115 protein-coding genes (2 of these 115 cut by a window edge) are annotated in these 108,924 nt (G+C 68.2%); 55 read left to right on the top strand and 60 right to left on the bottom strand.

The annotated features are described in order from the left end of the window. The 3 genes in view from MLE64_RS09050 to MLE64_RS09040 are tightly spaced (at most 3 nt apart) and all read right to left on the bottom strand, a layout consistent with a single transcriptional unit that may run on beyond the window. A protein-coding gene (locus tag MLE64_RS09050) for a cation:proton antiporter (RefSeq protein WP_243317432.1) crosses the window boundary here: on the bottom strand, positions 1-541 show its start. Its footprint begins 1,484 nt before the window's first position; 541 of the gene's 2,025 nt are visible here — the first part of the coding sequence; the start codon lies at positions 539-541; its stop codon lies off the left edge, out of view. Positions 542-544: 3 nt separating this feature from the next. Next, the gene (locus MLE64_RS09045; protein ID WP_243317431.1) at positions 545-1,588 is read right to left on the bottom strand and encodes a potassium channel family protein; all 1,044 of its coding nucleotides are present in this window, start codon (positions 1,586-1,588) and stop codon (positions 545-547) included. A gap of 1 nt (position 1,589) precedes the next feature. Then, complete coding sequence (locus MLE64_RS09040; RefSeq protein WP_243295589.1) at positions 1,590-2,033, bottom strand: PaaI family thioesterase; 444 nt, start codon at positions 2,031-2,033, stop codon at positions 1,590-1,592. Positions 2,034-2,131: 98 nt separating this feature from the next. Between MLE64_RS09040 and MLE64_RS09035 the strand changes: the two genes are divergently transcribed. Both MLE64_RS09035 and MLE64_RS09030 read left to right on the top strand, forming a co-directional pair. Next, complete coding sequence (locus MLE64_RS09035) at positions 2,132-3,130, top strand: PstS family phosphate ABC transporter substrate-binding protein (RefSeq protein ID WP_243317430.1); 999 nt, start codon at positions 2,132-2,134, stop codon at positions 3,128-3,130. A 7-nt stretch (positions 3,131-3,137) separates the two neighbouring features. Next, the gene (locus MLE64_RS09030) at positions 3,138-3,677 is read left to right on the top strand and encodes a TraB/TrbI/VirB10 family type IV secretion system protein (protein ID WP_243317429.1); all 540 of its coding nucleotides are present in this window, start codon (positions 3,138-3,140) and stop codon (positions 3,675-3,677) included. Positions 3,678-3,680: 3 nt separating this feature from the next. On the opposite strand, the gene MLE64_RS09025 is transcribed toward MLE64_RS09030, so the two are convergent. Together MLE64_RS09025 and ppk1 are read right to left on the bottom strand one after the other, a co-directional pair. After that, positions 3,681-4,715, bottom strand: a complete 1,035-nt coding sequence (locus MLE64_RS09025; protein WP_243317428.1) for an Mrp/NBP35 family ATP-binding protein — start codon at positions 4,713-4,715, stop codon at positions 3,681-3,683. A gap of 194 nt (positions 4,716-4,909) precedes the next feature. Then, positions 4,910-7,042, bottom strand: a complete 2,133-nt coding sequence (gene ppk1, locus MLE64_RS09020; protein ID WP_243317427.1) for a polyphosphate kinase 1 — start codon at positions 7,040-7,042, stop codon at positions 4,910-4,912. A gap of 181 nt (positions 7,043-7,223) precedes the next feature. On the opposite strand from ppk1, the gene MLE64_RS09015 reads away from it, so the two are divergent. The 6 genes from MLE64_RS09015 (at position 7,224) to rpsR (ending at position 10,643) form a co-directional block, all read left to right on the top strand. Next, positions 7,224-7,865, top strand: a complete 642-nt coding sequence (locus tag MLE64_RS09015) for a 50S ribosomal protein L25 (RefSeq protein WP_243317426.1) — start codon at positions 7,224-7,226, stop codon at positions 7,863-7,865. Positions 7,866-7,950: 85 nt separating this feature from the next. Continuing rightward, positions 7,951-8,544 carry a TetR/AcrR family transcriptional regulator gene (locus MLE64_RS09010; RefSeq protein WP_243317425.1) on the top strand — a complete coding sequence of 198 codons (594 nt, stop codon included), beginning with the start codon at positions 7,951-7,953 and terminating at the stop codon, positions 8,542-8,544. Positions 8,545-8,568: 24 nt separating this feature from the next. After that, a complete protein-coding gene (locus MLE64_RS09005; RefSeq protein ID WP_243317424.1) occupies positions 8,569-9,201 on the top strand; it encodes a DUF6448 family protein in 633 nt (210 codons plus the stop codon). Between the two features lie 85 nt (positions 9,202-9,286). Then, positions 9,287-9,865, top strand: a complete 579-nt coding sequence (pth, locus tag MLE64_RS09000; protein WP_243317423.1) for an aminoacyl-tRNA hydrolase — start codon at positions 9,287-9,289, stop codon at positions 9,863-9,865. Between the two features lie 125 nt (positions 9,866-9,990). Next, entirely contained in the window at positions 9,991-10,380 is a 390-nt protein-coding gene (gene rpsF / locus MLE64_RS08995) for a 30S ribosomal protein S6 (protein ID WP_243288344.1), read from the top strand. Further along, on the top strand, positions 10,377-10,643 hold the full coding sequence (gene rpsR, locus MLE64_RS08990; RefSeq protein ID WP_243288345.1) for a 30S ribosomal protein S18: 267 nt from the start codon (positions 10,377-10,379) through the stop codon (positions 10,641-10,643). Before rpsF ends, rpsR begins: the two co-directional genes overlap by 4 nt. A 357-nt stretch (positions 10,644-11,000) precedes the next feature. On the opposite strand, the gene MLE64_RS08985 is transcribed toward rpsR, so the two are convergent. The 5 genes from MLE64_RS08985 to dcuS form a co-directional block, all read right to left on the bottom strand. After that, positions 11,001-12,218, bottom strand: a complete 1,218-nt coding sequence (locus MLE64_RS08985) for a sulfatase-like hydrolase/transferase (RefSeq protein ID WP_243317422.1) — start codon at positions 12,216-12,218, stop codon at positions 11,001-11,003. Positions 12,219-13,043: 825 nt separating this feature from the next. Next, entirely contained in the window at positions 13,044-14,159 is a 1,116-nt protein-coding gene (locus MLE64_RS08980) for a hypothetical protein (RefSeq protein ID WP_243317421.1), read from the bottom strand. A 250-nt stretch (positions 14,160-14,409) separates the two neighbouring features. Next, entirely contained in the window at positions 14,410-15,720 is a 1,311-nt protein-coding gene (gene dctA, locus MLE64_RS08975; protein WP_243317420.1) for a C4-dicarboxylate transporter DctA, read from the bottom strand. Between the two features lie 443 nt (positions 15,721-16,163). Then, positions 16,164-16,880, bottom strand: coding sequence for a response regulator (locus MLE64_RS08970; RefSeq protein WP_243317419.1), 717 nt, complete (start codon positions 16,878-16,880; stop codon positions 16,164-16,166). Further along, positions 16,877-18,478, bottom strand: coding sequence for a DcuS/MalK family sensor histidine kinase (dcuS, locus tag MLE64_RS08965; protein ID WP_243317418.1), 1,602 nt, complete (start codon positions 18,476-18,478; stop codon positions 16,877-16,879). Before dcuS ends, MLE64_RS08970 begins: the two co-directional genes overlap by 4 nt. Before the next feature lie 80 nt (positions 18,479-18,558). Here dcuS and MLE64_RS08960 point away from each other — a divergent pair, with 80 nt between their 5' ends. Continuing rightward, a complete protein-coding gene (locus tag MLE64_RS08960) occupies positions 18,559-19,059 on the top strand; it encodes a DUF6677 family protein (protein WP_243317417.1) in 501 nt (166 codons plus the stop codon). Positions 19,060-19,090: 31 nt separating this feature from the next. On the opposite strand, the gene prfB is transcribed toward MLE64_RS08960, so the two are convergent. After that, complete coding sequence (gene prfB, locus MLE64_RS08955; RefSeq protein ID WP_243317416.1) at positions 19,091-20,197, bottom strand: peptide chain release factor 2; 1,107 nt, start codon at positions 20,195-20,197, stop codon at positions 19,091-19,093. Between the two features lie 85 nt (positions 20,198-20,282). Here prfB and MLE64_RS08950 point away from each other — a divergent pair, with 85 nt between their 5' ends. From MLE64_RS08950 to MLE64_RS08900, 11 genes are all read left to right on the top strand, one after another. Further along, positions 20,283-21,284: an alpha/beta hydrolase gene (locus MLE64_RS08950; protein ID WP_243317415.1), complete on the top strand. Its 1,002-nt coding sequence runs from the start codon at positions 20,283-20,285 to the stop codon at positions 21,282-21,284. After that, positions 21,281-22,213, top strand: coding sequence for an outer membrane protein assembly factor BamD (locus MLE64_RS08945; protein WP_243317414.1), 933 nt, complete (start codon positions 21,281-21,283; stop codon positions 22,211-22,213). Before MLE64_RS08950 ends, MLE64_RS08945 begins: the two co-directional genes overlap by 4 nt. A gap of 140 nt (positions 22,214-22,353) precedes the next feature. Then, entirely contained in the window at positions 22,354-23,343 is a 990-nt protein-coding gene (locus MLE64_RS08940; protein WP_243317413.1) for an aldo/keto reductase, read from the top strand. After that, positions 23,340-23,897, top strand: coding sequence for a thiamine phosphate synthase (locus MLE64_RS08935; protein WP_243317412.1), 558 nt, complete (start codon positions 23,340-23,342; stop codon positions 23,895-23,897). Before MLE64_RS08940 ends, MLE64_RS08935 begins: the two co-directional genes overlap by 4 nt. 44 nt (positions 23,898-23,941) lie before the next feature. Further along, the gene (locus tag MLE64_RS08930; protein WP_243288358.1) at positions 23,942-24,205 is read left to right on the top strand and encodes a hypothetical protein; all 264 of its coding nucleotides are present in this window, start codon (positions 23,942-23,944) and stop codon (positions 24,203-24,205) included. A gap of 2 nt (positions 24,206-24,207) precedes the next feature. Then, entirely contained in the window at positions 24,208-25,308 is a 1,101-nt protein-coding gene (rlmN, locus tag MLE64_RS08925; protein ID WP_243317411.1) for a dual-specificity RNA methyltransferase RlmN, read from the top strand. Positions 25,309-25,355: 47 nt separating this feature from the next. After that, positions 25,356-25,958, top strand: a complete 603-nt coding sequence (locus tag MLE64_RS08920) for an exopolysaccharide biosynthesis protein (protein WP_243317410.1) — start codon at positions 25,356-25,358, stop codon at positions 25,956-25,958. Next, positions 25,958-26,743, top strand: coding sequence for a tRNA (guanosine(37)-N1)-methyltransferase TrmD (trmD, locus tag MLE64_RS08915; protein ID WP_243317409.1), 786 nt, complete (start codon positions 25,958-25,960; stop codon positions 26,741-26,743). The genes MLE64_RS08920 and trmD overlap by 1 nt, the downstream gene beginning before the upstream one ends. 145 nt (positions 26,744-26,888) lie before the next feature. Further along, a complete protein-coding gene (locus tag MLE64_RS08910) occupies positions 26,889-27,446 on the top strand; it encodes an outer membrane beta-barrel protein (protein ID WP_243317408.1) in 558 nt (185 codons plus the stop codon). Positions 27,447-27,593: 147 nt separating this feature from the next. Continuing rightward, on the top strand, positions 27,594-27,953 hold the full coding sequence (gene rplS, locus MLE64_RS08905; RefSeq protein WP_243295563.1) for a 50S ribosomal protein L19: 360 nt from the start codon (positions 27,594-27,596) through the stop codon (positions 27,951-27,953). A 205-nt stretch (positions 27,954-28,158) separates the two neighbouring features. Then, a complete protein-coding gene (locus MLE64_RS08900; protein WP_243317407.1) occupies positions 28,159-28,695 on the top strand; it encodes an outer membrane beta-barrel protein in 537 nt (178 codons plus the stop codon). Positions 28,696-28,804: 109 nt separating this feature from the next. Here the strand turns inward: MLE64_RS08900 and MLE64_RS08895 are convergent, their stop codons facing one another. After that, positions 28,805-30,274, bottom strand: a complete 1,470-nt coding sequence (locus tag MLE64_RS08895) for a menaquinone biosynthesis decarboxylase (protein ID WP_243317406.1) — start codon at positions 30,272-30,274, stop codon at positions 28,805-28,807. Positions 30,275-30,459: 185 nt separating this feature from the next. Here MLE64_RS08895 and rplU point away from each other — a divergent pair, with 185 nt between their 5' ends. The 9 genes from rplU (at position 30,460) to MLE64_RS08850 (ending at position 38,533) form a co-directional block, all read left to right on the top strand. After that, positions 30,460-30,771 (top strand): 50S ribosomal protein L21, encoded by a 312-nt coding sequence (gene rplU / locus MLE64_RS08890; RefSeq protein WP_243317405.1) that lies wholly within the window; start codon positions 30,460-30,462, stop codon positions 30,769-30,771. A gap of 119 nt (positions 30,772-30,890) precedes the next feature. Next, the gene (rpmA, locus tag MLE64_RS08885; RefSeq protein ID WP_026852683.1) at positions 30,891-31,151 is read left to right on the top strand and encodes a 50S ribosomal protein L27; all 261 of its coding nucleotides are present in this window, start codon (positions 30,891-30,893) and stop codon (positions 31,149-31,151) included. Between the two features lie 145 nt (positions 31,152-31,296). Then, positions 31,297-32,319 carry a GTPase ObgE gene (gene obgE / locus MLE64_RS08880; RefSeq protein WP_243317404.1) on the top strand — a complete coding sequence of 341 codons (1,023 nt, stop codon included), beginning with the start codon at positions 31,297-31,299 and terminating at the stop codon, positions 32,317-32,319. 5 nt (positions 32,320-32,324) lie between these two features. Beyond that, positions 32,325-32,933, top strand: a complete 609-nt coding sequence (gene nadD, locus MLE64_RS08875) for a nicotinate (nicotinamide) nucleotide adenylyltransferase (RefSeq protein WP_243317403.1) — start codon at positions 32,325-32,327, stop codon at positions 32,931-32,933. Between the two features lie 18 nt (positions 32,934-32,951). Beyond that, complete coding sequence (rsfS, locus tag MLE64_RS08870; protein ID WP_243317402.1) at positions 32,952-33,326, top strand: ribosome silencing factor; 375 nt, start codon at positions 32,952-32,954, stop codon at positions 33,324-33,326. 12 nt (positions 33,327-33,338) lie between these two features. Then, positions 33,339-34,592 (top strand): Glu/Leu/Phe/Val family dehydrogenase, encoded by a 1,254-nt coding sequence (locus tag MLE64_RS08865; RefSeq protein ID WP_243317401.1) that lies wholly within the window; start codon positions 33,339-33,341, stop codon positions 34,590-34,592. Continuing rightward, the gene (locus MLE64_RS08860; protein WP_243317400.1) at positions 34,589-35,509 is read left to right on the top strand and encodes a VirK/YbjX family protein; all 921 of its coding nucleotides are present in this window, start codon (positions 34,589-34,591) and stop codon (positions 35,507-35,509) included. The genes MLE64_RS08865 and MLE64_RS08860 overlap by 4 nt, the downstream gene beginning before the upstream one ends. A gap of 62 nt (positions 35,510-35,571) precedes the next feature. After that, positions 35,572-36,990, top strand: coding sequence for an OmpP1/FadL family transporter (locus MLE64_RS08855; RefSeq protein ID WP_243317399.1), 1,419 nt, complete (start codon positions 35,572-35,574; stop codon positions 36,988-36,990). A 19-nt stretch (positions 36,991-37,009) separates the two neighbouring features. After that, complete coding sequence (locus MLE64_RS08850) at positions 37,010-38,533, top strand: serine/threonine-protein kinase (RefSeq protein ID WP_243317398.1); 1,524 nt, start codon at positions 37,010-37,012, stop codon at positions 38,531-38,533. A 50-nt stretch (positions 38,534-38,583) separates the two neighbouring features. Here the strand turns inward: MLE64_RS08850 and MLE64_RS08845 are convergent, their stop codons facing one another. The 10 genes from MLE64_RS08845 to MLE64_RS08800 form a co-directional block, all read right to left on the bottom strand. Beyond that, positions 38,584-39,738, bottom strand: coding sequence for a DUF4382 domain-containing protein (locus tag MLE64_RS08845; RefSeq protein WP_243317397.1), 1,155 nt, complete (start codon positions 39,736-39,738; stop codon positions 38,584-38,586). Positions 39,739-39,880: 142 nt separating this feature from the next. Further along, entirely contained in the window at positions 39,881-40,708 is an 828-nt protein-coding gene (locus tag MLE64_RS08840; RefSeq protein ID WP_243317396.1) for an NADH-quinone oxidoreductase subunit B family protein, read from the bottom strand. Further along, the gene (locus MLE64_RS08835; protein ID WP_243317395.1) at positions 40,705-42,219 is read right to left on the bottom strand and encodes a hydrogenase large subunit; all 1,515 of its coding nucleotides are present in this window, start codon (positions 42,217-42,219) and stop codon (positions 40,705-40,707) included. The genes MLE64_RS08840 and MLE64_RS08835 overlap by 4 nt, the downstream gene beginning before the upstream one ends. Continuing rightward, positions 42,216-43,673, bottom strand: a complete 1,458-nt coding sequence (locus tag MLE64_RS08830; protein WP_243317394.1) for a proton-conducting transporter transmembrane domain-containing protein — start codon at positions 43,671-43,673, stop codon at positions 42,216-42,218. The genes MLE64_RS08835 and MLE64_RS08830 overlap by 4 nt, the downstream gene beginning before the upstream one ends. Before the next feature lie 3 nt (positions 43,674-43,676). After that, positions 43,677-44,312 carry a hypothetical protein gene (locus MLE64_RS08825; RefSeq protein WP_243317393.1) on the bottom strand — a complete coding sequence of 212 codons (636 nt, stop codon included), beginning with the start codon at positions 44,310-44,312 and terminating at the stop codon, positions 43,677-43,679. 2 nt (positions 44,313-44,314) lie between these two features. Beyond that, positions 44,315-45,217, bottom strand: coding sequence for a respiratory chain complex I subunit 1 family protein (locus tag MLE64_RS08820; RefSeq protein WP_423748254.1), 903 nt, complete (start codon positions 45,215-45,217; stop codon positions 44,315-44,317). 73 nt (positions 45,218-45,290) lie between these two features. Then, positions 45,291-47,246, bottom strand: coding sequence for a proton-conducting transporter transmembrane domain-containing protein (locus MLE64_RS08815; RefSeq protein ID WP_243317391.1), 1,956 nt, complete (start codon positions 47,244-47,246; stop codon positions 45,291-45,293). Beyond that, on the bottom strand, positions 47,243-49,204 hold the full coding sequence (locus MLE64_RS08810) for a proton-conducting transporter transmembrane domain-containing protein (RefSeq protein ID WP_243317390.1): 1,962 nt from the start codon (positions 49,202-49,204) through the stop codon (positions 47,243-47,245). Before MLE64_RS08810 ends, MLE64_RS08815 begins: the two co-directional genes overlap by 4 nt. A gap of 221 nt (positions 49,205-49,425) precedes the next feature. Continuing rightward, on the bottom strand, positions 49,426-50,592 hold the full coding sequence (locus tag MLE64_RS08805; RefSeq protein ID WP_243317389.1) for a DUF4382 domain-containing protein: 1,167 nt from the start codon (positions 50,590-50,592) through the stop codon (positions 49,426-49,428). A gap of 134 nt (positions 50,593-50,726) precedes the next feature. Beyond that, on the bottom strand, positions 50,727-53,216 hold the full coding sequence (locus tag MLE64_RS08800) for a hypothetical protein (protein WP_243317388.1): 2,490 nt from the start codon (positions 53,214-53,216) through the stop codon (positions 50,727-50,729). 97 nt (positions 53,217-53,313) lie between these two features. Between MLE64_RS08800 and MLE64_RS08795 the strand changes: the two genes are divergently transcribed. Continuing rightward, positions 53,314-54,501, top strand: a complete 1,188-nt coding sequence (locus tag MLE64_RS08795; RefSeq protein ID WP_243317387.1) for a type II secretion system F family protein — start codon at positions 53,314-53,316, stop codon at positions 54,499-54,501. Positions 54,502-54,613: 112 nt separating this feature from the next. On the opposite strand, the gene MLE64_RS15770 is transcribed toward MLE64_RS08795, so the two are convergent. Genes MLE64_RS15770 through MLE64_RS08780 form a run of 3 tightly spaced genes read right to left on the bottom strand, consistent with a single transcriptional unit; the run spans position 54,614 to position 56,966 of the window. Beyond that, the gene (locus MLE64_RS15770; protein ID WP_279343017.1) at positions 54,614-55,756 is read right to left on the bottom strand and encodes a murein hydrolase activator EnvC family protein; all 1,143 of its coding nucleotides are present in this window, start codon (positions 55,754-55,756) and stop codon (positions 54,614-54,616) included. Positions 55,757-55,760: 4 nt separating this feature from the next. Further along, a complete protein-coding gene (locus MLE64_RS08785) occupies positions 55,761-56,501 on the bottom strand; it encodes a hypothetical protein (RefSeq protein WP_243317386.1) in 741 nt (246 codons plus the stop codon). A gap of 45 nt (positions 56,502-56,546) precedes the next feature. After that, complete coding sequence (locus MLE64_RS08780) at positions 56,547-56,966, bottom strand: arginine repressor (RefSeq protein WP_243317385.1); 420 nt, start codon at positions 56,964-56,966, stop codon at positions 56,547-56,549. 148 nt (positions 56,967-57,114) lie between these two features. Here MLE64_RS08780 and MLE64_RS08775 point away from each other — a divergent pair, with 148 nt between their 5' ends. The 9 genes from MLE64_RS08775 to MLE64_RS08735 all read left to right on the top strand — a co-directional run bounded on the left by MLE64_RS08775 (position 57,115) and on the right by MLE64_RS08735 (position 67,614). Next, complete coding sequence (locus MLE64_RS08775; RefSeq protein WP_243317384.1) at positions 57,115-58,254, top strand: aspartate aminotransferase family protein; 1,140 nt, start codon at positions 57,115-57,117, stop codon at positions 58,252-58,254. A 140-nt stretch (positions 58,255-58,394) separates the two neighbouring features. After that, positions 58,395-59,384 carry an N-acetylornithine carbamoyltransferase gene (locus tag MLE64_RS08770; RefSeq protein ID WP_243317383.1) on the top strand — a complete coding sequence of 330 codons (990 nt, stop codon included), beginning with the start codon at positions 58,395-58,397 and terminating at the stop codon, positions 59,382-59,384. Positions 59,385-59,410: 26 nt separating this feature from the next. Continuing rightward, the gene (gene argB, locus MLE64_RS08765) at positions 59,411-60,361 is read left to right on the top strand and encodes an acetylglutamate kinase (protein WP_243317382.1); all 951 of its coding nucleotides are present in this window, start codon (positions 59,411-59,413) and stop codon (positions 60,359-60,361) included. Beyond that, a complete protein-coding gene (locus MLE64_RS08760) occupies positions 60,358-61,419 on the top strand; it encodes a M20/M25/M40 family metallo-hydrolase (protein WP_243317381.1) in 1,062 nt (353 codons plus the stop codon). Before argB ends, MLE64_RS08760 begins: the two co-directional genes overlap by 4 nt. After that, entirely contained in the window at positions 61,416-62,774 is a 1,359-nt protein-coding gene (gene argH / locus MLE64_RS08755; RefSeq protein ID WP_243317380.1) for an argininosuccinate lyase, read from the top strand. The genes MLE64_RS08760 and argH overlap by 4 nt, the downstream gene beginning before the upstream one ends. 124 nt (positions 62,775-62,898) lie before the next feature. Next, positions 62,899-64,086, top strand: a complete 1,188-nt coding sequence (argG, locus tag MLE64_RS08750) for an argininosuccinate synthase (RefSeq protein WP_243317379.1) — start codon at positions 62,899-62,901, stop codon at positions 64,084-64,086. Positions 64,087-64,111: 25 nt separating this feature from the next. Further along, complete coding sequence (locus MLE64_RS08745) at positions 64,112-65,164, top strand: hypothetical protein (RefSeq protein WP_243317378.1); 1,053 nt, start codon at positions 64,112-64,114, stop codon at positions 65,162-65,164. Beyond that, positions 65,161-66,159 (top strand): N-acetyl-gamma-glutamyl-phosphate reductase, encoded by a 999-nt coding sequence (gene argC / locus MLE64_RS08740; protein WP_243317377.1) that lies wholly within the window; start codon positions 65,161-65,163, stop codon positions 66,157-66,159. The genes MLE64_RS08745 and argC overlap by 4 nt, the downstream gene beginning before the upstream one ends. 78 nt (positions 66,160-66,237) lie before the next feature. Then, positions 66,238-67,614 (top strand): M20/M25/M40 family metallo-hydrolase, encoded by a 1,377-nt coding sequence (locus MLE64_RS08735; protein WP_243317376.1) that lies wholly within the window; start codon positions 66,238-66,240, stop codon positions 67,612-67,614. Between the two features lie 124 nt (positions 67,615-67,738). Here the strand turns inward: MLE64_RS08735 and MLE64_RS08730 are convergent, their stop codons facing one another. The 3 genes from MLE64_RS08730 to MLE64_RS08720 form a co-directional block, all read right to left on the bottom strand. Further along, complete coding sequence (locus MLE64_RS08730) at positions 67,739-68,734, bottom strand: hypothetical protein (protein WP_243317375.1); 996 nt, start codon at positions 68,732-68,734, stop codon at positions 67,739-67,741. An 82-nt stretch (positions 68,735-68,816) separates the two neighbouring features. Next, entirely contained in the window at positions 68,817-69,605 is a 789-nt protein-coding gene (locus tag MLE64_RS08725; protein WP_243317374.1) for an SDR family oxidoreductase, read from the bottom strand. A 14-nt stretch (positions 69,606-69,619) separates the two neighbouring features. Next, positions 69,620-70,207, bottom strand: a complete 588-nt coding sequence (locus tag MLE64_RS08720) for a hypothetical protein (RefSeq protein ID WP_243317373.1) — start codon at positions 70,205-70,207, stop codon at positions 69,620-69,622. 72 nt (positions 70,208-70,279) lie between these two features. Here MLE64_RS08720 and MLE64_RS08715 point away from each other — a divergent pair, with 72 nt between their 5' ends. The 7 genes from MLE64_RS08715 (at position 70,280) to MLE64_RS08685 (ending at position 77,578) form a co-directional block, all read left to right on the top strand. Beyond that, positions 70,280-71,023: an ABC transporter ATP-binding protein gene (locus MLE64_RS08715; protein ID WP_243317372.1), complete on the top strand. Its 744-nt coding sequence runs from the start codon at positions 70,280-70,282 to the stop codon at positions 71,021-71,023. Between the two features lie 52 nt (positions 71,024-71,075). Next, positions 71,076-72,689 (top strand): hypothetical protein, encoded by a 1,614-nt coding sequence (locus MLE64_RS08710; protein ID WP_243317371.1) that lies wholly within the window; start codon positions 71,076-71,078, stop codon positions 72,687-72,689. Then, positions 72,686-73,492 (top strand): hypothetical protein, encoded by an 807-nt coding sequence (locus MLE64_RS08705; protein WP_243317370.1) that lies wholly within the window; start codon positions 72,686-72,688, stop codon positions 73,490-73,492. Before MLE64_RS08710 ends, MLE64_RS08705 begins: the two co-directional genes overlap by 4 nt. A gap of 384 nt (positions 73,493-73,876) precedes the next feature. Continuing rightward, positions 73,877-75,187 (top strand): serine/threonine-protein kinase, encoded by a 1,311-nt coding sequence (locus MLE64_RS08700; RefSeq protein WP_243317369.1) that lies wholly within the window; start codon positions 73,877-73,879, stop codon positions 75,185-75,187. Between the two features lie 320 nt (positions 75,188-75,507). Further along, the gene (locus MLE64_RS08695; RefSeq protein ID WP_243317368.1) at positions 75,508-76,059 is read left to right on the top strand and encodes a hypothetical protein; all 552 of its coding nucleotides are present in this window, start codon (positions 75,508-75,510) and stop codon (positions 76,057-76,059) included. Beyond that, positions 76,052-76,450, top strand: coding sequence for a hypothetical protein (locus MLE64_RS08690; protein WP_243317367.1), 399 nt, complete (start codon positions 76,052-76,054; stop codon positions 76,448-76,450). Before MLE64_RS08695 ends, MLE64_RS08690 begins: the two co-directional genes overlap by 8 nt. Before the next feature lie 201 nt (positions 76,451-76,651). Further along, positions 76,652-77,578 carry a hypothetical protein gene (locus MLE64_RS08685; protein ID WP_243317366.1) on the top strand — a complete coding sequence of 309 codons (927 nt, stop codon included), beginning with the start codon at positions 76,652-76,654 and terminating at the stop codon, positions 77,576-77,578. Between the two features lie 220 nt (positions 77,579-77,798). Here MLE64_RS08685 and lpdA read toward each other — a convergent pair whose 3' ends face one another. Both lpdA and MLE64_RS08675 read right to left on the bottom strand, forming a co-directional pair. Then, positions 77,799-79,202 carry a dihydrolipoyl dehydrogenase gene (lpdA, locus tag MLE64_RS08680; protein WP_243317365.1) on the bottom strand — a complete coding sequence of 468 codons (1,404 nt, stop codon included), beginning with the start codon at positions 79,200-79,202 and terminating at the stop codon, positions 77,799-77,801. Between the two features lie 69 nt (positions 79,203-79,271). Further along, positions 79,272-80,435, bottom strand: coding sequence for a fatty acid desaturase (locus MLE64_RS08675; protein WP_243317364.1), 1,164 nt, complete (start codon positions 80,433-80,435; stop codon positions 79,272-79,274). Positions 80,436-80,523: 88 nt separating this feature from the next. On the opposite strand from MLE64_RS08675, the gene MLE64_RS08670 reads away from it, so the two are divergent. The 7 genes from MLE64_RS08670 (at position 80,524) to MLE64_RS08640 (ending at position 88,965) form a co-directional block, all read left to right on the top strand. Further along, positions 80,524-81,828: a dicarboxylate/amino acid:cation symporter gene (locus MLE64_RS08670; RefSeq protein WP_243317363.1), complete on the top strand. Its 1,305-nt coding sequence runs from the start codon at positions 80,524-80,526 to the stop codon at positions 81,826-81,828. Positions 81,829-81,935: 107 nt separating this feature from the next. Beyond that, positions 81,936-83,540 (top strand): phosphoglycerate dehydrogenase, encoded by a 1,605-nt coding sequence (serA, locus tag MLE64_RS08665; RefSeq protein ID WP_243317362.1) that lies wholly within the window; start codon positions 81,936-81,938, stop codon positions 83,538-83,540. Positions 83,541-83,576: 36 nt separating this feature from the next. Next, on the top strand, positions 83,577-84,224 hold the full coding sequence (locus MLE64_RS08660; protein ID WP_243317361.1) for an HAD family hydrolase: 648 nt from the start codon (positions 83,577-83,579) through the stop codon (positions 84,222-84,224). A gap of 99 nt (positions 84,225-84,323) precedes the next feature. Further along, entirely contained in the window at positions 84,324-84,824 is a 501-nt protein-coding gene (moaC, locus tag MLE64_RS08655; protein WP_243317360.1) for a cyclic pyranopterin monophosphate synthase MoaC, read from the top strand. 160 nt (positions 84,825-84,984) lie between these two features. Then, positions 84,985-86,052: a LysM peptidoglycan-binding domain-containing M23 family metallopeptidase gene (locus tag MLE64_RS08650; RefSeq protein WP_243317359.1), complete on the top strand. Its 1,068-nt coding sequence runs from the start codon at positions 84,985-84,987 to the stop codon at positions 86,050-86,052. A gap of 145 nt (positions 86,053-86,197) precedes the next feature. Next, on the top strand, positions 86,198-88,129 hold the full coding sequence (locus MLE64_RS08645; RefSeq protein WP_243317358.1) for a hypothetical protein: 1,932 nt from the start codon (positions 86,198-86,200) through the stop codon (positions 88,127-88,129). 20 nt (positions 88,130-88,149) lie between these two features. Beyond that, a complete protein-coding gene (locus MLE64_RS08640) occupies positions 88,150-88,965 on the top strand; it encodes a purine-nucleoside phosphorylase (protein WP_243317357.1) in 816 nt (271 codons plus the stop codon). A gap of 103 nt (positions 88,966-89,068) precedes the next feature. Here the strand turns inward: MLE64_RS08640 and acs are convergent, their stop codons facing one another. Both acs and MLE64_RS08630 read right to left on the bottom strand, forming a co-directional pair. Continuing rightward, positions 89,069-91,015 carry an acetate--CoA ligase gene (gene acs, locus MLE64_RS08635; protein WP_243317356.1) on the bottom strand — a complete coding sequence of 649 codons (1,947 nt, stop codon included), beginning with the start codon at positions 91,013-91,015 and terminating at the stop codon, positions 89,069-89,071. A 285-nt stretch (positions 91,016-91,300) separates the two neighbouring features. Then, on the bottom strand, positions 91,301-92,962 hold the full coding sequence (locus MLE64_RS08630) for an MFS transporter (protein WP_243317355.1): 1,662 nt from the start codon (positions 92,960-92,962) through the stop codon (positions 91,301-91,303). A gap of 527 nt (positions 92,963-93,489) precedes the next feature. Between MLE64_RS08630 and MLE64_RS08625 the strand changes: the two genes are divergently transcribed. Next, positions 93,490-94,230 carry a metallophosphoesterase family protein gene (locus MLE64_RS08625; RefSeq protein ID WP_243317354.1) on the top strand — a complete coding sequence of 247 codons (741 nt, stop codon included), beginning with the start codon at positions 93,490-93,492 and terminating at the stop codon, positions 94,228-94,230. A gap of 1 nt (position 94,231) precedes the next feature. Continuing rightward, positions 94,232-95,689: a serine/threonine protein kinase gene (locus MLE64_RS08620; protein WP_243317353.1), complete on the top strand. Its 1,458-nt coding sequence runs from the start codon at positions 94,232-94,234 to the stop codon at positions 95,687-95,689. A 57-nt stretch (positions 95,690-95,746) separates the two neighbouring features. On the opposite strand, the gene rplQ is transcribed toward MLE64_RS08620, so the two are convergent. From rplQ to rplD, 28 genes are all read right to left on the bottom strand, one after another. Next, positions 95,747-96,139 (bottom strand): 50S ribosomal protein L17, encoded by a 393-nt coding sequence (gene rplQ / locus MLE64_RS08615; protein ID WP_243288421.1) that lies wholly within the window; start codon positions 96,137-96,139, stop codon positions 95,747-95,749. A gap of 9 nt (positions 96,140-96,148) precedes the next feature. Continuing rightward, on the bottom strand, positions 96,149-97,120 hold the full coding sequence (locus MLE64_RS08610; RefSeq protein ID WP_243288422.1) for a DNA-directed RNA polymerase subunit alpha: 972 nt from the start codon (positions 97,118-97,120) through the stop codon (positions 96,149-96,151). 9 nt (positions 97,121-97,129) lie between these two features. Then, positions 97,130-97,762: a 30S ribosomal protein S4 gene (gene rpsD / locus MLE64_RS08605; RefSeq protein WP_243317352.1), complete on the bottom strand. Its 633-nt coding sequence runs from the start codon at positions 97,760-97,762 to the stop codon at positions 97,130-97,132. Positions 97,763-97,777: 15 nt separating this feature from the next. Beyond that, entirely contained in the window at positions 97,778-98,185 is a 408-nt protein-coding gene (gene rpsK / locus MLE64_RS08600) for a 30S ribosomal protein S11 (RefSeq protein WP_026852731.1), read from the bottom strand. A 12-nt stretch (positions 98,186-98,197) separates the two neighbouring features. After that, positions 98,198-98,566 carry a 30S ribosomal protein S13 gene (gene rpsM / locus MLE64_RS08595; RefSeq protein ID WP_243317351.1) on the bottom strand — a complete coding sequence of 123 codons (369 nt, stop codon included), beginning with the start codon at positions 98,564-98,566 and terminating at the stop codon, positions 98,198-98,200. A gap of 9 nt (positions 98,567-98,575) precedes the next feature. Further along, positions 98,576-98,692 (bottom strand): 50S ribosomal protein L36, encoded by a 117-nt coding sequence (gene rpmJ, locus MLE64_RS08590; RefSeq protein ID WP_243288424.1) that lies wholly within the window; start codon positions 98,690-98,692, stop codon positions 98,576-98,578. Positions 98,693-98,710: 18 nt separating this feature from the next. Continuing rightward, positions 98,711-98,929, bottom strand: coding sequence for a translation initiation factor IF-1 (gene infA / locus MLE64_RS08585; RefSeq protein WP_026852734.1), 219 nt, complete (start codon positions 98,927-98,929; stop codon positions 98,711-98,713). Further along, positions 98,926-99,585, bottom strand: a complete 660-nt coding sequence (locus MLE64_RS08580) for an adenylate kinase (RefSeq protein WP_243317350.1) — start codon at positions 99,583-99,585, stop codon at positions 98,926-98,928. The genes infA and MLE64_RS08580 overlap by 4 nt, the downstream gene beginning before the upstream one ends. Continuing rightward, a complete protein-coding gene (gene secY / locus MLE64_RS08575; RefSeq protein WP_243317349.1) occupies positions 99,582-100,937 on the bottom strand; it encodes a preprotein translocase subunit SecY in 1,356 nt (451 codons plus the stop codon). Before secY ends, MLE64_RS08580 begins: the two co-directional genes overlap by 4 nt. Positions 100,938-100,943: 6 nt before the next feature. Then, positions 100,944-101,405 carry a 50S ribosomal protein L15 gene (gene rplO, locus MLE64_RS08570; RefSeq protein WP_243317348.1) on the bottom strand — a complete coding sequence of 154 codons (462 nt, stop codon included), beginning with the start codon at positions 101,403-101,405 and terminating at the stop codon, positions 100,944-100,946. A 3-nt stretch (positions 101,406-101,408) separates the two neighbouring features. Beyond that, complete coding sequence (gene rpmD / locus MLE64_RS08565) at positions 101,409-101,606, bottom strand: 50S ribosomal protein L30 (RefSeq protein WP_043483639.1); 198 nt, start codon at positions 101,604-101,606, stop codon at positions 101,409-101,411. A 1-nt stretch (position 101,607) separates the two neighbouring features. Next, the gene (gene rpsE / locus MLE64_RS08560) at positions 101,608-102,135 is read right to left on the bottom strand and encodes a 30S ribosomal protein S5 (protein ID WP_243288429.1); all 528 of its coding nucleotides are present in this window, start codon (positions 102,133-102,135) and stop codon (positions 101,608-101,610) included. 9 nt (positions 102,136-102,144) lie between these two features. Continuing rightward, positions 102,145-102,507 (bottom strand): 50S ribosomal protein L18, encoded by a 363-nt coding sequence (gene rplR, locus MLE64_RS08555; RefSeq protein WP_243317347.1) that lies wholly within the window; start codon positions 102,505-102,507, stop codon positions 102,145-102,147. A 9-nt stretch (positions 102,508-102,516) separates the two neighbouring features. Further along, entirely contained in the window at positions 102,517-103,053 is a 537-nt protein-coding gene (gene rplF / locus MLE64_RS08550) for a 50S ribosomal protein L6 (RefSeq protein WP_243317346.1), read from the bottom strand. A 48-nt stretch (positions 103,054-103,101) separates the two neighbouring features. Next, on the bottom strand, positions 103,102-103,497 hold the full coding sequence (gene rpsH / locus MLE64_RS08545; protein ID WP_243288432.1) for a 30S ribosomal protein S8: 396 nt from the start codon (positions 103,495-103,497) through the stop codon (positions 103,102-103,104). Between the two features lie 12 nt (positions 103,498-103,509). Then, the gene (locus tag MLE64_RS08540) at positions 103,510-103,695 is read right to left on the bottom strand and encodes a type Z 30S ribosomal protein S14 (RefSeq protein WP_026852743.1); all 186 of its coding nucleotides are present in this window, start codon (positions 103,693-103,695) and stop codon (positions 103,510-103,512) included. An 18-nt stretch (positions 103,696-103,713) separates the two neighbouring features. Continuing rightward, a complete protein-coding gene (gene rplE / locus MLE64_RS08535) occupies positions 103,714-104,277 on the bottom strand; it encodes a 50S ribosomal protein L5 (RefSeq protein WP_243295503.1) in 564 nt (187 codons plus the stop codon). 191 nt (positions 104,278-104,468) lie between these two features. Then, complete coding sequence (rplX, locus tag MLE64_RS08530) at positions 104,469-104,744, bottom strand: 50S ribosomal protein L24 (protein WP_243317345.1); 276 nt, start codon at positions 104,742-104,744, stop codon at positions 104,469-104,471. Further along, positions 104,744-105,112, bottom strand: coding sequence for a 50S ribosomal protein L14 (gene rplN / locus MLE64_RS08525; protein WP_026852746.1), 369 nt, complete (start codon positions 105,110-105,112; stop codon positions 104,744-104,746). Before rplN ends, rplX begins: the two co-directional genes overlap by 1 nt. A 9-nt stretch (positions 105,113-105,121) precedes the next feature. Then, complete coding sequence (gene rpsQ, locus MLE64_RS08520) at positions 105,122-105,379, bottom strand: 30S ribosomal protein S17 (RefSeq protein ID WP_026852747.1); 258 nt, start codon at positions 105,377-105,379, stop codon at positions 105,122-105,124. Positions 105,380-105,387: 8 nt separating this feature from the next. Continuing rightward, positions 105,388-105,588, bottom strand: coding sequence for a 50S ribosomal protein L29 (gene rpmC, locus MLE64_RS08515; RefSeq protein WP_026852748.1), 201 nt, complete (start codon positions 105,586-105,588; stop codon positions 105,388-105,390). 5 nt (positions 105,589-105,593) lie between these two features. After that, positions 105,594-106,013 carry a 50S ribosomal protein L16 gene (gene rplP, locus MLE64_RS08510; RefSeq protein WP_243317344.1) on the bottom strand — a complete coding sequence of 140 codons (420 nt, stop codon included), beginning with the start codon at positions 106,011-106,013 and terminating at the stop codon, positions 105,594-105,596. A gap of 9 nt (positions 106,014-106,022) precedes the next feature. Next, positions 106,023-106,670 (bottom strand): 30S ribosomal protein S3, encoded by a 648-nt coding sequence (rpsC, locus tag MLE64_RS08505; RefSeq protein WP_243317343.1) that lies wholly within the window; start codon positions 106,668-106,670, stop codon positions 106,023-106,025. Between the two features lie 2 nt (positions 106,671-106,672). Beyond that, positions 106,673-107,026, bottom strand: coding sequence for a 50S ribosomal protein L22 (gene rplV / locus MLE64_RS08500; RefSeq protein WP_043483641.1), 354 nt, complete (start codon positions 107,024-107,026; stop codon positions 106,673-106,675). Between the two features lie 2 nt (positions 107,027-107,028). Beyond that, the gene (rpsS, locus tag MLE64_RS08495; RefSeq protein WP_026852752.1) at positions 107,029-107,313 is read right to left on the bottom strand and encodes a 30S ribosomal protein S19; all 285 of its coding nucleotides are present in this window, start codon (positions 107,311-107,313) and stop codon (positions 107,029-107,031) included. A gap of 11 nt (positions 107,314-107,324) precedes the next feature. Then, positions 107,325-108,146: a 50S ribosomal protein L2 gene (gene rplB / locus MLE64_RS08490; protein ID WP_243295500.1), complete on the bottom strand. Its 822-nt coding sequence runs from the start codon at positions 108,144-108,146 to the stop codon at positions 107,325-107,327. A gap of 73 nt (positions 108,147-108,219) precedes the next feature. Beyond that, positions 108,220-108,495: a 50S ribosomal protein L23 gene (locus tag MLE64_RS08485; protein ID WP_026852754.1), complete on the bottom strand. Its 276-nt coding sequence runs from the start codon at positions 108,493-108,495 to the stop codon at positions 108,220-108,222. Continuing rightward, a protein-coding gene (gene rplD, locus MLE64_RS08480) for a 50S ribosomal protein L4 (RefSeq protein WP_243288438.1) crosses the window boundary here: on the bottom strand, positions 108,492-108,924 show its 3' portion. 203 nt of this gene lie beyond the right edge of the window; 433 of the gene's 636 nt are visible here — the last part of the coding sequence; its start codon lies beyond the right edge, outside the window — the gene reads right to left on this strand; the stop codon is at positions 108,492-108,494. Before rplD ends, MLE64_RS08485 begins: the two co-directional genes overlap by 4 nt.

Below are 108,924 nucleotides of genomic sequence, written 5' to 3'. Positions count from 1 at the left end.
CCCTGCCGCTGGGTCCGCCCAGGGAGGCCGCCGCCGTGAGCGCCGCCAGGAGCAGCACGGCGTGGAGATCTTCCACCAGCAGGACGCCCAGGATCGTCTCCTTCAGCGGGCCCCGGATGCCGCGCTCGTCGAAGAGCTTGGCCAGGATCATGGTGGAGGCGATGGCGAGGCTGGCGCCGAAGAAGGCGCTCTCCAGGGGCGGCCACCCCAGCAGCCGCGCCGCGAGGAAGCCCACCACCAGCTGGGTCCCCACCTGCAGCGTGCCCGTGAGCAGGGCCTGGGGCCCGGCCTGCAGCAGCTTCGACAGGCTGAACTCCAGGCCGATGGTGAACATCAGCAGGATGACGCCCAGCTCGCCCATGAGCCGCACGTTGTCCAGGTCCGCCACCAGCGGCACGGGCACATGGGGCCCGACGATCATGCCAGCCAGGAGGTAGCCCAGGACCGCCGGCTGCTTCAGCTTCTGGAAGAGCACCGAGGTCAGCGCGGCGACGCCCAGCACCATGGCCAGGTCCAGCAGGAGGCGCGCGTGCCCCTCCACGCCTCAGCCCCGGGCCAATCGTGTGAGCGTCTCCAGGGCGTCCGGCGGCCCCATCACCAGCAGCTCGTCGCCCTTCTGGAAGCGCTCCTCGCCGGAGGGATTGAACCGCAGGCCGGAGCCGGGATGCACGAGGCCCACCAGCAGCGATCCGGTGGCGTGGCGCAACCGGGCCTCCCGCAGGGTCTGGCCCACCAGGGGCGAGCCGGTGGCGATGGCGATGCGCTCCAGCCCCAGCTCCAGCTGCTCCTGCTGAAGCACGATGTCGAAGAAGTTCATCATCTCGGGCTTGAGCAGAAGGCCGGCCATGCGCCGACCCCCAATCTCGTAGGGGCTCACGATGTGGTCCGCGCCGGCCGCCTTCAGCTGGCGCTCGGTGCCCAACTTGGCGCTGCGGGCCACGACGGGAATGTCGGGGCGCATCTGCTTGACGGTGAGGGTCACCAGCACGTTGTCGGCGTCGGTGGTGAGGGCCGTGATGAGGCCGCGGGCCCGGCGGACGCCTGCGCGCTCCAGCACCATCTCCTCCATGGCGTTGCCGTAGAGGATCATCTCGCCGGCGAAGCGGGGGCTGCGGCCCTTGGTCTCGTCCTGCTCGATGATGACGAAGGGGATGCCCGCCTTCTTCAGCTCCCAGGCGGCCTGGAAGCCCATCTTCCCGAAGCCGCAGACGATGATGTGGTCCTTGAGGTCATCCAGACGCTTCTGCATGCGGCGCTCCATGATGTAGCCCTTGAGGTCCCCCTCCAGGAGCAGGGCGGTCAGGTTCGATACGGCGTAGGAAGCCACGCCCAGGCCGATGACCAGATAGAAGATCGTGAAGAGCTTGGTCCGGGCGTTCACGTCGCCCAGCTCCCGGAAGCCCACGGTGAACAGGGTGGTGACGGCCATGTAGAGGCTGTCGAGGGCGTTGAGATGCGCGAGCTGGTGGTAGCCGAGCCCCCCGCACACGATGACCGCCACCAGCAGGGCCAGGGTGTACTGCAGGCGCCTCAGGGGGACGGCTTGGCGCCCGTTCCGCTTCTCGGGGAATGGCGTCCCGGCCCTCACGTCACCCTCCGAGACCGGCCTTGATGGCGAAGTTGGCGGTGCTGTGCGCCACCAGGTCCGGGCCGCAGGTGAGCCGGCACGCGAGGATGCCGCTGCGCCCGGAGATCCGCACCACCTGGGCTTCTGCACGGACCTCGCCCCGGGCGGGCTCCAGGTAGCGGATGTGCAGGTCGGAGGTGGCGAAGGGCATGGCGCCGTCAAAGGCGGTGCTGAGGGCGAGGGCGCTCACCATGTCGGCGATGGTGGCCAGCACTCCGCCGTTCACCGTGCCGCGGCTGCCGTTGATGACGGCCTTGGTGGGCGCCAGCACCATGACTGCCTGGCCAGGGGTGACGGACTCGATGGTGAGCCCCCATCCGCTGATGAGCGGCCAGGGGTGGAAGCGGTCGCGCAGGCGCTCCAGGAGATCCGGCGCGAGGGTCTCGGGTATGTGCGGCTTGACCATGGTCCAGGATAGCTCCATTCACCGAGGTCACGGCAAAGGAGCCGGGGCTTCACGACCGCGTCACGCCGCCGTGGGGCAATGGTTCCGGAGGAATCCCCATGACCATTCGCGCGATCGCGCCCATCGCCCTGCTCGCCTTCGGCCTGGCCTGCCAGCCGCCCGGAGCGGTCCCCGCGCCCGCACTTCCCTCGGCTCCCGCGGCCCGGGAAGTGGCCCTGCCCGCCTACGCCGCGGAACGGCCGGTGTCGGGCGAGCTGAAGAGCGTGGGCTCGGATTCCATGGAACCGCTGATGGTGCTCTGGGGCGAGGACTTCAAGAAGGTCCACCCCCGCGTCGCCACGCAGTTCATCTGCAAGGGCTCCGCCACGGCCCCCAAGGCCCTCATTGAGGGCAGCGCCATCATGGGCCAGATGAGCCGCGAGATGACCGACGCGGAGCTGGCGGCCTTCCAGGCCAAGTACGGCTACGCGCCCACGCGCATCCCCGTCGCCGTGGACGCCCTGGTGGTCTACGTCAACGCCAACAACCCCATCAAGCAGCTCCGCATGGAGGAGATCGACGCCATCTTCTCCACCACCCGCAAGAGCGGCGCGAAGCGCGACATCCTGCGCTGGGGGGACCTGGGCCTCGGCAGTGACTGGAAGCAGCGCGACATCCAGGCCTACGGCCGGGACGAGAACTCCGGCACCCGCGCCTTCTTCCGGGAGCACGTCATGAAGAAGGGCGACTTCAAGCCCGGCGTGAAGGCCTTCATGGACCAGTTCGCCGTGGTGGAGGCGCCGGCGGTGGACGGCGGCGGCATCAGCTACGGTCCCCTGCAGTACGCCAACCGCATGGTGAAGGGCGTGCCCGTGGCCTCCTTCGGCAGCGACACCTTCGTGGAACCGGCCCTGGAGACCATCCAGAAGGCCACCTACCCCCTGACCCGCTTCCTCTACATCTACGTGAACAAGGCCCCGGGCCGCGCGCTGGATCCCACTGTGAAGGAGTTCCTCCACTTCGTCCTGTCCCGGGAGGGCCAGGCGGCGGTGGCCAGCTTCGGGGCCGTGTCCATCCCCGGCGACCTCGCGGCCATGGGCGTGGGCAAGCTCAACTGAGGCCGCCATGTCCCTTCTGAGGCCATTGATGATGCCCTTGCTGATGCCGGTGATGCTCGGTGCCCTGCTCGGGCCCGGGCCGGAACCCCTTCCCGCGCCGCCTCCCCACCGCACCGTCCTGCAACTGCCGGCCGCGCCCGCGACGCGAGGAGCTGTCGATCTGCGCCTCCAGGAGGACGGCTCGACCTACCCGGTGCCCGCGGGGCTCGAAGTGCCCCTGCGGATCGAAGGCGACCTCACGGCGCCTCCGACGGATCCCGGCCGCACCCTGATCCACTTCAGCCTGGAAGCGCCGGTCTATGACGCGCGCCGCCGCGCGCTGCTGCTGCCGGCCGGCACCCGCCTGGTGGGCCTGGTCCACCTGCTGCGCGGCGAGTACCGGTTCGTGGCCTTCCAGTCCCTGACCCTCCCGGACGGCCGCAGCCTGGGGGCTCCGGAGGAAGGGTTCCGCCTCGGCCCCGGAACTCGGCTCGACATCCTTGACGGCGGCCAGGCCACGCTCACCGTGGCCCGGCCCCTCCGCGTGGAGGCCTTTGGGAAACCTTAGAGCCTAGAGTTTCAGCACGCTCTTGAGGGTTTCGGCCATGTCCTGGAAGACCTTCGTCTGGACACTGTGGGGATGCTCCGCCACGAAGGGCTTGCCGCTGTCCCCGCCTTCGCGGATGGCCAGGTCGATGGGCACTTCGCCCAGGAAGGGCAGCTCCATGCGGATGGCCGCGGCCTTCACGCCGCCGTGGCCGAAGATCTGGGTCTCCTTCCCGCAGCCGGGGCAGATGAAGCTGCTCATGTTCTCGATGATGCCGAGCACGGGCACCTTCACCGTGCCGAACATGCCGATGGCCTTCTTCGCATCGAGGAAGGCCACGTCCTGGGGTGTGCTGACGATGACGGCACCATCCACCTGGGCGTTCTGGATGAGGGTGAGCTGCACGTCGCCGGTGCCGGGCGGCAGGTCGATGAGCAGCACGTCCAGGTCGCCCCAGGCCACGTCCTTCAGGAACTGCTGGAGGGCCTTGTTGAGCATGGCGCCGCGCCAGATGACCGGCCGATCCTCCTCGATGAGCAGGCCCATGGACATGACCTTGATGCCGAACTTCTCGAGGGGCAGGATCTGGCCGTCCGGCGTGCCCAGGGGCGAGTCCTTCAGGCCCAGCATCATGGGGATGGAGGGGCCGTAGATGTCCGAGTCCAGCAGGCCCACCTTGAGGCCCTCCTGGGCCAGGGCGATGGCGAGGTTGGCGGTGACTGTGCTCTTGCCCACGCCGCCCTTGCCGGAGCCCACCACCACGCAGCGCTTGATGCCGGGGATGAGGTTCTTGAACTCCACCTGGGCCGTCTTCTCCCAGCCGATCTCGATGTCCGCCGCCGTGACGCCCGGCTGGTTGAGGATGATCTCCTCCAGCGCCTGCTTGATGACCGCCACACGGTCCCGGTAGGCATCCATGAGCTGGAGCAGCACCGTCACCTTGCCCTCGGTGACATCGATGCCCTTCACCGCCTTCAGGTTCGTGAGGGTGGCGTTGGTGCCGGGGACGACATAGGCGTTCAAGGCTTCGAACAGGGCGGCGCGGCTGATCTTCGTCATGCGTGTCTCCAGCTCATTAGTCTGCCATGGGCGAAATCAAGGTTCGAACATTCAAAAGGATCTCCACGAAGGGCGCGAATGAAACCACAAGAACACGAAGGAGATTTGGAAATGCCCCGCCTTCCCTTCGTGCCCTTTTTGCCCTTCCTTCGTGCCCTTCGTGGAGATCTTTTATCGCCCTGCGACAGCGCGGATCAAATGTCAGGGTCCAGCGGCCCCAGTTTCTGGGTCAAAGCCCCCACCCCACTGGCCAGGAGGGTGTGCTCGTAGATGCGGAGCTGGCTGCGGAGGGGCGGGTCCTGGGGATCCAGGCCCCGGCGCAACACGTCGCCCTCGGGGCCGAGGACCCGGCCCTTCAGGGTGTCATGCAGCTGGAGTTCCACCATCTCCATCACCTGGGCGGCCAGCACCGGATCCACCAGGGGGAAGGCCAGCTCCACGCGGCGATCCAGGTTGCGGGGCATGAGGTCGGCGCTGGCGAGCAGCGTCTCGGGCCGCCCGTCGTTGGCGAAGTGGTAGATCCGGGCGTGCTCCAGGAAGCGGTCGAGGATGGACAGGGCGCGGATGTTCTCCGACAGGCCCGGCACGCCGGGCCGCAGGCAGCAGGTGCCCCGCACGATGAGGTCCACCTTCACACCCTCGCGGCTGGCCTCGTAGAGCAGCTGGATGAGCTGCGGGTCCACCAAGGCGTTCATCTTGAGCACCATCCGCGCCGGGCGCTGCTTCCGCGCGTGGCCGATCTCCCGCTGGATGCGCTCCTTGAGCGCCTTCTTCAGGTGCTGGGGCGCCAGGAGGATCTGGTTGAACTTCGGGGGGCGGGTGTAGCCCGTGAGCATGTTGAAGAGGTTGGAGAGGTCCTCGCCGAATTCCGGGCGGGCCGTGAAGAGACCCAGGTCCGAGTAGAGGCGGCTGGTCCGCTCGTTGTAGTTGCCCGTGCCCAGGTGGCAGTAGCGCTGGATGCCGGCGGCTTCCTGGCGCACCACGAGGCAGGCCTTGCAGTGGATCTTGTGGTTGGGCAGGCCGTAGACCACGTGGACGCCGGTCTTCTCCAGGCGCCGGGCCCAGGCGATGTTGGCGGCCTCGTCGAAGCGGGCCCGCAGCTCCACGATGGCGGCCACCTGCTTGCCCCGCTCCGCGGCGCGCTCCAGTGCCGCGGCCACGGGGCTGTTGGCCGTCACCCGGTAGAGCGTCATCTTGATGGCGAGGACCTTGGGATCCTCGGCGGCCTCCCGCACGAAGCGCACCACGCTGTCGTCGAAGCTCTGGTAGGGGTGGTGGAGGAGGATGTCGTTCTTGGCGATGGCGTCGAAGACGCTGCCCGCCTGGTCCAGCTGGGGTACCGGCAGGGGCGGCAGGGGCGAGTCCTTCAAGTGCGGCAGGTCCAGTTGCACGTAGAGCTGCATGAGGTCGGAGAAGGCCGTAAGGCCCGAGCTGGGGTAGAGGTCCTCGGGGCTCAGCTCCATCTCCTCGATGAGCAGGTCCAGCACCTTGGCGGACAGGCCGTGCTCGTACTGAAGGCGCACGACAGCGCCGCGGCGGCGGTCCCGCAGGCTCTCCTCCACGGTCTTGAGCAGGTCCTCGGAGGGGTCCTCCTCCACCGGCTGGTCCGAGTCGCGGGTGACGCGAATGGCGTGGCAGCACTTCACCGCATAGCCCAGGAAGAGGCGGGACAGGTGGTGGCGGACCACGTCCTCGAGCATGACGAAGGCATGGGCGTCCGGCCCCGAGGGCACGCGGAGGAAGCGGGAGGCGAGGCCCGTGGGCACGTGGATGAAGGACAGCTCCGAGGCCGGCAGGTCCCCATCCAGCAGGTCCTCGTCCGGCACCAGCTCCACCACCAGCACCAGGGCCCGGTTGCCCAGGCGGGGGAATGGATGGCCCGTGTCCACGGCCAGGGGCGTGATCAGGGGCAGGATGCTGCGCTCGAAGTAGTCGAGGACGAAGGCCTCCTGGACCCCATCCAGCGCCTTCGGGTCGAGGATGCGGATGCCCGCGGCCTCCAGCTGGGGCTCGAGGATGGCGTGGAACAGCTCGTGCTGCCGGGCGGAGTAGGCGTGGATCCGCCCCGCCACCCGCTCCAGCAGCTGGCGGGGCGTGAGGCCGTCCGGGCCGGGCTGGGTGATCCCAGCGTCGATCTGGCGCCAGATGCCTGCCACCCGCACCATGAAGAACTCGTCCCAGTTGTTCGATACGATGCCGAGGAACTTCACCCGCTCCAGCAGCGGCACCGAGGGATCCTCCGCCTCCTCCATGACCCGGGCGTTGAAGTCCAGCCAGCTCAGCTCGCGGTTGAGCAGCTCCTCGGGACGGGGGATGGGGTGGAACATGGAAGCAGGATAATCCCGGCCTGTGACCGCCGTGTGCCGGGCCGCGGGGAATATCCCCTTTGGTTCCGGGGCTTTTTCAGGCAGAATCGGTGGTTCGGCCCTCCATGGGGAGGCGCCGAATGGTCCGCCCGGACCCACCCCAACGAGAGGGCGGCATCCAGCCGCCAGGTAGGAGGAAGACATGTCCCAGGAAGTCCTGGTCGTCCCCAAGCGCGAGACCTTCGGCAAGGCCGCCATCCGCGATCTCAAAAAGAACGGCATGATCCCCGCCGTGGTCTATGGCCTGAACGAGGCGCCCATCGCCATCGCCATCAGCCCCAAGGCCGTGGCCCGCGTGCTGGCCAGCGACGCCGGCATGAACTCCGTGATGTTCCTCCAGCGCGAGGGCACGGACATCAAGCGCCACGTCATCATCAAGGACCTGCAGCGCGACCCCGTCACCGGCCGTCTCCGCCATGTCGACTTCATGCGCGTGGACATGACCCACAAGGTGCGTGTGAAGGTGCCCGTACGCCTCATCGGCACCTCCATCGGCGTGAAGAGCATGGGCGGCATCCTCGACTTCGCCCACCGCGAGATCGAGCTCGAGTGCCTGCCCAGCATCATCCCCGCCCACATCGACGTGGACGTGACCAACCTCAACGTGGGTGACAGCATCCGCTTCGAGCAGATCGCCCTCATGCCCAACGTGGCCTTCGTGGGCGACGCCCACCAGACGGTCTGCTCCGTCCGCGGCAAGGCCGCCGAGGAAGAGGAAGCTGCCGCTCCCGCCGCCGCCGAGCCCGAAGTGGCCAAGAAGGGCAAGAAGGAAGAGAAGAAGTAGTTCTCAACTATCAGGAAAGCGGGCGTCTTTCGGCGCCCGTTTTTTTTGGGATTGACAGAAGTAAGTACTTACTTACATTCAAGACATGGCTGGATCTGCCCTGGAACTCACTGCCAAGCGCATCGAAATTACGGATGCGGCGCTCCGAATCATCGAGACCCGGGGCATCGCCGCCCTGACGACCAGCGCCCTAGCCGCGGAGCTGGGGGTGAGCAGCGGCGCGCCCTTCCGCCACTTCGCGAACCGCGACGAGATCCTCGAGGCCGTGGTCCTGCGGGTGGAGGAGCTGATCCTCGGCACCTTCCCCCCGGAGACAGATCCGCCCCTGGAGCGCCTCCTGGCCCTGCTTCGGGCCCGGGCGAGGGTGGTGGGCGGCCACCGGGGTATCGGCCGGCTGATGTTCTCCGAGCAGTTCGCCCTGGCCCTGCCGGCCGCCGCCGCCGAGCGGCTCCGCTCCGTGGTCATGCGGACCCGAGCCTTCCTTCAGGCCGCCCTTGAGGAGGGGCAGCGGGAAGGTGCCATTCGCGGCGATCTCACGGCGGGGGCCCTGCTGTCCGTGGTCTTCGGAATGCTCATGCAACTCGTGCATGCCCAGGCCGCCGGCCAGGGCCGGCCCCAGGACGCCGATGAAACCTGCGCCACCCTTCTGGCGTTACTGCAACCCCCGCCAGCCCCCTGAGCCGGCGGCTTCCCGGAGTTCCCCATGCGAAAGCTTCCCATCCTGCTCACGGCCCTCCTGGCCGGCCTCAGCGCCCTGCCCCTGAGCGCCCACTGCGATGCCCTGGACGGCCCCGTGATCGTCACCGCCCGGAAGGCGCTGGCGAAGGGCGACGTCAACCCGGTGCTCGCCTGGGTGAAGGCCGGGGACGAGGCGCAGATCCGCGCGGCCTTCGCCCGCACCCTCAAGGTCGGCGCGCTGGGCCCCGAGGCGAAGGAGCTGGCCGAGGCCTACTTCTTCGAGACCCTGGTGCGCGTGCACCGCGCCGGCGAGGGTGCGCCCTACACGGGCCTCAAGCCCGCGGGCCTGGATTTCGGCCCAGCCATCCCCGCCGCGGACAAGGCCTTGGCCTCCGGCGACCTGAAGCCCGTGTTCGACCTCATGCACGGCGTCCTCAAGCCCGGCCTCGAGGCCCGCTTCAAGGAGGCCCGCGCCACCCGGGGCCAGGCCACGTCCGATCCCGCCTCCGGCCGGAAGGCCGTGGCCGCCTACGTGGACTTCCTCCACTACGTGGACGGGGTCTACCAGGCCGCCGCTGGTGGCGGCGCCCACGCCGAAGGTGCCGAAGCGGAAGCCCATGCCGCCCCCGCCAAGCCCGAGCCCCACCACCAGCATTGAAGGCTCTCCACTCCGCGAGCGGGCGCCAGACGGCGCCCGCTGCCTTTCCCGAGAGCTGACAGCCGACAGCTGATAGCTTCAACCCATGTGGACCCTCGTTCCCCTCGGCAACCCCGGCCCCGAGTACCAAGACACCCGGCACAACCTCGGCCGCCTCATGCTCCAGCGCTGGATGGCGGACCGGGAGCTGACACCATCTCCGGCCAAGCGATTCCCCTCGGGCACGCTCTACCCGCTGACGGACCGCCTCCAGGCCCTGGTGCCCGCCACCTACATGAACCTCTCCGGGGAGGCCTGCCTCCAGGCCGAGGCGGTGGGGATCTACCCCCGCAAGCTGGTGCTGCTCTACGACGACAAGGACCTGCCCCTGGGCACGGGCCGCTTCCGGCTCGACGGCTCCAGCGGCGGCCACAACGGCCTCCGCTCCGTGTTCGAGAGCCTGGGCACCACGGACATCGCCCGCCTCCGCCTGGGCATCGGCCCCTTCCAGCGCCCCCTGGTGGACTACGTGCTGCAGCGCTGGACCGACCCCGAATGGGAGGTCATCGACCGGCTGGACGCCCCCTTCGCCCGGTTCCTGGAGCTGCTCGGGCAGACGGAGGATCTGGGCGGCTTGGCGAACCTGGTGAATCCGGCGGCGTTCTGGGTCCCGGCCGAGGGCTGAGCCGCACGACTTTCCATTGAATTTCCTGCCTTTCCACGCGAAACTATCCGTTCGCGCCTCCGCTGGAGGCGTCTTCCTTGCTCCCCGGAACCCAGAGGGGGGCTTCACATCCACAAGGAGGACAGATGCGTCACTACGAGACCATCTTCATCGCCTCCCCCACACTGACGGACGAGCAGAGCGATGAGCTCGTCAAGCAGTTCGAGGGGATCATTGCCGAGCAGGGTGGCGAGCTGCTCAAGACCGACAAGTGGGGCCGCAAGAAGCTGGCCTACGAAGTCCAGAAGTTCAGCGAGGGCTACTACACGCTGTTCGAGATGAACGCGGGTCCCGACCTCATCGCCGAGCTGGAGCGCCGCTTCCGCAACCACGATTCGGTCATCAAGTACCTGAGCGTCCGCATGGACGAGGCCGAGAAGGCCGCGGGCCGCGCCAAGCAGCGCATCGAGCGCGAGGCCAAGCGCAAGGCCCAGGCCGGCATCAAGGAACGTTCCGCTGAAGAGGTGATGGGATGAAGCGCCGCGCCGATGCCAAGAAGGGCAAGCCCAAGAAGAAGAAGGCCTTTGGGGGACGACGCGCCAAGTTCTGCAAGTTCTGCGTCGAGAAGAGCACCCTCATCGACTACAAGGACGTGAAGACCCTCCAGGCCTTCACCCCCGAGCGCGGCAAGGTGCTGCCCCGCCGCACCAGCGGCGTGTGCGCCGTCCACCAGCGCGCCCTCGTGGAAGCCATCAAGCGCGCTCGCAACATCGCGCTGCTGCCGTTCGCCACGGATTAGCCTCATCGTCCGTTCTCCTTCGGAAGGCCGCCCTCCGGGCGGCTTTCCTTTTTCTATGGCGATGTTCCGCGCGCGCTACGCGCGCACTCGGGTCGGCGGGGCCCCCCTCCGAAGGCTCCCTCGGAGCCTTCTCCGCGACCCGCATCGTTCCTCGCATCGCGCTGCGGCCGTTTGCCACGGACCAGGCGCTGTGAGGCCGAGGCTGCTCGAACGTTACAGCGCCCAGTCCCGTACTTCCGCAGGAAGTTTGAGGCTTACCCTGATCATAGTTATCGACAATGCGGGGGTGGGTGCCCCCGCATTGTCGTATCCGGCTTCCATGCCCGCGGCGACTCGGATGTCAGCCGCCTGGCCCATTCAAGGGAGGTCCGGCACCCCCGGCTGGGGCAGGAACACACGTTTATCCTTGTCGATGATCAGATAGGAAATGGGCTTGCCGAACAATCCCATGGGCGAGCCGTAGAAGGCCCGGTGCCTGGAGGCGTCTTCGGGGCTGGGCGCCGACCAGAGCGTCGGCATCCCGGGCATCCGCTGGCCCAGGAGATTCCGGATGGATTCACTTATCAGGGCGTGCGACGCATGGTCCTGCCAGCCTGGATCGATGCCCTGGAGCCTGCCTGCCAGATCAGGGCTGGAAAGCACGATCGCGGGGACGGTCCACTCGGAAATGCCGCATTCCCCGGGCAGATTCCCATGGGGGGCCTTGGCCTGGAAATTTTGCCCATGGTCGCTGGTATAGAACACCAGGGTGCCCTCCGGAAGCCGCCCAGCCAGGCCCTGTAGGAACGCCAGCGAGGCCCGGGAGATCGAGATGGAATAGGGGTTCGGGGCCCCGGCCAGCTCAGGCGGAAGGCTATGCGCATAGGGGAAGTGGGTCCCGACCTTGTTGATGAGGGTGAACGTCCGCTCCGCCTTCCCCAGCCGGCCGATCAGCGCGGGGATGGCATTGAGATCCCGTTCCGTTCGCACACCCAACGCCCCGGACGGCAGGACTTCGTCGATGAAGGACTTCTCGAAGTCATCGAAGTAGTCCTGGATGGCCAGGTCGTTCAACACACCCTGGCAATCGATGTAGGTGGTCCGGAACCCAGCCTCCTTCGCCACCTGGAAAAGGCTGGGGAAGTGGCGAAGGGATGTTCCCGGATCTTTCGGATCAGCGCCCCGCCTGAGCATCAGGTTCGACGCGGCGCTGGAATTGGCGAAGCTGTACCCCAGACCGAGATTGCGGAGGTTCGGGAGGTGGGCCCGATCGACCAGGTCCCGGAACGCGCCCCCTTCCACCGATTCGTCGATGACGAGAACGAGGTGCCGCACCGTGGGGTCCATGGGAACGTGCTGGAACGCCGCCGCCGCGGCCTTCCCGTCTTGCACCCATCGGCGGGCCGCGGCATCCACGGCCAGAGTTCCGGCGTGTAGGCCCGCCTGGAACTGCATGGGAAACCCATTCAGTGCCGTGTCTCCACCGATGGCCAGGATCGCCACGTACATGACGACCGCGGTCAGGCTGGCGGTGATCATGGGGATGCTGTTCCTGATCCGCAGGGCGACGCGGACCCAGATAAGCAGGACAAGCACCCCCAGGACCTGCAGCACCACGATGACGATGGGTGCCGTGAATTGGGATAGCGCATCTCCCGTGTTCCCGACGGATTCCAGGAGAGTCTTCCCGTCGACCAGGGTCAGGGGCCGCCCCCTGATCCTGAAGAAGGAGGTACCGACCAGAAAATTGAGCGAGAAGAAAAGCCCCCCCAGGATCGCCCACCGGCGACGGGCGAGCCCGCAACCCACCAGCGCCAAGACTGCAGTCAGGATTTCCACCAGGTAGATCAACCGTTTCAGCGGGTGCCCCAAGGCGGCCATCCGGTGGGGGATCTGGGGATTCATCCACAGCGATAGCGCCACCAGCAGCGCGCACGCAACCAGCGCCTGCGCTCGTCGGGTCAACTCGAGAGGTCTGGGCAGGATCGATTCCGTGACCACTGGAGGCTCCAGATGAGGTCACTGTGAACACCTGACGCCCCAAGGACAAGTACTGCGCATGGGGGAGGGCAATAAACCTACATTGATCTGCCTTTTGGACCTTAGTCAGAGAATTCGGAGCGGGCGCTCTGGGAATGTCAGACGAGCCGAGCTGGAACTCAGCGCAGACAGGGTGGTTCCATCTCAAGGGCCCCGGAAGAGGCCAGGCGCGGCAGACATTCAACAGTGGGAGCCATCCGGCCCCCTTCGTTTCCCGGACGAAAACCTCCCTCGGGCAGGCTCAACGGGAGCCCACCCGCCCCTCGCATCGCGCTGCTGCCATTCGCCACGGATGAGGTTCGGTTTTGAACCTGCGAAAAAGCGGGGGCCACAGCCCCCGCTTTTTCGCATGCCACAAATTTGAGTTGTGGTCGTCCTCACTCAATCCGTCACCGCGAACACCACGCGGTCGTTGCGCAGGCGCTCGGGGTCCAGGATGCGGATGGTGGCGTTCTTCCGGTCGTCGGCGAGGATCACGGTGTAGTCCTTGTCCTTCTGGAGGGAGCCGGGCACCACGTTCACCTTGCTGATCTTGGCGAGGCCCACGTCCGAGGCCTGGATCTGGACCTGGGGATTCGGATCATCCAGCGGGAGATCCTTCACGAAGCGGGAGGCCACGGCCTTGGGGCCCATGCGGTCCTTGGCGAAGACGGGCACCACGATGACGCCTTCGTTCTCCAGCTGTTTGCGCTGGCCGACCAGGTAGTGCATCGAGTTGAGCTTGACCTTCTGGGCCTGGCTCAGGGTCGTCAGCTCGCTCACCTGGGCCGTCAAGGTGGTCTTCTCGGAATGGAGGGCGTCCACTTCCTCCTGCACCTTGGAGCGCTCGGTCTTCAGGTCCTGCACCTGGGTGGAGAGGTCATCGCGATCCTTCTGCAGGGCCGCCCGCTGGTTGTGCAGGTACTCGGTGGGGCCGATCTCGGCCTTGCCCTGCGTGACGGCAGTAAAGTAGGCGCCGCCGGCGTACTGCTGGTAGACCTGCCAGCCGGGCTGGAGCTCTTCCAGGATGTTCGCCCGGGCCGCGAGGGTCTTGGCCTTCTCCTCCGAGAGGCCCTTGCCCTTGAGGAAGCGCACAGCCATGGCGAAGTGGTTGTCCTTCTCGGTGGCGATCTGGGGCTTGGGCAGCTGGGACTGGAGCCTGGCGACCTTGGTGTTGAGCTCGCCGATCTGCTTGTCGCGGTCGAGGATCTCCTGCAGGAGGGCCGCCGTGCCGTTGTTCTTCTCGGCCTTGATGCGCGCCTCCAGGAGGGCCCGCTGGTCCTCCGTCAGCTGGATGCCCGCGGCGTTGGGCTGCAAACCGGCCTTGGCCATGGCTTCGGCCTGGGCCTTGGTGACGCCCTGGGCCTGGCCTTCAGCCTGCTGGGTCTCGGCGACCTTGCTGGCGAAATCCTTGGATTCCGTGGACTCGGACTGCGACTTCTGATTGCACCCGACCGCAAGGGCGAGCGGGAGGACCGCGAGGGCGGCCCCGAGGGCGAAGGGTTTCAGGAATGTCATGCACACCTCCTCAGGGAGCGGGGAAACGCTGGACCTGAAGGGTGGTGCCGCCTCCGAATTCACGCAAGTCAATGTATATACACCATTTGTTCTACCATCAGCCCATCCCTGCGGAGGTGCGCCTCACTTAAAGGCTGTGATCTCTTCACTCAGAAAGGGGTCCATCGAAGCCACGGCCGCGAAGATTTTTGCGGCGGCCCGACAAAAAGCGGGGGCCGGAGCCCCCGCTTTCTGATGCAGCCCGACGGCCCTATTCCATCTCGTTGGCCAGGACGGGCACCTCGACCACGGGCGCGGCCGCTTCGGCCTTGCCGCCCAGGGTGGCGTGGAAGGTGTCCCAGTCCAGCTCCTTCTCCCAGCTGGCCATCACGACGGCGGCGATGCAGTTGCCGATGTGGTTGGTGATGGCGCGGGCCTCGGACATGAACTTGTCGATGCCGAGGATCAGCGCCATGCCGGCCACGGGAATGGTGGGCACCACAGCCAGGGTGGCGGCCAGGGTGATGAAGCCCGAGCCCGTGACGCCGGCGGCGCCCTTGCTGGTGATCATGGCCACCACGAGGATGCCCAGCTGCTGGCCGAGGGTGAGCTCGATGCCCAGGGCCTGCGCGATGAAGAGCGAGGCCAGAGTCATGTAGATGTTCGTGCCGTCCAGGTTGAACGAGTAGCCCGTGGGGATCACCAGGCCCACGATGGACTTGGAGAGGCCCAGCTTCTCCATCTTCTCCATAAGGGGGATGAGGGCGGATTCGGAGGAGCTGGTGGCCATGACCAGCAGCAGCTCGCTCTTGATGTAGCCCACCACCTTGAAGATGTTGAAGCCCGCCAGCCGCGCGATGATGCCCAGCACCACGAAGATGAAGACGGCGCAGGTGGCGTAGAAGAGGAAGATCAGCTGGGCCATGGGGATCAGCGACTTGAGGCCGAACTTCCCGATGGTGTAGGCGATGGCGGCGCCGGCGCCCAGGGGGGCGAGATAGAGGATCTGCTTCATGACGCCGAAGAACATCTTGCTGAGGTTGTCCAGCATGGAGACGACGGGATCCTTGACCTTGTCGGGCAGGGCGGCGAGGGAGAAGCCCATGAGCACCGAGATCAGCAGCACCTGGAGGATGTCGCCCTCCGTGAAGGCGCTGAACAGCGTCTTGGGGATCATCTTCAGCAGGTGGTCCGTCACGGTGAGGTGCTGCGCCTGGGTGACGTAGTTGGCCACGAGCTTGGGATCGAGCTTCGAGGGGTCGGCGTGGAAGCCGCGGCCGGGCCCGAACACGTTGGCCATGACGAGGCCGATCACCAGCGCCAGGGTGCTGACGATCTCGAAGTAGAGGATGGCCTTCCCGCCCACGCGGCCGGCCTTCTTGATGCTGCCGGAGCCGGCGATGCCCAGCACCACGCTGCACATGATCACCGGCGGGATGAGCATCTTGATCAGGTTGATGAACCCGTCGGCCAGGGGCTGCATCTTCACGGCGACGGCGGGGTAGAAGTGCCCCAGCATCGCCCCGAGGACGATCATGACGGCGACCCAGTTGTACAGTTTTGATGCGGCACGCTTGAACATGCGGATGGTCCTTTCAGAAGATCCAGACATGGGGGACAGGCGGCCCCGAGGGGGCCGGAAGGAAACGTGGTGGGAAAGATGCCGGAGGTCTGAGCGGAAACCCGGGAGGGGTCCCGGGTGCCGAACAGATGCACTGCTCACACGACCTGCGGGTAGGTTTCCTGATTCTCGGTCAGCCTTCCCGGAACGCACCGTTCTGGAAGTTGATTCCCCGATTTGGAACTTTTGAAAGCGGATCCCCCCCGGATGACCAACAACTCAACCCGAAGCGTCAAAGCGAGGTCCGGCTCCGCCGGGTCGAGCGCGGGGGTCCGGGGGGAGGCTCCACCTCCGCGAGCCCAAAGGGCGAGTGGGAGCCACGCCCCGCGTGGCGTCAGGTGGAGGCGCGCAGCGCGACCTTAGATCCTGGCCACGCCTGCGTGGCCAGGAGGACCCCCGGAGAATCACAGGTATTTCTGGACCTCGCGCAAGTACCCTTTCTGGAACTGGAAGCGGTGGACTGGCCGCCCCCCGGTGCCGTAACCGGGCTCCATCCGGAGCACCTTCAGCGCGCCGAGGAACTCGAAGTACTTCCGGACGGAGACCCTGGAGATGCCCACTTGGTGGCCGATCTCCTCGGCGGTGAACCATGGGGACGGCCCTTGCCAAGCCGCGACCGCCTTCACCACCTTCTCCAGGGTGTTCCGGTCCAGGCCCTTGGGGAGCCCCTCCGCCTTCCGGCCTTCCGCGGCCCGCCCGGCCAGGCGCTTGTCGAGCTCGGTCTGGTCGAGGACCTGCCCGCCCCGGATCAGGCGGCGGGTCTCGCCGTAGCGATCCAGGGCCTGCTTGAGCCGCTCGAACTCGAAGGGCTTGATGAGGTAGTCCACCGCGCCCAGCTTCAGGGCCCGATCAATGGTCGCCGCATCCCTCGCGGCCGTCACGAAGATGACGTCCACATCCAGGGCCTGGCGGCGAATTTCCCCCATGAGCTCGATGCCGCTCTGCCCGGGCATGAAGATGTCCATGAGTAGCAGGTCCACGGTGTGGCGCCGCAGCAGGTCCAGGGCCTCGGCGGCGCTGCCGGCGGAGGCCACGGCCTCGAAACCCGGCACTCGGCTCAAGAACATGCGGTTGAGCTCGGCCACCATGGGGTCGTCTTCGACCAGCAGCACCCGGATCATGGTTCCTCCCGGAGGAACAGGGTAAACGTGGCCGTGAAGAGGGCGCCGCCTTCTTCGCGGTTCTGCGCGACCAGGCGCCCGCCCCGGGTCTCGATGGCCCGGGCGGCCTGCCAGAGGCCGAAACCGCGGTTCTCCCCCTTGGTGGAGAACCCCAGGTTGAAGGCCTCGGCCAGGATGTCCTCGGGCATCCCCGGACCGCTGTCCGCGACGGACAGGTGCAGCAGGGTGCCCTCGGGCCGGAGCGAGACCTGGATCTCGCGGCGCGCGCCGTCGCCGATGGCCTCGACCGCGTTCTCCAGCAGGTTGCCGAGCACGGTGACGAGATCGTGGGAGGCCGCGTCATCGGGACAGGGGGGCAGCGAGGCGTCCTGGTCCAGCTCCATATGGATGTTCTGCTCCCGCGCTGAGGCGAACCGGGCCAGCAGGAAGCCCGCGATGACGGGATCCTTGATCCGCTGGACCACGAAGCCCACCTCGTCGTCCAGCCGGCCCGCCACGCCGGCGATGTAGGTCTTGAGGCGCTCGTACTCCTCCAGCCGGACCAGCCCCAGGATCACGTGGAGCTTGTTCATGAACTCGTGGGCCTGGGCCCGCAGGGCATTGGCGTACAGGCGGACGCCCGTCAGCTGCTCCGCCAGCCGGTTCATCTCCGTGATGTCGCGGAAGGTGGCCAGGGCCCCGGTGATGCGGCCGCCCACCATGACAGGAACGCGGTTCGTCAGGATCGGCAGACCCAGGATGTCGCCCTCCTGGTCGTACTCCGCCTGGCCGGTCTCCATCACGGTGCCCAGCCTGGAGCTGGGGAGGACCTCCTCCACCGGATGGCCCACCAGCTCGCCGTGGCTTCCCGCCAGCGCGAACAGGCGCAGGGCCTCCTCGTTGACGATGGTGACCACCATCTCCCGGTTCACGCCGATGATGCCCTCCCGCACCGAATGCAGCATGGCGTTGCGCTGCTGGAGCATGGTGGCGATCTCCTGCGGCTCCATACCCAGCAGGATCTTCTTGATGCGGCCGCCCAGGTACATGGCCCCCAGGATCCCCGCGGCGAACCCGATGACGCCCCCGATGACGATGCGCTTGCGCACGCTCACGATCGTGCGGTCCACCCCCGACTGGAGGATGCCCACCGCCACCGCCCCCACCTGCCGGTCGCCTTTCCACACGGGCGTGAAGGCGCGCAGCGAAAGGCCGAGGGTGCCCTTGGCGATGGAAAGGTAGGACCGCCCCTGGTACGCCTCCGCATCGTCGCCGCCGGCGAACCGGGCGCCGAGGAGGGACGCATTGGGGTGCGAGAGCCGCATCCCGTTCATGTCCATGACCACGACGTAGTCCACGCCGGATTCGATCCGCATCCGCTCCGCAAGGTCCTGGACGTCCGCCTGGGGGCGGCTTCCCGCCAGGGCGTCCCGCACCACCTCCGCCTCGGCGGTGATCCGCGACAGCAGGACCACCTTCTGCCCCAGGGCGTCCCGGGTCTGGCGGGCCATGCGCCAGTCCACCATGGCCCCCGTGACGGTCAGGGCCAAGGCCAGGATCAGCGAGACCAGGATGGTGATCCGGGTCCGGAGCTGGAGGAACGGGCGCATCCGCGGCATGGTAGGGACCATCGTAGGGCGGAAGGACGAGGAAAGGCGAGGCCGGCGGAGGCCCGTCCGTTCTGGGGTAACCTAGGGGCATGACCGACGACAAGTCTGTTCCACGGCTCCCCATGCCCCTCCGCCGCCAGAAGGCCGTCCAGGCCGCGTGGAAGCTGCTGCTGTTCCAGTGGCTGGTGCCGGGAGCGGGCTACTGGATGATCGGCGAGAAGGGCCGGGCCAAGGCGTTCTTCGGCGTCTGGATCCTCTTCTGCCTCCTGGGCGCCCTGCAGATGCAGCACGGCGCGGTGGCGGGCGTGAAGGGCGGCGTCTTCGTGCCCCAGGCCGGGGCCTGGCTGCCCACCCTGGGCGCCTTCGCCACCGCGGGCATCGGACCGGTGTACGGCTTCTTCGCCTGGGCCTTCGGCGGCGCCGGCACCGAGCCCGTGCGCACGCTCACGCAGGAGTACGGGGCCACCTACGTGATGGTCGCCGGCCTGCTCAACTGGCTCTGCTGCTTCGACCTCTGGGATCGCATCACCGGCCGCTGGGTCTTCCGCCTGCCGAAGGACGAGCAGGAGAAGATCGCCAAGGGCGAGTAGTCGCCGGCTATCAGCTGTCAGCTAACGGCTGTCAGCCTTCGGTCTTGAGCGACTTGGCCAGGAGCTGGGCGCGGATGAAGGCGTCGATGTCGCCGTCCAGCACCTTCTGGGTCTGGCTGGTCTCCTCGCCGGTGCGGTGGTCCTTCACCATCTGGTAGGGCTGGAGGACGTAGCTGCGGATCTGGCTCCCCCAGGCCACGTCGGCCTTGTCGCCGCTGGCGGCGGCCACCTTCTCCTGGAACTTGCGCTGCTCCAGCTCGTAGAGCCGGGCCTGGAGCACCTTCATGGCCGTCGCGCGGTTCTTGATCTGGCTGCGCTCGTTCTGGCAGCTCACCACGATGCCCGTGGGCAGGTGGGTGAAGCGCACGGCCGATTCGGTGCGGTTCACGTGCTGGCCGCCGGCGCCGCTGGCGCGGAAGACATCGATCTTGAGGTCCTTCTCGGGGATCTCGACGTTGATGGTGTCGTCCAGCTCAGGGCTCACGTAGACGGCCGCGAAGCTGGTGTGCCGCCGCTTGGCGGCATCGAAGGGGCTGATGCGCACGAGCCGGTGGACGCCCGCCTCGGCCCGCAGGTAGCCGTAGGAGAAGGGGGCGTCGACGATGAAGGTGGCGCCCTTGATGCCGGCCTCCTCCCCGTCCTGGTAGTCGATCATCTCCGTGGCCCAGCCCTTGGCCTCGCAGAAGCGCAGGTACATGCGCAGCAGCATGGCCGCCCAGTCCTGGCTCTCGGTGCCGCCGGCGCCGGGCGCGATGGCGACGATGGCGTGGTTGTTGTCCAGGTCGCCGCTGAGCATCATCCGCAGCTCGGCATCCTCCACCGCCTTGCGGAGCCCCGTCTCCACGGCCCCGGCCTCGACCAGCATCTCGGCGTCCTCGCGGGCCAGCTCCAAGCCCGTCTCCAGGTCCTCCAGCCCACCGGACAGACGCTTGGCCAGGGCGATGTCGTCGCTGATGGAGCCCCGCTTCTGGAGCAGGGGCTTGGCGGCCTCGGGATCGTCCCAGAACCCCGGGGCGGTGGTCCGCTCCTCGATCTGTTCCAGTTCCAGGGCCTTGCGCTCGGGATCCAGGTGGGCGACCAGCTGCCGGACCCGGGGCTCCAGTTCGTTCTTGGCCCGCACCAGGGTCTCGAAATCCATCGTCCGCGTCTCCAGCCCGGCCTTCCGGGGAACCTTCAAGTTTATGCCAATCGGGGATCGGCCGTCCCCACGGTATTCTGATCGGATGCATGATCCCACCCCCGTGCTGCCCGCCGATCTGGAGCCCACCGCCCGTGGGGTCCTGTCGGGCCATGGGGGCGTGACGCTCGCCTACGCGCGCTGGGAGCACCCGGAGCCCAAGGGCCGGGTGGTCATCTCCCACGGCTACGGCGAGCACGGCGAGCGCTACCGCCACACGGCCCGCTGGCTGCACGGGCTGGGCTGGTCCGTGTCCGCCATGGACCACAGCGGCTTCGGACGGTCCGGAGGCATCCGGGGCGATGCGCATGGCATCCGCGCCTTCGTGGACGACTTCGCCCTCTTCCTCCGCCAGGAGCGCCGCCACGACGCCGAGCGCACGGGCGCCGCGCCCCGGGTGGTGGACGGCGTGCCCATGCCGCCCCTGCCCGTCTGCCCCCAGGTGGTGTTGGGCCACAGCTTCGGGGGACTGGTCGCCCTGCTCACCCTGCTCTGGCACGCGGACACCCTGGACGGACTGATCCTGTCGAGCCCCAGCGTGGCCGTGCGATCCAATTCGAAGGCCCTGGTCGTGCTCTCCCGTCTCCTCAATTGGCTCATGCCCCACCGTCCCATCCAGCTCCATGGCGACAAGAGCCGGGTCTGCTCGGATCCCGTCCTCGTGCAGCGCTACCAGACCGATCCCCTCTGCCACCGCTGGGCCACCGCCGCCTTCGGCGCCGCCCTGGACGAGGGCCGGGCCGAGCTCCTGCCCCTGGGCCAGGAACTGGATCGCCCCATGCTCCTGCTGGAATCCGGCGAGGACACGGTGGTGGATCCAGACGCCTCCGAGGTGCTGTGGTCCGCCGTGAAGCCGGGCCTGCTGGAGCGGCACCGCCTGCCCGGTTTCTACCATGAGGTCTTCCACGACCGCCGGCGCGCGGAGGCCCAGGCCCTGGCCGAGCCCTGGCTGGACCGCCTGTGCCAGGCATGGAATCCCTCCCAGCGCCCCCGGAACCCTTCGCTCCGTCCCGTCATGTCTGAAATGCTGTCCCCGGAGTCCGCATGAAGCGCATCCTCACCGCCCTGTCCGTCAGCCTCCTCCTCGCGGGGCTGGGATTGGGCTGCCGCAAGCCGAAGACCGCCAGCCAGACGACCCTCAGCTCCACCGTCCTGATGGCCGAGGCGGAGAAGCAGATGAAGCAGGGCAAGTTCAACGAGGCCCGGACGACCCTCCGCCAGCTGGAGCAGTACCTTCCAGGCTCTCCGGAGTTCCCCAAGGCCAAGCTCATGCTGGGCGACAGCTTCTTCTTCCAGTCGAACCCCAGCTTTCCCGAAGCGGAAGTGGAGTACACAAGCTTCCTGAACTACTTCCCCCGCCACGAGCTGCGGGACTACGCCCTCTACCACCGGGCCCTGTGCCACTTCTCGTCCATCGAAAGCGCCGAGCGTGATCAGACCGAGACCCGCAAGGCGCTCGATGGGTTCCAGCAGCTGCTGACGGAATCCCCGGGCAGCCCCTACGCCCCTGAAGCCAGGTCCAAGGTGGTCCAGTGCTGGCGGCGCATCGCCGAGCACGAGCTGATCGTGGGCATATTCTATGTGAACGTCTACTACTACCCGGGGGCCGAGCGGCGCCTGAAGGCCCTGCTGGAGACCTATCCGGACTACGTGGACCGCGAGCGGGCCTACTTCTACCTCGGCGAGGCCCTGCGCCAGCGGCTGCTGCTTCCCGAAGAGGTGAACCAGTTCGAGAAGGACTACGCCAAGAAGCTCCAGAAGGAGGAGCTGAAGGAGCTCACCCGGGAGCAGGGCATGCAGTACCAGAAGGACTTCACCACCTTCACCACCGAGCGCATCAAGGGTTTCCGCGACGAAGCCAGGAGCTACTACCAGAAGCTGGTGGAGAGCTACCCGGGCTCCGAGTGGGCCCGGCGTGCGGCGGACCGCCTGGTGAGCATGGGCACCGACGGCGTGAAGGAAGACCTGGATAGTTGATGTTGTCCGGGGGTTCCCCGCTACGCGGACACCCCCGGGCCCCCGCGCTTGGCCCGGCTGAGCCGGACCTCGCTTCGACTCATACGGAAGCCCTCAGGTGAGCGAACGCCTCCTGGGCTCTCCACCCATCCGGAGGCGCCATGGACCTGAGCAGCCTCGGCCTCGGCACCTACCTCGGGGAGGCCACCTCCGCCGTTGATGAGGGCTATGTCGCCGCGGCCCGCGCCTTCTTCGCGGCCGGGGGGACCGTCTTCGATACGGCGGCCAATTACCGCGCCGGGCGCTCGGAACGGGCCCTGGGTTCGGCCTTCGCCGGGCTTCCCCGGGAGGCGGTCTTCGTCTCCACCAAGGCCGGCTACCTGCCCATGGGGGACGGGCTCACGGACGAAAGCCCCCGGGACTGGTTCCGGCGCACGCTGGAGGCCCCGGGCATCCTGTCCGCCGAAGAGGTGGTGGACGGCTGCCACGCCATGACCCCCCGCTATCTGGCCCACCAGCTGGAGGTGAGCCGGGCCGCCCTGGGCGTAGAGACCGTGGATCTCTTCCACCTGCACAACCCCGAGCAGCAGCTCCCGCACCTGGGGCCGGAGGCCTTCTACTCCGCCGTCCGAAAGGCCTTCGAAGCCTGCGAAGGGTTCGTGGCTTCCGGAGCGGTCCGCGCCTATGGCGTGGCCACCTGGAACGGGTTCCGGGTGCCGCCGGGTCGGCCCGACCACCTCAGCCTGGAGCGCCTGCTGGCCGCCGCGGAAGCCGCCGGAGGACGGGATCACCACTTCCGCTGGATCCAGCTGCCTCTCAACCTCGCCCTGCCCGAAGCCTTCCTCGCCCCCACCCAGCCGTTCCGGGGCGAACGCCTCACGCCGCTCCAGGCCGCCCGTGCCGCCGGCCTCTCCGTGCAGACCTCCGCGTCGATCATGCAGGCCCGCATCCTTTCACAGCTCCCCGCGGACCTGGTGGAAGCGCTGGGAGGAGCCACTCCCGCGCAGGCGGCGCTCCAGTTCACCCGCTCCTGCCCCGGCGTCACGGTGGCCCTCTGCGGCATGGGCCGCGCGGACCACGCCACCGAGAACGCTGCGGTGCTGGCCCTGCCGAAGGTGGACCCGGCCCTGCTGGAGGGCCTCTTCGGATGATCCTCCTCGCCATCACACCGGGCCTCGGCTTCGACCGCGACCGCTGGGCGGCCGTGCTGCGCTCGGGCGTGGACGGCTTCCTGATCCGCGAGAAGCAGCTGGAGGCGCGCGCGCTCCTGGAGGCCGCCACCTGGTGCCAGGACACCGCCCCCGAAGTGGCGCTCTGGGTGGCCGGCCGCCTGGACGTGGCCTTCGCCGCGGGCTGCGGCCTGCACGCTCCGGAGGCCCATCCCGAGGTGGAACCGGGCCTGGTGCCGCTGTCCCGCCCCCTGCACGACGAAGACCAGTGGACGGCGCGCCGCGGCGCGGACCAGCTGCTCATCTCGCCGATCTTCGTCAGCCCCGGCAAGGGCGCGCCCTGGGGGCCGGAACGGCTGCGCCGCTTCCTCGACGGCCTGCCCGCGGAGGGCCCGCGCCTCCTGGCCCTGGGCGGAGTCGATCCCACGAACGCGGCTTTGCTCAGGCATCCGCGCCTGGCGGGAGCGGCCGCCATCCGGCCCTTCTGGGACGGGGATCCGCGCCGTGCTGTCGCGGCCTTCCGCGAGCGCTCCTAGCCGGCGGATCTGGAACCGGCTGGTATTCTGGAAGCGGAGGCTCCATGGATCTGCCCGAGAACCTGCATCACCTGGTCAGCGAACTGGGCGATTCGCTGGTGAAGGCCTTGGCCGAAGACGATCACTGCCGCGACCTCACCTTCCAGATCCAGGCCCAGGGCTACGGGCTCATGCTCATCCTGGAGGCCGCGCCCATCCGGCTCCGCGGGGAGGGCCCCAGCGAAGGGCTGCCCCAGGAGGGCCCCGAGCAACCCTTCTCCGAGGACGACAAGCGCCTGATGAAGTCCTTCAAGATCCGGATGGACTGACGATGCCCCAGCTGTGGGACCTGCCGGCCCCTGAAGCCGGCCGCGCCGCGCGTCCCAATGCCGCGGGCCTGGACACCGCCGGCCTGAAGGCGCTGGTCTCCGCCCTGGGCGAGCCGGCCTGGCGGGGCGGCCAGATCTTCGAGGGCCTCTACCGGCAGCGCTGGACCCGCTGGGAGCAGTTCTCCAGCCTGTCCAAGGCGCTGCGGACGCGCCTGGAGGCCGAGGTGGACCTGTCCTGGCCGACCATCGTCCAGAGCCAGGCCTCGGAGGACGGGTCCACCAAGCACGCCTTCGAGCTCGCGGACGGGAAGCAGGTCGAAGGCGTATATATGCCCTACGACGACCGGGTGACGCTCTGCCTGTCGAGCCAGGTGGGCTGCGCCATGGGCTGCACCTTCTGCGCCACGGGGCAGATGGGCATCATCCGCAACCTCACGGCCGCGGAGATTGTGGGCCAGGTGGTGGCCATGCTGAATCACCACGGCCACCCGGAAGGCCGCCCCGTGAACCTGGTGTTCATGGGCATGGGCGAGCCCCTGCACAACCTCGACCACCTCATGGCCGCCTTCGCCATTCTTTCGGATCCCAAGGGCCTGGCCATCCCGCCCCGGCGCGTCACCGTGTCCACCTCGGGCCTGGTGAGCGGCATCGAGCGACTGGGCGGGTTCCCGAAGCGGCCGCGCCTGGCCCTGAGCCTCAACGCCACCACGGACGCCCACCGCTCGGCCATCATGCCCGTGAACCGCGTCTGGAACCTGGAGGCGCTGGCGGCGGCCCTGGCGGCCTTCCCCCTGCAATCCGGCGAGCGCATCACCCTCGAATACGTGCTGCTGAAGGGCGTCACCGACAGCCCAGAGGATGGTCGCCGTCTCGCCGCCTTCGCCCGCCGCTTCCCCGCCAAGGTGAACCTGATCCCCTTCAACCCCCACGAGGGCAGCGGCTTCCAGCCCCCGGAAGAATCCCGCATCGCCGCCCTCTGCCGCCTGCTTTCGGAGGCGGGCCTGCCCGTGAGCGTCCGCCGCAGCCGGGGCCAGGACGTGGCCGGCGCCTGCGGCCAGCTGGTGCGGGAAGGCCAGACCCGGAAACCGAAGGCCGAGAACTGAGGACTGAAGACCGGAGCCTGAAGGCCGTTTTCCGTCATCCTGGAGGGGTGCTGCCCACCCCGAAGCCCTTCTTCGAGACCCTCCACGCCCTGCTGGACGCGGAAGGCGAGGTCACGCTCGGGGAGTTGCTGGACGCCGCGGGCGAGCAAACCTACGGCCTGCTGACCCTGCTGCTGTCCCTGCCGAGCCTGGTGCCGGGCCTGAACCTCGGGCTGGCTCCGGTGGGCGGCATCGGACTCATCGCCCTGGGGATCCAGCTGGCCTGGGGCACGCCCCATCCCTGGATGCCCCGGCGGGTGCAGACCCAGCCCATCCACAAGGGCCGCATCAAGAACGCCCTGGCGAAGCTCGAGACCCAGCTCGACCGTCTCCGCTGGCCCAGCGCCCAGCGGCGGCCCATCAACCACCGCTGGGTGGGCGCCTGCATCGCCTGGACGGGTTTCCTGCTGGCCATCCCCGTGCCCCTTCCCTTCGGCAACCAGCTCCCCGCCGCGATCCTCTGCCTTCTGGGCGCCTCCCTCCTGGAGGAACGTCCCCTCTGGGCCTGGATCGGGGCCGCCGCCGCCCTCGCCAACACCCTGTACTTCGCCTTCAGCTTCGACCTCATCGCCCGCACCTTCATGAAGGCCTTCCACGCGATGATGAAGTGATGCGCATCGACGCCCTCACCCTCTTTCCGGAGTTCTTCGAGGCCGCCCGCCTCGGCGTCACGGGGCGCGCCTTCCGGGAGCTGGAGCACGCCCTCGTCACCCACAGCTACCGCCCCTTCGCGGGCAACCCCTTCGGCCATGTGGACGATGCCCCCTTCGGCGGCGGGCCGGGCATGGTGCTGCGCCCCGAGGTGCTGCGGGACACCCTGGCCTCCGTACCCCGGGCGGCGTCGAACCGCGTCATCCACTTCAGCCCCGCCGCGCCACCCCTCACCCACGCGAAGGTGCTGGAGCTGGCTCGCCTGGATCAACTGATCCTCGTCTGCACACGCTACGAGGGCCTGGATCAGCGGGCGGTGGAGCGGTACGTGGACGAGGAACTCAGCGTGGGCGAGGCCGTGCTCAGCGGCGGCGAGCTGCCGGCCCTCTTCCTCATCGACGCCGTGTGCCGCTGGCTGCCGGGCGTGCTGGGCAATGAGGCCAGCGCCGAGGAGGACAGCTTCGCCACGGGCCTGCTGGACCACCCCCACTACACGCGCCCGGCCTCCTTCGACGGCCTGGAGGTGCCGGCGGTGCTCCAGGGGGGCGACCACGGCGCCATCCGGCTCTGGCGCCTGCGGGAGGCCATGGCCCGCACGAAGCGCCTGAGGCCGGACCTCTGGACCACCTACCTGCGGGACCGCCTGCCCGCCCTGGATCGACCCGCCCAGTGGTGCGCCTGGCAAGTGGAGCATCCCGAGGACTGGGACCGGGCCAAGCCCAAGGGCTGGAAGGGCTGGAAGTAGAACCAGGTTGATTTTCTTGGATCCGGACTAGACCTCCAGATACAAGATGCGTAGGTACCATTTAGCCCCATCGGGCGGCCGCGGCCTCGGAGGCCCCGGATCTGCCCAATGAACCCCGGCCCCCCATGGGCCTCAAGGAGATCTCATGACGATCCGCGCACTCATCCTGGCCGCCGCCGCGCTGGTGGCCCCCGCCCTCAGCGCCCAGGAAGGCCCCCGCTTCGGGCTCCAGGCGGGCCTCAACATCCCCCAGAGCGACCTCAAGGACGCGGTGGACAGCAAGGTGGGATTCAACATCGGCGCCCAGGCCACCTTCGACCTCCGGGGCGGCCACATGATCCGCCCCCGCCTGGACTACACCTGGTTCCCCGAGTACTCCGTCAGTGGCGGCGGGGCGTCGGCCAGTCTCAAGATGTCCAACATCTCCCTCGGCGCCGACTACATGTACTTCGTGGACGGCAAGCCCCAGGGCTTCTACTTCACCGCCGGCGCTGCCGCCATGCAGTGGAAGATGGAGGCCAATGTCTCCATCTCCGGGTTCGGCTCGGGCTCGAGCAGCGAAACCACCACCAAGCTGGGCCTGGCCGCCGGCGTGGGCTACCAGTTCAACAAGACCGTCGGAGCTGAAGTCCGCTACCTGAAGAGCAGCGCCTGGGAAGGCGACCTCGACATGATCCAGGTGGGCGCCACCTTCCGCTTCTAGGCTGAGGTTCAGGGATAAGGGGGCCTCCTCCGGGAATGCCCCCTTTCCTTTCCGGCCTTTTCCGATACACTGATGGACTCCCCGACTCCGGGGACATCGAGCCATGTCCGCCGATTCCGGCCCGGGACCGCTGGCCCAGGAGCCCACATGAGCCACATCATCGACCAGCTCGAAGCGAGCCTGCTTCGTTCCGATCTGCCCCGCATCCAGCCCGGCGACACCGTCAAGGTGCACGTGAAGGTGAAGGAAGGCGAGAAGGAGCGCATCCAGCTCTTCCAGGGCATCGTCATCGGCATCAAGGGCGGCGGCATGCGCACCTCCTTCACCGTCCGCAAGATCGCGAGCGGCGTGGGCGTGGAGCGCATCTTCCCTCTGAACAGCCCCACCATCGACAAGCTGGAAGTCGTGCGCCACGGCAAGGTCCGCCGCGCCAAGCTCTACTTCCTGCGCGAGAAGCTCGGCAAGGCCGGCCGCCTCAAGGAGCGCCGCACCGAGAACGGCGAGTAGGTTCGCCTGCTTCCCTGAAAAGGCGCCCGCGAGGGCGCCTTTTCATTGGAAATAACCGGAGTTCGATTTGCCTCAACTCGAACTAGATCTTTATTTCTAGTTTCATCTTTTCGCTTCCGAATGAGGGCGACCTCTCCTTTTTTTGTGGGAACATGGGCCCCGGCGCCGGTCGGCCCGCCCTGGGCCTGCGCCTTCCGGAGGAACCATGAAGATCCTGTCCCCGCTGACCCTGGCCATCCTGGCCGCCGCCACTCTGTCCCTCCAGGCTGAAGCACCCCGATACGGCGTGCAGGGTCTCGTGAACATCCCCCTGGGCGACCTGAAGGACTACGTGGACAGCAAGCCGGGCCCGGGAATCGGCGTGCATGGCACCTTCGACCTGGGCGATGGCCACATGCTGCGCCCCCGCCTCGACTACTCGGTCTATCCGGAGTCCAGCTTCGGCAGCCTCAAGCAGGACGCCAACAACCTCAGCCTGGGCGGCGACTACCTCTACTTCATCGCCGGCAAGCCCGAGGGCCTCTACCTGACGGCGGGCCTAGCCGCCATGCGCTGGTCCTTCGAAGTGAAGGATCCCGTCCTGGGCGACGTCTCCACCCACACGACCAAGCTGGGCCTGGCCATCGGCGCCGGCTACCAGTGGAACGCCACCGTGGGTACCGAGGCCCGCTTCATCCACTCGCGCATCACCAGTCAGTTCCAAGCCGACGCCCTGCAGGCGGGGGTCACGATCCGATTTTGATGTTCTCCGGGGGTTCCGCGCTACGCGCATACCCCCGGACCCCCGCGCGAAGCCCGGCATAGCCGGGCTTCACTTTGCTCTACCGGGATCTAAGGTCGCGCTGTGCTCGTCATAGGCCGTATTCCTTCCACCGCTGGCCGATGCGGTCGAGGATCTCGTCGGGGAACACCAGGTCGCGCGGCCACTCGCGGGGGAAGCCGTCCCAGGGGCGGTTCTTGCGGGTGGCGTCGATGCCCACCTTGCTGCCGAAGGCGAAGCGGTCGGCGCTGTGGTCCAGCACGTCGAGCGGCCCTTCCGTGAAGAGCATGTCGCGCTTCGGATCCACGTTGCTGGTGAGGCGGAAGAGCACTTCGGTCAGGTCGTGGGGGTCGATGTCCTCGTCCACAACCACGATGCCCTTGGTGAACATGATCTGGCCCGTGCCCCAGATGGCGTTCATGACCTTCTGGGCGTGGCCCGGGTATTCCTTCTTCATGGAGAGGATCACCAGGTTGTGGAAGGCGCCGGCAGCCGGCAGGTGCATGTCGCGGATCTCGGGCAGCACCATTCTCAACAAAGGCAAGAAGATCCGCTCGGTGGCCAGTCCCAGGTAGGTGTCCTCCTGGGGCGGCCGGCCGACGATGGTGGCGGGGAACACGGGGTTCTTCCGCATGGTGATGGCTTCCACGTGCAGCACGGGGTAGTCGTCGGCCAGGGAGTAGTAGCCCGTGTGGTCGCCGAAGGGGCCCTCGCGGCGCAGCTCGCCGGGGTTCACGTAGCCTTCAATGACGAGCTCGCTGTCGGCCGGCACCTCCAGGTCGTTCGTCACGCAGGGCACCATCTCGATGCCTTCGCCGCGCAGGAAGCCCGCGAACATGACCTCGCTGAGGAAGGGCGGCAGGGGCGCCGTGGCGGCGTAGGTCAGGGCCGGGTCGCCGCCGAAGCTCACGGCCACGGGCATGCGCTCGTCCTTCGAGTAGCCGTGGCGGTTCCGCGCGCCGTCGTGGTGCAGCTGGGTGTGGAAGCCGAGCGTCCGGTCGTCATAGACCTGCAGCCGGTAGAGGCCCGTGTTCCGGTGGCCCGTCTGCTTGTTGCGGGTGTGGCTCATGCCGAGCGTAATGAAGGGGCCGCCGTCCTCGGGCCAGGTGGTGAGCACCGGCAGGTCCGTGAGCTCCACCTGGTCGCCCTTCAGCACCACCTCCTGGCAGATCCCCTTGCGGACGGTCTTGGGCATCCAATTGGAGACCTCCGCCAGCACGGGCAGCTTGGCCAGCTTCTCGAAAAAGCCCGTGCCGGGCTTGGGCATGGCCTCCTGCACCAGCTTCTCGATGCGGTCGGCGATGGTGTCTAGGCCGCGGGGCTCCTTGTCCACGCCCAGGGCCATCTCCATGCGCTTCAGGCTGCCGAAGGCGTTCATGGCCACGGGCATGGCCTTGCCCTTGGGCCGGTCGAAGATCAGGGCCTTGCCGCCCCCGGGCTGCTTGGACACCCGGTCGGCGATGGCGCCCATCTCCAGGAAGGGATCCACTTCGGCGCCCACGCGGGCCAGCTCGCCCGCGGCCTCGAGCTGCTTGAGGAAGGTCTGGAAATCACGGCCCATGGGAATCTCCGGACCCCGATCATCCCATCCGGGCCCGGCCGCCGGAACCCTATCCCCTGTCATTCAGGAATTTCCCTTGAGGGGCCAGGGATTTTCCCGCATACTGATGGGCCTTGCCCTGGCCGTGGGCTCCCAAGTGCGTCCGATGGACCGCCGCCCCCGCGCCCCAACCGAATGAGGTTTCCATGTTCGCAATCATCAAGACCGGCGGGAAGCAGTACCGCGTCGCCGAGGGCGATATCCTCCGCGTGGAGCTGCTGGAGAAGGATCCCAAGCAGGCCGTGACCTTCGAGGACGTGCTCCTCATCGACAACAACGGGGACCTGAAGGTGGGTCAGCCCACCGTGAAGGGCGCCAAGGTCGAGGCCGAGGTCATCACCCACGACCGCGCCAAGAAGGTGATCATCTTCAAGAAGAAGCGCACCACCACCTACCAGCGCACCCAGGGCCACCGCCAGGGTTATACGGAAGTGCGCATCAAGAGCATCAAGGGATGATGCTCTCCGGGGGTCCCGCGCTGCGGGCACACCCCCGGACCCCCGATGTTCGCCCGGGCCAAGCCCGCACTCGCATCCTTCCCCCTATCCATGAATCCTGATTCTGAAGAGGTACTTCCATGGCTCACAAAAAAGGCGTCGGTTCCAGCCGCAATGGTCGTGATTCCCATTCCCAGCGCCTGGGCGTGAAGGAGTTCGGTGGCGAGGTCGTCACCGGCGGCTCCATCCTGGTCCGCCAGCGCGGCACCAAGTTCAAGGCCGGCATCAACGTCGGCATGGGCAAGGACCACACCCTCTTTGCCAAGATCGACGGCAAGGTGCGCTTCCAGGACAAGGGCCAGTCCGGCCGCTTCATCCACATCGACCCGATCGAGGGTTGATGTTGTCCGGGGGTTCTCCTTGTCGCGCGGGGCGCGGCAAGGATCTAAGGGCGCGCTGCGCACACCCCCGAGACCCCCGCGCATAGGCCGGGCGTAGCCCGGCCTATGCTTATGCCTCCCCGATCTTCCGCAATCAAAGGTCCAAATGTTCCTTGACCATGTCCAGCTCCGCGTCGTCGCCGGCCACGGCGGGTCCGGCGCCATGAGCTTCCGCCGCGAGAAGTTCGCCCCCGAGGGCGGACCGGATGGCGGCGACGGTGGCAAGGGCGGCTCCATCTTCCTCCGGGCCAACCGGGCTCTGAACACCCTGAATCCCTATCGCCACAAGCGCGACTTCGCCGCCGACCGCGGCCGCCAGGGCGAAGGCTGCCTGCGCCACGGCAAGGACGGCGTCGACATCACCCTGGAAGTGCCCCTGGGCACCGTGGTGAAGGATGGTGACACCGGCGAGGTGCTGGCGGAGTTGCTGGCGCACGGCCAGGACGTCTGCGTGGCCCGCGGCGGCCGCGGCGGCCTGGGCAACACGAACTTCAAGAGCTCCACCAACCGCACGCCCCGCCACCACCAGCCTGGCGAGGAAGGCGAGGAGCGCACCCTGGACCTGGAGCTGAAGCTCATCGCGGACGTAGGCCTGGTGGGCTTCCCCAACGCCGGCAAGAGCACCCTGGTGAGCCGCCTGAGCGCGGCCCGGCCCAAGATCGCCGACTACCCCTTCACCACCCTGGAGCCCCAGCTCGGCGTGGTGAGCCTGGACCGCTTCGGCGGCGACCTGCTCGACAGCTGGGTCATCGCGGACATCCCCGGCCTCATCGAGGGCGCGGCGGACGGCGCGGGTCTCGGCATCCAGTTCCTCCGGCACGTGGAGCGCACCCGCATGCTGCTCCACCTGGTGGACCTCTCCGATCCCGTCACGGAGCCCGCGGAAGCCGTGCGCGTCATCGAAGGCGAGGTGGAGGCCTTCAGCCCCGTGCTGGCCGCCAAGCCCCGCTGGCTGGTGGGCACCAAGCTCGACGCCCTGCAGGATGAAGACCGGCGCACCGCCTTCGAAACCCTCTGCGCCGACCGCGGCCAGAAGCCCATCTTCATCTCGGGCGTCACGGGCGAGGGGCTGCGCGAGCTGGCCTTCGCGGTGGATGCGGCCCTCAAGGACAAGGACGCGGCCCAGTGAAGCGCGTGGGCCTGCTCGGTGGGGCGTTCAATCCCCCCCATGAAGGTCACCTGAAGCTGGCGCGGCTGGCCCTGGACCACCTGGACCTGGATGAGCTGCGCTTCGTGCCCACGGCCATCAGCCCCCACAAGCCCGACCCCGGCGGCCCCGCGCCCGGAACCCGCCTGCACCTGCTGGATGAGGCACTCCGCGCCTTCGACCCGCGCTGCGCCGTCGAGACCGCGGAGCTCGAGCGGGGTGGCGCCAGCTACACCGTGGACACCCTGGAGACGCTGTCCGCCCGGGAGCCCGACACGGCCTGGATCCTCGTCATGGGCAGCGACCAGCTTGCGGGCTTCGCCACCTGGCGGCGCCCGGAGCGGATCCTCCAGCTGGCCTCCCTGGCCGTGGCCCTGCGCCCCGGCGCCCCGGCGGACGTTCCAGCCTTTCCCGGGCTGCGACCGGCCTCGGCCTGGTCCGGCGGGACCGGCGAGCTGGTCTGGCTCCCCTCCACGGACACGGACCTCGCCTCCACGGAGCTCCGGCACCGTCTGGCGGCGGATCCTGCCCAGGATCCAGGCGGCATCCCGCCCCAAGTTCTCGCTGCCATCCGCGCGGAAAACCTGTATCGTTAGCCCTGTTTCGGAGCCCGCATGACCCTTGATTCCCGGCTCGCGACCGTCGTCGAAGCCGCCCGGTCCAAGAAAGCCTTCCGCATCCGCCTCCTGGACGTGAGGGACATCGCCAGCTTCACCGACACCTTCGCCTTCATGAGCGGGGGCAGCGACCGCCAGAACCGCGCCATCGCCGAGGCGGTGGAGGATGCCCTCAAGCTCGCCGGGGAGCGCCCCATCTCCCGCGAAGGCGAGGCCAACGGCAACTGGGTGCTCCTGGACTACGGGAACCTGGTCGTCCACGTCATGGACGAAGAGACCCGCCGCCACTACAACATCGAGGGGCTCTGGAGCGCCGGCCGCGATCTGGAACTGCCGGCCGAGACCCATCCCGCCCAAGAAGCCCGTCCGTAGGAGATGCCCTCCATGCTGACCAACCAGACCAACGCCTTCGAGGCCATGCAGGCCCGCCTCCGCGTCGCTTCCCAGCTCTACGGCCTGGATGACGCACTGTTCAAAGTCTTCATGGCCCCCAGCCGGTCGATGATCGTGAGCCTCCCCGTGCTCATGGACAACGGGCAGTGGGAGGTCTTCACGGGCTACCGCGTGCAGCACAACATCGCCCGCGGCCCCGCCAAGGGCGGCATCCGCTACGACCTGAACGTCACCCTCGACGAGGTGAAGGCCCTCGCCGCCTGGATGACCTGGAAGTGCGCCGTGGTGGACGTGCCCTTCGGCGGCGGCAAGGGCGGCATCGTGTGCGACCCTTCGCGCCTGAGCCTGGGCGAGAAGGAGCGCCTCACCCGCCGCTACATCGCCGAGATCATGGACATCCTCGGACCCGACCGCGACGTGCCCGCGCCCGACATGGGCACGGACGCGCAGACCATGGCCTGGGTGCTGGACACCTACTCCATGCACGTGCGCCGCACCGAGAACGCCATCGTCACGGGCAAGCCCCTGGGCCTGGGCGGCAGCCTGGGCCGCAACGAGGCCACGGGCCGCGGGATCCTCATCACCGCCCGCGAGGCCATGCAGCGGCTGGGCAAGCCTCTGGCCGGCGCCACGGTGGCCGTGCAGGGCTTCGGCAACGTGGGCAGCCAGGCCGCCCGCCTGCTGCACGAGGCCGGGGCGCGCATCGTCGCCATCAGCGACATCCAGGGCGCCGTGCGGAACGACCGCGGCCTGGACATCCACGCCCTCCTCAAGCATGTGGCCGAGGCCCGCACTGTCGTGGGCTTCCGGGGCGCCGAGCCCATGGACCCCAACGCCGTCCTTGCCCATCCCGTGGACATCCTGGTGCCCGCCGCCTCGGAGAACCAGATCACCGAGGCCAACGCCGCGCAGGTCCGCGCCAAGGTCATCGTGGAGGGCGCCAACGGCCCCACCACCCCCGAGGCGGATCCCATCCTGCTGGAGCACGGCGTCCTCGTGGTGCCGGACATCCTGGCCAACGTGGGCGGCGTCACCGTCAGCTACTTCGAGTGGGTGCAGAACCGCCAGGGCTTCTACTGGCGGGAGCGCGAGATCAACGAGCGCCTGGTGGACTACATGACCCACGCCTTCCAGGCCACCTTCGCCACCACCGACAAGTACAAGACCAACCCCCGCATCGGCGCCTACATCCTGGCCCTGGACCGCGTGGCCCAGGCCATGAAGTACCGCGGTTTCTACGCGTGATCCGAGGCTACATCCTGGTTTCCAGAAAGGCCTGGCACTACAGCACCCAGGCCTACGAAGCCCGTCCTGAAGAGCGGAAGAAGATCAAGCGCCACCTCCGCTGGGCGGTCCTGGCGGTTCTGCGGGAAGCCTCCGTCCAGGGCTGGTTCGCCTTTCTCGATGAACCCGTCGTCCGCCCCTTCGTGGCCGCCAGCCCAAGGCTGGCCTTCCGTCCCATGGGAACCTACATGTCCCGCCGCTGGGACTGGGCCAAACGCTTCAAGGTCATCCGCGACACCTACATCTTCGTGAACGCCAAGGGCGGCGCGTTCCAGCAGGCCATGCTCCGGGAGGAGGGCCTCCTGCTGGCGCGCATCCCACTGGAAAAGGCTGGCACTCTGCGCCTCCTGATGCGGGCGGACCCCCAGTTCCGCAAGGAAGGCGAGATCGGGGTCTTCCTCGAGCTGGAGGGCATTCCCGGAGCCATCAGCTCCTTCGCCTACTCCCTCGAGCACCAGGCCGCCGGATGGTGCTGCTACCTCGGCGCCCTCCAAGGGCGCAAGGGCGGCGACGAGGAGACCATCAAACTCGCGACCAAGGCCATGCATGGGCTCCGGCCCAAGGCCCTGATGGTCTTCGTGGCGCAGGAGATCACCCGGTCCCTGCGGGTGGCCAGCCTGCTCGGCGTGGGCAATGGCATTCACGTCGCCCGGGGCAGGCTCCTGGGCCCGGGAAAGAAGATCCTGTTCGACTACGACGACCTCTGGCGGGAGTCCGGCGGGGAGCGCCAGCAGGATGGCTGGTACCGATTGCCGATCAAGGCTCCGCGCAGGACCGCAGAGGACATCAAGCCCAACAAGCGATCGATGTACACCAAGCGCTATCAGTTCCTGGACGACCTCTCCCGGCAGATCCGGACCGTCCTCACCGCCTCCTGATCCACCCGGAAGGCGCAGGAGCCCTGGTTCCCGCCGTTCCTGGATACAGGCATGATGTACGTGTGAAATCCCCCCGCCGCCGCTGCCAGACGCTCCTTCCCTGCCTGCTTCTCGCGGTGGGAGGGGCTGGGGTTCTGCGGGCGCAGACCCCCATCGGCACCCTGATCTCCGAACAGTCCCGCACCAACTTCACCGTCCAGGGCGCCGGCGCCCGCGCCATGGGGTTGGGCGGCGCCTTCATCGCCGTGGCTGACGATGCGACGGCGGTTTCCTTCAATCCCGCGGGCCTGGCGCAGCTTCTCCATCCCGAAGTCAGCTTCGTGGCCCGGGGGACGCAGCGCTCCGTGAGCTACGAGGATTTCGAGACCTCCAGCCAGGGCCGCATCCTGGCCGTGAGCGATTCCCTCGTCAGCAGCACCCGCTTCGATCCCCTCTTCATCTCGGCGACCGCGCCCCTGCAGGTGGCCGGGCGGAACCTGGTGCTGCAGTTGTCCATCCAGCGCGCCCTGCCCCTGACCGACCACAGCCACCGCACCCTCACCGAATCCCCGCTCACCTCCACCGAACCATCCTCCCTGCTGGTCCAGGACATCACCCAGACCGGCCAGATCGACCTCTACTCCCTGGCCGCGGCCTACGAGGTGTCCCAGCGCATCCTGCTGGGGTTCTCGTACAACCAGTGGCGCGGACGCTGGGACCTCGTCTCCACCAGCCTGCGCACCACGGGCACGACGCAGACCGTGGCGGCCTTCCAGCAGGGGAACGCCATGGACGGCGGGAACTTCAACCTCGGGCTCATCTGGCGCTGGCCCACCTGGAGCTTCGGAATCGTCCACCGCACCGGCTTCCACGCCGACTATACGTTCGCGACGCAGCTGGCCACCAACCTCCCCCGGGGCGGGTTCACGGGATCACCCATGACCACGGGCCTCCACTGGCCCTCGGGCACCGGCCTGGGGTACGCCTACCGCCCCACGGACCAGTGGCTGATCACGGCGGACCTCTCCCACACCCTGTGGTCCACCACCCGGTACATGTCCGACTCCGCCCGGCTCAACGGGCAGAGTTTCTTCGACTTCGACAAGGGCGATCGGACCCCCAACGCCACGGACCTGCACCTCGGAGCCGAGTTCCTCCACATCACCTCCAACGGCACCGTGATCCCCCTCCGGGCGGGCATCAGCCGTGAGCCCCAGCCCGTGGTCGATGCCACCACCGGCCTCCAGCGCGTCATGTACCAGGTCGCCCTTGGGACCGGACTCAAGCAGGGGCCCCTCGGCCTGGATATCGCCTACCGGTACGGCTGGTCCAATCGCCGCGTCTCGAAGGCCCTCGACGTGGATCAGATCCTGTCCCGCACCGGATCGACCTCCCTGGGCACCGAGCGCATCCGCGAACACCGGCTGGACCTCTCCACCATCATCCAGTTCGACCGCAAGCCCCTGGAGCGGGTCCTGCGCCACCTCTTCGTGGGGGACTGAGATGCGCCGGAGCGGGCTCATGCTCTGCCTCGCACCCCTGCTGGCGGCCCAGAGCCAGCCCACGTTCTATGCCGCCTATCAGGACGGTCTGGATGCCGAGCGGCAGGGGCAGTGGAAGGTGGCAGCCGCGGCCTACCGCCGGGCGATCGAGCTCCGGCCGGCCTCCGCCGCGCGGATCGTCATCTACGGCAACAACCTGCTCAACGACTACGCGCCCTACACCCATCTGGCCCGCTGCTTCATCGAGCTGGGAGACACCGACGCGGCCCGTGCGACCCTGGACCGGGCGGCCCACCAGCGAGAACCCGAGGCGGCCCGGGAGGCCCTCGCCCATCGCCTCAGCCCGAAGGCCCCGGCCCTTCCGCCCGCGAAAGACCCCGATCCGGCCCCAACCCCACCGAAGCCCGTGGCAGCGCCCCCGGCCCAGGGCCAACCCGTCCCGCCACCCGCGGACTCCACGCCCGCTCCCCTGCCAGGGCCGCCCCGGGAGGCGGCACCGGCAGCCACGGCCAGGAACCAACCACCCTCGCCCCAGCGGGATGCTCCCCCACCCCGCCTCCCCGACCAGGCCACCCCGGCCCCGGCCCAGGCGACCGCTCCCGCCCCCGCGGCGGCTCCCCAAATCGCCCCGGCACCCGGTTCGCGGCTGAGATGGGCCATCGGCCTCTCCCTGGCCGTGGCCGGCGCCTGGCTGCTCTTCCGGCGCCGGAGACGCCCGTCTGAATCCTCCTCCTTCGGTGACCCTGAGCAGCTGGGGCCCTACCGGATCGAGCGGCTGCTCGGCCGGGGCGGGTTCGCGAGCACCTACCTCGCCCGCCACGGCACCACCAGGGTGCCCGTGGCCTTGAAGCTGCTGCATCCCTACCGCCACGATGATCCCGAGTTCCTGCGGCGGTTCCGCCAGGAGGCGAAACTGGGCGCCATGCTGGATCACCCCAATCTGGTGCGGATGCTGGATCCCGGCCCGGAGACAGGACCCCCTTGGCTGGCCATGGAGTACATCTCCGGCCGGCGGCTGGACCAGGCCCTCCGTGAAGATGGCCCCCCTTCCCTGCCCGCCTTCTACCGCCTCGCGATGCAGATTGTCGGGGCCATGGCCCATGCCCACCGCCTCGGCATCGTCCACCGTGACCTGAAGCCCGGCAACGTGATCTTCGACGGCGATCAAGCCAAGGTGATGGACTTCGGGATCTCACGGATCGTGGACTCCAGCACCCTGACCACCACCTACGCCTTCCTGGGCACACCCCGCTACGCCGCGCCGGAGGCTCAGACCAGGGCCCAGGTGGGGCCCGCCGCGGACCGGTACTCCCTCGGCATCGTGCTGTTCGAGCTGCTGGCCGGACATCCGCCCTTTGATGGCGAGACACCCTTCGAGATCCTCGACAAGCACCGGAGGGATCCCCTGCCGGATCTGTCGGCCCTTCGCCCCGACATCCCCGCGGCCCTGGTGGACCTCGTCGAACGGCTCTGCCGCAAGGACCCCGACCAGCGACCCGAGGATGAGGAGGTTCTGAGCGTGCTGACCGGGCTGGCAGGCTGAACAAAAGGGGCGGCCCGCTCGGACCGCCCCCATGGCAAGCCTTCCCGGGCTCAGAGCCCCAGGTTCACGGTCACGGTGAGCCCGGTCGTCACGGTGGCGGGCTGGAGGGTAGAGGAGGTCACCGTGGTGGTGCCATCCAGGTTCAGCGTGGCCCGCACCGCCTGGACGCTGTAGAGACCCGCCGGCACCGTCGCGAAGGCATAGGTCTCGGTGGAGGTCGCCACGGTGGCCATGGCGCTGTCCACGATGAAGGCGAAGCTGCCCGAGGTCGGCGCGGCCAGGGTCTGGAGCAGGTTCACGGCGTCGCTCTGGCTGCTGGTGGCCACAGGCGTCAGGCCGCCGGATACGCCGCCGGTGGCCGCGTCCGCGGTGAAGGCCGCGTTGTAGGTGAAGACCGGCGTGGCCGCGCTGAGGGCATAGCCGTCGCTGGCCTTGGCGTCATAGGCCTTCGGCGTGGTGGTTCCCAGCACGGGCTGGCTCACCACGTAGTAGGTGGCGCCCACGGGCAGGAGGTCCAAGGTGTACGCGCCGGTGGCGTCCGTGGTGGCGCTGCGCGCGATCCGGGCGTTCCCCGTGGTGTCCAGGGTCTCCGCATAAACCACGGCGCCGGCCAGACCCGTGGAGGTCGCGGCATCCGTCAGCTTCCCGGAGATGGAGCCGGTGACGATCTTGTCGTAGGCCCAGACCGTGGGACGGAGGAGGTACTGGTTGGACATCCCGGCCTGCACCACCTGGATGGAGTGGGCCGCGTCGAAGTCGATCCACACGTCCTTCGTGGTGCCGGCCATCACGTCGAAGCTCACGATCAGCTTGACGCCCGACTGGAGGCCCGAAGGCACGGTGAGGGGCTGGACGCTGCCATCCGCCAGCTTCACGGTGTTGCCCGCTCCGAGGATCAGCCGCATCTGCTGGTAGTGGCCTGCGGGCAGGGTGGTCCCCGCGGCCAGCATCTCGCTCACGCCGCCGGTGAGGCTCAGCAGGTTGTAGGTCTTGTCCGGGGTTCCGAGGGTGATCCAGCCGCCATTGCCGCTGATCTCCACGGACTGGATGTGGACATTCACCTCCTGGTAGCCCGTGATGGGGCCGTCCACCAGGTGGACATTCATGGTGCCGGTGCTGGAGCCCGACGAGCCCCCGCAGGCCATCAGGAACGCCAATCCCAGGGTTGCCAAAACAACGATGGTTAATCCACGCCAACGGCTCATGGTTGCCTCCTCGGGGGTTATTGAGTCCCGAAACCATTCTTTGGTTGAAGGGCGGAGGAGGCGCCACCTGGGCCAAACGATAGAAATATGAATATTTATACAAATTATCGAAAGGCGAAAAAAATCACAGGCGGCTGAGTGTCTATTTTTGTGACGTTTCGCCCCCATCCAAAGACCTAGTTCCATCTCGGCCATTGGTTCCGATCCGCCCCAGCAGGCGCAGCATGCCATCCAGGATGGTCAGCGGGTGGGGCGGGCAGCCGGGAATGAAGAGGTCCACGGGCACCACGCTCGCGGCGCCGCCGAGCTGCTCCTCCTGCCGGTGGTAGGGCCCGCCGGCGATGGCGCAGGCCCCCACGGCGATGACGAGCTTGGGCCCCGGGATGGCGTCGTAGGTCTTGCGCACGGCCAGCTCCATGTTCTTCGTTACGGGCCCGCAGAGAAGCAAGCCATCGGCGTGGCGCGGCGAGGCCACGTACTGGATGCCGAAGCGGCCCAGGTCCCAGGCCAGGGTGCCCAGCACGTTCACGTCCACCTCGCAGCCGTTGCAGCCGCCGGCGCTCACCACCCGGAGCTTGAGCGACCGGCCGAAGAGCCGCTTCATCTCCCCGTCCAGGGCCGCCGCCAGCCGGTATTCCTCCGCAGCGTCCAGGCTCAGGTCCTCCCGCGTCCGGGTGGCAAGGCGGTGCTCCCCGGTGTATTCGATGGCGCCCTCGGGGCAGGCCTCCACACAGTCGGGGCAGAAGAGACAGCGGCCCAGATCAATGCGCGGACCCGCGGCTCCGACCGTGATGGCCTCGGTGGGGCAGGCTTCCGCGCAGGCCCGGCAGCCCCCGGAGTAGCTTTCGGCGCAGCGCTCCGGATGGATCTTCGGCCGGCCTCTGAACCGCTCGGGCAGCGCGGGCAGCGCCTTCGGATAGGGCAAGGTGCGATACCCCTGGCGCCAGCGGGAGAGCAGGATGTGGATCATAGGTCGTGCCCGCAGTAGGAGAGGTTGAAGCTCTTGTTGCACAGGGGGAAGTCGGAAACCTGCTCGCCCCGCAGCGCCAGGGCCAACCCGAACCAGTTGTGGAAGGAGGGATCCACGACCTTGTAGCGGGCGAAGCGCCCCTGGGCATCGGTCCAGGCCAGGTGCAGCACCTCGCCGCGCCAGCCCTCCGTGAGCGAGACGCACAGGTGTTCCGGGGCCCGCGGCGGCAGGGGCCGGGGCCTGGGATCGACTTCGCTTTCCGTCAGAGCGGCCAGGGCCGCGGCGAGGAAGCGCGAGCTCTCGCCCAGCTCCAGCCAACGCACCCAGGCCCGGGAGTGCACGTTGCCGCTCTCGGCCTGCGCCACAGGAAGGGGCCGTATCCCGTAGGGACCGAACGGATGGTCGCGGCGAGCATCGCGACCCAGGCCGCAGGCCCGCGCCGCCACGCCCACCAGCCCGATCTGGCGCGCCTGGTCGGGATCCACGCGGCCCGCCGCCTCGAAGCGGATCATCACGGAAGCCGCGCCCCAGAGCAGCTCCACCGCGTCCTTCGTGTCCGCCCAGGCGCGCGCCAGGCGCGGCCGCATGGCGGCGGCCCGCGCCGGCTCCAGGTCCTGGCGCAACCCGCCCGGCCGCAGCCAGTCCCGGCCCAGGCGACTGCCACAGCCCTCGGCGCTCAGGTTCAGCCAGTCACCGCGGATGCGCCCGCAGAAGGACGCCGTGGGCAGGAAGCCCACATCGCCGGACAGGGCGCCCAGATCGCCCACATGGTTGGCGGCGCGCTCCAGCTCCAGGGCCACGCCCCGCACCAGGTCCACGCGCTCCGGCACCTGGACGTCCGCCAGGCCCTCCAGCAGGCGGCAGTAGGCCCAGACGTGGGCGATGCTGCTGTCCCCTGCGATGGTCTCCGCCTGCTTGAGGCTGAGGGGATGGGGACCGCCGATCAGGGCCTTCTCAAGTCCGCGGTGCTGGTAGCCCAGGGCGATCTCCAGGTGGAAGACCCGCTCGCCGTGGCACTGGAAGCGGAAGTGCCCGGGCTCGATGACGCCCGCGTGGACGGGCCCCACGGCCACCTCGTGGACCTCCTCGCCCTCCACGCGGTAGAAGTCCGCCGCGCCGGGAATCGGCGCCCCGTTCCGTTTCCACGGATCGGGCGCGCCGGTCCAGGGCAGGTGGAAGCGGACGGGTTTCAGCCAGGGATGGCCTTCGGGGACGATGCCGGTCTGCTCGGCGATCTCCCGCTCGAAGAGGTGGGCCTGGGGGCAGTCGGGCGTGAGGGCGGGATAGCGGGGCGCCTCCAGCTTCGTGCGGAGGACGCGGAGCGCGTGCCCCGCATCGTCGGCCAGCACCGCCATGAGCTGCAGGTCGAAGCCGGCGCACAGGCAGGCGAGGCGGTCCCCTTCCTGCACGCGCCGCAGGATGGCCTCGCGGAACTCGCCAATGGGCAGCTCGGGCACCTCCCGCAGGGGCAGGCGCTGGCCATTGCGGAGGATCGGGAGATTGGCGTTCATGGCCGCACCTCCAGGTGGGCGGATCGGAGGCCCTCGGCGGTGGTGCTCGCGTGGTCGAGCATGGCCTGGAGGGGCCGGGGCAGCCAGATGCCCAAGACCAGGGCCAGGGCCAGCGCCACGATGAGGGGCGCCGTGGTGGCCGGCGCATCCTTGTAGGGGGTGCGGACCCGCTGGGCGCTGGGCGTGCCGAAGACCACCTTCACCACCGTTTCGCTCATGGCGAGGAAGATGCCGCCCAGCAGGACGAGGAAGGCGGCGCCGCTGGCGAGGTGGCCGGTGCCCAGGGCCCCCGAGGCGATGCTGAACTCGCTGAGGAAGGGCGCGAAGGGCGGCATGCCCGTGATGGCCAGGAAGGCCAGGAGGAAGAGCCAGCCGGATACCGGCGTGCGCCGAAGGGCGCCGGTGACGAAGGGCAGCTGCTTGCTGGCGTAGCTGCGGTGGATATTGCCCGCCGATAGGAAGAGCACGCTCTTCACCAGGGCGTTGGCCGCCAGATGGAAGAGGGCGAACTTCGCCGCCAGGCCCCCGATGCCGATGCCGAAGACGAGGATGCCCATGTGCTCCACGCTGGAGTAGGCCAGCATCCGCTTGATGTCGGTCTGCCGGATCATGAAGACCAGGGCCCAGGCCATGGAGAGCATGCCGAAGGCCACCAGCAGCTCCCGGGCGAAGGCCCCCTCGCCCGCCGCCGCCACCACGCCGTAGATCCGCAGCAGGGCCAGGAACGCGCAGCTGGTGACGCCGCCCGCCAGGAGAGCTCCAACAATGCCCGGCGTCTCGCCATAGGCGTCCGGCTTCCAGGTGTGCAGGGGCGCCAGGCCCATCTTGGTGCCGTAGCCCACCAGCGTCAGCACGAAGCCCGCCCGCAGCCAGGGCCGCGATAGCAGGGAGGCGTTCTCCACGAGCCGCGTGTAGCGCAGCGGCTCCTCCAGTCCGCCCATGTGCGCCGCGTAGGCGATGAACAGGGTGCCCAGCAGCGCCAGGGCGATGCCCACGGAGCCGATGACCAGGTACTTCCAGGTGGCCTCCAGGGAGCGGCGGTTGTGGTTGAAGTAGATCAGCGGCGCGCTGACCAGGGTGGTGGTCTCCATGGCCACCCAGGCAATGCCGGGGTGGCGGGCCTGGGCCAGCAGCGAGGCCAGGCCCAGGAAGCCCAGGAGGCAGGTGGCAAGCACGCGGTGGTCGCGGTCCGGGCGCAGGGCCAGGTAGGCCGGGGCGTAGAAGGCGCAGATGCAGAAGAGGACGCTGATCACCAGCAGCACCCAGCCGCCCAGGGCGTCGAGGCCGAACCAGGCGGTGGCAGGCAGGGTGCGCCAGCCCGCGAGGGCCACGAGCAGCAGCCCCAGGTGGACGACGCCCACGGCCGGCAGGATCCAGGCGCGGAGGGCGGGGGATGACACGGCGAAGGCCAGGGCGGCGGCCAGGAGGGGGACGAGGATGAGCAGCCAGGCCATGGGTCAGTCCTTCAGCTCGGCCAGGTGCCGGGTGTCGGTGGAATCGAAGGCCACGCGGATGTGGTTGATGACGATGCCCATCACGAAGATGCCCACGAAGAGGTCCAGCAGGATGCCCGCCTCCACCAGGGCCGGCATGTCCTCCACCAGCAGGAGGCCGAAGAGGTAGATGCCGTTCTCCAGCACCAGGTAGCCCACCACCTGGGTGAGGGCCTTTCGGCGGGACACCAGCAGCAGGAAGCCCGTGAACAGCGTCGCCAGCGAGGCCGGCACCATCAGCACGTACTCCGTGCCCGGCTTCAGCGGCAGGTTGTGGGCCAGGAGCAGGCTGAGGCCCGTGCCCAGGGCACAGAGCATGAGCGAGACCGTGTAGCCGATGTAGGGATCCACCTCGCGCTGGATGTGGACCTGCTTCAGGGCGCGGCGGAACAGGAAGGGGATGAGCCAGCCCTTCACCGCGACCGCCGCGATGGCCAGCAGGATGATGTGGAAGTGGCGGCCCAGGCCCATGGCCAGGGGCATCAGGCCCAGCAGCACGCCCTGGAGCACGGCGAACTGAATGGCCTTGGCCACGCGGCTCGTGGCCACGAGGCTGAAGTTGGACAGCATGGTGAGGGCGATGAGCAGGTCGGGCAGCATGGCTACACCAGCATCAGGAGGAAGGCGAAGGCGGTGGCCAGCACCCCGGCCACGAGGAACTGCGGAACCTTGGTCATGCGGAACCGGGCCATGGAGCTCTCCACCACGCCCACTCCCACGGCCAGGCCCCCCAGGGCCGCATAGAACGCCAGCCAGTTTTGCCAGGCGTGGGGCGCGCGCGGAAGGGCCGGCGTCAGGATGAGCGCGCCCAGCACCAGGAGCTTGAGGCTGGCGCCGTAGAGCACCAGGGCGAGGGGGCGACCCGAGTGGTCGAGCACCATCACCTCGTGGATCATGGTGAGCTCCAGGTGGGTGTTGGGGTCGTCCACGGGGATGCGCGAGTTCTCCGCCAGGTAGACGATCACCCAGCCCGCCAGGATGAGGATCAGGGGTCCCGTGAAGCGGGTCGTGAGGCTGCCCGGGAAGGCCAGCATCGTTCCCAGCGAGAGGCTGCCGTTGGCCTTGGCCAGGGCCGCGAAGCCCAGGAACAGCGCGGGTTCCGCCAGGGCCGAGAAGGTGGCTTCACGCGCCGCGCCCATGCCCTCGAAGCTGGAGCCCGTGTCGAGTGCCGAGAGGATCGTGAGGAAGCGGGCCAGCCCGAAGAGGTAGGCGAAGAGGATGACGTCGCCCTGGAAGGAGACCGGCGCCGGCGTGTGGCCGAAGGGCACCAGGCAGGAGGCCACCAGGCCGGCGGCCACGCCCCCCACCGGGCCGGCGAGGAACACCCAGGTGGTGGTGCGGCTGAAGACGGCCTGCTTGCGGGCGAGCTTGGCCAGGTCGTAGTAGAGCTGGAGCACCGGCGGGCCCTGCCGGCCGGCCATCAGGGCCTTGGTCTTGGCGATGAGGCCCGGGATCAGGGGCGGCAGCAGCAGCACGGTGAGCCCGTGCAGCAGGAACTGGAGCATCGCCGGGAGCATCGCCGGGAGCATCACCGGAAGCGTTGTCGGGAGCGTTGTCGGGAGCAGGGATCGAACCATGTCAGGCCACCATCCAGACCAGGAGCGCGAGCAGGGTGAGCAGGACGTAGAGCAGGTAGACGGGCAGCGCCCCGCCCTGGGCCACGCGGAGGAGGCCGGCGCCGCGCACGGCGAGCTGAAGCGCGGGCGAGGCTGCCCGGTCCAGGGCCGGATCCGGCACATGGCTTTCGTACCGCGCCGGACGGGGGAACCAGCCCACGAGGCGGGGAAGGTGCGCCACGGGCCGCAGGGCCCAGCGGAGGCCCCTGACCAGGCCGTCCGCGAAGGAGGATGCGGTGTACTGCATCCGCGCGTCCGCCGCCGCGTAGCCGCAGTCCCAGGTGGGCAAGTCCCTCCCTTGCGGCACCAGGCGGAGCCAGCGCCCGAGCAGGAGGGTCAGGAGCCCCAGGACCAGGGCCGCCCAGGTCAGCATGCGCAGGGGAGCCAGCGCCACGAGCGCCTCGCCACCTGCCGGCGCCCCCCCGACCAAGCCGACCACCCGCCCCAGGGCCGGCGCGAAGAGGGCGGGCACCACGCCGATGGCCAGGCAGGCCAGGGCCAGCAGACCCATGGGCAGGAGCATGCTGCGCGGCGCTTCCGGCGCCTGTTGCGCCGCCTGAGTCCGAGGCAGCCCCAGGAAGACCGCGCCGAAGGCCTTGGCGAAGCAGGCCAGGGCCAGGGCCCCGATGAGGGCGAGGGAGACGAGGATGACCAGCGGCCAGGCCTGCCGGCCCAGCCCGAGCTCGAGGCCCAGGCCCCGGAAGGCGCCCAGGTAGATGAGGAACTCGCTCACGAAGCCGTTGAGGGGCGGCAGGCCGCAGATGGCCCAGGACCCGGCCAGGAACGCGGCCGACGTCCAGGGCATCGTCCGCCCCAGGCCGCCCAGGCGCTCCAGATCGCGCGTGCCCGTGGCGTGCAGCACGGACCCCGCCGACAGGAACAGCAGGCCCTTGAACAGGCTGTGGTTCACCACGTGGAGCAGGGCCCCGGCATAGCCCAGGGCCTGCATCGCGGGATGGCCCGTGGCCTTGCCGAGGGTGCCCAGCCCCAGGCCCAGCAGGATGATCCCGATGTTCTCGATGGAGTGATACGCCAGCAGGCGCTTCAGGTCGTGCTGGCCCAGGGCGAAGGCCACGCCGAGGATGCCGGACAGGGCGCCCAGCGCCACCAGCGTCCCGCCCCACCAGGGTGGAGGGTCCGGCACCCAGGAGAGGAAGCGGATGATCCCCAGGATGCCCATCTTGAGCAGCACGCCCGACATCAGCGCGGAGACGTGGCTGGGGGCGGCGGCGTGGGCCGGTGGCAACCAGACGTGCAGCGGCAGGACGCCGGCCTTGAAGCCGAAACCCAGCAGGAACAGCGCGAAGAGGGCCGTGCCTCCGCGGGTGGCCGCGAGGCCCGCGGGCAGGGCGCCGAACCCCGAGTGGCCCTGGACCTTGGCCAGCAGCGCGAAGGCCGCGAAGAGGAACAACGTACCCGTGTGCGTCGCCGCCAGGTAGATCCAGCCCGCCCGCCGGGTCTCGGGCTCGCGGTCCTCGGCCATCACCAGCAGGAAGGCGGCGATGGCCATGCCCTCCCAGGCCAGCAGGAAGGTCAGGGCGTGGGACGCCATCACCAGCATCAGCAGCGAGGCCGTCAGGAATCCGAAGACCAGACGCAGAATCGGCGTGTGCCCCCGGTGACCCTCCCAGTAGCCCACGGCGTAGAGCCCCCCGCAGAACGAGAGCAGCAGCACCGGAATGGAGAAGAAGGCCGCGAGCGGATCCAGCACCAGGAGCCCCGGTGATCCCAGCGCCGCGGTACGGAGTTGGAGGGCCCCGCCAGCCCCCCCGGCCAGCACCCGCAGGGCGGCCATCAGGCCCAGGACCGCCGCCAGGCCCAGCAGGCCCGCTGCCACCTCCCCGCCCCGCCGCCGCAGGAACAGCCCCGGCACGCCGGAGACCGCCGCGACCAGCAGGGCGAGGAGGGCGAGGCTCATCCCAGCAGCCTCCCCCGCAGTAGCATCCAGAGGAAGGTGCCCAGGAGGGTCAGCAGCACATAGAGGAGGTAGACCGGGAGGTGACCCTGCTGGAAGCGCCGGAACCGGAGCAGGCGCTCCGCCACCCGGACCACCCGCGGCTCCAGGAACACCTCGCCGAAGGGCTCCCGGAAGGCCTGGCGGAAGGAGGCCCCGCCCGGGAAGAGCCCCCGGAGGCGCGGCCGCCGCGCCCGCAGGCCCGGCTGGACCGGCGCCCACGCATCCGCGAAGGAGCTGCCCGTGTACTGGGCCCGGGCCACGGCCGCGGCGTAGCCGCAGTCCCAGGTGGGAAGGTCCGCCTCCGGCGCCTCGGGCGATCGGCGCAGCCAGGCGAGACCCGCCCCGACGAGGGCCAGCAGGCCCAGCTCCACCCCGGCCAGCCGGTGGAAGTCCACGCGGAGACCCGCGGCCAGCAGGGCTGGCGTCCCAGGGGCCGCCGCCGCGATCACCCGGTCCAGCAGGGGCAGCAGCAGGAAGGCCCCCAAACCCACCGCCAGGCAGAGCCCCGCCAGGACGGCCATGGGCAGCAGCATGGAGGCGGCGGGGTCGTGAGCGTGATCCGCCAACTCGCTCCGGGGCGCACCCAGGAAGAGGGTGCCGAAGAACCGCGCGAAGGCCACCGCCGCCAGCCCCCCCGCCAGGGCCAGGGCCACCAGGCCGAGGGCCGCGGACCAGGGATAGCCCCGACCCAGGGAGGCGAAGAGGCCCCGGTAGAGGAACCACTCGCTCAGGAAGGCGTTGAAGGGCGGCAGGGCCGCCACCGCCAGCACCGCCGGGAAGACCACCAGGGCCGTGCGGGGCATCCGCCGCGCCAGGCCGCCCAGCGCCTCCATGTCCCGGGTGCCCGTGGCGTGCAACAGGGCCCCGGCTCCGTAGAAGAGGAGGCTCTTGAAGAGGGCGTGGTTCCAGACGTGGAAGATCGCCCCGCCGAAGCCCAGGGCCATGAGCCAGGGATCGTGCGTAGCCCGGCCCGTCCAGCCCAGCCCCACGCCCATGGCGATGATCCCCAGGTTCTCGATGCTGGAGTAGGCCAGCAGCCGCTTGTAGTCCCGCTGGGCCAGCGCGTTCCCCACGCCGTAGAGGGCGGTGAGGGCGCCCAGGGCCAGGAGCGTCCCGCCCACGCCCCGGGGGATGCCTGGCAATAGGCTTGACACGCGGAGGATGCCGTAGATGCCCGTCTTGAGCATCACCGCCGAGAGGATGGCAGAGACGTGGCTGGGGGCGCTGGCGTGGGCCGAAGGCAGCCAGAAGTGCAGGGGCAGCACCCCCGCCTTGAAGCCGAAGCCCGCGAGGGCCAGGAAGAGGATGCCGCCTTCGAACCAGGGCGAGGTGGAAGCCGGAAGGGCCGTCCACTGGAGGCCCCCCATCCGCTGGGCCATGAGGATCACCATGGCGGTCAGAAGCAGGGTGCCCGTGTGGGTGCAGGCCAGGTAGACCCAGCTGGCGCGCCGGACCTCCGGCTTCTCGTGCTCGGTGCCCACCAGGAAGAAGGCGGACACGGCCATCAGCTCCCAGGCCACCAGGAACACCAGGCCGTGCCGGGCCAGGAAGAGCAGCGTCATGGCCGCCACCAGCAGGCCGTAGAAGAAGCGCAGGGATCGGCCCGAGCCCCAGGCCAGCTGCACCGGCCAGTAGCGCTGCCCGTAGATCAGGCCCAGGCCGCCCACCAGGTGCAGGGGCAGCAGGAAGGCCGCGGACAGGGCATCCAGCTCCAGGCGGGCCGGGAGGCCCCAGACGCGGAAGTCCAGGCCCGAGACGGCCCCCCCGAGCAGGAGGTGGAGCGCCGCGCCCAGGGCGAAGAGACTGCCCAGGAGGCCGAGGCCCGTGGCCAGGCGCTCCGGCGCGCGCGGGGAGGCCGAGGCCAGGGCCCCCGCGAACCAGCACCCGGAGGACGCGAGGACCAAGGCCACATCCAGCATCTGCACGCTCCGGGTTCAGGAAACGAGCCCGGCGGCTCAGGTTTTGGCTGGGGCACCCGGGTAGGGGCTCGTCATCAGATGGGCCGGGGTCGGTTGGGCCCATGCTACTCCCAACCCGGGCGTGTCTTCAAAACCGATGCGGACGGGAGGCCCGGCCCCGCGGACAAGGCAAGGCCCGGAGACCCAGTATCCGTGGGCCTCCGGGCCTTGAGGCGGGCGGATCAGAGCCCCAGGTTCACGGTCGTTGTCGTGCTCGCGGTCACTGTGGCGGGCTGCACGGTCGAGGTGGTCGTGGTGGTGGTGCCATCCAGGTTCAAGGTGCTCCGCACGGCCTGGACACTGTAGGTCCCGACCGGAACGGTGGTGAAGCCGTAGGTCTCCGTGGTGCCCACGACGGCCATGGTGGTGCGCACGATGAAGCTGAAGGTGCCCGAGGAGGTGACCAGCGACTGGAGCAGGTTCACCTGGTCGCTCTGGCTGCTGGTGGCCAGCGGCGTGAGGCCGCCGGACACGGTGCCCGTGGAGGCGTTCGCGGTGAAGGCCGCGCTGTAGGTGAACACCGGCGTCGAGGCCGTCAGGGCGAAGGCCTCGCTGGCCTTGGCGTCATAGGCCTTCGGGGTCGTGGTCCCCACCAGCGGGTGGCTCACCACGTAGTAGGTCGTGCCCACCGGCAGCAGGTCCAGGGTGTAGGCGCCATTGGCGTCCGTCACGGTGCTGCGCGCGATCCGGGCGTTCCCGGAGCCATCCAGGGTTTCGGCATAGACCGTCACGCCGGGCAGGCCCGTGGAGGTGGCGGCATCCGTCAAGGTGCCCTGGATGGAGCCCGTGGCGATCTTGTCGAAGGCCCAGATGGTGGGACGCAGGATGTACTGGCCGGACATGCCGGCCTGCACCACCTGGATGGAGTGGGCGGCGTCGAAGTCGATCCAGACGTCCTTCGTGGTGCCGGCCGCCACATCGAAGTTGACGATCAGCTTGATGCCGCTCTGCATGCCCGAAGGCACCTTGAGAGGCTGGACGGACCCGTCGGCCAGCTTGACGGTGTTGCCGGAGCCGAGCACCAGCCGCATCTGGCCGTAGTGGCCCGCGGGCAGGGTGGCCCCGGTGGCCAGCGTCTCCTCCACGCCGCCCACGAGGCCCAGCAGGTTGATGGTCTTGTTGGGCGTGCCCAGGGTGATCCAGGTGCCGTTGCTGTTGATCTCCACGGCCTGGATGTTGACGTTGATCTCCTGGTAGCCGGAGATGGGCCCGTCCACCAGATGCACGTTCATGCTTCCGCTGGCGACGTTGCCGCCGCTGCCGGAGCCGGAGCCAGAGCCGCTGCATGCCAGCAGGAAGGCGAGGCCCAGACCGGCCAGCGTCAGGAAGGTTGCGCGCCATTTCAGCATGTTCACCTCCGATCTCATGCCCCGGATAAGGACATCAGGACAGCCATCATGGTCCCGGAGGCGCTCGTCCGCAAATTAAAAAACGAGTTTTAAGGTCAATCAAATAAAGATATAGATCTTTGGGTCTATCTTTCCTAGAACACCCTGAGCAGGGCCACGTACCCGTTCACGGTGCGGACGCCCGCGATGTCGCTCTGCACGCCCACGCCCAGGTCCACGCGCACGGCGGTGAAGAGCCAGAAGCCCGGCAGGTCCCCTGTGACGCCGACGCCGCCCATGCCGTAGGTCTTCTGGTCGTCCAGGCTGCGGGCCCGGGCGTACTCCAGGCTGAGGGACAGGCGCAGGTTCGGTCCCGTGGGGATGGCGAGGGCCGTCTTGGCATAGGAGAGCCGGTCCGCCGTGATGGCATTGGCCCGGATGCCGGCGATGCGCACCACGCCGCCCAGGCCGCCCACATCCAGCGCCTTGAAGCGGTCGAAGGCGCGGCCCGAAGCCCACCCGGCCTCGCCATGGAACCAGAGCCCGGGCGACACCTCGCGATCCAGGCCCAGGCTGCCGCCCCAGCGGCGGAAATCACCCCCGTCGGGGACCTCCTGGAGATCCGCGGCCAATCCGTAGGTCCCGTCCGGGCGGCGGCCCCAGCCGTGGTAGGCCCGCACCTGGAAGCCCCGGAAGAGCCAGGAGCCCTGGAGGGTGCCGATGCGGGTCAGGCCCGAGGGTGGCAGCTGGTAGCCCGGCGTGCGGTACTTGCTGTCCCCCTCGCTGAAGTCGTCGTACTCGAAGTCGCCCCGGCCCTCCAGACGGAAGCCCAGGCCCAGGTCCCGCCCCAGCTCCAGGCCCATCTTCCCGAAGCGGCGGCCCACGCCGTCCCGGTCCGAGAGCCGCCCGTTCACCACGGGACGCTCCGTGCCCTTGAGCAGCAGGGCCGTGGCGTCGGCGCTCACGTCGAAGCTGCCCAGGCCCCGGGGGATGGCCAGGCTGGCGGTGTTGAAGAGGATGGCCGTGAGGGCGTTGAGCTGCACGCCCTTCCCGAAGGCGTTGTAGTCGAAGTAGAGGAGGCCGCCCAGGGGTGCCACCGGCGGCGTGAGGCCCGGGTCCGCCAGCACCACCCCGGCCAGGGCGCGGCCGCTGCTCTTGGGCTTCTCCTCGATCTTCCGCGTGCCGTCGCCCTGCCTGGTGAAGTAGCGGGCCCCGTCCGGCGTCACCTTGATCATGGTGGCTCCCGAGGCCCGGGCCTCGGCGCGCGCCGCCTCGAAACCCTCGCCGTTCACCTGGAAATCGCGGTAGGTGAAGCGACGCTGCACCTGCACCACGCCATCGGCGCTCACCCAGCGCTCGAAGGTCTGCACGGAGACGGGCCGCCACAGGCCCGGCGCGGCCTCGCCGTAGGTGAGGATTTCCCGCTCGCTCTTCACGGTGCCCGGCAGGTCCGCGCGCTCCCGACGCTCCACCAGGATCCGCCCCGTGGCCTCCTCCACCTCCAGGTCGCCGGAATACAGCAGGGGGTCCGCGTCCACCGGCTCGAAGCGCAGCCGCCGCCGGCCCGGGCCCGCGGCGCCGCTGTCCCGGTAGCGGTAGCGCTCGGTCATGCCGAGGGCCACGGGCAGGGACATGGACTGGCGGCTTTCGATGAGGGGCAGCTGCACCTCGCCGTCGAGCTTGGCGGTAACGCCGTTGAACCGGACGGCCTTCTGGAGCAGCTCCGGCCACTCGCCGGCCCGCTCGAAGTAGCCGAAGCTGAAGCCCAGGTCCCCGCCCCGGCCCGAGGGCGCCTGGAGGTGCAGGTCCAGCTCCGCCTTGGCCTGGACGGTCCGCGCCATGGCGCGGGACCGGAGCTGGGCGGCCCGGACCTTGGCCAGCAGGGCGCCCACGTCGTAGGCCTCGGCGGCGCTGACGGCCACCTCCGTGCGGTCCTTGGGCAGGGGCACCGCCGACCAGGCGCCGCCCGCGAAGGTCCAGCGGCGCATGGCCCCGGCGCGGTTCCGGAGGGTGAGGTCGCCGAGCCCGCCCTCCACGTCCGTGAAGCCCGCGGGCAGCGCCTCCGCCAGCCGGCCCCCGGGGCCGCCGGCAGGCACCACCACCCGCCCTCCATCGCCCATGAGGACGGACACCAGGGCGCCCGGATCCGAGGGCAGCCAGAGGGTCCAGGGGCGGCCCGGGAAGCTGTCCTGGGCCCGGGTGAGCTGCGCCCGCCACTTCGCCGGGTCCAGGTTCAGGTCCGCGGGCACCAGGGCGCCGCCGTCCACGGCCCCCCAGGCGGTCTCGTCCAGGAGGGGCGCGGCCTCGGGGTCGAAGGCCACGTAGAGGCGCTGGGCCGGCGACTGGGCCTTGAGGGCCTGGGCCGCCGCCAGCAGAAGGGAGAGGCGCCCTTCGCCGGAGGGCAGGCGCAGCCGCACGGCGGAGGCCTCCTTCAGGCCCGCCACCAGGGCGATCCAGCCCTGCCGGGCCGCCTCCACCTGGGTCGCGTCCCGGTTGTCCCGGGGCACCAGGAGCGTTCCGTCCACAGCGCGCAGGTCCAGGACCGCGGGCTCCGCCACGCCCGTGCGCAGGGGCGCGGAGGGCGGGGCCTGGGCTGCCAGGGTGAAGGTCAGGACGGGCAGCGCAAGGAGCGGGCGAAGCGGCACGAGGCCTCCAAAGAATCTCCTGAGGCTATCCGGTCGGGGGCGGAGCCTCCAGACTCCGGGCTTCCTTTCCCGCTATCCTCAAAGCTCCCAGGTGCCCATGCGATTCACGGTCCGGCTCACGCATTCCAATGGCGACGTCCTCGTGCGGGACTTCGAGGCGGAGAGTGTCGAGGCGCTGCGGGCCCGCGTGCTGGCCGAAGGCGGGTTCCCCCTCGAGATCACCCGCACGGACACCGCCTTCCGCAGCCGCACCCAGCTCAAGACCGAATCCCTGGTGCTGTTCAACCAGGAGCTGCTGGCCCTGCTGAAGGCCGGCATCCCCCTGCTGCAGTCGCTGGAGCTGCTGGTGGGCCACGGCAAGGATCCCCAGCTCCGCCGCGCCCTGGCCCACGTGGTGGAGCTGGTGCGGGAGGGCATGTCCTTCTCTGACGCCCTGGAGCAGGCCGGGGCCTTCCCGCCGGTCTACCGCAGCAACGTGGTGGCGGGCGAGCGCAGCGGCACCCTGCCGGAAGTGCTGGCCCGCTGGCTGTCCTTCCAGAAGTTCGCCCAGAGCAGCCGCCGGCGCATCATCGAGGCCCTCTTCTATCCCGCCTTCCTGGTGCTGGTGCTCATCCTGGCCCTGGGCGTGATCTTCAACGTGGTGCTGCCCCGCTTCGCGGAGTTCTACGCGGGGGGCGACATCGAGATGCCCCTCGTCACCCGGATCCTGCTGGGGATGGGCAAGGTGGTCAGCTCCACGCTCTGGCTCCAGGGCATCCTCCTCGCGGGCCTCGCGGTGCTCATCCGCTGGATGGCGGCCTCGGAGGCCGGGCGCAAGCTGGCGGAGAGGATGCTGCTGATGCTCCCCAAGGTCGGCACCCTCTACCGCATGTACCACTCCAGCGTGTTCTCGCGCACCCTGGGCGTGCTGCTCTCCGGTGGCCTGCCCGTGGTGCAGGCCCTGGAGGTCGTGCAGCGCACCAGCCCCAGCGAGCGCCTGAAGGGCGGCCTGGCCGTGGTCACCGAGAAGGTGCGGGCCGGCAGCAGCCTGCACCTGGCCCTGGAACAGGCGAAGATCCTCGATCCCCTGGCCGTCGAGATGGTGCGCGTGGGCGAGCAGAGCAGCGCCCTGCCCGAGATGCTCGACCACGTGGCCGACTTCTTCGACCAGGAAGTGGAGAAGGCCACCACCGCCGTTACCAGCCTCATCGGTCCCGTGCTCATCCTCTTCATGGGCGTCGTCGTCCTTGGCCTCCTCCTCGCTATCTACGTGCCGCTCTTCAACGCCAGCAACGTCGTGCGGTAAGAGGGTTCGCAGGATCCCAGAAGGTGAGGAAGCGAGGCACGGCTCTGCCGGGCCGAGCGCGGGGGTCCGGGGGTGTGCGCGCAGCGGAGCGGAGCGTGGAACCCCCGGATCATCAGCGATACCTCTGCTTCAGCCACTTCTGCGGATCCTGCGGCTGGGCCTGGTGGCGGATCTCGAAGCCGAGGCGGGGGCCGTCCACGGTGTCGCCCACGGCGCCCACCCGCTCGCCGGCCTTGAGCACCTGGTCCTTGGCCACCTGCAGGCCCTGGAGGTGCGTGTAGAGGGTGAACCAGCCGCCGCCGTGCTCGAGAATCACCATGGGGCCGTAGCTCTGGTAGTAGTCCGCGTAGACCACCTTGCCATCGGCCACCGCAGCCACCGGGGCGCCGCTGGACGCCGCGATGAGCAGGCCGCTCTGCATGGTCTTGGTGTGGAAGCGGGGATGGAGGTGCTCGCCGAAGCCCTGGGCCAGGGTGCCCTCCACGGGCTGGGGCAGGCTGCCGTGCAGGGTGGCGAAGGCCACGGCGGATTCGAAGACCTCGGCCCTGGGCTTGGCCAGCAGGCCCGCCAGCAGGCGCTCCAGCTGGATGGCCTCCTCCGCCAGCTCCGCCTGGACCTGCCGCTGGGCCGTCTCGTCCTTCTGCAGGCCGTCGAGGAAGCTGTTGAGCTTGTCCTCCTGCAGGCGCAGCGCGGCCTGGAGCTGGGCGGCCTCCTGCTCTTCCCGGGCCAGCCGGGCCAGCACCTCCTTGAGGGACTTCTCCTTGGCGGCGAGGTCGCCCTGCAGACGGTGGATCTGGTCCAGGCGCTTCCGCTCCTGCAACCGCGCCCAGGCCAGGAGGCGGCCCCGCTCCAGCCAGGCGTCGGGATCCTTGAACGTGGTGTAGACGCCCAGGTCGCCCAGGGGCCCCAGCGCCTGCATCCAGCGCACCTGCTTGCGGAGGTCGCCCTGGAGCTTCAGCACCTCGCCCTGGATGCGGGCCTGCTCGCGGCCGATGATCTGGACTTCACTCTGAGCCTGGTCTCGCCGCAGCCGCGCACCATCCACCTGGGCCTGGGCCCGATCGCGCTGGAGCGCGATACCCTGCATCTCCACCAGCACGCCCTTGCGTCGCTTCTTCAGGGCCTCCAGCTGCTGGTCCACCTGGCCCAGACGCCCCTGGATGGCCGCCAGCTTCTGGCGCAGCTCCGCCGGATTCTGGGTCCCCTGGGCCGCCAGCACCGGCGGCAGGAGCAGCAATCCGACGGCGGGGCGCATCCGCTTACTTCCGCCCCCCGGCCGGCAGCAGCATGGCCAGCGCGCCCAGCACCAGGGGACCGCCGATGGACAGGGGCAGCGCCAGCGGCGAGAAGGGGTCCGAGGGAAGCTGAGCCATGGGCAGCAGCCGCACGAAGACCTCCAGCACCTTCACCTGACCCGCGCTCCAGCCCAGGTCCTGGCCGAAGTCCAGGAAGAAGCTCAGGCGCGGGCCCAGCTCGCGGAGCAGCAGCGTAAGCAGCAGGGCCAGGCCGGCGCTGGACTTCAGGAGCCGCGACAGGAGCACCCCCCACAGCAGCATCTGGAGGCCCAGCAGGAGGCCGTGGAGGTCCGCCCGCAGCAGCTCCGGCGGCCAGGCCTGGCCGATGAGGCGCCAGCTCAGGGTCCACACGGGGAGGAGCGCGACCTGGGAGAGGAATAGCCCGTGGGCGAAGCCCAGGCCCGTGCCCGCGAAGAAGCCCTTGAGCCGCTCGCCGCGGGAGGCGGCCGCGGTCCACTGGCTCACGGGACCGAAGGCGCCCAGCAGCACCACCAGGGACACCAGCCAGTACATGACGCCCTGCAGGCCGCCCAGCGCGTAGTCCTTGAGCGATTCGGCCCCCAGGGGAACCGCCGTGCCGAAGACCACCACCTGCGACCCGTCCGGCCCCTGCTGCCCGCGGATCGCCATGAACACCAGCCCCGCGAGGAACAGGCAGACCAGCGTCCAGCCGATGCGCAGCTTCGAACTTCCGAAACGGTCCATGCCAACTCCCAGACGGTCAGGAGGTCAGTCTAGCGGCTGAAGGCCCTACCGCGCCGCCACCACCCGCGCGAGGTGGGCCTTCACGTCGGCCAGGCGCTCCGGCAGCACGGCCACGAAGACCGTATCGTCGCCGGCGAGGGTGCCCATCTGGCCGGGAACGGGATCGGCGTCGAGGCTGAGGCCCAGGGCCTGGGCGAAGCCGGGCGCGGTGCGCAACACCAACAGGTTGGGCGGCACCTCGGTGAGGGTGATGTCCGGCAGGATCTGGGCGGCGGCCTCCACGCGGCGGTAGCGGCCCTGGACCTTCTGCACCCCCAGGCGCTTGAGGCGCCGGGACAGGGTGGACTGGGTGAGCTCGTGGCCCTCGGCGGACAGCTTCTCCAGCAGGTCCGTCTGGTCCGCGATGGGGTGGGCCTCCAGCAGCCGGAGGATGAGCTGATCCAAATCCATGCATGGATGTTGCATGAAATTGCATGAACTCGCAAGCCATTCACTCAACCTTCTTACAAAAGTCGTGAAATAGTTCTTGCTTCGTGGCATTCGATCTGTGCATATTATGCAATCGATTGCATGGTTATGCATCCCCATGCGCGCATATGCACAGGATTTCCGCATGCCTTCCACCTCCGCCGTCCCCGCCCTCCTGCCCACCTACGCCCCCTATCCCTTCCCGCTGGTGAAGGGCGAGGGCGACCGGGTCTTCGACGACCGGGGCCAGGCCTGGTGGGACTTCTATGGCGGCCACTGCGTGTGCGCCACGGGCCACAGCCATCCCAAGGTGGTGAAGGCCGTGGCGGACCAGGCCGCCTCGCTGCTCTTCTACTCCGCAGCCGCTGCCCTGCCCGTGCGGGACGCCGCCGCCGCGAAGATCACGGCCTTCTCCGGCATGGACTCGGTCTTTTTCTGCAACAGCGGCGCCGAGGCCAACGAGAACGCGCTCAAGGTCGCGCTGCTGCTCACGGGCCGGAAGACGCTGGCCGCCTTCGACGGCGGCTGGCACGGCCGGACCACCCTGGCCCTCTCGGTGACGGACGACCCCAAGATCACCCAGCCCTTCGCCGACAGCCTCACGCCCTGCCTGCGCCTGCCCTTCGGCGACCGGTTGGCCCTCGACGCGGCCGACTTCTCCGACGTGGCCGGCGTCATCCTCGAGCCCATCCAGAGCATGGCCGGCATCAAGACCGCCTCCCGCGAATGGTTCCAGGCCCTGCGGGCCAAGTGCGACGCCAGCGGCACCCTGCTCATCTTCGACGAGATCCAGACGGGCATGGGCCGCATGGGCACGCCCTTCGCCGCCCAGTTCTACGGCGTGCGGCCCGACCTCATGACCTCCGCCAAGGGCCTGGCCTCCGGCGTGCCCATGGCGGCCCTCCTCATGACCACCGCCGTGGCCTCGAAGCTCAAGGGCGGCGACCTGGGCAGCACCTTCGGCGGCGGCCCGCTGGCCTGTGCGGCCCTGCTGGCCACCGTGGACGTCATCGAATCAGAAGGGCTGATGACGCAGGCTTCCGAAGCCGCGGCGCGGCTTCGAAAGGAACTGAAGAGATCTGTGGTCGAGGCGATCCAGGGCGAAGGTCTGCTGCTGGGCCTCCGCACGCCCCATGCCGCCGCCCTCAAGAAGCACCTCATGGCCCAGAACATCCTCCTGGGCGGCTCCGGCGATCCCCAGGTGCTGCGCCTCATGCCTCCCCTCAACGTCAGCGACGCCGCCCTCCAGGCCCTCGTCGCCGCCATCAAGTCCTTCAAGGCTTGAAACCGCGAATGAGGCGAATGTTCGCAAATGAAGGCCTGACGGCTGCCCCTTCCTGAACTGATCTTTCTTTCCGCTTTTCCATTCGCGTGCCTGAAGGGCGATTCGCGCCATTCGCGGTTCCAGTCTTTCCCGAGGTTTCCATGAAGCACTTCACCCGCATCGCCGACCTGGGTCCCGCCGGAGTGGCGGAGATCCTCAAGACCGCCGCCGCCTGGAAGAAGGAACCGCCCGGCGCCATCTTCGCGGACCGCATCCTCGGCATGGTCTTCTTCAACCCCAGCCTGCGGACCCGGGCCAGCTTCGAGGCGGCCATGCTGCGCCACGGCGGCCACGCCATCGTGCTCGAGGTGGGCGCAGGCACCTGGAAGCTGGAGGACCGGGACGGGGCCGTCATGGACCAGGACCGGGCCGAGCACGTCCGCGAGGGCGTGCCCGTGCTGGGCCGCTATGTGGACGCCCTGGCCGTGCGCACCTTCAGCCACGGCGACGGTGACGACATCGACGAGCTGGATCCCATCATCAACGCCTTCCGCCGCTTCAGCACCGTGCCGGTGCTGAGCATGGAGAGCGCCCGGGAGCACCCGCACCAAGGCCTGGCCGACCTCCTCACCATCCAGGAGGCCCATGGCACCACCAAGGTGCCCGTCACCCTCACCTGGGCGCCTCACATGAAGCCCCTGCCCAAGGCCGTGCCCAACTCCTTCCTGCTGACCGCCGCGACCTGCGGGGCGGAGATCCGCGTGGCCCACCCCAAGGGCTACGAGTTGGCGCCGGAAGTGCGGGCCGAGGCGGAGAAGTACGCCGCGGCCACCGGGGGGAAGATCGTCTACACCACGGACCAGGATGCCGCCCTGGAGGGCAGCGCCGCCGTCTACGCCAAGGCCTGGGGCCCCTCCACCACGTCGGGCCTGGAGGCCGCGCCCATGACCGACCTCTCCGCCTGGATGCCCACCGCCGCCCACATGCAGAAGGCCGCCAAGGAAGCCATCTTCACCCACTGCCTGCCCGTGCGCCGGAACCTGGAAGTCCACGACAGCGTCCTGGACGGCCCCTGGAGCCGCGTGGTGGACGAGGCCGAGAACCGCTTCCACGTGCAGCGGGCCACCATCCACCACCTTCTTAACGCCTGATCTCCCGTCCGATCCTGGAGTTTCTGATGCCGCTCTCCCCCAATCCCTATGCCGCCCTCAAGGAAGCCTCCCGCTACGTCCGCCTGTTCCGCGGGAAGACCTTCGTGGTGAAGGTGGGCGGCGAAGTCATCGCCGAGCCCAAGATCCGCAAGGCCTTCTCCGAGCAGATCGCCCTGCTGTGGTCCTTCTCCATCCGGGTGGTGGTGGTGCACGGCGGCGGCGCCGAGCTGGACGCCGTCTGCGAGTCCATGAACATCCCCGTGCAGAAGGTAGCGGGGCGCCGGGTGACGAGCCCCGAGGTGCTGGACGCCGCCAAGATGGTCTTCGCGGGCCAGGTGCACATGGATCTGCTGGCGGAGCTCCAGGCCGCGGGCGTGCCCGCCGTGGGCCTCACGGGCCTCGACGCGGGCCTGCTCAAGGCCACCAAGCGGCCTCCGGTGCCCGTGGTGCCCGACGGCGCCACGGAGCCCCAGCTGGTGGACTACGGCCTGGTGGGCGACATCGACGCCGTGGATCCCCACGTGCTCAGCCACCTGCTCGAGGGAGGCTTCGTGCCCGTGGTGGCGCCGCTTTCCGGGGGGGTGGACGGCGCCATCTACAACACCAACGCCGACACCATCGCCGCCAGCCTGGCCACGGCGCTGGGCGCGGAGAAGCTCTTCTTCCTGCTCTCCGTGCCGGGCCTGCTGAAGGACGTCAAAAAGGCCTCGTCCCTCATCCCCCACGCCACCCTGGACGAGCTGGCCGCCTTCGAGGCCAAGGGCATCATCAGCGGCGGCATGCGGCCCAAGCTCGCGGCCGTGAAGGCGGCCCTCCAGGGAGGCGTCTCCAGCGCCCACCTGGTGAGCGGCGTCGCGCCGGACGGCCTGCTGGCGGAGATCTTCACCAACGAAGGCAGCGGGACGATGATCGTATCGGGGATCGTGCCCGGGATCGCATCGGGCGCCGCCGCGCCCACCGCGGGGACCAAGCCATGAGCCCCGCCGAGCTGCTCACGCTCCTGGTCGGCACGCCCAGCGTGTCCGGCGAGGAGGGCCCCCTCGCGGACCTGGTGCAGAACCTCCTGGCCACCCAGGGCTTCAAGGTCCAGCGCCAGGGGAACAACCTCTGGTTCAGCTTCGGAAAGCCGGGCGGCGCCCGGTTGCTGCTCAACTCCCACCTGGACACCGTGCCGCCCAGCGCCGGCTGGGAAGGCGACCCCTTCACGCCCGTCTGGCACGGCTCCCGGCTCCAGGGCCTGGGTGCCAACGACGCCAAGGGCTGCGTGACCGCCATCCTGCTCGCGGCCTTCGACCTCGCGAAACAGCCCCTCGACGGCGAGGTGGTCGTGGCCCTCACGGCCGAGGAGGAGACCGGCGGCCAGGGCATCGCCACCATCCTCGACCAGCTCGGCCCCTTCGATGGCGCCGTGGTGGGCGAACCCACGGGTCTTCGCATCTGCGCCGCCCAGCGGGGCATGCTCCTCCTGAAGTGCACGGCCCGGGGCCAGAGCGGCCACGTGGCCAACGCCCAGATGCTGGGCGCCGAGAACGCCATCCACAAGGCGGCCCGGGACATCGCCAAGGTCGCGGCCATGGACTTCCCGGCCCATCCGCTGCTGGGCAGCCAGAAGGCCCAGGTCACCCAGATCAGCGGCGGCCTGCGGCGCAACCAGGTGCCCGACGCCTGCGAGTTCTTCATCGACCTCCGCACGGGCCCGGACCAGGACCACGACGCCCTCTGCGCCGACTTCCAGCGGCAGCTGGAGAGCGAGGTCGCCATCCACTCCAAGCGCTACCTGCCCAAGGGCACGGACCCCCAGCACGCCATCGTCCGCGCCGCCCTCCAGGCCGCGAAGAAGGCGGGCCCCGTGGGCTCCGGCACCACCTCGGACTGGGCCTTCCTCGGCGGCATCCCGGCGGTGAAGGCCGGCCCCGGCGACACCTTCCGCAGCCACAGCCCCAACGAATACCTGACCATCCAGGAACTTGAGGCCGGCGCGGATTTCTATGCCAAGCTCGTCCCCGCGTTCTTCAAGATGCAGGTGCCCGCATGAGGCCTGAAGCCACCACCCTCTGGGCGAAGGACATCCCCCTTGATGCGGCCATCCACCGCTTCACCGTGGGCGAGGATCCCGAGACGGACTTGGCCCTCCTGGCCTGGGACGCCCTGGGCAGCGCGGCCCACGCGAAGATGCTGGCCGCCACGGGCCTCATCCCCGAAGCCGATGCCGTCTCGCTGGTCCGCGGCCTGCGGCGCATCGCCAACCTCGCCAAGCAGGGCGCCTTCCCAATCCCGCCCCACATGGAGGACGGCCACACCGCCATCGAGGTGGACCTCACCCGGCACCTGGGCCCCGCGGGCGGGCGCATCCACCTGGCCCGCTCCCGCAACGACCAGGTGATCCTGGCCCTGCGCCTCTACCTTCGGGACAAGCTGGTGCGCCTGGGCCTGCGCGTGGCGGACCTGGCCGAGGGCTTCCTGGCCTTCGCCAAGGCCCACCAGGACACGCCCCTGCCGGGCTACACCCACCTGCGGAGGGCCATGCCCAGCACCTTCGGCCTCTGGGCCACGGCCTTCGCCGAGGGCCTGCTGGAGGAGCTCGAGGCCCTGCAGGGCGTGTACGGCCGCCTGGACCGCTGCCCGCTGGGATCCGCCGCGGGCTTCGGCGTGCCCCTGCCCATCGACCGGGCGCTCACGGCGAAGCTGTTGGGCTTCTCGAAGGTGCAGCGCAGCCCCATCGACGTGCAGAACAGCCGGGGCCGCCATGAGGCCGCCGTGCTCCAGTGGGCCGCCTCCGTGGGCGGTGTGCTGGAGAAGTTCCTGTGGGATGTCTCCCTCTACAGCACCGAGGAGTTCGGCTTCCTCAAGCTGCCGGACGCCTTCACCACGGGCTCGAGCATCATGCCCCAGAAGAAGAATCCGGACGTGGTGGAGCTGGCTCGCGGCCGCTGCCGGGAGCTGCGGGGCGCGGCGGGTCTGGTGGAGCAGCTCGCCTCGGGCCTGCCCTCCAGCTACCACCGGGACTTCCAGCTGCTGAAGCAGCCACTCATCACCGCCCTGCGCCACGCCGAGGACCTCTTCACCGTGCTGACGCCCCTGCTGCCCGCCCTCCAGGTGAAGGCCGAAGCCGCCTCCCAGGCCTCCAGCGACGAGCTCTACGCCGCCCATCAGGCCTACGTCCTCGTGCAACAGGGCCTGCCCTTCCGCGAGGCCTACCGCAAGGTGGCCCAGCAGATCCAGGACGGCACCTTCGCTCCGGACCGCAGCGCCCTCACCGCCACCCACCTGGGCGGCGCCGGCAATCTGGCCCTGGACGCCCTGGAAACCGACCTCGCCGCCGCTCGAGGCTGGATCGAGGCGAAGCAGAACCTCCATGCCCAGGCGGAGGCCGCGCTATGGGCGGGTTAGGGATGATCGCTTCTGTTGTTTCACCGCGGAGAACGCGGAGAGCGCAGAGGAAAACCGGTCTTTCTCCGCGTTCTCTGCGTTCTCCGCGGTTGGCGTTCTTCTTTCACATCATGAAGGGTCTCCCATGAGCAAGCTCGCGGTCCTCGCATTCTCGGGAGGTCTCGACACCTCCTTCTGCGTGCTCTACCTGAAGGAGCAGGGCTACGACGTGGCCACGGTCACGGTGAACACCGGCGGGTTCTCGCCCGAGGAGCTGGCCCGCATCGAGGCCGCCTCGCCCCGCTTGGGCGCCGTGAGCCACACCACGGTGGACGCCCGGACCGGACTCTTCGACGGCTACCTGCGCTACCTGGTCTACGGCAACGTGCTGCGGGGCCAGATGTACCCGCTGTCCGTCTCCGCCGAGCGGGTCTGCCAGGCCAAGGCCGTGGCGGAGCTGGCCAAGGACATGGGCGCCGCCGCCATCGCCCACGGTTCCACGGGCGCGGGTAACGACCAGGTGCGCTTCGACGTGGCCTTCCGCGCCCTGGCGCCCGACCTGGGCCTGCTCACCCCCATCCGCGACCTGGCCCTGTCCCGGGCGGAGGAGATGGCCTACTGCGCCGACCGGGGCGTGATCTTCCCGCCGAAGACGAAGGACTACTCCATCAACGAGGGCATGTGGGGCACCAGCGTGGGCGGCCGCGAGACCCTCGACCCCTGGACCTCCCTGCCCGAGGCGGCCTTCCCCGGCGGCGTCATCGGCACCCTGGCCCCCAAGTCGCTGGTCATCGGCTTCGAGCAGGGCGTGCCCGTCTCCCTGGACGGCAACAGCATGGACCCCGTCACCCTCATCGCCCAGCTCAACGCCGTGGGCCGCCCCTACGGCATCGGCCGGGGCGTGCACCTGGGCGACACCATCCTGGGCATCAAGGGCCGCGTGGGCTTCGACGCCCCGGCGGCGCACCTGCTCATCGGCGCCCACCGGGAGCTGGAGAAGCTGGTGCTCAGCGGCAAGCAGCTCTTCTGGAAGGAGAGCCTCGGCAACCTCTACGGCTCGCTCCTCCACGAGGGCCACTTCTTCGATCCCCTGGCCCGGGACCTGGAGGCCTTCCTCACGTCCAGCCAGGACCGCGTGAGCGGCGAGGTGCGCCTCACCCTGCACCCCCGCGCCTTCGTGGTGGAGGGCGTGCAGTCCCCCTACTCCCTGATGGACCCCCGCATCGCCACCTACGGCGAAGCCAACAAGCTCTGGACCGGCGAGGAGGCCGCCGGCTTCGCCAAGCTCTTCGGCGTCCAGCAGGTTCTGACCCTCAAGGCCAAGCCGAACTGATCCCCCGAATCCATCAGAGGTCCCCATGCGCATCCACGTCGACAAGCTCGCCTCGGTCACCCGCAACCTGCGGCTGGGCCGGACCCTCACCCTCGGGCCGGAGATCCTGCTGGAGGAGGGCTCGGTCATCGCCTGCCGCATCCGCGGCGAGAAGACCACCTACAACCAGCTGGAGGATCCCCACGGGCGCATGAGCACCCTGCATGACGGGGACATCGTCGTGGGGGCCCTGGGCCACCGCAACGCGCTGCAGGGCTACGAGGGCGTCATGCCCGAGTCCCTGAAGCCCGGCGACACGGTGAACCTGCTCAACATGGGCGGCGTGCTCGGCAAGTGCCTCTCCCACAACCCGGACGTGGGCAAGCCCTTCGAGCTGGAGGTGCTGGGCCAGGTGCTCGTCTTCCCCGAGTTCCAGTCCCGCGCCGGCCAGCCTGCCCACATCCGCATGGGCGCCCTCAAGGGCACCAGCCTCTCGCCCCACTGCCCCGTGGTCTACGTGGCCGGCACCTGCATGAACGCGGGCAAGACCGCCGCCGCCTGCGCCGCCATCCGCGTGCTCAGCCGGGCGGGCTACCGCGTGGGCGGCTGCAAGCTCACGGGCGTGTCGCTCATGCGCGACGCCCTGGCCATGCGGGACTACGGCGCGGAGGTGGCCCTGGACTTCACGGATGCCGGCAGTGTCTGCACCGACGCGGACAGCGCCGCCGCCATGTCGCACATCATCTTCTCGGAGCTGGCGACCCACGGCGTGGATGTCATCGTGGCGGAGACCGGCGACGGCATCATGGGCGAGTACGGCGTCCAGTCCATCCTGTCGGACCCGGACCTGAAGGCCCTGGGCGGCGCCTTCCTCCTCTGCGCCAACGACCCCGTGGGCGCGGCGGGTGGCGTCCAGTACCTGAAGTCCGCCTTCGGCATCCAGACGGACCTGGTGGCCGGCCCCGCCACGGACAACCGCGTGGGCGAGCGCTTCATCGCCACCCTCGGCCTCCCCGCCCGCAACGCCCGCGCCGACGCCGACGCCCTCGGCAAGTTCGTCCTCGGCCTCGTCGAGCCCAAGATCTCGGCCAAGGTATGAGCAAGGTTGATGTCCTCATCCTCGGCGCGTCGGGCTACGGCGGGGGGGAGCTGCTGCGCTGGCTCTCGAACCATCCGGCGGTGGCCTCCCTGCGGGGCACGGCGCGCAGCCATGCGGGCAAGCCCTTCCACGCGCAGCATCCGAACCTGCGGGGGCTGGTGGAGGGCACCTTCGAGGCCGCGCCGGATTGGGCGGCCCTGGCCCAGAGCCCGAATCCGGTCCTCTTTTCGGCCCTGCCCCATGGGGAGCTGGGCAAGCTCTGGCCGGAGATCGAGGCCGCGGGGAAGGATCACGACCTGCTGGAGCGCCTCACGGTCATCGACCTCTCCACGGACTTCCGGCTGGATCCCGCCTGGGTCTACGGGCTGGTGGACTGGAAGCCCGAGCGCATGAGGGGCGCCAGGCGCATCGCCAACCCGGGATGTTTCGCCACGGCCCTGCAGCTGGCCCTGCTGCCGCTGGCCGATTGGAAGCCCGCCTTCGTGGCCGTCACGGCAGCCACGGGCTCCTCGGGATCGGGCGCCGCGCCGTCGGACACCACCCACCATCCGACGCGCGCCACGGACTTCCGCGCCTACAAGATGCTCAGCCACCAGCACGAGGCCGAGGTGCTGCGCACCCTGGCGACCGAGGGCTGGGAGGCGCCCCTCAGCTTCGTGCCGCAGAGCGCGCCCATGGTCCGGGGGATCTTCGCCACGGCGCAATTCCCGCTTCCCCCGGGAATGGAAGCAGGGGCCCTTCGGGCCCACTACGAGGAATTCTACAAAGGGCGGTTCTTTGTGCGGATCGTGGACGGCAGCCCGAGGGTGGCGGCCACCACGGGGAGCGCTTTCGCAGATATCGGCGTGGTGGCCAAGGGCGGGCACGGCGCCGTCATGGTGGCTCTCGACAACCTGGGCAAGGGCATGGCCGCCCAGGCCGTGCAGAACCTCAACCTGGCCCTGGGGCTGCCGGAGTGGACGGGGCTGAAGGTGGCGGGGGGCTACCCGGGTTGAGGCATCGAGGACAGCTAGATCGCTTAATAGACAAGACTTCCGGTTGTGGGATGATGATTGACCCTTTCCGGAGCGTCTATGAATCCGTCCCTTCTCACCCGTGAAGCCCTGGGGCAGTTCGCCAGCGCGAGCCGTGCGGCCTTCGAGGCGGAGCTGAAGACCCTGGTGGAGATCCCCTCCATCAGCGCCGATCCGGCCCGCCAGGGCGATGTGCGGCGCGTGGCCGAGGCCGCGCGGGCGCTCTTCGAGCGGCACGGAGGCAAGGCCGAGATCCTGGAGACCAGCGGCAACCCGCTCATCCACGGCTGGTTCGGGGAGGATCCGAGCTGCTCGACCATCACGGTCTACAACCACATGGACGTCCAGCCCGCCAACGAGCCCGAGTGGACGGCGGAGCCCTTCACCTTCGTGGTGGACGGCGACACCTACCGGGGCCGCGGCAGCACGGACGACAAGGGCCCGGCCGTCACGGCCTTCTTCGGCGCCCTGGCGGCCCGGAAGGCGGGCGTGCCCCTCAACATCCACTTCCTGTGGGAGACCGAGGAGGAGATCGGCTCCCCCAGCTTCGAGGGCGGCCTGAACCGCCACAGGGACCGCCTGAAGACCGACGCCATCGTGGTGAGCGACACGGTCTGGATCACCCGGGGCAAGCCCAGCACCCCGGCGGGCCTCCGCGGCCTCAAGGGCTTCCGCCTGACGCTGGAGACGGCGGATCACGACCTGCACAGCGGCGTGGTGGGCGGCGCGGCGCGCAACCCCCTGGCCGAGCTCATCAAGGTGGTCGCCGCCATGATGGACGGCGAGACCGGCAAGGTGAAGATCCCCGGCTTCTACGACGAAGTGGTGAAGCCCTCCAAGCAGGAGCTGGAGGAGTGGGCCCACGCGGGCTTCAGTGTGGAGACCTTCAAGAAGGACCACATGATCACCGGCATGCGTACGGAGGATCCCATCAAGGTCATGAAGCGCGTGTGGGGCCGGCCCACCATGGAGGTCCACGGCGTCGTGGGCGGCTACACGGGCCCCGGCATCAAGAGCGCCGTGCCCCCCCGGGCCGAGGTGAAGCTCTCCTGCCGCCTGGTGCCCGACATGGACGAGGCGAAGACCATCGAGCGCATCCGCGCCTTCGTGAACGAGCACTTCCCCGACGTGCAGTTCCACGAAGAGCACGGCCTCGCCCCCTTCAAGGGCCACGTCACCGGCCCCTACGCCGAGGCCATCAAGGACGCCTACCGCTTCGCCTTCGACGCCCCCTGCTCCTTCACCCGCGAGGGCGGCAGCATCGGCGCCGTGAAGACCATGGAGGACATCCTGGGCTGCGAGGTGTTCTTCCTGGGCCTCAGCCTCCCCAGCCACGGCTACCACGCCCCCAACGAAAACTACGACTGGGAGCAGGCCTCGGGTGGCATCGCGGCGTTCGCCCACTACTTCGAGACGGTGAGCGGGTTCAAGAGCTGAAATCGTTCCCTGTGCAGAAGCGGGGGGCCGGGCCCCGCGGGGGGGGGTGGGCGGGGCCCCCCCCCCCCGGCGCCCCCCCCCCCCCCCCCGCCCCCCCCCCCCCCCCGCTTCTGCGTACCAGGTCTCACCAGAGGGCTGCCACCGGCGCCTCCTGGAAGACGGGCCTCGGTCCGGGGCGCCGTCCGCCCTCCCGGTAGATCGCCTGGATCGCCGACAGGTAGGGCCTCGCCGCGGGATCGTAGGTGACCGTGATGGGGCCCGGCCGCCCCGGGGGGCCGTCTTGTCCATCCAGGCCACTCCGGCCGTCGCTTCCGCTCAGGCCATTGGGCGATCCCAGGCCCCCGGATCCGCCCCGTCCCCCGCGGCCCCCTCGGCCCCCGGACCCGCCGGGCCCGCCCTCGGCCTTGATCTGGAGCGTCCCTCCGAGGGGATCCACCAGGAAGTACTTCACCACCTGGCCCCCCTCGGCCCGCACCTGCAGGAGGGGGCGGGGCCCCGGGCGGAGGGCCACCTGGACCAGGACCGGAGGGGCGTCGCCCCCGGCTCCCCCGTCCGAGCCGTCGCTGCCGGTCCCCCCATCGGACCCGTTCCCGCCTGGCGAGGGATTGTCGGAATCGAAGGATCCCATGGCGCCGCTCATCCCATCCGACCCGCTCAGCCCATCCAGGCCCGAGGCGCCTGCCGAGCCCGAGAAGGTCGCCACGAAGGCCTGGTCGTAGCGGATCTGGAGGTCCGCCTCCGCCCGCAGCCCGGGATGGCTGGGCACCGTCACCACCACGTGCGGGGTCCTTCCGTCGCTGAGGCGCGGATCCGCGGGGAGGGTCAGCCGCCCCCGGCGCCCCACCTCGACCACCGAGGCCTCCACCCGCAGCTCCTCCCAGCGCACCTTGCCCTTCCCCTCGCCTTCGGACAGCAGGCGGGTGCCATCGGGCTCCGTGAGTTCCACCACGAGGGGAAGCGACTCCCCGGGGGCGATGCTCTGGCCCTTCGGGAACCGGCACGCCAGGCTGACGACCTGGACCTTGTCCAGACGCGCCCGCCAGCCAAGCCACACCTGCAGGCGCGCGCATCCCGGAACCAGGAGGAGGGGGAGACTCAGCAGGACCACGGATGCGCGCATGGCGACCTCGGATTGGGAAGGAACCATCCCTTGGGTTGTTGCAGCATTCGAGGGGGGAAACCCTCCGGCGGTTGAACCGGACCTAGAAGGTCCCCTGCACCAGCCCTCCGTCCACCAGCAGGCTCTGGCCGGTGACGTAGCTCGCGGGCTGGCCGCAGAGGAAGGCGATGACGGCGCCGACCTCCCCGGGGTCGCCAATGCGGGCGGCGGGGATGGCGGCGGCGGTGCGGGCGTAGTACTCGTCCATGGAGATGCCCTCGGCGGCGGAGCGCAGCTCGGCCAGGTGGACCTGGCGGTCGGTCATCACGTGGCCGGGCAGGACGGCGTTCACCGTGATCCCGTCCGCGGCGGTCTCCTGGGCCAGGGTGCGGGTGAGGCCCGAGAGGCCGGCCCGCAGCGTCGAGCTGATGGTGAGCAGGGGCGCGGGCTGCTTGGCCACCAGGCTGGTGATGTGGACGATGCGCCCCCACCGGGCCGCCCGCATGCCGGGCAGCACGAGCCGCGAGAGGCGCACCACGTTCATGAGCGTGGACTCCACCCCGGCGGCCCAGTCGTCGTCGGAAAGCCCCGAGAATCCGGCCGCCTTGGGCCCGCCCGTGTTGGTCACCAGGATCTCCACGGGGCCCAGGGCCACCGCCGTGGCCTGGTGCCAGCGGGCCAGGTCCTCGGCCTTCGCCACGTCCGCGGCGAGGGCCAGGGCGGGCACGCCCAGGGCCTCCAGCTCGGCCTTCACCGCCGCCAGGGCCTCGCCGCCCCGGCCGCAGACCGACACGGCGCAGCCCTCCGCCGCCAGGGCCAGGGCCGTGGCGCGGCCCAGCCCCTTGCTGCCGGCCGCCACCATGGCCACCTTGCCGCGAATGCCGAGATCCATGGGTTCCTCCTGGGCTACCGGGATGGGGGTGGTGTCGGGTTTCCGGGAAGCAGGGGGGCGGGCGCGGCCGGTTCGGCGCGCCGGGGCGCGGCGGGCGGCGGGCAGCCCTGGGCCTGACCCAGACCTTTGAGGTAGGCTCGCCGGGTCAGGCCCGCGGCCACGGCCTCGGCCACCAGCCGGGAGTGGCGCTCGGCGCCGCTCAGTTTCCGCACCCAGCCCCGGAAGGGGATGAGGCCCTCGGTGGTATGGCGCACGGCGCCCACGGCCGCGCCGCTGGCCTCGGCCCGCCCGCGTTCGCCCAGGCTCGGGTCCGTCGCCGGCGGGGCGTCCAGGTCCGGCGGCAGGACCGCGTCCAGCTGCCGCACCTCCGCCACCAGCCCGGCGCAGGTGGGATCCGCCGGCGGTCCGTAGGGGGCCTTCTGGGCCGCCAGCAGGATGGGCGGGATCTTGGCGCGCACCAGGTTGAGGTCGCCCAGGGGCGCTGTGGCGGCGCCGGAGAGCCCCCCGGTTTCGGGCTTGGCGCAGCCGGAGAGCGCCAGCATGGCTGAGAGGACCAGCAGGGCGGCGACCGGGAAGAGGGCGGGCTTCATGGCGCCCAGCATACCGGCTCAGCGATTCGGATGCCCCCTGATGGCCCCCGATGGCTCTCGGCACGCCACTGCTACCCTCGGAGGATGCCCGCCCTGGAACTGGCCTCCCTCACCAAACGCTTCGGCGGCAAGACGGCCGTCGACGGCCTCAGCCTCGCCCTGGAACCCGGTGCCTTCCTGGGCCTGCTGGGCCGCAACGGCGCCGGGAAGAGCACGACGCTGAAGATGGTCACGGGCCTGCTGAAGCCCACGTCGGGCAGCATCCGCGTGCTGGGCCTGGACCTGGAGGCCGATCCCCTGGCGGTGAAGCGCCAGATCGGCGCCATGCCCGAGGACATGGCCCTCCTCGACATGCTCACGGGCCCCCAGTACCTGCGCTTCGTGGGGCGGATGTACGGCATGCCGGACGCCCTCATCGACGGCCGCCGGGAGGAGCTGTTCGACGCCCTGGACCTGGCGCCCGGCCCCAAGACCCTCATTGCGGACTACAGCTTCGGCATGAAGAAGAAGGTGGCCCTCTGCGCCGCCCTGATCCACGGGCCCCAGGTCGTGTTCCTGGACGAGCCCTTCGAAGGCATCGACCCCGTCACCAGCCGCACCATCAAGGACATCCTCCAGAGCCTGCAGCAGCGCGGCGTGACGCTGGTGCTCACCAGCCACATCCTCGAGGTGGTGGAGAAGCTCTGCCCCCTCATCGCCATCCTGGACGAGGGCCGGCTCAAGGGCTTCGGCCCCCTGGACGAGCTGCGCCGCGGCGGCGAGAGCCTGGAGCAGCTCTTCGTCGATCTGGTGGGCGGCGGGCAGAAGGGGGCGCTCTCGTGGCTGTGAAGGTAGGCCTCAGGCCTCAGTCCTCTGGCCTCAGGAAGAGCGGAGTGACGTCATGGTCGTAGGAGCCTTCCGCGCCCTGCTGGCGGCCCACGGGCAGGCCACCTGGAACCGCTCGGCCCGGGAGCTGGGCCGGCAGGGGGCGTGGGTGCTGGTCCTGGTGGTGGGGATCCTCGCCGCCTTCGCCGCCGTGGGCCTGGTCCTGGGCGGCGGGGCCCTGGGCTGGCTGCTGGGCAGTCGTCTCGACCGGCCCATCGCCGCCACCGTCCTGGGCGCCGTGCTCGCCTTCTTCGGTTTCGGCGGCGGCCTCATCGGCGGCGTGCTGGGCGGGGCCCGCGAGCTGGCCTGGGAGGCCTACCGGGGCTTCCCCCTGCGCCTGCGCACCCTCTACCTGGCGGAGCTGACGGCGGGCCTGGTGGACATGCTGCCGCTGACCATGGGCCTGGCCCTGACCGGCCTGCTGCTGGGCATCGGCCTGGCCGCGCCCCGGACCCTGATTCTGGTGCCCCTCGTTCTTCTCGAGACGCTGCTGATGATGCTGGCCCTCCAGCTCCTCGTGGGCGGACTGGCCTCGGCACTGGTGAAGCGCCTCCGCGTGGCCCTGACGGCGCTGGCCATCCTGGCCTGGCTGGGCTCCACCCTGATGTCCCCGGGCCTGTCGAAGCGCGGTCCGAGTGCCGCTGCCAGGTCTGGGGCCCGGCCCATCCAGGCCGCCCAGATCCAGAAGGTCCAGGCCCTGGGCCGGGGCGCGGCCCGGGTCCTCGAGGCCCTGCCCACCCACGGCGCCGCCCGGAGCCTGGCGGAAGCGCGAGCGGGGCACTGGGGCGCGGCCCTGGCCCTGCACCTCTATCCCCTGGCCCTGCTGGCCCTGGTGATGGTCCTGGGGGCGCGGATCATGGCGCGGGAGGCAAGCGGCACCTCGGTGGCCCCGCAGACCCGCGGCCCCGACCGCCTCTGGAGCTTCCGCCATCCCGCGGAAGGCCTCGGCAGGCTCCACTTCCAGACGATCATGCGCAGCCACCTGGGCCGCTTCGCCTTCCTCATGCCCCTCATGACCGTGGTGCTGCTGAAGGGCCCCTTCGCCCAGTTCAAGCCGAACCCGCTCTGGACCGTACCCGCGGCCTTCGCCTACCTGTCCCTGGTGGCCAACAACTTCGTGTTCAACCAGTTCGGGCTGGACCGGCACGGCGTGAAGGGCCTGCTACTCCTGCCCGTGGGCCCGGAGGACCTGCTCAAGGGGAAGCTGCTGGGCCTGGCCGCGCACCAGGGGCTCCAGGCGCTGGTACTGGCCGGCCTGCTGATGCTGCTGGACCACGCGGGCCCCATCCCCCTCCTGGGCGGCATGCTGCTCATGGGCTGCATCTTCCTGGCCCAGACCGCCGTGGGGCAGTGGACCTCCACCTGGGCGCCGCGGCCCATGGCCATGGACAGCCTCAAGAACAACAGCATGCCCTTCGCCCTGGGCCTGCTGAGCATGGGCACCTCGGCTTTCTGGGCGGGCCTCTTCGGCGGGGCCTACGCGCTGCTGGCCTGGATCTCGCCGCGGCTGCTGGTGCCGGGCATGGCGCTGCTCTTCGGGCTGGTGCTCACGGCCCACCTGCTGCTGCTGCCCGCCGCGGCCGCGGCCCTGGACCGCCGCCGGGAGAAGCTGGTGGAGGCCCTGGGATGAACCCCGAGGCCCTGCGTCTCGCCGCGGAGCTGGGGGGGAGTGTGCTCTCGGCGCCCGGCAGCAGCCTCATCCTGGTGGAGCGCATCCAGGGCCACGGCCTGCCCCAGGTGCTGGTGCTGGGGCGGACAGCAGAGGATCTGCGCGAGCCTCTGGCGGCCGCCGATGCTGTCCAGGCCCGGGGCCTGCCCCTGAACCTGCTGGGCCTCGTGCCCGTGCCCGGCAGCGATCTGGCCACCGCCCTGGACCTGCACCGCCGCCGCCTGGGCGCCCTGGTGGCGGCCCTGGACGCGGGCCTGCCCTGGCTGGACGGCAAGCCCATGCTGGTCCGGCGCCTGCCGGGCCGCATCGCGCGCGATCTTCCCGTGGCCCTGCCCAAGGCGCCCATGGGCCCCCTGGAGAAGGCGGAGCTGAAGGGCTTCCTGGCGGACTGGGACAAGGCCGACCGCAAGCGGATCTTCCGCCGGCCCGAGTGGCGGGAGGCGCCGGATCACCCCGAACACGGCGGCTTCGAGATGGACCTCTGGCCCGGCGTGCCCCTGCCTGACGGCGCCGAGCTGCGGGTGCCGCCCCTGGTGCTGCCCGAGGCCACGGCCCTCACGGACGCCCTGCGCGCGGCCCTGCGCGCGGCCACCGGCCAGCCCGTCCCCTTCCTGCCCCTGCCCGGCGACCCCGCGCCCCTCCACGCCCTGCGCAGGCTCACGCCGGAAGCCACGGCCTTCCGTGGTCCAGCTCGCGCCTGGGAGCTGGCCTTCGAAGGCCTCTCCCGCCTGCCCGCGCCACCGCACTTCTGCGCGCGCTGCTGAACGGGGAGCGTCAACCCTAAAAGATCAAACCGCGAATGACGCGAATGGGCGCGAATCGCGGCGGGGATGGACCGCCTGGGCCTTCGGCCCCCAGTCGCGCGAGGCGCGGCTGGCCACACGCGGGGCGGGTCCGGCAGCCTTCAGGAGCTGACATGCCCGCCCCGCGTGTGGAGGCGGAAGCAGGATCGTTCGCCATTCGCGCGCCCGCAGGGCGATTCGCGTCATTCGCGGTTCCCAGCTTTTCTGGATGAATCAGGCTGATCGCCAGGAAGGTGTGTCTGCCACCGATTTCGCCGATGACGCTGATGGCGGCTCGGATGGGGCCCGCCTTCGCTCTAGAATCCAGGAAAGCCTTCCCCCCGCAGCCTCATCCCCGGAAGCCCCATGCCCGACCGCATCGGCAAGTTCGAGATCCTCCGCACCCTGGGCCAGGGGGCCATGGGCGAGGTGTTCCTGGCGCGGGACACGACGCTGGGGCGCGAGGTGGCCCTCAAGACCATCCGGCCCCAGGCGGACGCCGAGGCCCTGGGCGATCTGAAAGCCCGCTTCGCGCGGGAGGCCCAGTCCGCCGCGGGGCTGCACCACCCGAACGTGGTAACCATCTACGAGTTCGGCGAGGCGGACGGGCTGCTCTACTTCGCCATGGAGGTGGTGGAGGGCCCCAGCCTGGAGAGCCTCCTGCGCCGCCAGGCCCTGGCGCCCCGGGCCTTCCTGGAGGCCATGGCCCAGGTCTGCGACGGCCTCCAGGCCGCCCATCAGAAGGGCATCGTCCATCGAGATATCAAGCCCGCCAACATCATGATCGCCCGCGAAGGCGAGCGGCCCGTGGCCAAGATCCTGGACTTCGGCGTGGCGAAATCCCTGGGCCAGGAGGCCACCCAGACGGGCATGGTGGTGGGCACCCTCGCCTACATGGCCCCCGAGTACCTGAGCCGGGGCCAGGCCACGCCCTCCGCCGACCTCTTCGCCGTGGGCGTCATCCTCTACGAGGGCCTGGCGGGGCACCGCCCCTTCCAGGGCGACACCAACGGCTCGCTCATCTACTGCATCCTCAACGAGCCCACCCCCGACCTGGACATCGAGGCCCTCGACGGCCTGAACCCCGCCCTGCGGGACCTGGTGACCCGGGCCCTGGCCAAGGATCCCCTGGAGCGCTTCGGCTCCGCGAAGGAGCTGGGCGAGGCCCTGCGCGCCGCCCTGGATCCCGCCTGGCGCCCCCAAGACCAGCCCACCGTGGCCCTGCCTCACCCCGCCAAGGTCGCGCCCCGGCGCCGCGGGGCCTGGGCCCTGGGGCTGGCGGGCCTGCTGGCCGCGGGTGGCGCCGCCTGGTGGGCCCTGCGCCCGGCCCCGCCGAGGAACGCCGCCCTGGACGACGCCGCCCTCAAGGGGGCCGAGGCCCTGGTGGACAGCGACCCCCTCAGCGCCCTGCGCATCATCCGCGACGTGCTGGCCCAAGCCCCGCCCGGCCAGCGGGTGGACCCCGACGCCCTGGCCCTCCTGCTGGTGGTCCAGTACCGCGCCAAGGACCTGGAAGGCTTCCTCGCCACCCTCAAGGATGCCGAGGCTAGACACGTCCCCGCCACCGACCTCCTCCAGAACCGCCGCTACAAAGCCATGCTCACCCAGGACCGCAAGGCCGGGCGGCTGCCGGCGGAGCTGAGGGCGAGGCTGCTGAAGGGGGAGTACGGGGCGTGAGTCATTGACGGGAGGGCCCTACCGTTCGGGGCGGAGTTTCGACCGTTTGAACGATCTCTCTTGAAGATACAAGACCAGTGTGTCTCCATGGGAAGCACCTAAGGTCCTTCTCTCTGTCGAGTGTTAAGGCAACCTCTCTCTTCGGTTGCCCTAGCGTGTCGCCAATCCGATCACCTTAGTATTCAATCAGCAGTTACGCCCCTGTAGCTCAGATTAGGCGACTTTCATTCCTGCTTGTTATTGTTCGTTTAAATCTTAATTAGGCACTATCATGAAGATCGTTCCCAATTCCAACCAATCCTCCATCTTCCGAGGGTGTAATGCATGAACAATCCCAGATAGACATACTTTTATCAGCAGCCATAAAATCCTGGGGTGGGGTAATCACTGCGCTAGGGTTTTTCGCTACAACAATATCATTATTTATAATCCCCAAAGAAACCAAATATGAAACAAGGTGGGTAATAGTTATTTTTATGATTTTCGCATATCTATGCCTAGTATTGTTACGAGCTTTTATTGATTCTTATAATTATTCTAATAATTTTTTACCTAAAATAAAAATAGCCAGAAAACCCCTTGGTGCGTACCAAACCACACATGCTTTATTGTTATTAAATCCAACTCCACTTTTGACTTATGACAGTCTCGTTTCCATTTACATACTTGAATCCGAACTTGAAAGACTTGTAGGGATCGGGCGAGTGATTAACATTCAATTAGACAAAAAGATTCAAATAGCTGTCATTTCTGATGTCGATTTTGGAGACAGATGGAAGGCCTTGTATGAGAATCGTTCCGATGATCTATCAAAGTTAATCATTAAACCATCCGTTCCAAACTATATAATAGAAGGAGCTGTTAATGTCTAATGAAGTTAAACCCAAAAGACAACTTATTGCCTCTATTGTTAAAATCATCAACGAATATACTCTTGTCATCAACAAAGGTAGTGATCACGGATTGAAAATCGGCGATCAATTCTTAGTATATTTTCTTGAAAATGAAGAACTTTTTGACCCAGAAACAAATGAAAACCTCGGTAGGCTTGAAATATTAAGAGGGACAGGGAGCATCATTCATTTGCAAGAAAAAATTGCCACCATTAAATCGAATAGAACCACTAAAACCATCAGAACGATCAAACGCACACCCAACCAATGGACGTCTGTACTATTGGGTTCCGAGATCGTCGAGCAGCCTGATGTAGAAGTACTTCCTTTCGAATATCCAGCATTGAACGACAAAGCAAAATTGCTATAGATACTCGCTTGCGGCTGACCCTCCGCTCAACTCGGACCCTACCTGCATTGTCTTTCGCTCTCTCTCAGCTTCTTGCCTCCTCGGCTCCGCTCCTCGCCTCGGTGCAGGCGGGGCCGATAAGCTTCATTCGTCAGGCTTCTTAAAAAATAGTAAACCTTCAACCCAAATATATTTACCTTACAATTTCTATCAGGAGAAATTATGACATCCTACATATCCAAATCTATTCAAGATTTTGCTATACCAACATTATGCATCGCAATTACAGTTGCCTGCTCCAACAAAGCGTCGGACAACAGCATTTCTCAATCCGAGATTAATCAATTGAAACAAAGAATTTCAGCCCTAGAAATTGAGAATGCTAATCTCAAGTTAACCCCAGCCAACTTGCTTGAATCGATTTCATCCGAAGTTAAGAAACAAAATTTGCAGGAATCTAAAAAATTATTAGCGGATATGATATCAAAATATCCACTTTCTCCAGAAAAGGTCAAAGCCGAAGTCTTGGTTAAAAACCTAGAACAGAAACTCATTCGTGATGCCCAAGAAGCTGAACGAATTAAACGGCTTGGCTTCAAAGCTATTCACGACAACTCTCGCTTCGAATCAGAATCAATGATAGTGCAGATTAAATCCTTAGGGCTAACAAATTATTGGGCATTCAATGATTATGGTCACGAACACAACTATCGCCGACCTAGCAGGGACAATATTTTACTTGTCGGGCACATGGCTATAACATCCAAGGATAAAGGGTCTAATCTACCCGGTCTTTATGTCGGTAGCGTAAATGGCGATTCAATTAATATCATCGGCGAATTTCAATATGAATTTGCACGCTGGAAGGATTATGCCACTTATCTTGGTAATTATAGCGACCACGGCAATGACTTTGACTATACAGCAACCATACCGTTCTCTGCTGGTATAGAAATTTCTGTTAATCAGTCAAAACAACCTTTAGCTATTATTGCTACAAAAAATAGACCCATCACCCGTCGGTATGAACGTTTCAAAAATCCACCAGAATGGTACGAAACAAATTATTCAGCTCGTCCTTCTACCGTCACTCTCGAAGACATGAAAACCGGTAAATATCATTTATTAAAATATTTAAATTTAAAGTGAAACCCATCTCTGGCCTAGCCTGCGCTCAGCCAAGCCCCGCCTGCATTGCTTTGCGTTCTCTCTCAACATCCCGCTTCCTCGGCTCCGTTCAGCGACTCGGCGCAGGCGTGGCCGGTTAGCTTCATTCGTTAATCCAATCCTTCTACATACGAAGAACCGCCCATGTCGGGCGGTTCTTCGCGTTTTCAAGCCCTAGTGTCCCGCTTAATGAATCAAAAACCTACATATTCAACGCCCGCCCATACACCGCCCGCGCGGCCTCGGGGAACACTTCGTTCAGGCTGGGGTGCGGGTACATGGTGTTGATGAGCTCATCCACGGTGAACTCGCCGCCCATGAGGGCCACGCTGGAGGCGACGAGCTCGGTGGCCTTGGGGCCGAGGATGTGGATGCCGAGGATCTCGCCGTACTTCTTGTCGGCCACGATCTTGATGAAGCCGTGGGGCTCGCCCACGATGTTGGCCTTGGCCATGGGGGCGAAGGGGAAGGTGCCCACCTGCACGTCGTAGCCCTTGGCCTTGGCGGCCTTCTCGTTGAGGCCGATGGTGCCCACTTCGGGATCGCAGTAGGTGCAGGCGGGGAAGCGGTCGTAGCGCACGGGGTGGGGGTGCACATCCTTGCCCAGGCTTTGCGCGGCGTGCTCGGCGGCCACGATGCCCTCGTCGCTGGCCACGTGGGCCAGCCAGGGGGTGCGCACGATGTCGCCGATGGCGTAGAGGCCGGGTTCGCCGGTCTGCATGAACTTGTCGATGAGGACGCAGCCGCGGTCCACCTGGGCCTTGGTGGCCTCCAGGCCGATGCCCTCCACCATGGGCGCGCGGCCCACGGCCACCAGCAGGTGGCTGCCCACCACCTCGCCGGGGGTCTCGCCTTCGAGGAAGCACACCACGCCGTCGTCCCGCTTCTCGATGCGGGTGATCTTGGTCTTGGTGCGCACGTCCATCTTGTAGGTCTTCTTGAAGATCTTGGCCAGCTCGAGGCCGATCTCCTCGTCCTCCAGGGGCAGGATGGTGTCCATGAACTCCACCAGGGTGACCTTGGAGCCCAGGCGGCTGAAGACAGACGCGAACTCCACGCCGATGGCGCCGGCGCCCAGGATGACCAGGTGGCTCGGCAGCTCGGTGAGGTCGAGGATGTGGTCGCTGTTGAGCACCCGGACGCCATCCGTCTCCAGGCCGGGGATGGGCTTCGGGGCCGAGCCCGTGGCCAGGATGATGCGCTTGGCCTCGTGCACTTCGCCCGCCACGTCCACGCGCCCGCCGCCCAGCAGCTTGCCGAAGCCCTTGAGCACGGTCACCTTGTTCTTCTTCATGAGGAACTCGATGCCCTTGGCGTTCTTCAGGACGATGCGGCCCTTGCGCTTGACGATGGTGGCGAGGTTGGCCTTCAGGCTCTTGGCGTCCACGCCGTCGATGCCGTAGTCGTCGGCCACCTGCATCTGCTCGAAGCGGTGGGCGCTCTCCAGCCAGGTCTTGGCGGGGATGCAGCCGCGGTGGAGGCAGGTGCCCCCCAGGCCCGCATCCTTCTCCACCAGGGCCGTGTTGAGGCCCAGCTGGGCGCCGCGGATGGCGGCGATGTAGCCGCCGGGGCCGGAGCCGATGACGATGAGGTCGAAGGAAGCCATGCTGCGCTCCAAAGAACGGGGTTCCGTGGCGGAACCCCATGATCCCATATTGCCGGGGCCGGGTCGGCCCTAGGCGTACACCAGCGCAGACCGCACTTCCAGGCGGGCGGCCTTCCACTCGGCCCAGGCGCTGCGGAGCTCGGCGCGGTGCAGGGCCAGGGCGGCCTTCCACTCGGCCTTGGCCTCGCGCCAGGCCTCGGCTTTGGCTTGGCCCTTGGCCAGGCCCTTGGCCCGCCACTCGGCCTGCTTCGCCTGCCAGGCCTCGTGCCGGTCGTGCAGGGCCGCCAGGGCGGTGTCCAGCTTCAGGCGGGCGGCCTCCAGGCGGTCCCGCATGGGGTGGGCGCTGCCGGGGCTGGCCAGGGCCAGGCGCTCGCGCAGGCGCTTCTCCTCCATGTGGAGGCGGGCCCGGGTCATGGCCGCGGCGGGCACCCGCCGGAACTGGCCCACGAGGCCCATCCAGCCCAGGACGTTCAGCAGCCACTTGGTGGTGTCCCACTGGTACCAGAGGGCGCCGTTGCGGTAGTCCCACTGCCAGAGGTGGTGGAAGTTGTGGTAGCCCTCGCCGTAGGTGAGGGGCGCCAGGAGCCAGTTATCGCGGGCGGTGTTGGCGTCCGTGTAGGGCCGGCTGCCGAACATGTGGGCGGCGCTGTTGATGAAGAAGGTGGTGTGGTGCGTCACCACGATGCGCAGCGCCACGCCGAAGACCAGGTGGCCCAGGACATTGCCCGTGGCCAGGCCGATCACGAGGGGGATGCAGGTCACCACGGCCCCGATGAGGAAGTGGTGCCGGTGCTGCCACTGCACCAGGGGATCCTTCTCCAGGTCGGCCACGCCGGCCAGGGGCAGGCCCTTGGCCTCCATCACCCAGGTCCAGTGGGCGTACCAGAAGCCCTTGCCGATCTGGTAGGGGTCCTTCTCCGTGTCCACGTGCTGGTGGTGCACCCGGTGGTCGCTGGCCCACTTGAGGGCCGAGTTCTCAAAGGCGGCGGCGCCGAAGCAGAGGAAGAGGAAGCGCACGGGCCAGGTGGCCTTGTAGGCCCGGTGGCTGAAGAGCCGGTGGTAGCCGCCGCTGATGGCGGTGCCCACGGCGGTGATCATGGCGAGGAAGACCAGCCCTTCGCTCCACCGCAGGCCGGACGTGGCCAGCCGCCAGGGCACCAGCACCGCGGCCAGGGCCAAGGTGCCCGTGAGGAAGAGCGTGTTGAGCAGGTTCCAGCGCTTGGATGGGTTCATTCCATAGACTCCAAAAAGAAGCTCAATTCTACCGGAGGACTGTCACAGGAACCCCATGCCAAACTGGCTTTTCCCCCATGAGGTTTCTGTGACCGTCAAACGACCCTGGTACCGCTCCAGCACCTTCTGGATCTTCATGGGCCTGATCCTGGGCGTGCTCCTGGGCGGCTCCCTGCCCCAGGACCAGTACCCCTGGGCCTACGACACCTTCCGCTTCCTCTCCAAGGCCTTCATCAGCCTCATCAAGGGCCTCATCGTCCCCCTGCTCATCTCCACCATCATCGTGGGCATCGCCCAGACGGGGGACATCCGGGCCGTGGGCCGCATGGGCGCCAAGGCCCTCATCTACTTCGAGGTGATCACCACCCTGGCCCTCTTCATCGGCCTCTTCGTGGCCAACTGGCTGAAGCCCGGGGCCCACCTGCCCATGGACATGGGGGCCCACACGGCCGTGGCCGCCGCCAAGGCCAAGACCGGCTGGGAGATCGCCCTCCACATGTTCCCGTCGAACCTCATCCAGCACGCGGCGGACGGGGACATCCTGCCGGTGGTGATCTTCGCGACGATCTTCGGCATCGCCCTCACGAAGGTGGGCGAGCGGGGTCAGCCCGTCCTGGCCTTCTTCGATGGCGTGGCCCAGACCATGTTCAAGTACACGGACTTCGTCATGACCCTCACGCCCCTGGGGGTATTTGGCGCCATGGCCTACAACGTGAGCCACATGGCCGCGGGCCACACGGTGAATGGCGCCCTCATCAAGGGCTGGCCCGCCGTGTTCCACCTGCTCAAGCAGTACAGCCTGCTGGTGGGCAGCCTCTACCTGGCCCTCACGCTGCTGTTCGTGCTCGTCTTCGCGCCGGTGGCCTGGATGGCGGGCATCCGTGTCCTGGGCTTCGTGAAGGCCATCAAGGACCCGGCCCTCACGGCCTTCAGCACCGCCAGCAGCGAGGCGGCCCTGCCCAAGCTGCTGGAAGAAGTGGTGCGCTTCGGCGTGCCGCGCCAGGTGGCCAGCTTCGTCATCCCCACGGGCTACAGCTTCAACCTGGACGGCTCCACCCTCTACCTGGTGCTGGCCAGCCTCACCATCGCCCAGGCCGCGGGCATCCACATGAGCCTGGGCCAGCAGCTGCTCATGGTCTTCACCTTCATGCTCACCAGCAAGGGCGTGGCGGGCGTGCCCCGGGCCACCCTGGTCATCATCGCCGGCACCTGCGGCAGCTTCGGCCTGCCGGGGGAGGCGGGCATCGCCATGCTGCTGGCCGTGGACGAGATCATGGACATGGCCCGCACCACCGTGAACGTCATCGGCAACGGACTGGCCAGTGTGGTGGTAGCCCGCTGGGAAGGCGTCTTCGGCACGGACCCGGAGCTGCTGCCGGACCAGGAGGGATAGCCATCTCCTACCCGGAGTAGCGCCCGAATCCTTGTCTTGAAAGCCTTTCGCCGGTACCCTGGTGAATTCCCAATGCGGCGCTGCATCAGGATCCGACCGGGGGCTCCATGAAGATCATCGTGACCGACGAGGTGACCGGCGAAGGCCTAGCCCTGCTCCAGCGCGACCCGCGCGTGACCCTCGACGTGAAGCTGGGACTGTCCACGGAGGAGCTGCACGCCTGCATCGGCGGCTACGACGCCATCATCACCCGCAGCGGCACCACGGTGGACAAGGCCCTGCTGGACGCCGCCACGAACCTGAAGATCGTGGCCCGGGCCGGCGTGGGCATCGACAACGTGGACGTGGACTACGCCAGCTCCAAGGGCGTCATCGTGGTGAACGCGCCCTTCGGCAACACCAACAGCGCCGCCGAGCACACCCTGGCCCTGCTGCTCTCGGCCTGCCGGCACGTTCCGGCCGCGGACGCCAGCCTCAAGGCCGGGGAGTGGAAGCGGGCGAAGTTCACGGGCGTGGAGCTGAAGGGCAAGACCGCCGGCGTCATCGGCCTCGGCAAGGTGGGCGGCCGCGTGGCCACGCGGCTCAAGGCCTTCGAGTGCGAGGTGCTGGGCTGCGATCCCTACATCAGCGCCAAGCGGGCCCAGGACCTGGGCGTGCGCCTCACGGACCTGGACGAGCTCTGCCGCACCTGCGACATCCTCACGGTGCACACCCCCCTGAACGACGAGACCCGCGGCATGATCGGCCCGGAGCAGCTGGCCCTGATGAAGGCGGGCGTCATCCTGCTCAACGTGGCCCGGGGCGGCATCTTGGACGAGCCCGCCCTGCTGGCGGCCCTGGATTCCGGCAAGGTGGCCCTGGCGGCTGTGGACGTCTGGTCCGAGGAACCGCCCAAGACCGACGTGCTCAAGCGCCTCATCGGCCACGAGCGGGTGGTGGTCACCCCCCACCTGGGCGCCAACACCCAGGAGGCCCAGGTGAACGTGGCCATCGACGTGTCCCGGGAGATCCTCAGCTACCTGGATCGCGCCCCCCTGGAGAATGCCGTGAACCTGCCCCGCTTCGATCCGGCGGTCATGGACCAGATGCGGCCCTACTTCAAGCTCATGGCCGTGCTCAGCGAGTTCGGCCTCCAGCTGGTGAAGGGCAGCCTGGACCGCGTCACCTTCGGCTTCGCCGGCGCCATCGCCCACCACGACTGCTCGCCCCTCACCGTGAGCGGCCTGGCCGCCCTGCTGGGCCGGGCCACGGACCAGCCCGTGAACATGGTCAACGCCAACCTGGTGGCCGAGCGCATGGGCCTGGTGGTGGAGGAGCGGAAGTCCACCGAAGGGGGCGCCTTCTCCAACCTGGTCACCCTCACGCTGGAAGGCAGCGGGAAGACCCGCGTGCTGTCGGGCACCCTCTTCGAGGGCACCCCCCGCATCGTCCGCCTGCGGGACTACGCCATGGACTTCATGCCCGAGGAGCACATGCTCCTCCTGAGCTACCTGGACCGCCCGGGCATGATCGGCAAGATCGGCACCGTGCTGGGCCAGCATGACGTCAACATCGCCTTCATGAACCTGGGCCGCCGCGAGAAGAAGGGCGAGGCCATGGTGGTGCTCTCCGTCGACTCGCCGGTGCCGCCCGCGGTGGTCGCCGAGCTCCAGCAGGCCACGGAGGCCACCTTCATCCGGGCGCTGCACCTGCCCTCCGCCGCGCAGGCCTAGGCTGGAGGATGCGATGATGGAGGGCTGGAGGCCTCTTTGAAACTCATCGCCTGGGACTTCGACGGCACGCTGGTGGACAGCCGCCCCCTCATCGAGGCGGGCATGGCCCACGCCCTGGACGCCCTGGGCCAGCCGCGCTCGGTCATGGGCGAGTGGCTCAAGTACGTGGGCCTGCCCGTGGAGGCGGGCATCCGGAACACCTTCGGCCCCCTGGGCCTGGACTACGACACGGTGCTCAAGGCCTACCGGAGCTTCGGCCATGCGGACCACGAGCACCTGATGCAGCCCTTCGACGGCATCCCGGAGCTGCTCGAGGAGCTGCGGGGGCGCGGCCAGCGCATGGCGGTGGCCACCTCCAAGCGCCGGGTCCCCCTGTTGCGCCAGATGGCCCGCTGGGGCTGGGAGGCCTACTTCGACCCCATCATCACCCCCGACGAGGTCACGCACGGGAAGCCCCACCCCGAGAGCCTGGAGAAGATGCAGGCCCTGACCGGCCTGGCCCCGGAGGAGATCCTCATGGTGGGCGACACCCCCTTCGACCTGGACATGGCCCGGGACGCCGGGGTGCCCAGCGTGGCCGTGGGCCACGGCTTCTACTCCCAGGAGGCCCTGGCCGCCTGCGGCCCCCGGGCCTACGCCCCGGACACGGCGGCCCTGCGGGACATCCTCCTGGCCTATCTATGATCCGGGGGGACCGCCTGCTCGCCGCGCTCGCGATGTCCCCCCGGACCCCCAGGCTTTCACCAGGCCGAGCCTGCTGAAAGCCCCCACTTCGGAGACCTCATGGCCGAGCTGACGCACCTCGATCCCGAAGGCCGCCCCAAGATGGTGGACGTCTCCGCCAAGGCCGTGACCCGGCGCATCGCCGTGGCCGCGGGCTACCTGGAGCTGGACGCCCCCGCCGCCGAGGCCCTCTCGAAGGGCGGCGGCCCCAAGGGCGATCCCTGGTCCGTGGCGCGGATCGGGGCGGTGGGAGGCGTGAAGCGCGCCTCGGACCTGATTCCCCTTGCCCACCCCCTGGCCATCGAGGCCGTGGATGTCGTCCACCACTGGGATCCCGCCACCCGACGGGCCTGGCTCCGGGTGGCCGTGAGCTGCGAGGGGCGCACGGGCATCGAGATGGAGGCCCTGGCCGGGGTGACCGTGGGCCTGCTGGTGCTCTACGACATGCTCAAGGCCGTGAGCCACGGCATGGCCATCGGGCCGGCCCGTCTCCTCCGCAAAGAAGGGGGTCGACGGGGCACCGTGACCCTGCCCTGGGAAGGGTGCCCCTGGGCGCCCTGAGCCCGCCACGCCAGTTGGAAAACATTTGCATATGCAAGGTTCCAGGACCCCGGTAGGATTGGGGACTGGACTGTTCCTTATTCCATCGTCGACCGGGGTCACGACCCCCCCAAGGAGGCCTAGCGAAGCAGGCTTTTCCGTTCCAGCCGGGAGTTTATTCATGCGTCTTGCCGTCTTGACCCTCGTTCTCGCGTCCCTCAGCCTCGGCCTCCAGGCCGCTCCGAAGCGGACCTCCAAGAAGACCTCGTCCAGGCCCGCCGATGATGGCGCCGTCCACATCGTGCGCAAAGGCGAGACCGCTGCCGCGATCGCCCGCGCCCATGGCATGAGCCTGGCCGACCTGACCGCCCTGAACCCCGGACGGAAGCTGTCCAAGCTGTCCCTGGGCATGAAGCTGAAGGTGCGCGCGTCCAAGGCCGAGACCCGGGCCGCGGCGCCGGAGGCGGAAGAATCCGCCGTCCAGCCTCTCCCGGCCGTGCCCCGGCCCGCCCTCGCCGCCCTGCCCGCGCCCGCCGTCGTGCCCCCGGCGCCCATGCCCCACCTGGAGCGCCTGCTGCCCTACCAGGTCCGCGCCGTGGCTCCCGAAGCCCGGACCGGCGGGACCTCCGGCCACCTCGAGGCGCACTTGCCCCCGGACAATCCCTCCCAGCTCCTGGCCCGGATGCAGCCCGTCATGCCGCCCGTCAGCGAAGCCGAGCTGAACGCCCTGCTGCCCACCTTCACGCCGGCCGACCCGGGCCATCTCGACCTGCTCTGGCCCGTGGAGACCCGGACCATCAGCTCCGCCTGGGGCCCCCGGATGCGCACCAAGACGGTGCGGGTGAAGAACCAGCGCAAGAAGCGGATCCGCTACAAGGGCCGGCACCGCGGCATCGACCTCAACGCCCCCGCCGGCACGGCCGTGTTCGCGGCCCTGGACGGGCAGGTGGTGATGGCCGGGAAGCACAAGCAGTACGGCAACTTCGTGGTGGTGGACCACGGGAACGGTGTGGCCACCCTCTACGCCCACCATCAGCTGAACCTGGTCCATGAGGGCGACATCGTCCGCCGGGGCCAGAAGATCGCCGAAGTGGGCCGCACGGGCAACGCCACGGGTCCCCACCTCCACTTCGAGCTCAAGATCGACGGGGTTCAGCAGAATCCCCTGCCGGTCCTCAACGACGAGGAAGAGATCTCCGCCGAACTGGCCGCCCAGAACGCCCTGCTGGGGACCGGCGCCAGGCGCTGATCCGCGACTCCCATCAGGGAGGTCCAGGCACGCTGAACCTCCGCGCCACCCGCGGCACTGGAAGGAAGCGCCCCACCGTGTCCCGGCGCGGGACCGGCCGCGGGCGCCATGCTAGACTTGATCCTTTCGCCGTTCTGAGGTGGTCATGCCGTTGTACCGAGCTACCCTTCGGGCCCTGGGGGCCGTCGTGCTTCTGGCCTCGGCGCTGGCCTGCGGAGGGAAGAAGGGCGGGGACAGTGTCGCCGCCACCAAGATCACCGTCTCGGGCACCGTCACCTACACCCGCGTGCCCCTCGCCACGGACGCCAATGGCGTGCCCACGGGACTGGTGGACAGCACCGTGGCGACGAACCTCAAGTCTCTGCCCGCCCGGTACGTCAAGATCCGGGTCTACCAGCGCTGGGACCAGGTCAACCCCGATGGGGTGACCAAGTCCACCTCCTGGGTCCAGGTCTCCTCCAAGGACGATTCGACCTACACCGACGCCAACGGGGCCTACAGCGTGACGGTCCTCAAGGACAAGCCCCTGATGGTCGAGCTCCTGAGCACCTTCGACGGGGGCGGAACCCCGGTGAACCTGATCGGAGACCCGGCCGGCATCAACAGCACCATCCCCCAGGCCACCCGCCTCCGCTACGCGATGCGCAAGGCCGTGGACGGCACCGCCCCTTCGGGAGACCCGACGCCTTCGGCCCTCCCGGCCGGAAACAGCGTCGTCAACTTCACGGTCGGGCTCTCGGACGCCTGGTGGCTGGTCGATCCGACCCTGATTTCCGGCTACCTCATGTCCCCCGAAGGGGCCAGCCCCGTCCTTGAGACCAGCCTGTCCGGCAGGACCACGGGCACCGGCAGCCGCGTCCTCGCCATCGGCGACACCATCGCCAGCTACCGGACCGCCTTCGGGACCGCCACCCCGGGCGGCGTCCTTGACCTCCACTATGCCCCGGGCGTGTCGGAGCCCCGCGGCTCCTTCGTGGAATTCGACCAGTCCGTCTACCCCCTGTCCTACGACTACCTCCGCCAGACCTTCCATTATTTCGGATCCATCCAGGGCGGCCCGACCAACGACGATGCGTGGGACGAAGGCGTCATTCTGCCCCTGATCGCGCGTGGCGCCCTCTATGCCAGCGGATCCGGCCGGACCTTCTCCATCCCCCGGGCCCCCCTGTTCCCCGTCGGCGCGGCCCTCGCGGACCTGAGCCCGGACATGGCGCGCATCGAGGGCCTGGCCGGGGCCATGGCCGCCAATGTCCTGAAGTCCCCCTACCTGGCGGACACCCAGGGCACCGGCCTGGCCGCCCCCGTCGTCGACATCCGGGACATGAGCGGGCTGACCTCCGCCCAGCTCACGCCCTACGCCGCCCCGGCCCTCCGCGCCCTGGCCTGGCAGATCATCCTCAAGGCCAACAGCCTCGCCAGCCCGGGGACGCCCACCGATTGGGCCAAGATCGATCCCCTGGCCGCGGCCAGGCTGTTCCTGTCCCCCAACAGGACGAACTCCGACGGGCTCCGGGATTCGGAACCGCTCAACATCTACTCCCAGGTCGCCCGGCTCAAGGAGTCCAAGACCTCGGCCGAACCGGTCGATCTCGCGACGATCTTCACAGATTCGACCCTGGGCGCCCTCACGACACCCTTCGGCATGCCCTGGCCGCGGCCCACCACCGGGCCCTTGGCCTCCTTCGTGGTGGATTGGGGCACGGATCCCAACGCGCTCACCACCCCGCTGGCCCCCTTCACCCTCAGCATGGCCAAGGCCGTCCAGGTGGCGGGCAGCTATCCGAACCAGTCCGAAGGCGAAGTGTTCTACAGCGGCTTCAACCTCAGCGCCGACCGGCGCTACGTGGTCGGCGTGAGCATCTCCCCGGCCCTGGCGGCCGGCAGCGAGGTGGATCTGGACCTGCCTTACATCGACCGGAGCTTCGCCTTCACCGGCGCCGGCGGCACCACGGAGGCGCTCACCCTCCCCGCCTACCGGACCCCTCCGGCCTACCATCCGGTGCGGGTGCGGCTGAAGAGCCCGGGCGCCATCCAGCCCGACGTGATCGTGACCGTGAGCTTCACGCCCAGCCTCTAGTCCTCCGCCCAGGAGACGCCATGACCGCCGCTTCCGCCCTCCAGGCCCTGCAGGCCCGGGCACCCTTCGTCCCGGATCTCGCCATCGTCCTGGGCTCGGGCCTGGGCGCCCTGGCGGAAAGCCCCGAAGCGAAGGCCGGCGTGGCCGTCCCCTTCACGGACCTTCCGGGCTTCCCGGCCCCCACCGTGGCTGGCCACGGCGGCAAGCTGGTCTTCTGCGAGTTCGAGGGCCGGAAGATCGTCCTCCAGGCGGGGCGCTTCCACTTCTACGAGGGCCATCCCATGCCCCTCGTCGTCACGCCCATGCGCCTCTACGGGCGCCTCGGCGCGAAGGCCGTCCTGCTCACCAACGCCGCAGGGGCCCTCAACCCCGCTTTCGGCGTGGGCGAGCTGATGGCCCTCACGGACCACATCAACCTCTTCGGCACCAACCCCCTCATCGGCCCCAACGTGGCGCCCGGCCCCCGCTTCCCGGACATGACGGCGGTCTACGACCCGACCTTCCGGGCCCACCTCGCTGCCTGCGCCGCGCGGCTGGGCCAAACGCTCCGCGAAGGCGTCTACCTGGGCCTGACGGGCCCCAGCTACGAGACCCCCGCCGAGATCCGGGCCTTCCGGGTGATGGGCGCCGACGCCGTGGGCATGAGCACCGTGCCCGAGGCCATCGTGGCCCGGCACGAAGGCATGCGCGTGGCCGGAATCTCCTGCCTCTGCAACATGGCCGCCGGCATCCTGCCCCAGCCCCTCACCCACCAGGAAGTGCTCGAGGCCGGCGCCGCCGCCGCGGGCCGCTTCGAGGCCCTGGTGCGGGCGTTCGTGAGGGATCTGCCGCTGTAGTGGCCTGAACACCAGCCCCACTGTTACGGGAAAGAAGAAGCCCGGCTCTGCCGGGCTTCTTCGCGGGGGCCCGGGGGTGTGCGCGCAGCGCGGGACCCCCGGACTAATTCTGGCTCTTTTGATGCTCCTCCACGAGCCGGCTGACCACGTCCGGCTCCGCCAGGGTGGAGATGTCGCCCATGCCGTCGTACTCGCTGGAGGCGATCTTGCGGAGGATGCGCCGCATGATCTTGCCGCTGCGGGTCTTGGGCAGGCCCGAGGCGATGTGGATGACGTCCGGCGAGGCGAAAGCGCCGATGACCTGCCGCACCTGCTCCTTGAGGGCGCCGACGAGCTGCTGGTTGTCGGCGAAGCCGGTGTTGAGCAGCACGTAGCAGTAGATGCCCTGGCCCTTGATGGGATGCGGATAGCCCACCACCGCGGCCTCCGCCACGGCCTCGTGGGCCACGAGCGCGCTCTCCACCTCGGCGGTGCCGAGGCGGTGGCCGCTCACGTTGATCACGTCGTCGATGCGGCCGGTGATCCAGTAGTAGCCGTCCTCGTCCCGCCGGGCGCCGTCCCCGGTGAAGTAGTAGCCCGGATACTGGGTGAAGTAGGTCTCGCGGAACCGCTTGTGGTCGCCATGGACCGTCCGGGCCTGGCCCGGCCAGGGGGCGCCCAGGCAGAGGGCCCCCTCAACCCCGTTGCCCTCGATGGGCACGCCTGTGGAGGGATCCACGATGACGGGCTTCACGCCGAAGAAGGGCAGGGTCGCCGAGCCGGGCTTGGTGGGCGTCACGCCCGGCAGGGGGGTGATGAGGATGCCGCCGGTCTCGGTCTGCCACCAGGTGTCCACCACGGTGCAGCGGCCCTCGCCCACGACATCGTGGTACCAGCGCCAGACCTCGGGGTTGATGGGCTCTCCCACGGTGCCGAGGATACGCAGCGACTTGCGGCTGTACTTGTGGATCCAGCTGTCGCCCGCCTGGGCCAGCGCGCGCAGGGCCGTGGGGGCCGTATAGAGGATGTTCACGCCCAGGTCGTCCACCACCTGCCAGTAGCGGCCGGCGTCCGGATAGAGCGGCGTGGATTCGAAGATCACCGTGGTGGCGCCGTTGGCCAGGGGGCCGTAGACGATGTAGCTGTGCCCCGTGACCCAGCCGATGTCGGCGGCGCACAGGTAGATGTCATCGGGGTGGTAGTCGAAGACCAGCTTGTGGGTGAAGGCCGCGTAGGTGAGGTAGCCGCCGGTGGTGTGCAGCAGGCCCTTGGGCTTCCCCGTGCTGCCGGAGGTGTAGAGGATGAAGAGGGGGTCCTCCGCGCCCATCCACTCGTTGGTGCAGGTGGAGCGCTGCCGGGCGGCCTCCTCGTCCAGCCACAGGTCCCGGCCGGGCTGCATGGGCACGTCGCTGTCCGTGCGCCGGGCCACCAGGACCGTCTCCACCAGGGACATGCCCTCGATGGCGCGGTCCACGGTCTTCTTGAGGGGGACCTTCTTCCCGCCCCGCAGGCCCTCGTTGGCCGTCACCACGACCTTGCAGCGGGCATCCACGATGCGATCCCGCAGGGATTCCGCCGAGAATCCGCCGAAGACCACGGAATGCACAGCGCCGATGCGGGCGCAGGCGAGCATGGTGTAGACCAGCTCGGGGATCATCGTCATGTAGACGCAGACCCGGTCGCCCTTCTTCACGCCGTTGTGCAGGAGGACGTTCGCCACGCGGGCCACGTGATGCTTGAGGTCGCGGTAGGTGATGTGGGTGTAGACGCCAGGCTCGTCCTGGGCCCAGATGATGGCGTCCTTGTCGCCCAGGTGGGGCAGGTGGCGATCCACGCAGTTGAAGCAGGCGTTGAGGCGCCCGCCCAGGAACCAGGAGAAGTCCACTTCGTTGTAGTCCGCGTCGAAGACGGACTGCCAGGGGTGGAACCAGGTGAGGGACTTGGCCTGTTCCCCCCAGAACCACTCCGGGTTGTCCAGGGACAGTCGGTACAGGCGGTGGTACTCCTCCATGGTCTTGATGTGGGCCCGCTCCCGGATGTGGGGCTTCACGGGGTAGAGGTCTTCGGACATGGGTCGGCTCCGTGCCAGAGGGTGAAATGAAGGCGGGAAATGGCGGAGGAGCGTGTGGATGCCGGTGGAGGCCTGGATCTCCACGCAGGTCCGTCAGGCTGTGAAAGACATTGGAAGGGGGGAGGAGGCGATCATTCTCCGACCCGCCCCGGCCCTTGTCCAGCACTCGTTACCTCGGGTAGAGCCTCCAGTCCGGTGCCCAGAACCCAAGAGGTGGGGTCGGGCGAAGTCCCCTCCGCCCGACCCCTTCTGCCTTCCCGGCGGCCCGGCCGCCGGGAAGTCTGATCAATGCTGGTAGGTGGTGATGTCGCGGTCCTTGGTCTCCTTCAGGAAGAGGGCCCCGATCACCACGGTCATGAGGGCCACGACGACGGGATACCAAAGCCCGAAGTAGATGTTGCCCTTCAGCGCCACGATGGCCGTCGCGATGAGGGGCAGCATGCCGCCGAACCAGCCGTTGCCGATGTGGTAGGGCAGCGACATGGAGGTGTAGCGGATGTTCGTGGGGAAGAGCTCCACCAGGAAGGCGGCGATGGGCCCGTAGACCATGGTCACGTAGATGAGGAAGACGAACAGGATCAGGAGGGTCATGGGGTAGTTGACCTTGGACTTGTCGGCTTCCTTGGGATAGCCGAGGTCGTTCAGAGCCTTCTTGAGGGCGCCTTCCGAGGCCGCGCTCCAGCCTTCCACCCGGGTGGTGGTGACCTGGCCCGTGGCGGCGTTCCGGCCCTGGATGGTGGCGACCACCATCTTGCCGGCCTCGGGCGCCACCTTGGTGAAGTTGAGGCCCTGCTTGCCGAAGAAGTCGTTCACGCGGTCCAGCTCCGTGAACTTGCTCCAGGGGCCGACGAAGAGGTTGAAGGTCTCGTCCTTGGGATTGCCGGCCACCGTGATCACGGTGCTGTTCTGGAAGGTCTCCAGGGCCGGGTTCACATAGTGGGTCAGCTGCTTGAACAGGGGGAAGAAGGTGACGGCGGCGATGAGGCAGCCCGCCAGGATGATCTTCAGGCGGCCGATCTTGTCCGACAGCCAGCCGAAGAAGATGAAGAAGGGCGTGCCCAGCAGCAGGGAGGCGCCGATGAGCATGTAGGTGGTCTGGTAGTCCAGCTTCAGCGTGATCTGCATGAAGAAGAGCGCGTAGAACTGGCCGGTGTACCACACCACGCCCTGGCCCGCGGTGGCGCCGAGGAGGGCGAGCAGCGCGTACTTGTTGTTGGGGTACTTCAGGAAGCTGTCGCTGAGGGGGGCCTTGGAGGTCTTGCCCTCGGCCTTCATCTTGGTGAAGATCGGCGACTCGTGCAGCTTCAGGCGGATCCAGACGGACACACCGAGCAGGATGATGGACACCAGGAAGGGGATGCGCCAGCCCCAGACGGCGAAGGCTTCCTTCGTCATGCCGCCGCGGCAGGCCATGATGATGCCGAGGCAGAGGAAGAAGCCCACGGTGGCCGTGGTCTGGATCCAGCTCGTGTTGTAGCCGCGGCGGTCGTGGGCGGAGTGCTCCGCCACGTAGGTCGCGGCGCCGCCGTACTCACCGCCGAGGGCCAGGCCCTGCAGGAGGCGCAGCGTCACCATGATGATGGGCGCCAGCCAGCCCACGGTCTCGAAGGTGGGCAGGAGGCCCACGCCGAAGGTGGAGAGGCCCATGACCATGATGGTCACGAGGAACGTGTACTTGCGGCCGATGAGGTCGCCGATGCGGCCGAACACCAGGGCGCCGAAGGGTCGGACCAGGAAGCCCGCCGCGTAGGCCGCGAAGGCGGACAGCAGGGCGGCCGTGTCATTCCCCTTGGGGAAGAACAGGTGGGCGAAGAACGGCGCCAGCGTGGCGTAGAGGTAGAAGTCGTACCACTCGAACACCGTCCCCACGGACGAGGCGACGATCACCATGCGTTCTTCTTTGGTGAGCGGGGTCTTGGTGGCGATTTGCTCGGTTACGATGGCCATGTCGTGTTGCCTCCTTGAATGTTCCTTCGGTTGAAGCTGGGCGTTCAGTGGTCCTTCTCGTGGTCGAGCCGGATGGCAGCTCAGGTGCGGAACCTTTCGAAATCCCCTTTCGTGAGGCCGGCCTGAGCCGGTGATGGTGGTCTGAGTACGCCTGGATGGCTCCAGGCCGAATGCGACGGATCGTTATGGGTTCGCGGCGGACATGCCCCGCGGAACAGGTTGGATTGGGTTGGCTGTCCACTAGCTAACGCACTCCTTTCCTCCGGGTCAAGCAAGTCCATGTCCGGAGACCCATTTTTTTTAGGGCGGGAAATTTTGCCGCAACTCCCGCTCTAAAGCGACCTTGTGATCGCCTTCAAGTTACGCGCCGAGCGCGGGAAGGCGTCATTCGCGACCCTGCCGACAGGGGTTGTCAGATTCCGCGCCTCCACGGCGCGGCATGGGTTCGCGGGGGCGAGAGAACCGGACTCCGGCGCGCTCAAGCCCCTATGATGGTCCCTGACCCTCCACCCCTTCCGGATGCCCCCATGCGCATCGCCCTCCTGGCGGATATCCATGCCAACCGGCTCGCGCTGGAGGCCTGCCTGGAGCACGCCCGGACACGGGGCGCGGAGCGGCTCGTCTTTCTCGGCGACTACGTGGGCTACGGCGCCCAGCCGAACGACGTGGTGGAGCGCATCCAGGCCGAGGTGAGCCGGGGCGCCATCGCGGTGGCGGGCAACCATGACCAGGCCGTGGCCGATGAGCGGGAATCGATGACCTCCGACGCCGAGACCGCCATGGCCTGGACTCGCGGCCAGCTCGGCCCGGAGGCGCGCGAGTTCCTGGCCAGCCTGCCCCTGCGCTTCGAGGACGGCCCCCGCCTCTACGTGCACGCCAGCCCCCAGACCTACCCGCCCTGGCTCTACATCCGCGAGGGCCGCGACGCCCGCCGGGCGCTGGAAGCCAGCCGGGCCCAGGTGGTCTTCTGCGGGCACACGCATATTCCCGCCCTGCACGGCATCACCGCCACGGGGCAGTTGGTCTCCTTCAAGCCCGTCCCCGCCGTGCCCATCCCCCTGCCGATCCACCGCCGCTGGCTGACCGTGATCGGCTCGGTGGGCCAGCCCCGCGATGGCCACCCGGGGGCGGCCTACGCCATGCTGGACACGGCCTCGTCCGAGCTCACCCATTTCCGGGTGGCCTACGACCTCCAGGCCGCCGCGACCTCCATCCTGCAAGCCGGCCTCCCGCGCGCCCTTGCAGCCCGCCTCCGGAAAGGGCTCTGACATGCCGCAGACGGCCATCGCGCCTGGGACCAACCTCGACGGCTTCCTCGTCGGGGAGCGGATCCACCAGGGCGGCATGGCCTCGCTCTGGGCCGCGTCCCATCCCGGGTTCGACTTCCCCCTGCTGGTCAAGGCGCCCGTGCTTTCGGAGGGCACGGATCCCGCCGCCATCGTCGGCTTCGAGATGGAGCAGATGATCCTTCCCCGGCTATCGGGCCCGCATGTGCCCAGGTTCATCGCCACGGGCTCCACCGGCTTCCAGCCCTACCTGGTGATGGAGCGGATCCCCGGTCCCAGCCTCCTGCCCATGCTGACCCGGCTCCCCCTGGCCTGCCCAGAGGTCGCGGCCCTGGGCGCCCGCATCGCCACGGCGCTGGACGACCTCCACCACCAGCACGTGGTCCACCTGGACGTGAAGCCCTCCAACCTCCTCACGCGGCCCACCGGGGAGATGGTGCTCATCGACTACGGGCTCTCCCACCACGAGGAGCTGCCCGACCTGATGGGCGAGGAGTTCCGCCTGCCCTACGGCACGGCGCCCTACATGGCGCCGGAGCAGGTGCTCGGCCTGCGCCGGGATCCCCGCAGCGACCAGTTCGCGCTGGGCGTGCTCCTGTACTTCTTCGTCACGGGCGTGCGGCCCTTCGGCGATCCTCAGCGCCTCTCCGGCCTGAAGCGGCGGATCTGGCGCGATCCGGTGCCGCCCCGCCGGCTCCGCCCGGACTGCCCACCCTGGCTCCAGGAGATCATCCTGCGCTGCCTGGAGGTACACCCCGCCTGGCGGTATCCCACCGCGGCCCACCTGGCCCTGGCCCTCCGCCACCCGGATCAGGTGAAGCTCACGGCGCGCTCGGAGAAGCTCCGCCAGGACCCCTTCACCACCGTGCTCCGGCGCCGCTTCGCCGATCGCGAGCTGGTGCTCCCCGGCGGGAAGACGCCCAGCCGGAGCGACGGTGATGCGCCGATCCTCGCCGTGGCGGTCGATCTCTCCCCCGAGGCGGCTCCCATCGCCGGCATCCTGCGCAGCATGGTGGCCCACATGCTCCCCGCCCTTCCCGGCGCGCGGGTGGCCTGCCTGAACGTGTTCAAGCTGGGGCGCATCACCCTGGACGAGCAGGTGGACGCCGAAGGCCGGAACCGCCACCTGCAGCGGCTCGTGGAGCTGCGCCACTGGGCGGAGCCCCTGGGCCTCGAGGAGGGCCGGATCAGCTTCCACGTCCTGCAGTCACCGGACCCGGCGGGGGCCATCCTCCAGTACGTGAACGCCAATCACGTGGATCACGTGGTCATCGGCGCCCGCGCCAGCTCCCTGCGGCGGACGCTCCTGGGAAGCGTGTCCAGCCAGGTGGCCGCGCAGGCGCCCTGCACCGTGACGGTGGTGCGGGCCCGGCGGCTGCGGACGTCCGACTTCAAGGACGAACCCGAGGACAAGGGCGAGGGCACCTGGACCGTGGGCTGAGGCCGTACATGGGAACGCCCCGGCGGGCCGGGGCGTTCCCATGGCTGCGGCGGAATCCTACTCGGCGTCCTCGGCCTTCGGCTCGGGGAGGGTGTAGTCCACGAACTCGATGAGGGCCATGTCAGCCGCGTCGCCGAGGCGATGGGCCATCTTGAGGATGCGGGTGTAGCCGCCGGGACGGCTCTCGAACCGCTTGCGGAAGTCGGCGCCGAAGAGCTTCTGCACGGCGTCCTTGCTTCCGAGGCGGGCCATCGCCAGGCGGCGGTTGGCAACCGAATCGGTCTTCGCGAGGGTGATGAAGGGCTCCACGAAGCTGCGAAGCTCCTTGGCCTTCACCAGGGTGGTCTCGATGCGCTCGCTCTGGATCAGGGCGGTCGCGAGGTTCTTCATGAGGGCCTTGCGCTGGTTGGTGGTGCGGCCCAGGCGCTTGCCGGAAACGTTGTGACGCATGGGGGCTCCTTACACTTCCTGCTCGAGCCGCATGCCGAGGGAGAGGCCGATACGAGCGAGCTCGTCCTTGATCTCCTGGAGCGACTTCTTGCCGAAGTTCTTGGTTTTCATCAGTTCAGCCTCGGTCCGCTGGACCAGCTCGCCGATGGTGGTGATGTTGGCGTTGCGGAGGCAGTTGTTGGCGCGAACGGAGAGCTCAAGCTCCTCGACGGACTTGCCCAGCCAGGTGTTGGCGGCCTCGGCGCCCAGGGTGGCGGCGCCCATCTCCATCTCGGTGAAGTCCTCGTCCTGGCGGGCGAACACGAGGAAGTGGTCGCGCAGGATGAGGGCTGCGTCGGAGACGGCTTCCTTGGGGTTGACGGCGCCGTTGGTCCAGACCTGGAGCGTGAGCTTCTCGTAGTCGGTGCTCTGGCCCACGCGGGCGGGTTCGACGATGTAGTTCACGCGGATGATGGGGCTGTGGTTGGCATCCATGGGGATGAAGCCCAGGCCCAGGCTCTCGTCGTGGTTGTGGTCCGCGGTCACGAACCCGCGGCCCAGACGCACCACCATCTCGATCTCCAGCTCGCCCTCTTCGCCCAGGGTGGCGATGTGGATGTTGGGATCCACGACCTCCACGTTCTGGTTGCAGCGGATGGCGGCCGAGGTCACCGTGCCCTCGCCCTTGGCGGAGATGGTCACCGTCTGGGGCTCGGGGCTGTGCAGCTTGAACGGCACTTCCTTGAGGTTCAGGAGGACATGGGTGATGTCCTCCCAGACGCCCGGAAGGGTGGTGAACTCGTGCATGACGCCCTTGATGCGGACGTTGGTGACAGCCGCCCCCTGGATGCTGCTGAGCAGCACCCGGCGGAGGCTGTGCCCCACGGTCGTGGCGAAGCCACGCTCGAAGGGGTAGGCCACGAATTCTCCGTAGGAGTCCGTGAGGGACCCGGGGGTCACCTCCGCGAATCGCGGCCTCTGGAAATCGCTGAGGTTCAGCATCCTGCCCCCTTACTTGGAATACAGTTCAACGATCAGCTGCTCGTTGATGTCCAGGGTGATGTCCTCGCGGGTCGGCGCGGCGAGCACCTGGCCCTTGAAGGCGGCGGCGTCCAGGGAAAGCCACTTGGGAATGCCACGGCCGGTGGAGGTCTCGACGGAGGTCTTGACGCCGTCGTTCTCGCGGGCGCGCTTGCCCAGCTCCACCGCCTGGCCAGGCTTCACCTGGTAGGAGGGGATGTCCACCCGCTTGCCGTTGACCAGCACGTGGCCGTGCATGACCATCTGGCGCGCGGCGGTGCGGCTGGGCGCGAAGCCCAGGCGGTAGACCACGTTGTCCAGGCGGCTCTCGAGGAACCCGAGCAGATTGTGGCCGGTGACGCCCTTCTTGGCGTCGGCCTTCTCGAAGTAGTGGCGGAACTGCTTCTCGAGCACACCGTAGATGCGCTTCACCTTCTGCTTCTCGCGGAGCTGCAGGGCGTAGCCGGTGGGCTTCTTGATCTTCCCCGCGCCGTGCTGGCCGGGGATCTTGCCCTTGCGGGTCTCGAAGGAGCACTTCTCCTTGAAGCAGCGCTCGCCCTTGAGATAAAGCTTCATGCCCTCGCGGCGGCAGAGGCGGCAAACGGCGTCTGTGTAACGTGCCATGTCTCTCCTCCTCTCTTAAACCCGGCGCCGCTTGGGCGGCCGGCAGCCGTTGTGGGGGATGGGGGTGACGTCGCGGATGCTGGTCACCTGGATGCCGGCGGCGTTGAGGGCGCGGATGGCGCTCTCACGGCCCGCACCGGGGCCCTTGACGCGGACGTCCACCGAGCGGACGCCCTGCTCCTTGGCGGCCTCGGCGCAGACGCCGGCGGCCACCTGGGCCGCGAAGGGCGTGCCCTTGCGCGTGCCGCGGAAGTTCTGGTTGCCGCTGGAAGCCCAGCAGAGCATGTTCCCCATCGGATCGGAGATGGAGATGATGGTGTTGTTGAAGGACGCCTGGACGTGAGCCACGCCGTGGGGGACGTTCTTCTTTTCCTTCTTCTTGACCACCTTCTTGCCGGCGGTCCGGGTCTGAGTCTTGGCCATGGTCTCCTCGCCTTACTTCTTCTTGCCGGCCACGGTGCGCCGCTTGCCCTTGCGGGTGCGGGCGTTGGTGTGCGTGCGCTGGCCACGGACGGGCAGACCCTTCCGGTGGCGCAGGCCGCGGTAGCAGCCGATGTCCATGAGCCGCTTGATGTCGAGGGCGATGTTCTTGCGGAGGTCGCCCTCCACAGTCTCCTCGGCGGTGATGACGCGGCGGATGCGGCCGACCTCGTCCTCGGTCAGGTCGCGCACCTTCGTGCCGAAATCAACCTTGGCGCGGGTCAGGATGCTGTGCGCCTTGGCGCGCCCGATGCCGAAAATGTAGGTGAGCGCGATCTCGATGCGCTTGCCGATGGGCAGATCAATGCCTGCGATGCGTGCCATCGTGTCTCCTTAACCCTGACGCTGCTTGTGCTTGGGGTTCTTCTTGCAGATGATCCGGTTGATGCCTTCGCGCCGGACCACTTTGCAGTGCTCGCACAGCTTCTTGATGGAGGGCCGAACTTTCATGGTGTCCTCTCGTGTCGTTTACTTGAATCGGTAGATGATGCGGCCGCGGGTCAGGTCGTAAGGGGTGACCTCGACGAGGACCCGGTCACCGGGGAGGATGCGGATGAAGTTCTTGCGCATCTTCCCGCTGATGTGCGCCAGCACCTGGTGCTTGTTTTCCAGTTCGACCCGGAATACCGCGTTGGGCAAGGCCTCGACCACTGTGGCTTCGAGCTCAATGGCTTCTTCTTTGCTCAAGCGCGCTCTCCGAAGACGTGACGCAGCGAATCAAACACCAGCTCCGGGGCGCGATTGCCATCCACGCTCCGGAAGGTCGGCCGATGCTTGTAGAAACCCAGGAGCGGCTGGAAGGTCGAGTGGAACTCGCCCATCCGGCTCCGGAAGGCTTCTGCGGTGTCGTCAGAACGGTGCTTCAGGGGACTTCCGCACACATCGCAGACACCGGCCTGCTTGGGAGGCTTGGATTCCAGGTGGTAGATGGCGCCGCAGGCGTTGTTGCTGCAGACGCGCCGGCCCACCACGCGGGCTTCCAGCACATCCTGGGGGACATCGACCAGCACCACGTGACCCGTCTTCATGCCCTTGGAGGAGAGGAAGTCTTCCAGGGCTTGAGCTTGCTGAAGGGTACGTGGGTAGCCGTCGAACAGCACGTCGGAGGTCTCGTCCAGCAGCCGCGCGAAGACAAGGCCGTTGACGGTGTCGTCGTCCACCAGTTTTCCCTCGGCCATGATGGCTTTCGCCCTCAGGCCGATCTCCGTCCCTTTCGAGACGGCATCTCTCAGAATGTCACCGGTTGAGAGGTGAGTCAAAGAGAATGTTTCCACCAGGCGCTTGGCCTGGGTGCCCTTCCCGGAGCCCGGGGCCCCGAGGAGGATGTTCGCAGTCAGACTCATGCCTCACCCCTGCGGGTGGAACGACCGCGGATGCGGCCCTTCTCGAGGAATCCGTCGTAGCGGCGCATGACCAGCAGGCTCTCCAGCTGGGCCGCGCTGTCCATGGCCACGCCCACCACGATCAGCAGGCTGGTGCCGCCGAAGTAGAAGTTGAGGCCCTGGATGTTGTTGGTGATGAGCAGGGGCACGATGGAGACCAGGGCCAGGTAGATGGCGCCCACGAAGGTCAGCTTGGACAGGATGCTGTCCATGAAGACGCTGGTCTCCTTGCCGGGGCGGATGCCCGGGATGTAGCCCCCGGACCGCTTCATGTTCTCGGCGGTCTCATCGGGGTTGAAGACGATGCTGGTGTAGAAGAAGGAGAAGAAGACCGTCACCCCCACGAAGACCGGCGTGTAGATCCAGAAGTGGGTCTGGGGGCTGAGGTAGGCCGCCGCCTTGGCCAGCCACTCCCAGCGGGTGAACTGGGCGATGGTGGCGGGGAAGAAGATCACCGAGCTGGCGAAGATGACGGGCATCACGCCGGCGGTGTTCACCTTCAAAGGCATGTAAGAACTGCGTTGGCTGGACATGCCGGCCGAGTCGGCCCGGCGGGCGTAGTGGATGGGGATGCGCCGGTAGGCGTTCTCCACCAGCACCACCGCCAGCAGCACCACGGTCATGGCCCCGATGAGCAGGATGAAGATGCCCGGGGGCGGGACGTTCGGGGCGTTCTTCAGGGACTGGGTGATCATCACGGTCAGGGTGGTGAGGCCCTGGGGCAGGCCCGCGACGATGCCGGCGAAGATCAGCAGGCTGATGCCGTTGCCGATGCCCCGCTCGGTGATCTGCTCGCCGATCCACATGACGAAGATCGTGCCCACGGACAGCGTGAAAGCCGCCAGGAAGCGGAAGGCGGTCGGCGAGATGGCGCTGGTCACCACCTCGAGGCCCGGCGCATTCTGGCTCTGGGCCAGGGAGGCGATGCCCATGCCCTGGATGAAGGCCAGGAGCACGGTAAGGTAGCGGGTCCACTGGGTGATCTTCTGCCGGCCGGCTTCGCCTTCCTTCTTCTGGAGGTTCTCCAGGTAGGGCACCACGGCCCCCATCAGCTGCAGCACGATGCTGGCCGTGATGTAGGGGGCGATGCCGAGGGCGAAGACCGAGAACTTCTTGAACGCACCACCGGAGAACAGGTCGACGACGTCGAAGAGCCCGCCGCCGCCGCGCTTGAGCGCGGCAGCCAGGTTCTCGGCGTTCACCCCCGGCACGCTGACGTGCACCCCCAGGCGGTAGATGGCCAGGAGGATGAGGGTGAAGAGGAGCCGCTTGCGCAGCTCCGGGATTGCGAAGAGGTTCTTGAGGCGGTTCATCGGCCGTTACTCGGCAGACTTCGCGACGGGCTCCTGGATCGTGCCACCCTTGGCCAGGATGGCTTCACGGGCGCCCTTGGTGATGCGGTCGGCCACGACGTTCACCTTGGTGGTGAGTTCGCCGCTGGCCAGCACCACGATCTTCTCGACGCGGGAGTTGACGAGCTTCTTGTCCCGCAGGGCATCCAGACAGACCGTCTCGCCATCCTTGAAGTGGATGGAGATGAGGCTGAGGGTGATCTCCTTGGTCTCGGGAGCGAAGATGTTGGTGAAACCGCGCTTGGGCAGGCGGCGGACGAGGGGCATCTGGCCGCCCTCGAAACCGCGCTTGCTGCGATAGCCGGACCGGGACTTCTGGCCCTTCTCGCCGCGGCCGGACGTCTTGCCGAGGCCGGAGCCCTTGCCGCGGCCCAGGCGCTTGCGGGTCTTGGTGGCGCCCTCAGCGGGCTTGAGTTCGTTGAGCTTCATGACCTACCCCTTCACCTGAACGTCGATGAGATGCGGGACGAGCTTGACCATCCCGTGGACGTTGGGGGTGTATTCGCATTCGCGGGTATCGCCGGGGCGCTTCAGACCGAGGGTCTGCATGAAGGCCCGGTGCTTGGGAGTGGTGCAGATGATGGAGCGCTTGAGGGTCAGCACCACCTGCTTGCCGATGAACTGCGACATGTTAAACCTCCGCCTGGTCCAGGCCCCGGTTGGTCAGGACCGTGTAGGGATCCATGAGGTCCTTCAGCCCTTCGAACGTGGCGCGAACCACGTTGTGGGGGTTGGAGGAGCCCAGGCTCTTCGTCAGCACGTTGTGGACGCCGGCGGCCTCCATGATGGCGCGCACCGCGGCGCCGGCGATGATGCCGGTGCCCTCGGGGGCCGGCTTCAGCAGCACGCTGCCGGAACCGAAGATGCCCGTCACCGGGTGCGGCAGGCTGCCGTTCGAGGTGAGGGGGACCTTGATCATGTTGCGCTTGGCGCTCTCGATGCCCTTCTTGATCGCGGAGGGCACTTCCAGGGCCTTGCCGAGACCGAAGCCGACCTTACCGTTGCCGTCGCCCACGACCACCAGCGCGGAGAAGGAGAAGTTCTTGCCCCCCTTCACCACCTTGGTGACGCGGCCCACGTAGATGACCTGGTCCTTGAATTCCCCGGCTTCGGGGTTGTTGCGGGTTTCCTTGTTGTCCTTGAGCTCTGCAGTCGCCATGGTGATCCCCTAGAACTGGAGCCCGGCTTCGCGGGCGCTGTCAGCCAGCGCCTTGACGCGGCCGTGGTAGACGTAGCCGTTCCGGTCGAACACCACGGACGTGATGCCCTTCTCCTTCAGGCGGGCGGCGATGCTGGCACCGACGGCCTTGGCGGCTTCGATGTTGGCGCCGTTCTTCAGCTTCTCGCGCAGGTCCTTCTCGAGGCTGCTGGCGGAGGCCAGGGTGATGCCCTTGCTGTCGTCCACCGCCTGCACGTAGATGCGCTTCAGGCTCTTGTAGATGGTGAGGCGGGGCCGCTCGGGCGTGCCGCTCACGCGGCCGCGGATGCGGGCCTTGGTCTTGTCACGCCGAATGTTGATATCGTTCGCCATGGGTTCCCCTTACTTCCCGGTCTTGCCGGCCTTGCGGCGGATGACTTCGCCGGTGTACATGACGCCCTTGCCCTTGTAAGGCTCGGGCTTGCGGAACTTCCGGATGTCGGCGGCGACCTGGCCCACCAGCTGCCGGTCGATGCCGGTCACGACGATGTGGGTGGCCTTCTCGACGGCCATCTGGATGCCCGCGGGAGCCTCGTACTTGATGGGATGGCTGTAGCCCAGCTCGAGGTTGAGCTTGGCGCCGTCCATGGCGGCCTTGTAGCCGACGCCGACGATGTCCAGCTCCTTCTTCCAGCCCTCGGTCACGCCAGTGACGGCGTTGCCGAGCAGGGCGCGGGTCAGGCCGTGGTAGGCACGGGTCTGGGGCTCATCGTTGACGCGGGTGAGGTTCACGGAGTCGGCCTGGACTTCGAGGGTGATCCCGGTGGGGATCGGGCAGGTGAGCTTGCCCTTGGCGCCCTCGACGACGGCCTCGGACCCGGTGACTGTGACCTTCACGCCCTTGGGCAGCGTCACGGGCTTCTTTCCGATTCGAGACATGGTGGATTCCTTAGATGAGGGCGGCGATGCCGCCCATTTCAGGATGGGTTACCAGACGTGGGCGAGGACTTCGCCGCCGACGTTCTGCTTCTTGGCGTCCTTGCCCGTCAGGAGGCCCTTCGGGGTGGACAGGATGGCGATGCCGAGGCCGCCGTGGACCTCGGGGATCTCCTGCGCGCCGGAGTAGATGCGCAGGCCGGGGCGGGACACGCGGCGCAGGCCGTGGATCACGTTCTCCTTGTCCTTCACGTACTTGAGGTTGAGGATGAGGTACGCGCGGCCCTCGTGCTCCACCTGCTTGAAGGAATGGATGTAGCCCTCCTGCTTCAGGATGCCGCAGAGGCCAGCCTTGATCTTGGAGGCGGGCACCACCACGGCATCGTGACCGGCCATGATGCCGTTGCGGATGCGGGTGAGGTAGTCAGCGATGGGATCGGTATGCATGGTCCCCTCTCCTTACCAGCTCGACTTCTGGACGCCCGGCAGCTCGCCGTTGAGGGCGAACTTGCGGAAGCACAGACGGCAGAGTTCAAACTTGCGCATGAAGCCCCGGGGCCGGCCGCAGCACTTGCAGCGGTTGCGGTGCTGGGTCGAGAACTTCGGCTTGCGCGAATCCTTGACGATTTTGGAAATCTTGGCCATCGGTATGATCTCCTTAGCCTATTTGCGGAAGGGCATACCGAGGTGGGCCAGCAGGGCCCGCGCTTCGGCGTCGTTCTTGGCGGTGGTCACGAAGGTGATGTTCATGCCCTTCATCTTGTCCACCTTGGCGTAGTCGATCTCCTGGAAGATCAGCTGATCCTTGAGGCCCAGCGTGTAGTTGCCGCGGCCGTCGAAGGACTTGGTGGGCACGCCGCGGAAGTCGCGGACGCGGGGAAGGGACAGGGTCACCAGGCGGTCGAAGAACTCCCACATGCGGGGACCGCGCAGGGTCACCATGCAGGCGATGGGCATGCCGGCGCGCAGCTTGAACTGGGCGACGCTCTTCTTGGCCTTGCGCACGACGGCCTTCTGGCCAGCGATGGCGGTCAGCTCGTCAACAGCCACGTCCAGGACCTTGATGTTCTGGATGGCGTCGCCGACGCCCATGTTGATGACGATCTTCTGCAGGCGGGGCACCTGCATGGCGGAGGAGAAAGCGAACTCCTCCTTGAGCTTCGACACCACCTCCTGGTGGTAGCGAGCCTTGACGCGGGGCTCCGCGTGGTCCTGCTTGGCAGTCATGGATGCCTCCATTTCCGTGGGGCGGCTATGCCCCAGGGGTTCGGGAGGGCGGGGGGGCTTGGGACGGCGGTCCGGCCCGTTTCCCCCCAACCTCAGTTGTCATGGCGCGATATGCGCCGTGGATTCCCACCCCGCGCACGGGGCAGAACGAAGATCTTCCCATGAAGTAAGGAAGATGGAAAGCGAATTGCTTACGAACGCTTGCGGGTGCCCTTGCCAGTCTTGGCGTCGAGGAGCATGACGTTGGAGGCGTGGATGGAGGCCTCCTTCTCGACGATGCCGCCGCCCTCCCCGGTCTGGGGATTGGGCTTGGTGGCCTTCTTGATCATGTTGACGCCGACGACGACCACCCGGTTGGTGGCGGGGCTGACCTTGGAGACGGTCCCGGTCTTGCCCTTCTCCTTGCCGGCGATGACGACGACCTGGTCGCCCTTCTTGAGCTTCATCTTGGTGGTGGTGGCTTCCATTACAGCACCTCAGGGGCGAGGGAGACGATCTTCATGTACTTCCGCTCGCGCAGCTCGCGGGCCACGGGGCCGAACACGCGGGTGCCGACGGGCTCGCCATCCTTCTTGATGATGACGGCGGCGTTCTCGTCGAAACGGATGTAGGAGCCGTCCTTGCGGCGGTAGGCCTTGCGCTGGCGGACGATCACGGCCTGGACGACGGCCTTCTTCTTGACCGTGCCGCCCGGGATCGCTTCCTTGACGGAGGCGGTGATCACGTCGCCGAGCTGCGCGATCTTGCCCACACCGCCGCCCAGGGGCAGGATGCAGCAGATCTTCTTGGCGCCGGAGTTGTCGGCGACGGTGAGCATGGTTCCCATCTGGATCATGTGAGCTCCTTACTCGCCGGCCTTCTGGACGATCTCGAGGACCGTCCAGCGCTTGCGCTTGGAAAGGGGGCGGGTCTCCACGATCTTGACCACGTCGCCGATGCCGCAGGCGTTGGTCTCGTCGTGGGCCATGAACTTGGCGGTCTGCTTGACCGTGCGGTGGTAGAGGGGGTGCTGGAACTTGCGCTCCACCTTCACCACCACGGTCTTGTCGGCCTTGTTGGAGACCACGACGCCGTTACGAATCATCTTGTTTTCGAGGCTCATGGGATCTCCTAGGCCAGCTTCGTCGCCAGGGCGGTTTTGACACGGGCGAGCTCACGGCGAGTCTTGCGGATCTCGGCGGTGTTCTCGACCTGGCCCACGGCGTGCTGGAAGCGGAGGGTGAAGCGCTTGGCGGCCAGTTCGGCCTCCAGCTGCGCCAGCTCCTCGACGCTCTTGCCGGTCAAATCGGAAAAGGGATTCTTCTTGGTCATGGCGATCACTCCTCCGGCGGCGTGCGGGTGACGATTTCAGACGCCACGGACAACTTCATCTGGGCCAGGCGCAGGGCTTCGCGCGCCACCTCGTCGGTCACCCCCTCCATCTCGAAGAGGATGCGGCCAGGGCGGATCACCGCCACCCAGCCGTCCGGAGCCCCCTTGCCGGAGCCCATGCGGGTCTCCGCGGGCTTCGAGGTGGTGGGACGGTCCGGGAAGATGCGGATCCAGATCTTGCCGCCGCGCTTGATGTGGCGGGTCATGGCGATACGGGCGGCTTCGATCTGGCGGTTGGTCAGCCAGCAGTGCTCCGTCGCCTTGAGGCCGTAGTCGCCAAAGGCGAGATCATTGCCGCGCGTGGCGACGCCGCGGGTGCGGCCCTTCTGGGTTTTGCGGTTCTTGACCTTCTTGGGCATCAGCATGGGGTCACCTCAGCGCTTCACGGTCTCGGCAACCTGGTCGCCCAGGTTCACCCAAACCTTGATGCCGATGATCCCGTAGGTCGTGCGGGCCTCGGCGAAACCGTAATCCACGCCCGCGCGAATGGTCTGCAGGGGCATCTGACCGGAGAGGTAGTCCTCGGTCCGGGCGATCTCGGCGCCGTTCAGGCGGCCGGAGACCTTGATCTTGAAACCCTTGGCGCCGAAGCGGATCGCGGCCTCCTCCGCCTTGCGCATGGCGCGGCGGAAGGCGATGCGGCGCTCGAGCTGCTGGGCCACGCCCTCGGCCACGAGCTGGGCATCGACCTCAGGCTTCTTGATCTCCTGGATGTCGACGGACACGGGGCGGTTCAGGCGCTTCTGGAGGTCTTCGCGAAGCTTGTCGATCTCGGCGCCCTTGCGGCCGATAACGATGCCGGGACGGGCGGTGAAGATGCGCACGGTGACCTTGTCCGCGGCGCGCTCGATGTCGATCTTCGAGATCATCGCGTTCAAGCTGTGCAGCTGCTTCTTGAGTTCGCGGCGCAGCTTAATGTCCTCGTGAAGCAGCGAAGAGTACTCGCGCTTGGAGAACCACTTGCTGCGCCAGTTCTTCTGGTGGACGAGGCGGAACCCGTAGGGGTGGACCTTCTGACCCATGACTACTCCTCCCCGGCCGCAGAAAGCTGGATGGTGATGTGGCAGGTGCGCTTCTGGACCCGGTAGGCGCGGCCCATGGGTGCAGGGCGGACCCGCTTCATGCGGAAGCCCTCGTCCACGAAGGCGGTCTTGACCATCAGCTCGTCCGGGTTGACGGACGGGTTCTTGTCGATGGCGTTGGCCACGGCGGAATCCAGGAGCTTGCGGATGGGGGCGGCGGCGTACTTCTTGGCCTGCGCGAGCACCCACTGGGCCTCGCCGACGTGCTTGCCGCGGATCATGTCCACCACGAGGCGGGCCTTCTGGGCCGAACCGCGCAGGTGGCGAACGGTGGCGCTGGAAACGATCTCAGCCATCGCTACTTCCCCTTCGCCTTGGTGTCGGCCTTGCCAGCGTGACCCTTGAAGGTGCGGGTCAGGGCGAACTCGCCCAGCTTGTGGCCGATCATGTTCTCGGTGACATAGACAGGAATGAACTTGTTGCCGTTGTGCACGGCGAGGGTCAGTCCGATCATCTGCGGGACCACGGTGGAGCGGCGGGACCAGGTCTTGATCACGCGCTTGTCGTTGGCCGCCTGGGCGACTTCCACCTTCTTCTGGAGGTGGGCGTCAATGAACGGGCCTTTTTTCAGGGAACGTGCCATTGTCGGGCCTCCTAGTTGATCCGCTTGACGATGAACTTGTCCGTGCGACGGTTGCCACGGGTCTTGTAGCCACGGGTCGGCTGGCCCCAGGGCGTCACGGGGTGACGGCCACCGGAGGTGCGACCCTCGCCGCCACCGTGCGGGTGGTCGACGGGGTTCATGACCACGCCGCGGACGGTCGGACGGATGCCCTTCCAGCGGGTGCGACCGGCCTTGCCGATCTGGATGTTCTCGTGCTGCAGGTTGCCGACGGTGCCGATGGTCGCGTAGCAATCCAGGTGGATCTTGCGGATCTCGCCGGAGGGCATGCGGAGCTGGGCGTAGTCGTCCTCCTTCGCCACGAGCTGGGCGAAGGTGCCGGCGGCGCGGGCGATCTGGCCGCCCTTGCCGGGCTTCATCTCGATGTTGTGCACCGTGTTGCCCACGGGGATGTTCCGCAGGGGCAGCGCGTTGCCCACCAGGATGTCGGCGTTCTTGCCGGCCACCACGGTGCGGCCCACTTCCAGGCCATCGGGGGCCAGGATGTAGCGCTTCTCGCCGTCCGCGTAGACCAGGAGGGCGATGCGGGCGGTGCGGTTGGGATCGTATTCGATGGTCGCGACCTTGGCCGGGACTTCGAGCTTGTTGCGCTTGAAGTCGATGATGCGGTACTGGCGCTTGTGGCCGCCGCCGATGTGGCGGGTGGTGACCCGACCGGTGTTGGACCGGCCGCCAGTGCGGTTCTTCTTGGCAATCAGGGAACGCTCAGGCGTATCCGTCGTGATTTCCTCGAAGCCGAACTTGGACATGCCGCGCTGACCGGGGGTCGTGGGCTTGAGCTGCTTGATGCTCATGGGTGTCCTCTTGCCTCAGGGTTGAAAGGGGCGGGCGATAGTGGGCAAAGCTTGTCCGTCCGCCATGGATCGCCTACTCGGACGCGGGTGCGCCTTCGGCGAGTTCGACATAGGCCTTCTTGCGGGGGCTGGAGGTCCCCACGAAGCGGCCGAGGCGCTTGGTCCGGCTGGGGATCCGCACGGTGCGGACGCTCTTCACCTTGGACTGGAGCAGGAGCTCCACGGCCTCCTGGATCTGGTGCTTGGTGGCCCAGGTGGCCACCTCGAACACCTGGATGTTCTTCTCCCGCAGGATCTGGCCCTTCTCGGTGAGGAGGGGCTTGCGGATCACGTCGAAGATCTTGGTCATGGCTTCACCACCTCCTGGAGGGCCAGGACGGCTTCCTTGGAGAAGATCACCTGGTCGTACTTGAGGAGCTCATAGACGTTGACGCCCAGGCTCTCGACGGTCTGCAGCTTCGGGTTGTTGCCGGCGGCGCGGGAGAGCTTCTCGCTGGCCTCGGTGCCCACCAGGAGGGCGGAACCGGTGACGCCGAGCTTGCCCAGGGTCTGGATCAGGGCCTTGGTCTTGTGGGACTCGACCTCCCAACTCTCCACCACCAGCATCTGGCCGCTGGCGAGCTTCGCGGACAGGGCGTTCCGCAGGGCGGCGCGCCGGGCCTTCTTGGGGAAGGCGTAGTCATAGGAACGGGGGTGGGGGCCATGGACCGTGGCGCCGCCCTTCCACAGCGGGCTGCGGATGGAGCCCACGCGGGCGCGGCCGGTGCCCTTCTGCTTC

Source organism: Geothrix paludis, assembly GCF_022808815.1.
Taxonomy (GTDB): Bacteria; Acidobacteriota; Holophagae; order Holophagales; family Holophagaceae; genus Geothrix; species Geothrix paludis.
The sequence above is the reverse complement of the archived record's forward strand: the minus strand, read 5'-3'. Positions and strand labels throughout refer to the sequence as shown.

What these genes read in the sequence shown, in the direction of transcription:
- MLE64_RS09040 (WP_243295589.1), bottom strand. Translation starts at nt 2,033, where the DNA reads ATGGTCAAGCCGCACATACCCGAGACCCTCGCGCCGGATCTCCTGGAG.
- MLE64_RS09035 (WP_243317430.1), top strand. Translation starts at nt 2,132, where the DNA reads ATGACCATTCGCGCGATCGCGCCCATCGCCCTGCTCGCCTTCGGCCTG.
- MLE64_RS09030 (WP_243317429.1), top strand. Translation starts at nt 3,138, where the DNA reads ATGTCCCTTCTGAGGCCATTGATGATGCCCTTGCTGATGCCGGTGATG.
- MLE64_RS09025 (WP_243317428.1), bottom strand. Translation starts at nt 4,715, where the DNA reads ATGACGAAGATCAGCCGCGCCGCCCTGTTCGAAGCCTTGAACGCCTAT.
- ppk1 (WP_243317427.1), bottom strand. Translation starts at nt 7,042, where the DNA reads ATGTTCCACCCCATCCCCCGTCCCGAGGAGCTGCTCAACCGCGAGCTG.
- MLE64_RS09015 (WP_243317426.1), top strand. Translation starts at nt 7,224, where the DNA reads ATGTCCCAGGAAGTCCTGGTCGTCCCCAAGCGCGAGACCTTCGGCAAG.
- MLE64_RS09010 (WP_243317425.1), top strand. Translation starts at nt 7,951, where the DNA reads ATGGCTGGATCTGCCCTGGAACTCACTGCCAAGCGCATCGAAATTACG.
- MLE64_RS09005 (WP_243317424.1), top strand. Translation starts at nt 8,569, where the DNA reads ATGCGAAAGCTTCCCATCCTGCTCACGGCCCTCCTGGCCGGCCTCAGC.
- pth (WP_243317423.1), top strand. Translation starts at nt 9,287, where the DNA reads ATGTGGACCCTCGTTCCCCTCGGCAACCCCGGCCCCGAGTACCAAGAC.
- rpsF (WP_243288344.1), top strand. Translation starts at nt 9,991, where the DNA reads ATGCGTCACTACGAGACCATCTTCATCGCCTCCCCCACACTGACGGAC.
- rpsR (WP_243288345.1), top strand. Translation starts at nt 10,377, where the DNA reads ATGAAGCGCCGCGCCGATGCCAAGAAGGGCAAGCCCAAGAAGAAGAAG.
- MLE64_RS08980 (WP_243317421.1), bottom strand. Translation starts at nt 14,159, where the DNA reads ATGACATTCCTGAAACCCTTCGCCCTCGGGGCCGCCCTCGCGGTCCTC.
- dctA (WP_243317420.1), bottom strand. Translation starts at nt 15,720, where the DNA reads ATGTTCAAGCGTGCCGCATCAAAACTGTACAACTGGGTCGCCGTCATG.
- MLE64_RS08970 (WP_243317419.1), bottom strand. Translation starts at nt 16,880, where the DNA reads ATGATCCGGGTGCTGCTGGTCGAAGACGACCCCATGGTGGCCGAGCTC.
- dcuS (WP_243317418.1), bottom strand. Translation starts at nt 18,478, where the DNA reads ATGCCGCGGATGCGCCCGTTCCTCCAGCTCCGGACCCGGATCACCATC.
- MLE64_RS08960 (WP_243317417.1), top strand. Translation starts at nt 18,559, where the DNA reads ATGACCGACGACAAGTCTGTTCCACGGCTCCCCATGCCCCTCCGCCGC.
- prfB (WP_243317416.1), bottom strand. Translation starts at nt 20,197, where the DNA reads ATGGATTTCGAGACCCTGGTGCGGGCCAAGAACGAACTGGAGCCCCGG.
- MLE64_RS08950 (WP_243317415.1), top strand. Translation starts at nt 20,283, where the DNA reads ATGCATGATCCCACCCCCGTGCTGCCCGCCGATCTGGAGCCCACCGCC.
- MLE64_RS08945 (WP_243317414.1), top strand. Translation starts at nt 21,281, where the DNA reads ATGAAGCGCATCCTCACCGCCCTGTCCGTCAGCCTCCTCCTCGCGGGG.
- MLE64_RS08940 (WP_243317413.1), top strand. Translation starts at nt 22,354, where the DNA reads ATGGACCTGAGCAGCCTCGGCCTCGGCACCTACCTCGGGGAGGCCACC.
- MLE64_RS08935 (WP_243317412.1), top strand. Translation starts at nt 23,340, where the DNA reads ATGATCCTCCTCGCCATCACACCGGGCCTCGGCTTCGACCGCGACCGC.
- MLE64_RS08930 (WP_243288358.1), top strand. Translation starts at nt 23,942, where the DNA reads ATGGATCTGCCCGAGAACCTGCATCACCTGGTCAGCGAACTGGGCGAT.
- rlmN (WP_243317411.1), top strand. Translation starts at nt 24,208, where the DNA reads ATGCCCCAGCTGTGGGACCTGCCGGCCCCTGAAGCCGGCCGCGCCGCG.
- trmD (WP_243317409.1), top strand. Translation starts at nt 25,958, where the DNA reads ATGCGCATCGACGCCCTCACCCTCTTTCCGGAGTTCTTCGAGGCCGCC.
- MLE64_RS08910 (WP_243317408.1), top strand. Translation starts at nt 26,889, where the DNA reads ATGACGATCCGCGCACTCATCCTGGCCGCCGCCGCGCTGGTGGCCCCC.
- rplS (WP_243295563.1), top strand. Translation starts at nt 27,594, where the DNA reads ATGAGCCACATCATCGACCAGCTCGAAGCGAGCCTGCTTCGTTCCGAT.
- MLE64_RS08900 (WP_243317407.1), top strand. Translation starts at nt 28,159, where the DNA reads ATGAAGATCCTGTCCCCGCTGACCCTGGCCATCCTGGCCGCCGCCACT.
- MLE64_RS08895 (WP_243317406.1), bottom strand. Translation starts at nt 30,274, where the DNA reads ATGGGCCGTGATTTCCAGACCTTCCTCAAGCAGCTCGAGGCCGCGGGC.
- rplU (WP_243317405.1), top strand. Translation starts at nt 30,460, where the DNA reads ATGTTCGCAATCATCAAGACCGGCGGGAAGCAGTACCGCGTCGCCGAG.
- rpmA (WP_026852683.1), top strand. Translation starts at nt 30,891, where the DNA reads ATGGCTCACAAAAAAGGCGTCGGTTCCAGCCGCAATGGTCGTGATTCC.
- obgE (WP_243317404.1), top strand. Translation starts at nt 31,297, where the DNA reads ATGTTCCTTGACCATGTCCAGCTCCGCGTCGTCGCCGGCCACGGCGGG.
- rsfS (WP_243317402.1), top strand. Translation starts at nt 32,952, where the DNA reads ATGACCCTTGATTCCCGGCTCGCGACCGTCGTCGAAGCCGCCCGGTCC.
- MLE64_RS08865 (WP_243317401.1), top strand. Translation starts at nt 33,339, where the DNA reads ATGCTGACCAACCAGACCAACGCCTTCGAGGCCATGCAGGCCCGCCTC.
- MLE64_RS08850 (WP_243317398.1), top strand. Translation starts at nt 37,010, where the DNA reads ATGCTCTGCCTCGCACCCCTGCTGGCGGCCCAGAGCCAGCCCACGTTC.
- MLE64_RS08845 (WP_243317397.1), bottom strand. Translation starts at nt 39,738, where the DNA reads ATGAGCCGTTGGCGTGGATTAACCATCGTTGTTTTGGCAACCCTGGGA.
- MLE64_RS08840 (WP_243317396.1), bottom strand. Translation starts at nt 40,708, where the DNA reads ATGATCCACATCCTGCTCTCCCGCTGGCGCCAGGGGTATCGCACCTTG.
- MLE64_RS08835 (WP_243317395.1), bottom strand. Translation starts at nt 42,219, where the DNA reads ATGAACGCCAATCTCCCGATCCTCCGCAATGGCCAGCGCCTGCCCCTG.
- MLE64_RS08830 (WP_243317394.1), bottom strand. Translation starts at nt 43,673, where the DNA reads ATGGCCTGGCTGCTCATCCTCGTCCCCCTCCTGGCCGCCGCCCTGGCC.
- MLE64_RS08825 (WP_243317393.1), bottom strand. Translation starts at nt 44,312, where the DNA reads ATGCTGCCCGACCTGCTCATCGCCCTCACCATGCTGTCCAACTTCAGC.
- MLE64_RS08820 (WP_423748254.1), bottom strand. Translation starts at nt 45,217, where the DNA reads ATGCTCCAGTTCCTGCTGCACGGGCTCACCGTGCTGCTGCTGCCGCCC.
- MLE64_RS08815 (WP_243317391.1), bottom strand. Translation starts at nt 47,246, where the DNA reads ATGAGCCTCGCCCTCCTCGCCCTGCTGGTCGCGGCGGTCTCCGGCGTG.
- MLE64_RS08810 (WP_243317390.1), bottom strand. Translation starts at nt 49,204, where the DNA reads ATGCTGGATGTGGCCTTGGTCCTCGCGTCCTCCGGGTGCTGGTTCGCG.
- MLE64_RS08805 (WP_243317389.1), bottom strand. Translation starts at nt 50,592, where the DNA reads ATGCTGAAATGGCGCGCAACCTTCCTGACGCTGGCCGGTCTGGGCCTC.
- MLE64_RS08795 (WP_243317387.1), top strand. Translation starts at nt 53,314, where the DNA reads ATGCGATTCACGGTCCGGCTCACGCATTCCAATGGCGACGTCCTCGTG.
- MLE64_RS15770 (WP_279343017.1), bottom strand. Translation starts at nt 55,756, where the DNA reads ATGCGCCCCGCCGTCGGATTGCTGCTCCTGCCGCCGGTGCTGGCGGCC.
- MLE64_RS08785 (WP_243317386.1), bottom strand. Translation starts at nt 56,501, where the DNA reads ATGGACCGTTTCGGAAGTTCGAAGCTGCGCATCGGCTGGACGCTGGTC.
- MLE64_RS08780 (WP_243317385.1), bottom strand. Translation starts at nt 56,966, where the DNA reads ATGCAACATCCATGCATGGATTTGGATCAGCTCATCCTCCGGCTGCTG.
- MLE64_RS08775 (WP_243317384.1), top strand. Translation starts at nt 57,115, where the DNA reads ATGCCTTCCACCTCCGCCGTCCCCGCCCTCCTGCCCACCTACGCCCCC.
- MLE64_RS08770 (WP_243317383.1), top strand. Translation starts at nt 58,395, where the DNA reads ATGAAGCACTTCACCCGCATCGCCGACCTGGGTCCCGCCGGAGTGGCG.
- argB (WP_243317382.1), top strand. Translation starts at nt 59,411, where the DNA reads ATGCCGCTCTCCCCCAATCCCTATGCCGCCCTCAAGGAAGCCTCCCGC.
- MLE64_RS08760 (WP_243317381.1), top strand. Translation starts at nt 60,358, where the DNA reads ATGAGCCCCGCCGAGCTGCTCACGCTCCTGGTCGGCACGCCCAGCGTG.
- argH (WP_243317380.1), top strand. Translation starts at nt 61,416, where the DNA reads ATGAGGCCTGAAGCCACCACCCTCTGGGCGAAGGACATCCCCCTTGAT.
- argG (WP_243317379.1), top strand. Translation starts at nt 62,899, where the DNA reads ATGAGCAAGCTCGCGGTCCTCGCATTCTCGGGAGGTCTCGACACCTCC.
- MLE64_RS08745 (WP_243317378.1), top strand. Translation starts at nt 64,112, where the DNA reads ATGCGCATCCACGTCGACAAGCTCGCCTCGGTCACCCGCAACCTGCGG.
- argC (WP_243317377.1), top strand. Translation starts at nt 65,161, where the DNA reads ATGAGCAAGGTTGATGTCCTCATCCTCGGCGCGTCGGGCTACGGCGGG.
- MLE64_RS08735 (WP_243317376.1), top strand. Translation starts at nt 66,238, where the DNA reads ATGAATCCGTCCCTTCTCACCCGTGAAGCCCTGGGGCAGTTCGCCAGC.
- MLE64_RS08730 (WP_243317375.1), bottom strand. Translation starts at nt 68,734, where the DNA reads ATGCGCGCATCCGTGGTCCTGCTGAGTCTCCCCCTCCTCCTGGTTCCG.
- MLE64_RS08725 (WP_243317374.1), bottom strand. Translation starts at nt 69,605, where the DNA reads ATGGATCTCGGCATTCGCGGCAAGGTGGCCATGGTGGCGGCCGGCAGC.
- MLE64_RS08720 (WP_243317373.1), bottom strand. Translation starts at nt 70,207, where the DNA reads ATGCTGGGCGCCATGAAGCCCGCCCTCTTCCCGGTCGCCGCCCTGCTG.
- MLE64_RS08715 (WP_243317372.1), top strand. Translation starts at nt 70,280, where the DNA reads ATGCCCGCCCTGGAACTGGCCTCCCTCACCAAACGCTTCGGCGGCAAG.
- MLE64_RS08710 (WP_243317371.1), top strand. Translation starts at nt 71,076, where the DNA reads ATGGTCGTAGGAGCCTTCCGCGCCCTGCTGGCGGCCCACGGGCAGGCC.
- MLE64_RS08705 (WP_243317370.1), top strand. Translation starts at nt 72,686, where the DNA reads ATGAACCCCGAGGCCCTGCGTCTCGCCGCGGAGCTGGGGGGGAGTGTG.
- MLE64_RS08700 (WP_243317369.1), top strand. Translation starts at nt 73,877, where the DNA reads ATGCCCGACCGCATCGGCAAGTTCGAGATCCTCCGCACCCTGGGCCAG.
- MLE64_RS08695 (WP_243317368.1), top strand. Translation starts at nt 75,508, where the DNA reads ATGCATGAACAATCCCAGATAGACATACTTTTATCAGCAGCCATAAAA.
- MLE64_RS08690 (WP_243317367.1), top strand. Translation starts at nt 76,052, where the DNA reads ATGTCTAATGAAGTTAAACCCAAAAGACAACTTATTGCCTCTATTGTT.
- MLE64_RS08685 (WP_243317366.1), top strand. Translation starts at nt 76,652, where the DNA reads ATGACATCCTACATATCCAAATCTATTCAAGATTTTGCTATACCAACA.
- lpdA (WP_243317365.1), bottom strand. Translation starts at nt 79,202, where the DNA reads ATGGCTTCCTTCGACCTCATCGTCATCGGCTCCGGCCCCGGCGGCTAC.
- MLE64_RS08675 (WP_243317364.1), bottom strand. Translation starts at nt 80,435, where the DNA reads ATGAACCCATCCAAGCGCTGGAACCTGCTCAACACGCTCTTCCTCACG.
- serA (WP_243317362.1), top strand. Translation starts at nt 81,936, where the DNA reads ATGAAGATCATCGTGACCGACGAGGTGACCGGCGAAGGCCTAGCCCTG.
- moaC (WP_243317360.1), top strand. Translation starts at nt 84,324, where the DNA reads ATGGCCGAGCTGACGCACCTCGATCCCGAAGGCCGCCCCAAGATGGTG.
- MLE64_RS08650 (WP_243317359.1), top strand. Translation starts at nt 84,985, where the DNA reads ATGCGTCTTGCCGTCTTGACCCTCGTTCTCGCGTCCCTCAGCCTCGGC.
- MLE64_RS08645 (WP_243317358.1), top strand. Translation starts at nt 86,198, where the DNA reads ATGCCGTTGTACCGAGCTACCCTTCGGGCCCTGGGGGCCGTCGTGCTT.
- MLE64_RS08640 (WP_243317357.1), top strand. Translation starts at nt 88,150, where the DNA reads ATGACCGCCGCTTCCGCCCTCCAGGCCCTGCAGGCCCGGGCACCCTTC.
- acs (WP_243317356.1), bottom strand. Translation starts at nt 91,015, where the DNA reads ATGTCCGAAGACCTCTACCCCGTGAAGCCCCACATCCGGGAGCGGGCC.
- MLE64_RS08630 (WP_243317355.1), bottom strand. Translation starts at nt 92,962, where the DNA reads ATGGCCATCGTAACCGAGCAAATCGCCACCAAGACCCCGCTCACCAAA.
- MLE64_RS08625 (WP_243317354.1), top strand. Translation starts at nt 93,490, where the DNA reads ATGCGCATCGCCCTCCTGGCGGATATCCATGCCAACCGGCTCGCGCTG.
- MLE64_RS08620 (WP_243317353.1), top strand. Translation starts at nt 94,232, where the DNA reads ATGCCGCAGACGGCCATCGCGCCTGGGACCAACCTCGACGGCTTCCTC.
- rplQ (WP_243288421.1), bottom strand. Translation starts at nt 96,139, where the DNA reads ATGCGTCACAACGTTTCCGGCAAGCGCCTGGGCCGCACCACCAACCAG.
- MLE64_RS08610 (WP_243288422.1), bottom strand. Translation starts at nt 97,120, where the DNA reads ATGCTGAACCTCAGCGATTTCCAGAGGCCGCGATTCGCGGAGGTGACC.
- rpsD (WP_243317352.1), bottom strand. Translation starts at nt 97,762, where the DNA reads ATGGCACGTTACACAGACGCCGTTTGCCGCCTCTGCCGCCGCGAGGGC.
- rpsK (WP_026852731.1), bottom strand. Translation starts at nt 98,185, where the DNA reads ATGGCCAAGACTCAGACCCGGACCGCCGGCAAGAAGGTGGTCAAGAAG.
- rpsM (WP_243317351.1), bottom strand. Translation starts at nt 98,566, where the DNA reads ATGGCACGCATCGCAGGCATTGATCTGCCCATCGGCAAGCGCATCGAG.
- rpmJ (WP_243288424.1), bottom strand. Translation starts at nt 98,692, where the DNA reads ATGAAAGTTCGGCCCTCCATCAAGAAGCTGTGCGAGCACTGCAAAGTG.
- MLE64_RS08580 (WP_243317350.1), bottom strand. Translation starts at nt 99,585, where the DNA reads ATGAGTCTGACTGCGAACATCCTCCTCGGGGCCCCGGGCTCCGGGAAG.
- secY (WP_243317349.1), bottom strand. Translation starts at nt 100,937, where the DNA reads ATGAACCGCCTCAAGAACCTCTTCGCAATCCCGGAGCTGCGCAAGCGG.
- rplO (WP_243317348.1), bottom strand. Translation starts at nt 101,405, where the DNA reads ATGAAGCTCAACGAACTCAAGCCCGCTGAGGGCGCCACCAAGACCCGC.
- rpmD (WP_043483639.1), bottom strand. Translation starts at nt 101,606, where the DNA reads ATGTCGCAGTTCATCGGCAAGCAGGTGGTGCTGACCCTCAAGCGCTCC.
- rpsE (WP_243288429.1), bottom strand. Translation starts at nt 102,135, where the DNA reads ATGGCGACTGCAGAGCTCAAGGACAACAAGGAAACCCGCAACAACCCC.
- rplR (WP_243317347.1), bottom strand. Translation starts at nt 102,507, where the DNA reads ATGGCGAACGATATCAACATTCGGCGTGACAAGACCAAGGCCCGCATC.
- rplF (WP_243317346.1), bottom strand. Translation starts at nt 103,053, where the DNA reads ATGTCTCGAATCGGAAAGAAGCCCGTGACGCTGCCCAAGGGCGTGAAG.
- rpsH (WP_243288432.1), bottom strand. Translation starts at nt 103,497, where the DNA reads ATGCATACCGATCCCATCGCTGACTACCTCACCCGCATCCGCAACGGC.
- MLE64_RS08540 (WP_026852743.1), bottom strand. Translation starts at nt 103,695, where the DNA reads ATGGCCAAGATTTCCAAAATCGTCAAGGATTCGCGCAAGCCGAAGTTC.
- rplE (WP_243295503.1), bottom strand. Translation starts at nt 104,277, where the DNA reads ATGACTGCCAAGCAGGACCACGCGGAGCCCCGCGTCAAGGCTCGCTAC.
- rplX (WP_243317345.1), bottom strand. Translation starts at nt 104,744, where the DNA reads ATGGAAGCCACCACCACCAAGATGAAGCTCAAGAAGGGCGACCAGGTC.
- rplN (WP_026852746.1), bottom strand. Translation starts at nt 105,112, where the DNA reads ATGATCCAGATGGGAACCATGCTCACCGTCGCCGACAACTCCGGCGCC.
- rpsQ (WP_026852747.1), bottom strand. Translation starts at nt 105,379, where the DNA reads ATGAGCCTCGAAAACAAGATGATTCGTAACGGCGTCGTGGTCTCCAAC.
- rpmC (WP_026852748.1), bottom strand. Translation starts at nt 105,588, where the DNA reads ATGACCAAGAAGAATCCCTTTTCCGATTTGACCGGCAAGAGCGTCGAG.
- rplP (WP_243317344.1), bottom strand. Translation starts at nt 106,013, where the DNA reads ATGCTGATGCCCAAGAAGGTCAAGAACCGCAAAACCCAGAAGGGCCGC.
- rpsC (WP_243317343.1), bottom strand. Translation starts at nt 106,670, where the DNA reads ATGGGTCAGAAGGTCCACCCCTACGGGTTCCGCCTCGTCCACCAGAAG.
- rplV (WP_043483641.1), bottom strand. Translation starts at nt 107,026, where the DNA reads ATGGCTGAGATCGTTTCCAGCGCCACCGTTCGCCACCTGCGCGGTTCG.
- rpsS (WP_026852752.1), bottom strand. Translation starts at nt 107,313, where the DNA reads ATGGCACGTTCCCTGAAAAAAGGCCCGTTCATTGACGCCCACCTCCAG.
- rplB (WP_243295500.1), bottom strand. Translation starts at nt 108,146, where the DNA reads ATGAGCATCAAGCAGCTCAAGCCCACGACCCCCGGTCAGCGCGGCATG.
- MLE64_RS08485 (WP_026852754.1), bottom strand. Translation starts at nt 108,495, where the DNA reads ATGACCAAGATCTTCGACGTGATCCGCAAGCCCCTCCTCACCGAGAAG.